At 61.6% G+C, this 99,237-nt stretch carries 78 protein-coding genes and 6 pseudogenes (1 of these 84 cut by a window edge); 39 read left to right on the forward strand and 45 right to left on the reverse strand.

All coding sequences use genetic code 11. The annotated features are described in order from the left end of the window. The 18 genes from AC3ZU9_RS12825 to AC3ZU9_RS12910 form a co-directional block, all read right to left on the reverse strand. A protein-coding gene (locus AC3ZU9_RS12825) for a YjbF family lipoprotein (protein WP_412070933.1) crosses the window boundary here: on the reverse strand, window positions 1-72 show its start. Its footprint begins 582 nt before the window's first position; 72 of the gene's 654 nt are visible here — the first part of the coding sequence; it begins with the start codon at window positions 70-72; the stop codon falls past the left edge of the window. 12 nt (window positions 73-84) lie between these two features. Next, a complete protein-coding gene (locus tag AC3ZU9_RS12830; RefSeq protein WP_080943347.1) occupies window positions 85-1,197 on the reverse strand; it encodes a polysaccharide biosynthesis/export family protein in 1,113 nt (370 codons plus the stop codon). Window positions 1,198-1,285: 88 nt separating this feature from the next. Continuing rightward, window positions 1,286-1,525 (reverse strand): hypothetical protein, encoded by a 240-nt coding sequence (locus AC3ZU9_RS12835; protein WP_046034678.1) that lies wholly within the window; start codon window positions 1,523-1,525, stop codon window positions 1,286-1,288. Window positions 1,526-1,705: 180 nt separating this feature from the next. After that, window positions 1,706-3,115 (reverse strand): mannose-1-phosphate guanylyltransferase/mannose-6-phosphate isomerase, encoded by a 1,410-nt coding sequence (locus tag AC3ZU9_RS12840; RefSeq protein WP_154845793.1) that lies wholly within the window; start codon window positions 3,113-3,115, stop codon window positions 1,706-1,708. A 23-nt stretch (window positions 3,116-3,138) separates the two neighbouring features. After that, the gene (locus tag AC3ZU9_RS12845; protein WP_046034676.1) at window positions 3,139-3,597 is read right to left on the reverse strand and encodes a GDP-mannose mannosyl hydrolase; all 459 of its coding nucleotides are present in this window, start codon (window positions 3,595-3,597) and stop codon (window positions 3,139-3,141) included. 5 nt (window positions 3,598-3,602) lie between these two features. Continuing rightward, window positions 3,603-4,811 (reverse strand): glycosyltransferase WbuB, encoded by a 1,209-nt coding sequence (locus AC3ZU9_RS12850; protein ID WP_012724813.1) that lies wholly within the window; start codon window positions 4,809-4,811, stop codon window positions 3,603-3,605. Then, a complete protein-coding gene (gene fcl, locus AC3ZU9_RS12855; protein ID WP_012724814.1) occupies window positions 4,811-5,788 on the reverse strand; it encodes a GDP-L-fucose synthase in 978 nt (325 codons plus the stop codon). The genes AC3ZU9_RS12850 and fcl overlap by 1 nt, the downstream gene beginning before the upstream one ends. 2 nt (window positions 5,789-5,790) lie before the next feature. Further along, window positions 5,791-6,912 (reverse strand): GDP-mannose 4,6-dehydratase, encoded by a 1,122-nt coding sequence (gmd, locus tag AC3ZU9_RS12860; protein ID WP_012724815.1) that lies wholly within the window; start codon window positions 6,910-6,912, stop codon window positions 5,791-5,793. Between the two features lie 69 nt (window positions 6,913-6,981). After that, window positions 6,982-7,917: a glycosyltransferase family 2 protein gene (locus AC3ZU9_RS12865; protein WP_122811131.1), complete on the reverse strand. Its 936-nt coding sequence runs from the start codon at window positions 7,915-7,917 to the stop codon at window positions 6,982-6,984. Beyond that, the gene (locus AC3ZU9_RS12870) at window positions 7,914-8,483 is read right to left on the reverse strand and encodes an LbetaH domain-containing protein (RefSeq protein ID WP_490090814.1); all 570 of its coding nucleotides are present in this window, start codon (window positions 8,481-8,483) and stop codon (window positions 7,914-7,916) included. The genes AC3ZU9_RS12865 and AC3ZU9_RS12870 overlap by 4 nt, the downstream gene beginning before the upstream one ends. After that, on the reverse strand, window positions 8,480-9,625 hold the full coding sequence (locus AC3ZU9_RS12875; protein WP_012724818.1) for a glycosyltransferase: 1,146 nt from the start codon (window positions 9,623-9,625) through the stop codon (window positions 8,480-8,482). The genes AC3ZU9_RS12870 and AC3ZU9_RS12875 overlap by 4 nt, the downstream gene beginning before the upstream one ends. Window positions 9,626-9,656: 31 nt before the next feature. Further along, window positions 9,657-10,979, reverse strand: a complete 1,323-nt coding sequence (locus AC3ZU9_RS12880; protein ID WP_012724819.1) for an O-antigen ligase family protein — start codon at window positions 10,977-10,979, stop codon at window positions 9,657-9,659. Then, the gene (locus AC3ZU9_RS12885) at window positions 10,957-12,189 is read right to left on the reverse strand and encodes a glycosyltransferase family 4 protein (RefSeq protein WP_012724820.1); all 1,233 of its coding nucleotides are present in this window, start codon (window positions 12,187-12,189) and stop codon (window positions 10,957-10,959) included. Before AC3ZU9_RS12885 ends, AC3ZU9_RS12880 begins: the two co-directional genes overlap by 23 nt. Before the next feature lies 1 nt (window position 12,190). Next, window positions 12,191-12,784, reverse strand: a complete 594-nt coding sequence (locus tag AC3ZU9_RS12890) for an acyltransferase (RefSeq protein ID WP_490090815.1) — start codon at window positions 12,782-12,784, stop codon at window positions 12,191-12,193. Next, the gene (locus AC3ZU9_RS12895) at window positions 12,774-14,075 is read right to left on the reverse strand and encodes a lipopolysaccharide biosynthesis protein (RefSeq protein WP_093541640.1); all 1,302 of its coding nucleotides are present in this window, start codon (window positions 14,073-14,075) and stop codon (window positions 12,774-12,776) included. The genes AC3ZU9_RS12890 and AC3ZU9_RS12895 overlap by 11 nt, the downstream gene beginning before the upstream one ends. An 8-nt stretch (window positions 14,076-14,083) precedes the next feature. Beyond that, complete coding sequence (locus AC3ZU9_RS12900) at window positions 14,084-15,421, reverse strand: UDP-glucose dehydrogenase family protein (RefSeq protein WP_122811129.1); 1,338 nt, start codon at window positions 15,419-15,421, stop codon at window positions 14,084-14,086. 73 nt (window positions 15,422-15,494) lie between these two features. Continuing rightward, a complete protein-coding gene (locus AC3ZU9_RS12905; RefSeq protein WP_490090816.1) occupies window positions 15,495-17,717 on the reverse strand; it encodes a polysaccharide biosynthesis tyrosine autokinase in 2,223 nt (740 codons plus the stop codon). 180 nt (window positions 17,718-17,897) lie between these two features. Then, complete coding sequence (locus tag AC3ZU9_RS12910) at window positions 17,898-18,338, reverse strand: low molecular weight protein-tyrosine-phosphatase (protein WP_102060807.1); 441 nt, start codon at window positions 18,336-18,338, stop codon at window positions 17,898-17,900. A 219-nt stretch (window positions 18,339-18,557) separates the two neighbouring features. Between AC3ZU9_RS12910 and AC3ZU9_RS12915 the strand changes: the two genes are divergently transcribed. Further along, a complete protein-coding gene (locus AC3ZU9_RS12915; RefSeq protein ID WP_224265927.1) occupies window positions 18,558-18,866 on the forward strand; it encodes a phosphomannomutase in 309 nt (102 codons plus the stop codon). Further along, window positions 18,863-19,195 carry a hypothetical protein gene (locus AC3ZU9_RS12920; RefSeq protein ID WP_012724826.1) on the forward strand — a complete coding sequence of 111 codons (333 nt, stop codon included), beginning with the start codon at window positions 18,863-18,865 and terminating at the stop codon, window positions 19,193-19,195. Before AC3ZU9_RS12915 ends, AC3ZU9_RS12920 begins: the two co-directional genes overlap by 4 nt. On the opposite strand, the gene AC3ZU9_RS12925 is transcribed toward AC3ZU9_RS12920, so the two are convergent. Next, the gene (locus AC3ZU9_RS12925; protein ID WP_490090817.1) at window positions 19,147-19,767 is read right to left on the reverse strand and encodes a hypothetical protein; all 621 of its coding nucleotides are present in this window, start codon (window positions 19,765-19,767) and stop codon (window positions 19,147-19,149) included. The two genes, AC3ZU9_RS12920 and AC3ZU9_RS12925, sit on opposite strands and share 49 nt — an antisense overlap. Before the next feature lie 292 nt (window positions 19,768-20,059). Between AC3ZU9_RS12925 and AC3ZU9_RS12930 the strand changes: the two genes are divergently transcribed. The 8 genes and pseudogenes from AC3ZU9_RS12930 to AC3ZU9_RS12965 all read left to right on the forward strand — a co-directional run. Continuing rightward, window positions 20,060-21,142, forward strand: a complete 1,083-nt coding sequence (locus AC3ZU9_RS12930; RefSeq protein WP_012724828.1) for an LLM class flavin-dependent oxidoreductase — start codon at window positions 20,060-20,062, stop codon at window positions 21,140-21,142. Between the two features lie 292 nt (window positions 21,143-21,434). Further along, on the forward strand, window positions 21,435-21,713 hold the full coding sequence (locus tag AC3ZU9_RS12935) for a flavin reductase family protein (protein ID WP_122810581.1): 279 nt from the start codon (window positions 21,435-21,437) through the stop codon (window positions 21,711-21,713). A 159-nt stretch (window positions 21,714-21,872) separates the two neighbouring features. Next, window positions 21,873-23,282 (forward strand): GABA permease, encoded by a 1,410-nt coding sequence (gene gabP, locus AC3ZU9_RS12940; RefSeq protein ID WP_093545189.1) that lies wholly within the window; start codon window positions 21,873-21,875, stop codon window positions 23,280-23,282. After that, window positions 23,279-24,355 carry a choline metabolism transcriptional regulator GbdR gene (gene gbdR / locus AC3ZU9_RS12945; protein ID WP_490090818.1) on the forward strand — a complete coding sequence of 359 codons (1,077 nt, stop codon included), beginning with the start codon at window positions 23,279-23,281 and terminating at the stop codon, window positions 24,353-24,355. The genes gabP and gbdR overlap by 4 nt, the downstream gene beginning before the upstream one ends. Window positions 24,356-24,812: 457 nt before the next feature. Beyond that, window positions 24,813-25,898, forward strand: coding sequence for an ABC transporter substrate-binding protein (locus AC3ZU9_RS12950; protein ID WP_490090819.1), 1,086 nt, complete (start codon window positions 24,813-24,815; stop codon window positions 25,896-25,898). A 1,287-nt stretch (window positions 25,899-27,185) separates the two neighbouring features. After that, a pseudogene (locus AC3ZU9_RS12955) lies at window positions 27,186-28,235 on the forward strand (sensor histidine kinase); the annotation flags it as partial. A 213-nt stretch (window positions 28,236-28,448) separates the two neighbouring features. Continuing rightward, window positions 28,449-28,784 (forward strand): annotated as a pseudogene (locus AC3ZU9_RS12960) (response regulator transcription factor); the annotation flags it as partial. A 519-nt stretch (window positions 28,785-29,303) separates the two neighbouring features. Continuing rightward, window positions 29,304-29,654, forward strand: a pseudogene (locus AC3ZU9_RS12965) (ATP-binding protein); the annotation flags it as partial. Between the two features lie 27 nt (window positions 29,655-29,681). Here AC3ZU9_RS12965 and AC3ZU9_RS12970 read toward each other — a convergent pair. From AC3ZU9_RS12970 to AC3ZU9_RS12990, 5 genes are all read right to left on the reverse strand, one after another. Continuing rightward, window positions 29,682-31,265 carry a rhamnogalacturonan lyase B N-terminal domain-containing protein gene (locus tag AC3ZU9_RS12970; protein WP_490090820.1) on the reverse strand — a complete coding sequence of 528 codons (1,584 nt, stop codon included), beginning with the start codon at window positions 31,263-31,265 and terminating at the stop codon, window positions 29,682-29,684. After that, on the reverse strand, window positions 31,265-32,497 hold the full coding sequence (locus tag AC3ZU9_RS12975) for a pectate lyase family protein (protein ID WP_490090821.1): 1,233 nt from the start codon (window positions 32,495-32,497) through the stop codon (window positions 31,265-31,267). The genes AC3ZU9_RS12970 and AC3ZU9_RS12975 overlap by 1 nt, the downstream gene beginning before the upstream one ends. Before the next feature lie 358 nt (window positions 32,498-32,855). Beyond that, entirely contained in the window at window positions 32,856-34,196 is a 1,341-nt protein-coding gene (locus AC3ZU9_RS12980) for a c-type cytochrome (RefSeq protein ID WP_490090822.1), read from the reverse strand. Window positions 34,197-34,212: 16 nt separating this feature from the next. Further along, a complete protein-coding gene (locus tag AC3ZU9_RS12985; protein ID WP_490090823.1) occupies window positions 34,213-36,444 on the reverse strand; it encodes a xanthine dehydrogenase family protein molybdopterin-binding subunit in 2,232 nt (743 codons plus the stop codon). Beyond that, entirely contained in the window at window positions 36,444-36,899 is a 456-nt protein-coding gene (locus tag AC3ZU9_RS12990) for a (2Fe-2S)-binding protein (protein ID WP_046035403.1), read from the reverse strand. The genes AC3ZU9_RS12985 and AC3ZU9_RS12990 overlap by 1 nt, the downstream gene beginning before the upstream one ends. 392 nt (window positions 36,900-37,291) lie before the next feature. Between AC3ZU9_RS12990 and AC3ZU9_RS12995 the strand changes: the two genes are divergently transcribed. Continuing rightward, window positions 37,292-39,199, forward strand: coding sequence for a methyl-accepting chemotaxis protein (locus tag AC3ZU9_RS12995; protein WP_490090834.1), 1,908 nt, complete (start codon window positions 37,292-37,294; stop codon window positions 39,197-39,199). A gap of 74 nt (window positions 39,200-39,273) precedes the next feature. Then, window positions 39,274-40,059 (forward strand): FadR/GntR family transcriptional regulator, encoded by a 786-nt coding sequence (locus AC3ZU9_RS13000; protein WP_012723502.1) that lies wholly within the window; start codon window positions 39,274-39,276, stop codon window positions 40,057-40,059. Here the strand turns inward: AC3ZU9_RS13000 and AC3ZU9_RS13005 are convergent. Both AC3ZU9_RS13005 and AC3ZU9_RS13010 read right to left on the reverse strand, forming a co-directional pair. Further along, window positions 40,014-40,829 (reverse strand): NAD-dependent epimerase/dehydratase family protein, encoded by an 816-nt coding sequence (locus AC3ZU9_RS13005; RefSeq protein ID WP_490090824.1) that lies wholly within the window; start codon window positions 40,827-40,829, stop codon window positions 40,014-40,016. The two genes, AC3ZU9_RS13000 and AC3ZU9_RS13005, sit on opposite strands and share 46 nt — an antisense overlap. 72 nt (window positions 40,830-40,901) lie before the next feature. Next, on the reverse strand, window positions 40,902-41,627 hold the full coding sequence (locus tag AC3ZU9_RS13010) for an oligogalacturonate-specific porin KdgM family protein (protein WP_046035400.1): 726 nt from the start codon (window positions 41,625-41,627) through the stop codon (window positions 40,902-40,904). Between the two features lie 347 nt (window positions 41,628-41,974). On the opposite strand from AC3ZU9_RS13010, the gene AC3ZU9_RS13015 reads away from it, so the two are divergent. From AC3ZU9_RS13015 to AC3ZU9_RS13060, 10 genes are all read left to right on the forward strand, one after another. Next, window positions 41,975-43,129, forward strand: coding sequence for a mandelate racemase family protein (locus AC3ZU9_RS13015; RefSeq protein ID WP_102061054.1), 1,155 nt, complete (start codon window positions 41,975-41,977; stop codon window positions 43,127-43,129). Window positions 43,130-43,200: 71 nt separating this feature from the next. Then, the gene (locus AC3ZU9_RS13020; RefSeq protein ID WP_093545214.1) at window positions 43,201-44,811 is read left to right on the forward strand and encodes an ABC transporter substrate-binding protein; all 1,611 of its coding nucleotides are present in this window, start codon (window positions 43,201-43,203) and stop codon (window positions 44,809-44,811) included. A gap of 40 nt (window positions 44,812-44,851) precedes the next feature. Further along, a complete protein-coding gene (locus tag AC3ZU9_RS13025) occupies window positions 44,852-45,889 on the forward strand; it encodes an ABC transporter permease (protein WP_012723508.1) in 1,038 nt (345 codons plus the stop codon). A 45-nt stretch (window positions 45,890-45,934) separates the two neighbouring features. Continuing rightward, entirely contained in the window at window positions 45,935-47,545 is a 1,611-nt protein-coding gene (locus AC3ZU9_RS13030; RefSeq protein ID WP_046035397.1) for an ABC transporter substrate-binding protein, read from the forward strand. Between the two features lie 50 nt (window positions 47,546-47,595). After that, window positions 47,596-48,513 carry an ABC transporter permease gene (locus tag AC3ZU9_RS13035; protein WP_012723510.1) on the forward strand — a complete coding sequence of 306 codons (918 nt, stop codon included), beginning with the start codon at window positions 47,596-47,598 and terminating at the stop codon, window positions 48,511-48,513. A 13-nt stretch (window positions 48,514-48,526) separates the two neighbouring features. Then, the gene (locus tag AC3ZU9_RS13040) at window positions 48,527-49,366 is read left to right on the forward strand and encodes an ABC transporter ATP-binding protein (protein ID WP_012723511.1); all 840 of its coding nucleotides are present in this window, start codon (window positions 48,527-48,529) and stop codon (window positions 49,364-49,366) included. 11 nt (window positions 49,367-49,377) lie between these two features. Continuing rightward, on the forward strand, window positions 49,378-50,154 hold the full coding sequence (locus tag AC3ZU9_RS13045; RefSeq protein ID WP_012723512.1) for an ABC transporter ATP-binding protein: 777 nt from the start codon (window positions 49,378-49,380) through the stop codon (window positions 50,152-50,154). Between the two features lie 201 nt (window positions 50,155-50,355). Further along, window positions 50,356-51,267 carry a 5-dehydro-4-deoxyglucarate dehydratase gene (kdgD, locus tag AC3ZU9_RS13050; protein ID WP_046035395.1) on the forward strand — a complete coding sequence of 304 codons (912 nt, stop codon included), beginning with the start codon at window positions 50,356-50,358 and terminating at the stop codon, window positions 51,265-51,267. Window positions 51,268-51,358: 91 nt separating this feature from the next. Continuing rightward, window positions 51,359-51,727, forward strand: coding sequence for a 5-carboxymethyl-2-hydroxymuconate Delta-isomerase (locus AC3ZU9_RS13055; RefSeq protein WP_093545220.1), 369 nt, complete (start codon window positions 51,359-51,361; stop codon window positions 51,725-51,727). 40 nt (window positions 51,728-51,767) lie between these two features. After that, window positions 51,768-53,570, forward strand: coding sequence for a glycosyl hydrolase family 28 protein (locus AC3ZU9_RS13060; protein ID WP_490090825.1), 1,803 nt, complete (start codon window positions 51,768-51,770; stop codon window positions 53,568-53,570). Between the two features lie 79 nt (window positions 53,571-53,649). Here the strand turns inward: AC3ZU9_RS13060 and AC3ZU9_RS13065 are convergent, their stop codons facing one another. Continuing rightward, complete coding sequence (locus AC3ZU9_RS13065; protein ID WP_012723516.1) at window positions 53,650-54,552, reverse strand: LysR family transcriptional regulator; 903 nt, start codon at window positions 54,550-54,552, stop codon at window positions 53,650-53,652. Window positions 54,553-54,658: 106 nt separating this feature from the next. Here AC3ZU9_RS13065 and AC3ZU9_RS13070 point away from each other — a divergent pair, with 106 nt between their 5' ends. Both AC3ZU9_RS13070 and AC3ZU9_RS13075 read left to right on the forward strand, forming a co-directional pair. Then, on the forward strand, window positions 54,659-56,026 hold the full coding sequence (locus AC3ZU9_RS13070; RefSeq protein ID WP_043206203.1) for an MFS transporter: 1,368 nt from the start codon (window positions 54,659-54,661) through the stop codon (window positions 56,024-56,026). Beyond that, window positions 56,023-57,297, forward strand: a complete 1,275-nt coding sequence (locus tag AC3ZU9_RS13075) for a glucarate dehydratase family protein (RefSeq protein ID WP_093545226.1) — start codon at window positions 56,023-56,025, stop codon at window positions 57,295-57,297. Before AC3ZU9_RS13070 ends, AC3ZU9_RS13075 begins: the two co-directional genes overlap by 4 nt. A gap of 54 nt (window positions 57,298-57,351) precedes the next feature. On the opposite strand, the gene AC3ZU9_RS13080 is transcribed toward AC3ZU9_RS13075, so the two are convergent. Both AC3ZU9_RS13080 and AC3ZU9_RS13085 read right to left on the reverse strand, forming a co-directional pair. Then, complete coding sequence (locus tag AC3ZU9_RS13080; protein WP_490090826.1) at window positions 57,352-59,034, reverse strand: AMP-binding protein; 1,683 nt, start codon at window positions 59,032-59,034, stop codon at window positions 57,352-57,354. A 574-nt stretch (window positions 59,035-59,608) separates the two neighbouring features. Further along, complete coding sequence (locus AC3ZU9_RS13085; protein WP_064052573.1) at window positions 59,609-60,550, reverse strand: LysR family transcriptional regulator; 942 nt, start codon at window positions 60,548-60,550, stop codon at window positions 59,609-59,611. A 109-nt stretch (window positions 60,551-60,659) separates the two neighbouring features. Here AC3ZU9_RS13085 and AC3ZU9_RS13090 point away from each other — a divergent pair, with 109 nt between their 5' ends. The 6 genes and pseudogenes from AC3ZU9_RS13090 (at window position 60,660) to AC3ZU9_RS13115 (ending at window position 67,970) form a co-directional block, all read left to right on the forward strand. Next, a complete protein-coding gene (locus tag AC3ZU9_RS13090; RefSeq protein WP_012723521.1) occupies window positions 60,660-62,159 on the forward strand; it encodes a CoA-acylating methylmalonate-semialdehyde dehydrogenase in 1,500 nt (499 codons plus the stop codon). A gap of 238 nt (window positions 62,160-62,397) precedes the next feature. After that, window positions 62,398-63,336, forward strand: a complete 939-nt coding sequence (locus tag AC3ZU9_RS13095) for a pectate lyase family protein (protein ID WP_012723522.1) — start codon at window positions 62,398-62,400, stop codon at window positions 63,334-63,336. A gap of 251 nt (window positions 63,337-63,587) precedes the next feature. Continuing rightward, window positions 63,588-64,838, forward strand: coding sequence for a glycoside hydrolase family 68 protein (locus tag AC3ZU9_RS13100; RefSeq protein WP_012723523.1), 1,251 nt, complete (start codon window positions 63,588-63,590; stop codon window positions 64,836-64,838). A gap of 916 nt (window positions 64,839-65,754) precedes the next feature. Continuing rightward, window positions 65,755-66,174, forward strand: a pseudogene (locus AC3ZU9_RS13105) (HAMP domain-containing protein); the annotation flags it as partial. A 102-nt stretch (window positions 66,175-66,276) separates the two neighbouring features. Next, a complete protein-coding gene (locus tag AC3ZU9_RS13110; RefSeq protein ID WP_370636462.1) occupies window positions 66,277-67,032 on the forward strand; it encodes a methyl-accepting chemotaxis protein in 756 nt (251 codons plus the stop codon). A 17-nt stretch (window positions 67,033-67,049) separates the two neighbouring features. Continuing rightward, on the forward strand, window positions 67,050-67,970 hold the full coding sequence (locus tag AC3ZU9_RS13115; protein ID WP_012723525.1) for a substrate-binding domain-containing protein: 921 nt from the start codon (window positions 67,050-67,052) through the stop codon (window positions 67,968-67,970). A gap of 151 nt (window positions 67,971-68,121) precedes the next feature. Here the strand turns inward: AC3ZU9_RS13115 and AC3ZU9_RS13120 are convergent, their stop codons facing one another. The 5 genes from AC3ZU9_RS13120 to xylA form a co-directional block, all read right to left on the reverse strand. Continuing rightward, window positions 68,122-68,430, reverse strand: coding sequence for a DUF6124 family protein (locus AC3ZU9_RS13120; protein ID WP_012723526.1), 309 nt, complete (start codon window positions 68,428-68,430; stop codon window positions 68,122-68,124). Between the two features lie 484 nt (window positions 68,431-68,914). Then, window positions 68,915-70,051: a sugar ABC transporter permease gene (locus AC3ZU9_RS13125; RefSeq protein ID WP_012723527.1), complete on the reverse strand. Its 1,137-nt coding sequence runs from the start codon at window positions 70,049-70,051 to the stop codon at window positions 68,915-68,917. Then, window positions 70,052-71,608, reverse strand: a complete 1,557-nt coding sequence (gene xylG, locus AC3ZU9_RS13130; protein WP_490090827.1) for a D-xylose ABC transporter ATP-binding protein — start codon at window positions 71,606-71,608, stop codon at window positions 70,052-70,054. It abuts the gene before it with no gap. Next, a complete protein-coding gene (gene xylF / locus AC3ZU9_RS13135) occupies window positions 71,605-72,606 on the reverse strand; it encodes a D-xylose ABC transporter substrate-binding protein (protein ID WP_012723529.1) in 1,002 nt (333 codons plus the stop codon). The genes xylG and xylF overlap by 4 nt, the downstream gene beginning before the upstream one ends. Before the next feature lie 225 nt (window positions 72,607-72,831). Continuing rightward, complete coding sequence (xylA, locus tag AC3ZU9_RS13140; RefSeq protein WP_012723530.1) at window positions 72,832-74,148, reverse strand: xylose isomerase; 1,317 nt, start codon at window positions 74,146-74,148, stop codon at window positions 72,832-72,834. A gap of 139 nt (window positions 74,149-74,287) precedes the next feature. Here xylA and AC3ZU9_RS13145 point away from each other — a divergent pair, with 139 nt between their 5' ends. After that, window positions 74,288-75,463: a XylR family transcriptional regulator gene (locus AC3ZU9_RS13145; RefSeq protein ID WP_012723531.1), complete on the forward strand. Its 1,176-nt coding sequence runs from the start codon at window positions 74,288-74,290 to the stop codon at window positions 75,461-75,463. A 54-nt stretch (window positions 75,464-75,517) separates the two neighbouring features. On the opposite strand, the gene AC3ZU9_RS13150 is transcribed toward AC3ZU9_RS13145, so the two are convergent. From AC3ZU9_RS13150 to AC3ZU9_RS13160, 3 genes are all read right to left on the reverse strand, one after another. Next, on the reverse strand, window positions 75,518-76,783 hold the full coding sequence (locus tag AC3ZU9_RS13150; protein ID WP_490090828.1) for a carbohydrate porin: 1,266 nt from the start codon (window positions 76,781-76,783) through the stop codon (window positions 75,518-75,520). A gap of 55 nt (window positions 76,784-76,838) precedes the next feature. Then, window positions 76,839-79,247 carry a glucose/quinate/shikimate family membrane-bound PQQ-dependent dehydrogenase gene (locus AC3ZU9_RS13155; RefSeq protein WP_490090829.1) on the reverse strand — a complete coding sequence of 803 codons (2,409 nt, stop codon included), beginning with the start codon at window positions 79,245-79,247 and terminating at the stop codon, window positions 76,839-76,841. Between the two features lie 165 nt (window positions 79,248-79,412). After that, a complete protein-coding gene (locus tag AC3ZU9_RS13160) occupies window positions 79,413-80,456 on the reverse strand; it encodes an LLM class flavin-dependent oxidoreductase (protein ID WP_012723539.1) in 1,044 nt (347 codons plus the stop codon). 344 nt (window positions 80,457-80,800) lie between these two features. On the opposite strand from AC3ZU9_RS13160, the pseudogene AC3ZU9_RS13165 reads away from it, so the two are divergent. Next, a pseudogene (locus AC3ZU9_RS13165) lies at window positions 80,801-81,733 on the forward strand (cache domain-containing protein); the annotation flags it as partial. A gap of 261 nt (window positions 81,734-81,994) precedes the next feature. Then, a pseudogene (locus AC3ZU9_RS13170) lies at window positions 81,995-82,591 on the forward strand (methyl-accepting chemotaxis protein); the annotation flags it as partial. 281 nt (window positions 82,592-82,872) lie between these two features. On the opposite strand, the gene AC3ZU9_RS13175 reads toward AC3ZU9_RS13170, so the two are convergent. Then, on the reverse strand, window positions 82,873-83,358 hold the full coding sequence (locus AC3ZU9_RS13175; RefSeq protein ID WP_012723540.1) for a flavin reductase family protein: 486 nt from the start codon (window positions 83,356-83,358) through the stop codon (window positions 82,873-82,875). 321 nt (window positions 83,359-83,679) lie between these two features. Here AC3ZU9_RS13175 and AC3ZU9_RS13180 point away from each other — a divergent pair, with 321 nt between their 5' ends. Beyond that, entirely contained in the window at window positions 83,680-85,086 is a 1,407-nt protein-coding gene (locus AC3ZU9_RS13180; protein WP_046035378.1) for a purine-cytosine permease family protein, read from the forward strand. Here the strand turns inward: AC3ZU9_RS13180 and AC3ZU9_RS13185 are convergent. The 7 genes from AC3ZU9_RS13185 to AC3ZU9_RS13215 form a co-directional block, all read right to left on the reverse strand. Beyond that, a complete protein-coding gene (locus AC3ZU9_RS13185; RefSeq protein WP_490090830.1) occupies window positions 85,074-85,640 on the reverse strand; it encodes a sarcosine oxidase subunit gamma in 567 nt (188 codons plus the stop codon). The genes AC3ZU9_RS13180 and AC3ZU9_RS13185 overlap by 13 nt on opposite strands. A gap of 3 nt (window positions 85,641-85,643) precedes the next feature. Then, complete coding sequence (locus AC3ZU9_RS13190; RefSeq protein WP_490090831.1) at window positions 85,644-88,541, reverse strand: 2Fe-2S iron-sulfur cluster-binding protein; 2,898 nt, start codon at window positions 88,539-88,541, stop codon at window positions 85,644-85,646. Then, window positions 88,538-88,837 carry a sarcosine oxidase subunit delta gene (locus AC3ZU9_RS13195; RefSeq protein ID WP_122810602.1) on the reverse strand — a complete coding sequence of 100 codons (300 nt, stop codon included), beginning with the start codon at window positions 88,835-88,837 and terminating at the stop codon, window positions 88,538-88,540. Before AC3ZU9_RS13195 ends, AC3ZU9_RS13190 begins: the two co-directional genes overlap by 4 nt. A gap of 13 nt (window positions 88,838-88,850) precedes the next feature. Continuing rightward, window positions 88,851-90,092 (reverse strand): FAD-dependent oxidoreductase, encoded by a 1,242-nt coding sequence (locus AC3ZU9_RS13200; RefSeq protein WP_012723545.1) that lies wholly within the window; start codon window positions 90,090-90,092, stop codon window positions 88,851-88,853. Continuing rightward, window positions 90,074-90,979, reverse strand: coding sequence for a bifunctional methylenetetrahydrofolate dehydrogenase/methenyltetrahydrofolate cyclohydrolase FolD (gene folD, locus AC3ZU9_RS13205; RefSeq protein WP_012723546.1), 906 nt, complete (start codon window positions 90,977-90,979; stop codon window positions 90,074-90,076). The genes AC3ZU9_RS13200 and folD overlap by 19 nt, the downstream gene beginning before the upstream one ends. After that, window positions 90,976-91,842 (reverse strand): formyltetrahydrofolate deformylase, encoded by an 867-nt coding sequence (gene purU, locus AC3ZU9_RS13210; protein WP_064052586.1) that lies wholly within the window; start codon window positions 91,840-91,842, stop codon window positions 90,976-90,978. The genes folD and purU overlap by 4 nt, the downstream gene beginning before the upstream one ends. 419 nt (window positions 91,843-92,261) lie before the next feature. Further along, entirely contained in the window at window positions 92,262-92,861 is a 600-nt protein-coding gene (locus tag AC3ZU9_RS13215) for a helix-turn-helix domain-containing protein (RefSeq protein WP_027603577.1), read from the reverse strand. 282 nt (window positions 92,862-93,143) lie between these two features. Here AC3ZU9_RS13215 and glnT point away from each other — a divergent pair, with 282 nt between their 5' ends. From glnT to AC3ZU9_RS13240, 5 genes are all read left to right on the forward strand, one after another. After that, complete coding sequence (gene glnT, locus AC3ZU9_RS13220) at window positions 93,144-94,478, forward strand: type III glutamate--ammonia ligase (protein ID WP_012723549.1); 1,335 nt, start codon at window positions 93,144-93,146, stop codon at window positions 94,476-94,478. Between the two features lie 22 nt (window positions 94,479-94,500). After that, the gene (locus tag AC3ZU9_RS13225; RefSeq protein ID WP_490090832.1) at window positions 94,501-95,409 is read left to right on the forward strand and encodes a class II glutamine amidotransferase; all 909 of its coding nucleotides are present in this window, start codon (window positions 94,501-94,503) and stop codon (window positions 95,407-95,409) included. Between the two features lie 11 nt (window positions 95,410-95,420). After that, window positions 95,421-96,095: a GltB/FmdC/FwdC-like GXGXG domain-containing protein gene (locus tag AC3ZU9_RS13230; RefSeq protein ID WP_012723551.1), complete on the forward strand. Its 675-nt coding sequence runs from the start codon at window positions 95,421-95,423 to the stop codon at window positions 96,093-96,095. A 14-nt stretch (window positions 96,096-96,109) separates the two neighbouring features. Further along, window positions 96,110-97,432: an FMN-binding glutamate synthase family protein gene (locus AC3ZU9_RS13235; protein WP_012723552.1), complete on the forward strand. Its 1,323-nt coding sequence runs from the start codon at window positions 96,110-96,112 to the stop codon at window positions 97,430-97,432. Between the two features lie 181 nt (window positions 97,433-97,613). Further along, window positions 97,614-98,939: an ammonium transporter gene (locus tag AC3ZU9_RS13240; RefSeq protein WP_043205169.1), complete on the forward strand. Its 1,326-nt coding sequence runs from the start codon at window positions 97,614-97,616 to the stop codon at window positions 98,937-98,939. Window positions 98,940-99,237: the final 298 nt, after the last annotated feature.

The following is a 99,237-nucleotide window of genomic DNA, read 5'->3' on the forward strand; positions in this document are numbered from 1 at the left end:
CGTCATCAACGGATTACAACCAGCCAACAGCCACGCCAACCCCGCATACGTAGCGATTTTCAGAGTGTTCACGCAGGTTCCACCCTATCGGTTGCTGGCTTCGCTCAGGTTGTTCTGGGTGGACGCGCCAATGCCGACGATCGTGGCGGAAGGGATCAACTGGCTGATAAAGCGGTTCCACCGGGTGATATTGGCGGGGCCGACGAACACCACATCCTGGGGCTGCACATCAAAGCGCGTGGCCAGTGCCATGGCCGACGGAGACGCGGCTTCCAGCTGGTACACCTTGGCCGGCTCTGTCGCCATGTTCTGCGCGCCACGGATCACGTAGATGGCATCCGCGTTGGAGGTGTTCTGGTTGATCCCGCCCACCGAGCCGAGCACGTCGGAGAGGTTCATGCTGCGGGTCTTGAAGCTCAGGGCGCGAGGCTGCATGACCTCCCCCATCACGTAGATGCGCTTGCGGTCGTTGTAGGCCAGGTACAGCTGGTCGCCGTCCTTGAGGTAGATGTCGTTGACGCGCGACTGTGCAAGGTTGAGCGTGTCGAGGTCCAGGGTGTAGCGCTTGCCGTCACGGGTGAGCGTGAGGTTCGACAGGTCGGCATTGAGCGGGTCGATCCCTGCGGCGCCCATGGCCTCCATCACGTTCATCGGGATGGTCGTGATCGGCACCGGCCCGGCCTTGGCCACCGCGCCGGTAATCACCACACGCTGGCTGGCAAATCGCAGCACGCTGACGTCCACCTGGGGACTGTCGATGTACTGGCGTAGCTTGTCGGTGATCTCGCTGCGCAACGCTTCAATGGAGCGCCCTTTGGCAGTCAGTTCGCCCACGTAGGGGTAGAACAGGTTGCCCTCGGGGCTGACCAGGCGACCGTTGGCATCGATCTGTTGTTGTGGACCGGAAGGCGCCGTCAGTTCGGGGTGATCCCACACCGTGATATACAGCGCATCATTGGCGCCGATCAAATACGGGCCAGGCTTATAACTCAACAGTTCTGCCGGGATGGAATACGGCACTTGGGTGGCCGCGTCCATGGCGAGTAACTTGGGCGTTATTGGAATTAAATCCACGCGGCTACTTTCAGCGCCACCCTGCTCGGTCATCGCCGCCGTGTCCATATATTGGCCCGGGGCAAACATGCAGCCTTGCAACAATGCAGCGGCCACAGCCGCAACAGAAAAAATACGCATCATAGTGCTAGGACACTCGCGATAATCGACAAGAAAAAAAGACCACTTGGGTGGGGATTCCAAGCGGTCTGAAAAGCGGAAGGTTTACAACTTAGTTGCCGGTACCGGTCGTGCCGGTCGTGCCGGTGGTACCCGTGGTGGTGCCGCCATTGGAACTGCCGCCGCTGTTGGAAACCGCCGCAACACCGGCGATGAGGGCGCTGCCGACCAGCAGGGTTTGCCCCACCGTCACCGTGCCCGCCACCGTGGTATCGAGCCCCAACGGCAACTCAACGGCCAACGCAGAAGTACTCAGGATACTGAGTACAATAATAGCCAGTGGTGTTCTCATCTCAGACTCCTTATCGTCAGTGAATGGTCAGTCCGATAGTGCCATTCAACTAAACAGTGCACCAGACGGCGAATAATTAACGCCGCGGTTAAAAAATAACGTTTTATCGGCGAAGCGCCCGGCCTTCAATACATTGGCGCCCGTGAAGTTATTTAAAACGTTATTAATTGTCGGAAAACTTCAGGCCCGACCGTACTTGTCTTCAAAGCGCACAATGTCGTCCTCGCCCAAATAAGACCCCGACTGCACCTCGATCAACTCCAACGGGATCACGCCTGGGTTTTCCAGCGCGTGCACCTGACCGATAGGGATATAGGTCGACTGGTTCTCCGAGACCAGGTACGTCTGCTCGCCATTGGTGACCCGCGCCGTGCCACTCACCACAATCCAGTGCTCGGCGCGGTGGTGATGCATCTGTACCGACAGCTTGGCCCCCGGCTTCACGGTGATGCGCTTGACCTGGTAGCGCTGGCCGCTGTCCACCGAGTCATACATGCCCCACGGCCGATACACTTCACGGTGGTTGAGGTGCTCATGCCGCCCCGCCTGTTTAAGCTGGTCGACGATGCCCTTGACCTGCTGCACCTGGTCCTTGTGCGCCACCAGCACCGCGTCCTTGGTCTCGACAATGATCAGGTCCTGCACCCCGACAGTGGCGACCAATCGGCTGTCGGCGTGGACGTAGGTGTCGCGGGTGTCGAGCGCCAGCCCATCGCCGCGCAGCACATTGCCGTTGGCATCTTTGGCACTGGCCTCCCACAGCGCCGACCACGAGCCGATATCGCTCCAGCCGGCCTGCAACGGCACCATCACCGCCTCGCTGGTTTTTTCCATCACGGCGTAGTCGACGGAGACGTCCGGGCACGCGGCAAAGGTTGCGCTGTGCACGCGGGTGAACGGCAGGTCCTGGCTGCCACCTTCCAACGCCACGCGACACGCTTCGAGGATCGCCGGCTGAAAGCGCTCCAACTCTTCCAGGTATCGGCTGGCACGGAACATGAACATGCCGCTGTTCCAGGCGTAGTCACCGCTGGCCACGTATTTCGCGGCGGTGGTGGCGTCCGGCTTCTCGACAAAGCGCTTGACCCGGTAACCGCCCTCGCCCACCGCCACGCCCTGTTCGATGTAGCCGTAGCCGGTGTGCGCACAGGTGGGGGTGATGCCGAAGGTCACCAGCTTGCCGGCCCGGGCCAGGGGCAACGCCACTTCCAGGCTGGCATGGAACGCCGGGATGTCTTCGATCAGGTGGTCCGCCGCCAGCACCAGCAGGATCGGGTCGTGGGCCTCGGCCACCGCCTTGCACGCCGCCAGCGCGATGGCCGGCGCCGTGTTGCGCCCCACCGGTTCCAGCAGAATGCTCGCCTGTTCCAGGCCCAACTGGCGCAATTGCTCAGCCACCAGAAAGCGGTGCTGCTCGTTGCAGATCAACTGCGGCAAGCCCACGTTGGCGCCGGTCAGGCGTGTGATGGTCTGCTGCAGCATCGACAGATGCGCATCGGTCAGGCGCAGGAACTGCTTGGGGTTCAATTGCCGCGAGAGCGGCCACAGGCGCGACCCCGAACCGCCAGCCATGATTACGGGTATTAACATGAGGGCATCCTTGGGCGAGAGCATCAGAAATAGGCGCGGGTGTTGGCGTGCACCCGCTGGCTGAAACGCAGTTCATCCTCCGGCCACCAACGGTATTGCTGGTGTTGTCCCGCAGGCGGCTGCAGGGTTTCGTCGCCGGCCAGCTCCAGGCAGTAGCTGAGCACCACATAGTGGGTGTCCGGCCCAGCCCCGGCGTTGGCAAACACACTGTCATCGTAGAAATGCTCGAACACCCCCAGCAGCCGGGCAGTCGCGCGCTCGAAGGGGCGCCCCAGTTCATCCTGGGTGATGCGTCGGAAGGCGCCGTCCAGGCTTTCGTTTTTCTGGATGCGCCCACCGGGCACGAACCAGAAGCCGTAGGCCGGTCGATTCACACGCAGACCGAGCAAAACATCGCCACGACGGTTGCGTACCACCAAGTCGATCGCCACCAGGGGCGTCGACGCTACGACCGTTTGGAAGGTCGGTAAATCAAGCCACATACCCGTCAGACCTGTGCCAGAAAACGTTGCAGAATGCGTTCCTTGTCGAGGAACTCCTTGGCGTAGTTCAACGCCACACTATTGCGCGCAGGCAATGCCAGAACCTGCTCGATCCCGGCGTTCAGCGCCGCGAGCGATTCCGGTTCGATCAACACCGCAATGCCCGGGTGCTCCTCGCACAGGCGGCCGAGGGTGGTGCCGGGGTCGGCGGTGATAATTGCATGACCGCCCACCGCCAGAATGTTGGTGAGCTTGGACGGCAAGACGGAATCGGCCACCCCACGTTTCTGGATCACCAGGTGCCCGTCAGCCGAGGCCAGCAGCGCGGGTAAATCCTCGTAAGCCTGCAAGGGCGCGAACAGCACATTGCGCAGGCCTTCGTTGTGTACACGCTCAAGCAAACGCGCCTTGCCAGTGCCCTGGCCGACAATCAGGAACACCACCTCCGTACGATCGACGTGGGCCCGCGCCGCATCCAGAATCAGCTCCAGGCCTTGCTTCTCACCGATATTGCCGGCGTACAACAGCACCTTGGCGCCCGGCGGCACACCCAAGCGTTCCAGCAACGCGCGGTTGTGCGGCACCTGGCGAAAACGCGCAGTCTCCGACCAGTTGGGAAAAAACATCAGCCGCTTGCTGTTCACGCCTTTGCCACGGGCCTTGTCGAGCATGCCGCTGGAAATCGTCGAGACCCGATCAAAGCGCCGCAACAGCCAGCGCTCGATGCCGAACGCCAAGCGTCGCAGCAGCGAGCCGCCGCCAATGCCCAGGCCAAACATCGCATCCACTTCATAATCCTGGATATGCAGCACCGAGCGCGCGCCACTCAGCTTGGCCAGCAGCAGCGCCTGGGGCGCACAAAACAGCGTGGGCACCACCAGGATCACCAGGTCCGGCTTCCACCGCAGTTGCCCCAGGACCGCCAGGCACGAGCTGGCGGAAAAGCTCACCAGGTGCAGCAGGCGCGTCAGCGCCGTGGGCTGGCGCGGCACATACAGCGGGCAGCGAATCACGGTGACGCCGGCGTCCTGCTCGGTGCGAAAACGCCACGGCGAATAGCCCTCGCCCACCTGCCACTGCGGGTAATACGGCGGTGCGGTCACCACGCGCACTGCATGCCCTTGCGCCGCCAGCCAGCGCGCCTGTTCCCCGCTGTATTTGCCGATGCCGGTCAGCTCCGGGCTGTAATTGATGCCATACAGAAGGATCTTCATCACTGGCCCCGAGGCTGTTCGAGTGCGGCGAGGTAAGCGTTGTAGGCATCGCGCAGGCCCTCTTCCAACGGCACGTAGGCTTCCCAACCGAGGGCGTTGATACGGCTTACATCCAGCAACTTGCGCGGCGCGCCGTCGGGCTTGCTCGCGTCGAAGCGCAAGCGCCCCCGGAACCCGGTGACCCGCACCAGCGCCTCTGCCAGCTCGGCGATGGTGCAATCCACGCCAGTGCCGACGTTCAGGTGCGAGCGCATCGGCTGGGTCTGCTCGCGATAGCGCGCGGCGTCGAGTTCCATCACGTGCACGCTGGCCGCCGCCATATCGTCCACATGCAAAAATTCACGGCGCGGGCGGCCGCTGCCCCAGATCACCACCTCGTCATCACCGCGCTGGGTCGCCTCATGAAAACGTCGCAACAAGGCTGCAATCACGTGGCTGTTCTCCGGGTGATAGTTATCACCCGGCCCATACAGGTTGGTCGGCATCACGCTGCGGTAATCGCGCCCGTGCTGGCGGTTGTAGCTCTCGCACAGCTTGATCCCGGCAATCTTGGCCACCGCGTAGGGCTCGTTGGTGGGCTCCAGCGCGCCGTCCAGCAACACCGCCTCGATCATCGGCTGCGGCGCATGCACCGGGTAGATGCACGATGAGCCAAGGAACAACAGGTGCTGCACGCCGTGGCTGTGGGCGGCGTTTATCACGTTGGCCTGGATCATCAGGTTCTGGTAAATGAAATCGGCCGGGTACGTGGCGTTGGCGTGAATCCCGCCGACCTTGGCGGCCGCCAGGTACACCTGGTCCACACGGTGCCCGGCGAAGTACGCCTGCACCGCCGCCGAGTCGAGCAGGTCCAGTTCATCGCGGCCAGCGGTAAGGATCTGCGTATACCCCAGCGCCCACAGCCTGCGAACAATGGCCGAACCGACCATGCCGCGATGGCCGGCGACAAAGATCCGTGCATCAAGATCGCGTGCCATGCTCAGTTCTCCACGGCAATCGGTGCGTCGTGCCCATGCAGGCGCAGCAGGGCGTGACGCTGGGCGACCTTGAGGTCTTCGCGGACCATTTCGGCACACATTTCCTGCGCACTGATCTCAGGCACCCAACCTAAAGAGCGCTTGGCCTTGGACGGGTCGCCGAGCAGCGTCTCCACCTCTGCCGGGCGGAAGTAACGCGGGTCCACCCGCACAATCACATCCCCCACCAGGATGCCAGGGGCCAGGTCGCCGTCGATCTGCTCGACCACCGCCACCTCCTCCACGCCTTCGCCGACAAAACGTAACTGCAGCCCCAACTCCGCCGCCGACCAGCGAATAAAGTCGCGCACCGAATACTGCACGCCGGTGGCAATCACAAAGTCTTCCGGGCGGTCCTGCTGAAGCATCATCCACTGCATGCGCACGTAGTCCTTGGCGTGGCCCCAGTCACGCAGGGCATCCATGTTGCCCATGTACAGGCACTGTTCCAGACCCAAGGCGATGTTAGTCAGCGCACGGGTGATCTTGCGTGTCACGAAGGTTTCACCACGGCGCGGCGACTCGTGGTTGAACAGGATGCCGTTGCAGGCATACAGGCCGTAGGCCTCGCGGAAGTTCACGGTGATCCAGTAGGCGTACAGCTTGGCCACCGCATAGGGCGAGCGCGGGTAGAACGGCGTGGTTTCCTTTTGCGGGGTTTCCTGTACCAGGCCGTATAACTCGGAGGTCGAAGCCTGGTAGAACCGGGTCTTCTTTTCCAGGCCCAGCAGGCGGATCGCTTCGAGGATGCGCAGGGTGCCCAAGGCATCCACATCAGCGGTGTATTCCGGCGAATCAAAGCTCACGGCCACATGGGATTGCGCGCCGAGGTTGTAGATTTCGTCGGGCTGGATCTGCTGGATGATGCGCGTCAGGTTGGACGAATCGGCCAGGTCGCCGTAGTGCAGGATCAGGTTTTTATGCAGGGCCTGGGGGTCCTGGTAAATGTGATCGATGCGCTGGGTATTGAACGACGATGAACGTCGCTTGAGACCGTGCACGGTATAGCCTTTTTCCAGCAGCAGTTCCGCCAGGTACGAGCCATCCTGACCGGTAATCCCGGTAATAAGCGCGACTTTGTTCATGTCTGTCTCCCGATTGATAGGCGAGCGAAGGCCGACACCCAAACTTGGGTGTTTGTTAAAAACGGTCAGTTACTTCGGTGTGGGCAGGTTCAAGTTATGTCCGGTCAACTTTGAAAGTTCGCGGACAATGGCTTCCTTATCGTTTAAATGCGCAATCGCGGTTTCCAGCTCGAGCACTTTCGCGCCCACCAGAAAGCGGTACCAGTAACCCTGGAGCAGGTGATAGACCAGGCCGCTGCGGCCATCGAGAAACCCCAGTTGAATGATGTAGCGCCACAAGAAATACGCCGTCGAGCTCAGGGTGAACGGCACGCGGTTATACAGGCGGTTCTTGATCAGCCGCTTGGCCTTGGCCTGGAACGAACTCTGCCCCGTATGCACTTCATCGCGGATCGCGAACAACCCGAGCCGTGCGTTGAGCACTTCAATGGCTTCACGGGTGGCGTACTGGTTGTGCTTGTGGGTGAAGAAGGTCAGGTCATGCAGGTTATGGTCGGCAAACCCGCCTTCCAGCGTGATGGTGCGGCCCTCGGCCACCGAGATGTGCTCGTCCATCCAACGGTCTTCCATGCGCCCCAGGCCCGTGCGCCACAGCCGCAGCATCTTCAGGGGGTAGCGGCCGCCATGGCGTACCCAGCGGCCCATGAAAATATGCTTGCGCTTGAAGTTGATGCCGGTGATGTCGCTGGCCAATGTCGGCAGGCGGGAGTTGATCGCGGCGGCGAGGTCGGCCTCGATAATTTCGTCGGCGTCCAGGCGCATCGTCCAGTTGCCGGTGATCGGTAAGTTGTCCAACGCCCACTGGAACTGCTTGGCCTGGTTGATGAACGCGTGCTGCACCACCCGCGCGCCGTGGCGTCGGGCGATGTCGCAGGTGTCGTCGCTGGAGAATGAATCCACCACCAGCACTTCATCGCTGAAGGCGCGCACCGAGTCGATGGCCCGGGCGATGTGCAGGCTTTCGTTGTAGGTGAGGATGATGACGCTGATGGTTTCACGGCTCATGGCATCACCGCCTGAAGGTGCTGGGTACGCTCGCCGATTTGCCGGGCCGGATGCCCGGCGTGCACGGTCCATGGCTGCACGATGCTCTTGATCACCAAAGTGCGAGCCCCCACCACCACGCCATCCGCCACACTGACACCCAAGGTGATAAACGCCTCGGCACACACCCACACGTGCTCCCCCAGCACGATGGGTTTTGCATACAGCTGAAAGTTCTTGCTGTTGTAGTCGTGGGAGCCGCCACATAAATGGGCCCCCTGGGAAATCACGCTGTAGCGCCCGATGCGAATCAACGCCATGTTGTACAGGGTGGTGCCGTCGGCAATACCGACATGGTCACCCAGCTCCAGATTCCAGGGTGCCCAGACCTTTGCCCGTGGATACACGTGCACCCCCTTGCCCAGCCGTGCGCCGAACAACCTGAGCAGGAAGGCCCTCCAGGCATGACACGGGCGTGGGCTGGTGCGAAACAGCAACACATACACCATGTTCCAGAGCTGACGGCGCAACCGATGGCCCAGGGAGAATGACGGTGAGTGATGCGGATCATTACCTTGGAGAATCATGGGAAACACTCCCGCACTATCTCCAGCAGGCGCTGTGCACCCCGCCGGATATGGAAGCGCTCGGTAAAACACACCTTGGCTCGCTGGGACATCTGCGCGTAACCGGGCGCATCCAGCTGCAACCAGCGTTGCAGGTTTTGCAGGGCGCCCGCCGCCGTGTCGTCGCTGACAAACCCTACGGCGTCTTTCTCGATTTCACGCCAGATATTCACCTTGTTACTGATCAGCACGGGCTTGCCGCACGCCAGCGCCTCAGCCACGACCACGCCGAAATTCTCCTGGTGCGAAGGCAGGCAAAACACCTCGGCGGCGTAGAACGCGCCCCACTTCGCGGCGCCCTGCAGCATGCCGGGCCACGTTACGCGATCAGCGATACCCAATTGCACAGCCTGCGCCTGCAGCGCCTGCACCCAACCCCCTTGGTCAGGGCCAGCCATCACCAAGTGCAAACGCGCGTCCTGCCCGGCCACCTGAGCAAAGGCCTGCAACAGGTGATCGCAGCCCTTTTTCTCGTGGATACGGCTCAGGAACAACACCACCCGCTTGCCCTTGAGCTGCGGATGCTCAGTGACGAAGTCGTGGGCCAGGCGCGCATCGTCGAGCGGTGGGCTGGAAGTACCGTAGGCCGTAATCGTTTCGTTGGCGCGATAGAGCCAAAACGACTCGCGTGCACGGATCCGCTCTTCTTCACTGGTGAACACCACGCGCCGCGCATCCCGCAGCACCCGGTATTCGCCCCACGGCCAGTACAACCATTTCTTCAAATGCTTGAGTGGGTAAGCGTGCTTGAACCAGGGATCCAGCATGCCGTGGGTGTACACGATGTACGGTCGGCCCAGCTTGTTAAGCACCTGGCGGGCAACAAAGCCGTGGTACTGCCACAGACCGTTGATGATGAAAAAATCATAGTCACGCGCGTGCTGTTCCAGCCATGGGCGAATGTTGCCGTTCAGCCCGTACCCAAACCGGCTTGGCCCCATGAAATGCACGGTGCCGGGATAGTCGACAGCGAACGCGCCGTCCAGCGTCAGCACATCCACGCGATGCCCGTCCTGGGTGAGCAGCGTGTCGATTTCCCGAGCCGCGTTGATGGGCCCGCCTTTTTCCGGTTTAACCGAAGAGATGATTCTAAGTAACTTCAAGTGCTGTCGTCCGCTGATGCGTTGAGTTGATTCAGGTTTTCTTGCAGGCCGCGAGGATCAGGCAGGCGTAGAGCACGCCAAACGCCAGGAACGTGCCCTGCATGGTCATTACCCCGTTGAACAAAATCGGCGCCAGGAAGCCGCACAGCAGCAACGGGACACCCGTGCCTTGCCTGACCAACGCCTTGTAGGACCTGAGCAGCAGCCAGAGCAGGACGAATACCCTGAACAGGATGAACATCAGCCCTGCGGGAAGGCCCATTTCGAGCACGATTCGTGACCATTCATCTTCGGCCAATAGAAACCCCGCGCCCTGCTCTCGCCCTGCGCGCAGGATTGTCGAAGCCGCGTTGGTGCCTGAACCAATGCCATGCCCCCACAGGGGTGCGTCGTCGACCACACGGGTGAAGGCATACAGGCTGGAGAACGCGCGAGTGACCGGCGAGCCTTCGCTGGCAACCGCGCTGCGGTTTCGCTCCACCAGCACCTGGTAGCTGTCGGTGGACATGAAGATCAGCAGGCTGACGAATAACGCAGCTGCCAGGAAAAACAACGACAGCAGGTTACGTTGCGACTTCTTGATCAAGGCGACCATCAGCGCGGCCAGCAGCACAATTGCCGCGTACGCATAGATGGCCCTGGACCCCGTGAGGAAGCACATCACCGCCACCGAAGCCGCCGACACGCCGAAGAGCACATAACGCCGCGCAAACACCGCACGGAACAAGGCCTTGTCAAAAATCGCCGCCACCAGGAACGCAAAGCACGCCGACACATACACGACGTGCCCGGCGGTAAAGGTAAAGGTGCCGTAAGGCCTGACGACGCCGTCGGCAATCATGAAGATGAAGTCATCATCGCCAATGCCCTTGTTCACGTAAGCCTGTGGCCCGGACGAATATTGCAGCACCACCAGCACGCTGATCGGGATCGCCGCGAACAATGTGATCCGGGCAAAACGGTAAACATCCGTCAGCCTGATCGTCTTGCCGGCGACAAATATCAGCGGGAAATACAGCAGGTAATTGCGCACCCCATACCCGTAGATGACGAAGCCTTCGGGACGGGTCAACAAAAACGCCGACACCAGCACGAAGAACACCAGCACCAGCACGACGAAGTAAGCCGACACCAGGTTTTTCGAGAAAAAGCCGAACCGGTAGGCGCACCAATAGATGTAAAGGACGATCGGGTCCTTGATGAAATAGATGGCCGAGCTGAGGCCCGGCATCACCCACTTGCGCAAGATCCCTTCGAACAGGATGAACAGGTAGATGAGCACGAACGCACTGACCACACGGACCCGGTAGCGCTCACGCAGGCTGACCGTGTCAGGACTGGCAAAGGATTGCATCCATCACCCCCTTGGCGTAGCTCTCCCACGTCGTACCACCGGCAGACAACACCGCGTTGCGCTTCAACCCGTTGAGTTTTTCCTTGTCCTGCGCCAGTTCCACCAGACGGTGGGCGATGGCTTCGGCGGACCGGATCGGCACCACATAACCATTGACGCCATCGACGACCAGGTCCGCCGCGCCACAGTTCTGCGACACGATGACCGCCGTCCCCATGGACAGCGCTTCACCGACGACCAGGCCGAACGCTTCGGCGAGTGACGGCAGGACCAGTACATCCGCCTCCTGCAAGTGCCGGATGACCTCATCGTGGGACGCAGAACTGAACCACTGGTACTTCTTCAGTTCACTATTGAGCGCCTGGTTGCGACCGTTGGCGTAGTCTGCGCCGATCACGGTGACATCCAGGGCAACGCTGCTCGCGGCAAGGCTCAGTGCGTCGAAAAAATACGAGATGCCCTTTTGCTGGGTCAGCGCACCGACATAAATCACTTTCAACCGCGCGCCTGGCCGGGCATTCACCTCATGGCGCAGCATCGGCGCCGGGGCACCGTAGGGTGTTATCGCAACTTTGTCGGCGGCAATGCCGTAATCGCCCAAGGTTCGCTTGGCAAACGTGCTCGCCACAATGATGCGGTCCGCCAACGCCAGCTCAGCGGTCTGTTTGCGTACCGTGTCGTCACTGATGTTCGGAATGCTTGCCCGCCAGGCCGGGTTGGCCTCGCGCTCATGGTCAAGCACCCTGCACGCGTAGGCGATAGAGCCGAAGGCGGCCTCATAATTGAGGGCGATGCCTCCAATGTCCCGAGCCGCGCTGAACAGGCCCAGGCACTTGCCGTCATAACCGTACACCTGGCTGGGTTTGCGCGGTGCCCTGTGCAGGAAGTTGGCGCTGGCCTGGTCAATGTGGTTGTACACATTTTCCGGGCAAAATATTCCGATGTTGCGCTGCGTGAAGCGGTACCACTTCAGCTTGTCGCAGAGTACGCGCGGCACATCGTAGCGCGGGTAGCTGTGCAGCAAAGCGCCGTCGACCTGATCAAACGTGCGCCGCAAACACTCCTTGCCCACGACTGGTAGGCGGCAGAGCAACGAGTCCTTATGCAGGGCCAACGAGGTATGAAAGGAATGCAGCAGCTGCCGTTGATTCAAGGCGCGTAGCAATGCACGGACATTCTGATTACCGACGGGATGAGCGACCAGGATCATCTTATTTGCCCATCCAGGCTTCGACGACAGCACTTGACCGGACCGGGCTGTAGGTAAACGTACGCGTCGCACGCAAGCGGATGACCCGCGCCGGATTACCCGCCACGACGGTGTACGGCTCCACATTGCGGCCGACCACACTGCCCGCGCCTACGACGGCACCTTCGCCAATCGTCACCCCCGGCAGGATCATCGCGTCGGTGGCGATCCATGCGTAATCGCCGATCACAACGGGTGCCACCTTCAGCCGCCACGCGGGATCGTCCAGGTCATGGGTGCCCGTCAGGATCCGCACCCCCTCATTAATCGCCACATGCGCCCCGACCCGGACGGGTGCATGCAATTGGATAACCGTGCGCTTGCCAATAAAGCTGCCGGTGCCGACGCTGAAACGCGCCACGGCACCTTCGAACTCCACCGCGTTGATCATCACCAACGATCCCAGGGTGGCGCCCTGTCGGCGCAAGGCACGTTGAAGGTGATGGGCCTTGAGCAATCGGCCCAGCAGCAGTAAGCGCTTGGCCAGGTACCTGAGCCCAGCCGGCTTCAGCAGGCTGACTTTCAATCGATGGTGGACCAGGTGATTAATCAGCACGGGCCATCCTCCTTTCGAGACGATGAAAACCGCGCTTGGCGAAGCAGAACAGCACCCCTTCGGTAGCGACCAGCACATAGCAGACGCCGAGCAACCCATAGTCCGGCGCCAGGCAAAATACCGCCAGGCTGCTGGCGACCGACACCAGCATGAACACCACGGCAAATGACGAATAGGACGCCGTCGCCATCAAGGCGACCCAATAGACCTGCCAGGCCACGTGGGTCAGCGCACCGATAATCAGCACCAGCATGATGCTGGAGGAGTAGTCGTCTTTGCGGCCCGACCACAGATCAAAAATCGTCCCGCCAAATAGCACCACCAACGCACCCATCACACAGGCAATGGGCAATGAGAATTTCAAGGCATACCGGATCATTTTCCTGACCAACTGGTTGTCACCGATGGAGAATGCATAGGAAATTTCCGGCCAGAGGGACTGGTTCACCACCGTCGAGAACTGCACCAGCACCCGCGAAATGGTCCGGTACAAGCCGAATATCGCCGCGTGGGCCGGAGACAGCAGCACCGACAACAGAATGATCAGCCCCTGCACGTTCAGCGCCAGGCCAATGGGAAAGGCCAGCGACGCAAGTGACGGTTTGATCAAGGTCACGAACGCGCGCCTGCCGATCGCTGACGGGTTGAAACCCAAGGTGACGCCCAATCGATTGGCGATCAGGTTCTTGCTCACGATGCCAACCGAACGGACGCCCAGCAGCATCAGGCTGGTGGCGACCAGGCTCTGGGTGAGGTAGGCACACGACAAGGCGGCCGACCACTCCAGCATGCGGATAACGTTCATGATGAATGACGACAATGGCAGGGCTTTACAGGCCCGGTAGCGGATCGAGATCATGTTCGTAAACAGGCAAAGCAGCGAATAGCCCGTCAGGGCCGAGAGGATCAGCACCCCCTCACCGCTCCTGATCGACGTGAGATTGAGCAGGCTGAACAGATCAAAAAAAGCCAGCGACCCCACGGCCAGCAACAACACGCTGAGCCCCGCCAGCAGCAAAAACGCAAAGCTGGTGCTGTAGACCGCACGCGCGACCTTCAACCGCCCTCGTTCATGCCAGATCACCACCTTGCTCGATGCCGCCGTGGTCACTCCCAGGTCGGACAGCGCCAGATAGGTCGGAATCGCGGACAGCACAACCCACTCGCTGTAGGCGCCAAAGCCCCAACTGGCAATCAGCACCGGGACACTCACCAACTGGATCAGCAGGTTCACCACCTGGCCAAACGAATTGGCGCCAATGCCGCTGACGATTCTTTTAAGCACGCTCATGGGAAGACCTATACCGAGTTGAGAGGTCGCCCGATGGATACGTAGTGAATACCTTTCTTCAGCACACTGGCGGGGTCGAACAAGTTGCGCCCGTCGAAGATCAGCGGCTGCTTGAGCTGCTGCTGGATCACGGTGAAATCCGGTGCCTTGAAGACTTGCCACTCGGTGACGATCAGCAAGGCGTCGGCGCCTTTCAGGCAGGCTTCCTTGGTGCCGCACAGGCGCAGGTCATCGCGGTCGCCATAAATGCGCTGGGTTTCCTCCATGGCTTCCGGATCAAAGGCTTGCACCTTGGCCCCCGCACGCCAAAGGGCTTCCATCAATACGCGGCTTGGCGCCTCGCGCATGTCATCGGTGTTGGGCTTGAAACTGAGCCCCCAGAGCGCGAATGTCTTACCCGCCAGCTCGCCGTTGAAGTGCGTGGATATTTTGTTGAACACGCTGTGTTTCTGTTCAACGTTGCGCCGCTCCACCGCCTTGAGCAGCGTGGCATCGAAGTCGATGGTCTCGGCCGTCTGGATCAGCGCCTGGACATCCTTCGGGAAGCACGACCCGCCGTACCCCGCCCCCGCATAGAGAAAGTGATAGCCGATACGCGGATCGGAACCGATCCCCTGACGTACCATCTCGATGTCGGCACCCAATCTCTCGGCCAGGTTGGCCATCTCGTTCATGAAGCTGATCTTGGTGGCGAGCAGGCAATTGGCAGCGTACTTGGTCAACTCAGCGCTGCGCACGTCCATCACAATGATCTTTTCGTGGTTGCGATTGAACGGCGCATAGAGCTCGCGCATCACCGCTTCGGCATGCCGGCTGGCAGTGCCGATGACAATACGGTCCGGCCTGATGCAGTCAGCCACCGCGCAGCCTTCCTTGAGAAATTCCGGGTTGGACACGACGTCAAAGGCCAAGTCGGCGCGCTCACGCACGGCGAGCATGGCGGCAATGCGCGCACTGACTTTGTCGGCCGTACCTACGGGAACCGTGGACTTGTCGATGATGGTCAGCGGGGCCTGCATATGCTGCCCGATGGTCTCGGCCACCGTCAGCACATACTTCAAGTCGGCCGAACCGTCTTCATCCGGTGGTGTGCCCACGGCGATAAACTGCACTTCGCCGTGCTTGACCGCAGCCACGGCGTCGGTGGTGAAATTCAAGCGACCGGCCGCATGGTTTTCCCTGACAAGGGTCTCCAGGCCTGGCTCATAAATCGGGATGTGCCCCTGCTTAAGGCGTTCGACCCGATGCGCATCGATATCGACACACAGCACGTCGTGACCGACTTCAGCGAGTACCGCCCCCTGGACCAGCCCTACATAACCAATGCCAAAAACGGTGACTTTCATAGCGTTTCTCTTTGAACCTGCGGCCAGTGGTAGACGTGCTGCGCGTTGGACTGCAATTGCCTGCCATCCAAGATCAAACGCTGTCTGAGGTGTACTCGTAGTGGTAATAGCTGTAGGCGCCGTACCCGTACTTGGCGGATGAGCGTTTCTCAATGCCGTTGAAAATCGCGCCTTTAAGCTCAATCCCATTCTGCTGATAACGACGCATCGTCAATTCCACCTCCCGCACCGAGTTCAGCTCGAAGCGGGCCACGATCAAATTGGTACCGGATTGGCGTCCGACGATGGTTGCATCGGTGACGGCGAGAAACGGTGGCGTATCGAGGATCACCAGGTCATACAGGGCGCTGACGTGCTCCAGGAATTCGCTGAAGTTGGCATGCATCAGCAGCTCCGATGGGTTCGGGGGTATCCGCCCACGCGCAAGGACGTGAAGGTTCTCTACCTTCGTGGGATGGATCACGGCACCGAGCTCACAGCGCTTGGCCAGGAGGTCGGACAGCCCGTCCTCAGCCGGAATACCAAAGACCTTGTGCAAGTAGCCTTTGCGCATGTCCACATCCACCAACAGCACTCGCTGTCCCGAATGAGCCACCACCGCTGCCAGGTTCGACGAGACGAAGGTCTTGCCAACCTGCGGGCTGGGCCCGGAAATCATCAGGCGGTTGTTACCGGCTTCCAACATGGCGAAATGCAGACTCGTGCGCAGGCTGCGCAGCCCTTCAATGGCAAGGTCCGTTGGGTTGCTGAGCGCAAGCAACTGCGTAGCACCGGGCTTGCTGGTACGAACGAGCTTCTGGTCCATGTCTTTCTGGATCGCACTGAACGGGATCGCTGCGTAGACCGGCAAGCCGAGTTTTTCCAGTTCATTGGGGTTGGATACGCCGCGGTTGAGCGCTTTGCGAAACAGCACCAGTGCAATCGCGACAAAGGCACCGAGCAGCGTGGCGATCACGACAATCAAGGCTTTTTGCGGCCTGATCGGGTTCCTCAAGTCGACATCGGCCGTGTCGATCAGGCGCACATTGCCGACCGTGCCGGCGCGCATCACATCCAATTCCTGATACTTGTTCAGTAACTGCGTGTAGATCTCGGTGCTGACTTTCAGGTCTCGGGTCAGGCTCAGCAACTCTTGCTGAGTGGTGGGCAGGCTCTCGACCTTCTTGGCCAGCTCATTCTGACGTGCAGTGAGCTCTGCCAATTGTGTCAGCAGTGCCCGATACACCGGGTGCTGGGGGGTGAATTTTCGTTCGATCTCGGCCTGCTGCATCTTGAGTTCCGAGATGCTCGCGTCCAGTGCGACGATCTGGTCAAGAATCGCCTTGGCCTCGAGGCTGATATCGATGGTTTTGTTGCGGATCTGAAACTTATTCAGCGCTGTCTCAGCCTGCTCGACATCCTTGCGTACCTGCGGCAACTGATCCTTGAGAAAGGCCAGGCTCTGGGCAGCCTCTGCGGACGTGCGGTCGATATTCTGGCGCACATAGATACGCGCCACCTCATTGAGCACTTGAATGGCCGCCGCAGGCCGGGTGCTTTCCAGCGCCAGGCCGATAATTCCCGATTCCTTGCCGCGCTCCGCCACATCGAGCAACTTCTGGTAGCGCAGAATGCTGGTGAGCCGCGGTGAACGGATTACGCTGAATTGCGCGCCAGGGTTGGCTTGAAGTACCTCGACCTTGAGCTTGATGCCATCGCTTTCGTAATAACGACCCACCTGCCCTGTCAGCAACACCGTGTCGTCCTGGTCTGACAGGGTAAAGCTGTCGCCGCTACCGGCCGTCAGGGTCAGTGCCTGGCCCAACAGGTCGGCAGGCAGGTGCAACTGCGAAAATCTCAGCTCTTCGCCGCCCCAGCCGTAGCTGGACAGTCCGAGCCATGGGCTAGCGACCGCCTGCGCCTGCGCGGGTTTGAAGCGCCGAGCCATGAAGTCGCCGATCAATGGAAAGCGCTTGGGCTTCACTTCAAGATCGAGATTGAGGTTGTCGACAGCGGTGCCAATGGTAATTCGCGAACGGATCAGTTCGACTTCCGTGACCGTGGGCGACTCCTTGCCGAGCAGGCTGCCGACGTCAGAAAAACCCAGCATGTCGCTTTTCTTCGGCTCCACCTGAACCAGCGCAGTCGCCTGGTAAATAGGAGGCGTCAACACGGCGTAGGCCGCCCCCAACGCCATAAACGCAATACTGATGCCACCGATCAGCCACTTATGGTCCAGTAAAGTGCCCAACAACAGCATGAAGTCGAGATCAGTTTCTTCGCCGTTGTGCGACGCGATTGCGGGTGCTGATTGCATAAGTCAGTTCTTTTTTCTAACCAATAGTCAAGGAATGGCACAGGGTGCAAGACGCCCGGCTCCATGCACGTTTAACGGCTTCACTCAATACACAAACTCTCACTCGAGCCTGCCCAACAATATTCCTAACTATTCAACGCCAACGGATCCCTTAGAGTATCCAACCGCCTCCACGCACACTTAACTAACTAAGCGTTGTGCCCATGCCTGAGTGGCTTGTTCTATCAACGCATACGCGTGAACAAAGGCCGGCTTGCCTTGACGATAAGGGTCCATGATCTCTCGGTTGTATTGCCATTTACCCAGCAGGAACACCTTGCCCCGAGCCTCCGGAGCGAGGCTGAGCACCTCGTCGATATGCCGCTGTTCCATCACCAGGACAAGGTCCGCGTCACTCACCGCATCGCTCGTCAGTTGACGCGCCCGGTGTGCGCCAGGCGCATGACCGTGCTCGGCAAGCACCAGTGAAGCCGTAGGCTCCAAAGGACTATCACGCAACGCGGCGAGCCCCGCCGAACTCACTTCTATGGCGGAGGACGCAAGCGCATTGCGCAGTAACTTTTCTGCCGTGGGGCTGCGACAAATATTGCCGACGCACACAATCAAAATCCTATTGAACAAGGCAACCTCCCACGCGCCGTACTGTATTAACCCGGTAGTAAAAGGGATGACCTTACTTCAAGCAGCGAGGCGATTATGATCACAAGCCCACGACTTCGACTACCCATCGAGACAGACGAAAAATAACAAAAGTGTATTAACCGACTAAAAATAACATTCCATTACTTTTCCCTTTTCGCATAATAAAGTGCCGCCTGAGAGCAACAACGAGGGACGGCCATGAACACATCAAAGTTATTGGTAGAGCGTATTGGCCTATTTCCTTCTTCGGGAAATATTCATGTTGAAGTGAATAACTCGACCCGCGTCGTCGAGCGCATGCAGGTGTTGTATGCCGATAACTCCCTGGACAGCGATGAGTCCGGCTCTGGGCTGTCGATGGTGTTTGCCGATTGGCGTTTCAAGTTGCAGGTCAGTGATGCGGCGTCGGTGTGCCTGTGCGTGGAAAGTCGTGGCGACAGCCAGTTCATGCAGGTCAAGACCGCCGAATTGCTGGCGAATATCTCCGGCACTGAGGAGCGGCCATGAGCCTATTGGACGATGTGATACGCAGCTACGCGCTGAGAAAGCTCACGGGGATGTTTGAAGGTTTCGCCGAGCCGGCGGTGGGCACGCAGTACCGGCGCAATACCCTGGCGATCGGCCGTTGGCTGGAACAGCTGCAGGGCAGCTCGCCGCAGCAGATCACCCATACGCTGTTCAAGCAGATGATCGAGGCGCGGCGTCGCGGTGATGTGCAGCGCTTCAACGCGCAGACGGTGTTGCTGGAACTGATGGTGGAAAGCAACCGGGCGCTGGACCTGGTGACTTACTCGGCCCTGCTGTGCGCCGCTTCCAGTCGCCAGGAAGGCTCTTGATGGGCGCGTTCGGCACCTGAGAGGGTGATTGCCACGCGGTTGAGCAGCAACTCGGCGTTGTACTTGGGCGCCATGGCGCACACCAGCAAGGCTGCCAGGCCAGCACCGATGTAGGCCGGGGAAACCTTGACGTCAACGGGCTCGATTCGCCACAGAAACGCCATGGCCGCCACAGCCCCCAGCGTGGCACCGGCCAATGCTTCGTTCAGCGGATGGATGTAAGGCGCAACACAATAGGCACTGAACCAGGCACTGGCCATTAACCCCACCCCCGCCGCCAGCCAGCGTAATCGCGGATTGAACTGGCGCGCAATCAGACTCGCTGCCACGGTGATCATCAGGGTCGTGTTCATGGCATGCCCACTTAATACGGCAATGTCCAAAGGCTCAAACGACAAACCCCAGCCTTTGAATAACAACTTACTGAACGCGACAATCGAATAACTAACGCCGACGGTGATGACCCAGGCGCGAAGTGCCCATGGGTTCGAATACCTCAGCCACACCGCAAGGATGATGGCGGCCGGAATCATGACGGTAATGCCGCCATAGTGTGCAAGTTCTGCGCGCATCATTCCCCAACCATCAACGTGCCCCTTTCGGCGCCCATCAGACCTGAGCATCGGGGAAATTACAACGTTATCTACGGTCAGGATGGTGCTGAAAGCCCGGCGAGGCTTCAGGCTAAAATGCATTTTCCTGATACAGCTACAGGTTAATACTATTTTTTTTAATAATTAGGTTAGAACCAAACGGCATTTTACAGGCGCCGTCCCTGCCCCTACTTTGGACACGAATATCCGACCCCCTGCCCGGTGGAGGTGCCCATCCCGCAAGAGACCACGCCCCAGATAAGGACAGACCATGAGCATTGAATTCATCGGTTACATCGGCGGCCATCACGCTTCCGAAATCCATCCACGCAGCGGCCCTACCCTGCAACCCGACTACGTTGAGACCGTGGCCCGCGCCCACGAAGACGCAGGTTTCGACCGTGCCCTGGTGGCCTTCCATTCCAACAGCCCGGACAGCACGCTGATCGCCTCCCACGCCGCCAGCGTGACCAAGAAGCTGCAATTCCTGATCGCCCACCGCCCGGGTTTCACCCAGCCCACCCTGGCCGCACGCCAGTTCACCACACTCGACGTGTTCAACGGCGGGCGCACCGCCGTGCACATCATCACCGGTGGCGACGACCGCGAACTGCGTGCGGACGGCAGCCATATCGGCAAGGACGAACGCTACGCGCGCACCGACGAATACCTCAGCGTGGTGCGCCAGGAATGGACCAGCGAACAGCCTTTTGATTTTGACGGCACCTACTACCAGGTCGAAGGAGCGCACTCCACCGTTAAATCGCCGCAGCAACCGCACATCCCGTTGTATTTCGGCGGTGCCTCCAAGGCCGCGATCGAAGTGGCGGGCAAGCATGCCGACGTCTACGCGCTGTGGGGCGAAACCTACGAGCAAGTGCGTGAAATCGTGACCCAGGTACGCGCCGAAGCCGCCAAGCATGGGCGCACGATTCGCTTCAGTTTGTCGTTGCGACCGATCCTCGCCGAGACCGAAGCGTTGGCCTGGGCGCGCGCCGACAGCATCCTGCAGCAGGCCACGGCGCTGGCCGAGAAGAATGGTTTTGTACGACGCGAACCGCCGAACGAAGGCTCGCGTCGGTTGCTCGCGGCAGCGGCGCAGGGCTCGCGGCTGGATAAGCGCCTGTGGACCGGGATTGCCGGGTTGCTCGGCGCACAGGGCAACTCCACCTCGTTGGTGGGCACCGCCGAGCAAGTCGCGGAAGCGCTGGTGGATTACTACGACCTGGGGATTACCACATTCCTGATTCGTGGGTTTGATCCGCTCAATGATGCAATCGATTACGGCAAGCGCTTGATCCCCCTCACCCGCCAACTCATCGCAGAACGCGAGCAGGCCAAGCAGGTAGCCTGAAAACAACACAAAACCCAAGGTGGAAGGGGCTTGCCCAAATGCCAGCCAGTTAAGGGCAAACACTGTACCTGTGGCGAGGGAGCTTGCTCCCGTTGGACTGCGCAGCAGTCCCAGCCTTTTTAAACAAAGTGCTGGGTCCGCTTCGCGGCCCAACGGGAGCAAGCTCCCTCGCCACAGGTTATTTTTTACACTTTCTACGTCTTAACTGACTGGCATTACTCAATAGAGTGGCTTTTTTTGGGTTTGTGAAAAAGACGCTTAGGCTTCTTTTGTCGTTTCTGCGTGATTCTCAATGGGGCCTAGTGATGGTCATCACCAGAGCCGGTTCAAGCGCTATGGCGCGGTGTGCGTCAACATTCTGTGTGGCGAACATCAAGAGATGTCCGGGGCGTTCGCGAACCGTGCGCTGACGATGGATGAGCGCGTTGCCGTGACGCAGTGGACGACGCTGGAGAGCGGCGCGCCGGTGATGATCGACGCGCTGGTCAATGTCGACTGCCGTATTACGCAGGTCCACGAAGTCGGATCCCACGCTTATCACCGCTTGGGCGAGGCATCCAAAGCCTGCTGAGCCGCTTTGGCCCATGTCGATATCAGGCGCTTGTGTGCCGCTATGAGGCTATTTTCGCGGCGGGATTGCCGCGTACTGTGACCCGTCATTAAAAAAAGATGATCACCTGACCCTTCAGTCAGTGCGTCCTGGCGTCGATCACAGAGAATAAAAACAACGATGAATAGCCTGAGTTCCAAGGATTCAAACGGCCAGCTAGCGCAGGGCTTCAAGCCGCGTCATGTCACCATGCTCTCCATCGCAGGCATTATCGGTGCGGGATTGTTTGTCGGCTCCGGGCATGCCATTGCGGCGGCGGGGCCGGCCGTGATGCTGGCGTATCTGTTTTCCGGACTGTTGGTGGTGCTGGTCATGCGTATGTTGGGGGAGATGGCGGTGGCCAACCCGGACACCGGCTCTTTCTCAACCTACGCCGACCAAGCCATCGGGCGCTGGGCCGGGTTTACGATCGGCTGGCTGTACTGGTGGTTCTGGGTGCTGGTGATTCCCATCGAAGCGCTGGCCGCCGGGCATATCCTGAACCAGTGGTTCCCGCAGATCGACGCTTGGCTGTTTGCCTTGTTGTCGATCTTTTTGTTGGTGGTCACCAATTTGTTCAGCGTCTCCAAGTACGGCGAATTCGAGTTCTGGTTTGCCATGGCCAAGGTGGTGGCGATCATTGGTTTCATCGGCCTGGGGGGCGCGGTATTGATGGGCTGGATCCCGGAGCGCGAGGCCAGCGGCTTGAGTCGACTGATGGAAGAGCACGGCGGGTTCGCACCGAATGGCTTGTCTGCGGTGGTCGGGGCATTCATTACCATCATGTTCAGCTTTATCGGCACGGAAGCCGTCACCATTGCGGCCGCAGAGTCCAATAACCCGGCGCAGAATATCGCCCGGGCTACGCGTTCGGTGATGTGGCGCATCGGGGTGTTTTACGTGCTGTCGATCTTTGTGGTTATTTCCGTTGTGCCTTGGAATGACCCGCTGTTGGCGTCGGTCGGTTCTTATCAGCGCGCACTGGAGTTGATGAACATTCCCCATGCCAAGCTACTGGTGGACGTGGTGGTGCTGATCGCCGTCGCCAGTTGCATGAACTCGTCCATCTACATTGCTTCGCGCATGTTGTACTCCCTGGGCAAGCGGGGGGATGCGCCCACGCTGATGAAAAAGACATCGGCAGCGAGCGTGCCGAGGGCCGCAGTCATCGCCAGTACGGTATTGGGGGCTGGCGTGACCTTGCTCAGTTACTTCATGCCCGCGGGGCTGTTCCAGTTTCTACTGGCCAGCTCGGGTGCCATCGCCTTGCTGGTGTACTTGGTGATCGCGGTTTCACAACTGCGCATGCGCAAGGTCCTGCAACGCCGCAACGTCACGCTGACGTTCAAAATGTGGCTGTTTCCCTGGTTGACCTGGTTGGTCATCGCCTTCATTTGCACCGCATTGGCGGTGATGCTGTTGACGCCTGAGCATCGCTTTGAGGTGTCTTCGACCATCGGGTTGGCCTTGTTGATTTCCCTGGTCGGCGTCATCACGGCGCGGCACCCCGACAGCGCGCAGAAGCCGATGCCCGTCGCTTCGCGCCCATGAACCCCCGGCCTGTTACCCGTCTGGTTTTCTTGCTGCTGGACCAGTTCACCCTGATCTCCTTGGCGTCTGCGGTCGAGCCGCTACGCATGGCCAACCAGCTGTCGGGTCAGGAGCTTTATCGTTGGCACACCGCAAGTGTCGACGGTAATCCCGTATGGGCCAGCGATGGCATGCCCATCACACCTGACTGTTCGGCAGGCACTGCGCCGGCTGCCGATATCGTGTTGGTGTGCGGCGGTACGAGCATTCAGAACACGGTGACCGGCGAGCTCGTGAAGTGGCTGCGCACCCAGGCGCGTTATTCGAAGCGCCTGGGCGGTATTTGTACCGGCAGTTGGGTGTTGGCTCGCGCGGGGTTGCTCGACGGATTTGAATGCAGTGTGCATTGGGAATGGTTGGCGGCCATGCAGGAAGCCTTCCCACGGGTGACCCTCAGTGCCAGCGTGTTCACCCTCGACAGGGATCGCCTCACCAGCTCGGGGGGCACCGCGCCGATGGATATGATGCTGCATCTGATTGGTCATGATCATGGTCACGAGCTGTCGGCGGCGATTTCGGACATGTTTGTGTACGAGCGCATGCGCAATGAGCAAGACCACCAGCGCGTGCCGCTCAAGCATATGCTGGGCACCCAGCAACCGAAGTTGCAGGAAGTCGTCACGCTGATGGAGGCCAACCTGGAAGAGCCGATCAACCTGGATCAACTGGCGGAGTATGTGGCCTTGTCGCGCCGACAGCTTGAGCGAATGTTTCAGAAGTATCTGCACTGTTCGCCCTCGCGGTACTACCTTCGGTTGCGGCTGATTCGCGCGCGCCAGTTGCTCAAGCAAACTCCCATCTCGATCGTGGAGCTGGCCTTGCTCTGTGGGTTTGTGTCCACGCCGCACTTCTCCAAATGCTATCGGGAATACTTTGGCGTGCCGCCCAGTGATGAGCGCCTGGTGACGTCCAGTGAGCGAGCCAGCGTGCTGAAACCGATCCTTCAGGTGGTGCCGGTGTCCATGCCGATGAACACTTTGGAGCAGGCACGGGGGGAGTTGACGTTTGCCAGCGTTAAAAACCTGAAATCGTAGGCTCAGGTGAGGACACTCGTTTGAGTGGCCTTGCTAACCCCGAGGGCTATTTTTTCGCCCAAAGAAACCTCTTCTTTGGCTTTCACCGCGCCCCCCCACCCAAGTGTCGTCGTCGGTGTTACCTTGTGGGACGCTCAGTGGGCCGAAGTCCGCCATGGCCGCGCGCGAATAGGGCACTTTGATACTATGCTCATGCCATTGCAGGCATTATCGCAGTGGCTTTCGTCGGCACTGCTGTGATCTGGCCGTGCTGCGACCTATTCTGCCTCATCAGTTTCGCCCGCGATGTTCGCATTGGTTTGAGCGTCGATGGCGTGCAAACCCAGGAGCAACCAGAGAGGCAAGCGCCTTCCCGACTATGAGCGACTGCTCCAACCAGACCAAGCAGTCGATCCAGGCTGTCGCCAGGTGCTGGTGGATTACTTTTTGGTAAATCCCATGCACGATGGAGAACAGCATGAACGCTAAATCAATCCACAGAATCTTATGGCGCTTCGCCGGCTGCGTGACCGGGCTGGTGATGGTGGTTGCCAACCCAGCCCACGCCGCCGGCGATTCAACCGCAAGTCATAGCATTGCCTTCAGCAACTCCTATGCGGGCAGCGATTTTCGCAAGGTGATGGTGCGCAACTGGCAGGAGATTGCGCTCCAAGCGCAAAAGGATGGCGTGATCCGAGAGGCCCCGGTGGTCAGCGCCAATAACTCGGCGTCGGAACAAGCAGCCCAGATCCAGGACATGATCGTCGAGGGCGTCAACGCGATTGTCATCCTGGCCGCGTCCGACACAGCCCTCAACGGAGTGATCCGCGATGCCTGCAATGCCGGCATCGTGGTGGTCGTCATGGCCAGCCTGGTCACCGAACCTTGCGTCTATACCGTGGACTACAACTGGTCGGCCATGGGCCGCGTGGAAATGGACTATATCGCCGAGCGCCTCAAGGGCAGCGGAACGCTGTTAGAGATCCGCGGTATTGCCGGCGACGCCACCGATAAGAATATCAGCGACGGCATTCGCAAGGCCGCCAGCGATTACCCTGGCCTGAAGTTCGCCAAGACCGTGTACGGGAACTGGACGGCGTCCGTCGCACGCAAGGAGGTGGCGCTGGCGCTGGCGTCGCTGCCCCGCATTGATGCCGTCGCTACTCAAGGGGGCGACGGTTATGGCGCCGCCATGGCGTTCAAGGCGGCGGGACGCCCGTTGCCGATCATTGTGATGGGGAACCGTCAGGACGAACTCGCCCTGTGGCAACAGGAACGCGATGCCAACGGCTACGAGACCGTCTCGGTCTCCGCCTCCCCGAGCGTCTCCCAAGTGGGTTTCTGGGTGGCCCAGCAGATTCTGGCGGGCAAGCAGGTACCGAAGTTCGTCGAGGTACCGCTGGTGCGCATCGATGCGAAAGACCTGGACGCCTGGCTCGCCACTATGCCCGTGGGTGGCGCTGCCAATCCGCTCTACAGCCAGGCGTCCGTTGTGGGGATGATCGACGCGGCCAACAACAATACGGTGGCGCCCGCGCCTTTGCCAGAGGTGATGAAGCCGTAGCGGCGGGCGGGGATGCGAGGTGCCATGTTGACATTCAAACCCTTTAGGGACAGGCCCATTGCCGTCAAAATTGGCCTGGCGGTCGCAGCACTGGTGTTCCTGATGCTGGCGGTATCGCTGGTGAACCTCTACGGCCTGCGAGGCATGGTACGTGCAGTGGATTCTGCCAGCCATTCTGCGGAAATCCTGGCGTCGGTCAACGCGGCTACTGGTCGAGTGGAAAATTTTATCGCCACCCGCGACCAGGAAAGCCTGATCCAGGCCGAAGGCATGGTGGCCACGGCTATCGTCGGCCTCACTGCCATTCCGGTGGCAGAGGCGCAATCGCTCAAGGGCAGTCTGCAGAGGCTTGCCGCGGCGATCGCTACCTTGCGGGCGGCGACCCTGACCATGGATGGCGAAACGGAGAACATGACCGCCCACTACGGCCGGATGCGAGAGGCGACGATCCTTGTCGAACAGGGCATCGCCGACGGGCTGAAGGAAATTGTTTCGCGTGCCGCCGACCATCAGGTGCGGGTAAGCAACATCGAAAGCGCCCATCGCATCCTGGATATCCTGCGCAACAGCGAACGGATCATCACCGCCAATCTGGCCAAGATGCTGGTGACCGGTGATCGTGCGGCCGGCATCGCGGCGCGGGACACCTGCGCGGCACTGCCGCCCGTGGTCGAGCAATTGCGCGAGGTGATGGCGGCGCCGCAGGAGGTTGAGGCCCTGGATCAGTTGGCGACGGCGGTCGCTGCTGCCTGCCTGGCGGTCGAGCACCTTGGCGAGGCGCCCAAGCTCCGGGGTGGCGAGGCGTTGCAGCATCTCGCCGTCCTTGGGGATGTGGCCGAGCGCCTTGAAGCGATGTTGGGTGAACTGGACGAGCACGTTTCCCATGACGCCAACGACATTCAGGCCGCCACGGGTTTGCTGCAAAATGCAGCCGCGCTGTCCAAGCGTTTCGCCGAGCGTGTTGCCACCCTGGAGGCGCAGACCTTGTCGTTTCGCTTGTCACCGTCGCCCGAGGTCGCCAGCGCGGTCGGCGCCATCCTGGACGAACTCTCCCGTCTCTCGCGCGTTCTCCCCTCGTCCGTAGGGTTGCAAACCAAGGCTACGGCCCTGACGGTCTACGATCAGATCGCCGGTTACCGGGCGGCATTCGCCAGGTTTAATCAGGCGAGCAACTCCTTGAGCGGCGCGCGCGACCAGGTTCGCAATGAGGCACGGAGCGCCGGCCTGTTGGTTGCGCGCTTCGCGGGTGAAGCGCGCTCCGAGGCCTTGGTTCACAATGATCGCGGAATGCTTGCGACGGTGGTCGCGGGTACCGTTGCCATCCTGCTCGCAAGCGCCATCGCCTGGAGCACGTCGCGGTTTGTCGCGCAGCCCATCGTGGCGTTGGCCTCGGCCATGCGCCGGCTTGCGGCCGGCGACCTGAACGCCGCGATTGCCAACGCTGGACGCGGCGACGAGATAGGGATCATGACCCGCGCCGTACGGGTGTTCCAGGAGAATGCCCTGCGCATTCGGGTACTGGAGGCCGAGGCTGAAGCCGAACGACAGCAAGTCCAGGCCTCTTTGGAAAGAATGGTCGCCGAACGCACCGACACGCTGCACCAACAGACCGAGGTGCTGGAGGCGCAGGCCGTCGAGCTGATTCAAGCGCGCAACCAGGCCGAGACGGCTAACCAGGCAAAGAGCGATTTTGTGGCCACGGTCAGCCACGAACTGCGCACCCCCCTGACCCTCATTCTCGCCCCCCTGGAGCAGCTCTCGGCGGCGACCCTCCCGCCGGCGGACTGGCGTGTGCAAATCGACCGCGCCCAACGCAACGCGCTGCGCTTGATGAACCGGGTGAACGACATCCTCGATTTCTCCAAGGCCGAAGCGGGCAAGTTTGAGTTGTGTCCGGCGCCCATTGACCTGAACAAAATGGTGGGTGTGCTGGCGGAAGATGCCGCCATGGTGGCCGAGGGCAAAGGCTGCACCTTGACCTGCAGCATCGATCCCGCCCTCGGTACGGTGTTCCTGGACCCCCGACACTTCGAGAAGATTCTCCTCAACCTGGTAAGCAATGCCATCAAGTTCACGCCCGCTGGCGGCACCGTGCACCTGGCCGTCACTGCGCTTGATGGCGATCGATTTGAACTCGCGGTGCAAGACTCGGGCATTGGCATTGCGCCAGACAAACTGCCGCTGCTGTTCCAGCGTTTTTCCCAGATCGACAATTCCGCCACGCGCCACTACAGCGGCACGGGCATCGGTCTTGCCCTGGTCAAGTATCTGGTCGAACTGATGGGGGGCGAAGTCGGCGTCAACAGTGAGCCCGGACAAGGCTCGTGCTTCTTCGTTCGACTTCCGCTGGGGGATGAGCAAGACACCTTGCCGACCGAAGCCAGCGATATGCACGAGCGATCACTGGCGAGCACAACGAGCACCACCGAGCAGCGCCACCTGCGTTTCGACCACGGTCGCCAAAGCAGCGGCAACGACCGCGTTTCGATGCAAGGCGCAGACGACGAGCAGCACTTGGAACACGCCTCGCAGTCCAGGGTGCTCGTGGTCGACGACAGCCCGGAAATGCTGAGCTACCTCAGCGAGCTTTTGCACGACGATTACATCGTCGCCACCGCAGCTGATGGCGAGCAGGCCTGGGCACTCCTGCAGCGTCGGCCCATCGATGTCGTCCTTTCGGATGTAATGATGCCGGAGCTCGACGGCTTTGGCCTGACAGCCAGAATCAAAGCCAGCGCTGGCTTCGCCCATTTACCCGTGATCTTGTTAACCGCCCGCGGCGGCAGCGAGGCCTGCGTCTCCGGGCTGGAGAGTGGCGCCGACGACTATATCGCCAAACCGTTCTCGCCGCTGGAGCTCAAGGCGCGTGTACGTGCGGCGCTACGCATGAGCCAAGTGCAAACCGAACTGCAGGCAAAATCCCGTCAGGCGGGCATGGCCGAAATTGCCACGACGGTGCTGCACAACGTCGGCAACGTCCTCAACAGCGTGAACGTATCGGCGGAACTGGTCAGCAGCCAGATGCGCACCTCCAAAGCCCAAGGGCTGGGCAAGGTGGCTCAGATGATGAACGAACATGTCGATGACCTGAGCGATTTTCTCTCCAGCGATCCCAAAGGAAAGATGCTGCCCGGCTACCTGCTCAAGCTGGCGGAAGTGGTGACGGCGGAGCAACAGGGCATCATCGAAGAACTCGAGCAACTCACCAAGGGCATTGACCACATCAAAGCCATTGTCGCTGCCCAGCAGTCCTATGCCGTTGCCGTCAGTGTCGTCGAAACCGTCTCGGTGCCAGCGTTAATCGAGGATGCCTTGCGCCTGAGCGCTGGATCACTGGCGCGCCAGGAGGTGGCGGTGGTCAAGGAGATTGCCGACTTGCCCCTGCTGTCTCTGGACCGGCACCGGGTGCTGCTGATTCTGGTGAACCTGATCGGCAACGCCAGGCAGGCGATGGACGGCGTGGTCGATCGCAACCCGTGCATCACCCTCGATGCGTCCCTCGTTGACGGGTCAGTGTTGCGAATGTCGGTGGCCGACAACGGCAACGGGATTGCGCCTGAGCACCTGGCGCGTATCTTTTCGCATGGCTTCACTACGCGCAAAGACGGTCACGGTTTTGGCCTGCACAGCTGCGCGCTCGCCGCGCAGGAAATGGGTGGCCGCTTGACCATGCACAGCGACGGGGCTGGACAGGGCGCAACTTTCACCCTCGATATCCCGCTTGATACGCCGCAGAACACGCCTTTGCTGATGTGAAATGGACTGACCGAGTGCCAGTGATCATTACTGTACCCACTGCACGCTATCGAACACAAAACCCGGGCTCAGAAAGCCTTTACCGGTGTTGCCCGATGCAACACCGATCTCCAGTGTGTTCGCGCCAACCTGCAACGCGCTGGCGGGGATGCTGACCTCAAACACCACGTTATTACCCCGATAAGTCCCACGGGTGATGCCCCGGCTGTCCGGCTGGTTCGACGCCGGTGGCACGGGCGCCTGCCAGCGCTGATTGACGCTCACCTGCGGGCGCCCACCGGCTTGAGCCAGGGAAATGAACAGGCGCAGGCGAGCGTCGCGCACTTGGTGGGCGGCCAGCATGAAGGTGATGCGCGTGGGGGTGTTGATGTCACGCCATTGTGCGGCGGGAAACTCGTTGGGGCGGCTGGTGCCGAGGGTGTAGGTGACCGGCTTCCACGGTGCCATGCGTGAGTCGCTGGGATGAGCGGAGGCGAGCAGGTGCGCGTTAAGAAACCCTGCCGGAGTGCCATCAGGTGTGCCGATTTGCCATTTCACTTGGCCTGTCGACGGTTGCGCCTGCAGGCGCGTCTGCGTGGTGGCACCCGCGTTGATATCAACGCTGCGCTGCGCCACCTCCAACTCATTCTGATAGAGCGTCACCCGGTACTGCCCTGGACGTATCCCCGTCAACTGGAACCGGCCGCTGTCGTCGGCACGGGCCCAATATTCGGCGCCGGCATTGCTCAAGCCGATTACCGCCGGCAATGCACTGGCCACGCCCGAAACCTGACCGGCCAGCGCACCTCGTCCTGTGCTGCCCAGGAAGCCGGCAAGGCCGAGGTTATCGTTGACGAAGCTCAGGTCTTTCACGGTGTCGGAGGGCGCGCCACCGTCGGTAAACAACAGCCCGTACACCCCGTGCAAGCCGCCGCGATAGGCTTCGGTCTGGGTGTGATTGGAGAACATGTAGTTGTACAGCTCGTGGGTGATCGGCGTTTTCTGGGTGGCGATATCTTTGAAAAACGGCCCTCCAGCACTGAGCTCACGGTTGCCCATCAACATGTAGACCGCCACGCCCGGGCCTTTGACCGCGTGCAGGGGGTCGTCGATCATCGCGTGTGCCGAATAGAACTTGGAGCTGGTGCGCCCGTCGGGCAGCAGAAACACATCCTTGCCTTCGATGGCCGTGCCGACGTTGGAGTCGGTGCCGCGATCGGCCTTGGGCAGCTTGCTGACGTTGAGCCGCGCAACAAAGCGCAGCTCGCCCACCGGTAGCAGGGTTGGCGCGTAGGTCGCCATGTAAATGGCTGCGCGTCCTTTTTTCGCCAGGTAGTAGTGGATCACATTGCCCGCGCGAGCACTGATGACAATCACGTCCGCTACCGTGCGCGCGTCTACTTGCGCGCTGCCCAGGCCGGATGCAAGCTGCGAGGCTTTGGGCTCGGTGGTCTGCAATTCACTGTCGCGGTACCGCATGGAGACCAGGTCGCCATTGCGCGTGTCCACGCTGAACAGCAGGTCTGTACCGGTGTCGACGTCGATTCGGGCGTCGGTGCGCGTGAAGCCGAAGCTGGCGGCGTGTGCCTGGGCCGCAAGCGTACAAAACACCATCAGCAGGAATCGTCGCATCAGTGGCTGCCTGGATTGAGGTGGCCCGCACCCGCGTCGTGTGGGACTTCAATCCGCACACTATCGGCGGGCTGCGGGTTAACCAGGTATTGACGGTATGCCCTGAACGCCTCCAGTGCCGCGGTATCCTGGGGACGATAGTCGTCGCCACTCAGGTGCTGCAGGTTAGCCACACAGGGCCTGCCTAGCGCGGCCTGGCAGGTGTCGGTGGCCGACTGCGCGACGGGATCGAAGAGCGCGTACGCCGTGCCCGGTTGCCGGGTATCGTTGAACAGTGGGTGTGTCACGTCTTCGAACGCATTGCCTTCCACCAGCAAATGGGAGCTGGCGGTACGGGACATGATCGCGCCTTGGTATGTCAGGTGGGCAAACAGGTTATTGACCAGTTGCGCGCGCACCTCGGCATCGCCCATGCCGCCCGAATGGGGCGCCCGGCCCGACGTGTCGTGCACATAGTTTCTGAGCAGCGTCAGCGTGTCGTGATGGCCCAGAAACAGCCACACCCAGTAATGATGACCATCACAGGTCGCGGAGTAGGGCGTGCGGCCGTCGAATTCGTTGTTGGAAATCGTCACATGGGTCGCGCTGCCCCAACCGGTCACGATCATCTGCCGCCCAATACGCGCAAAGGTGTCGTGGTCGATCCACACGCCATCGGCATCGTCCAGGGTGAGTGCATCGCCGCCCCAGACCACGCGTGGGTTGATGTCCGATAGGGTCAGGTTGCGCACAATGACATTGTGCGCGCCGCTCCCGATGAACAACCCCATGCCCTGGATACCGGCATGGGCCCCCACGCCCAATAAGGTCTTGTTCGAGCCGACTTTCAGGCGCTGCAAGCCTGCTTTGTCATAGGTCACCGTGGCGGGTGGTTTCGACTGGCAGAAATGGTTGGCACCGTCGATTGCCCATTGTCCACCGCCATGGGGACAGGCGTTGGCCATGCACCCGGCCTCTGTGACGTGGGCACTGCCATCGGTCACCACCGAATTGCGAAAATCGAAGACATGGTCCAAGGCAATAACGCGCGGAGTGTCATCGGTGCAATTGCCGCGCGTGTCGAAGCGTGCACACAGTGCTTTTTTCAGTTCGGCCGCCGTGGCGGGATGCACGGCCGCAACTTCGCCACCACCGGTTACGGCCTTGGCAAAACCGTCGGGATGACTTGCCGCCAGGGCCAACTGTGGTGTTAGCAAAGAGGCCGACAGCACGGAGGCTGACAGGTACCGCACAAAGGGATTCCGGAGGGGCAACGGCGTTGTCCTGAGTGGTTCATTCCAGGCGGCCAGGCCTTGTTAAACAGGCCGGCCATGATCCGAACACCCATGGGTATTAATCAAACGGTTTAATCGCGATAGCGATTGTCTTCAGCTGAGGTTCAGTTGGACGTTGGCAAATAGCCGTATTTGACCGGTTTTCGTGCGTCTACCCGCTCATCTCGGAAGGCAGAACACTGTACCTGTGGCGAGGGAGCTTGCTCCCGTTGGACTGCGCAGCAGTCCCAGCCTTTTTAAACAAAGTGCTGGGGCCGCTTCGCGACCCAACGGGAGCAAGCTCCCTCGCCACAAGTGGCTTTAGGACTATCGCCCTTCAGCGCATATGCAAAATGATCGGGCTGCTGCTCGCCGGGTCCGTATGCCCGCGCAACTCGCGCACCGCTTTCGCGTCGACCGCGCCACCGTTGTTGCCCCATGTACTGCGCATGTAGGTCAGCACCTGGGCGATTTCCGGGTCGGACAATTGCTCACGAAACGCCGGCATGCGGTAGGCATCCGGCACGCCGGCGGCGACTACGCGTTGTGAGCCGTTGAGCGTGATGTTGATCGCGGATGCACTTTCCTTGGCCAGTGCCGAGGTGGCGCCGGCCAGGGGGGGCATCCATTCCGGCTGGCCCTTGCCGTCGAGGCCGTGGCAGGAGGCGCAGCGCGTCGCATAGGTGTGGGCACCGGGCGTGTCCTGGCCTGCGGTTACCGCCTGATACTGCCACGGCGCGCCGTCACGCTGCGGGTCGCCGGGCAGCGACTTGAGGTAGCGGGCGATGGCTGCCAGGTCGTCGTCCTGCATGAACTGCGTGGAGTTGTTGAAGGCCTCGGTCATCGAGCCGTAGACCACGGCATGGGCGTTGCGCCCGGTCTTGAGGAATTGCACAATCTGCGGCTCGCTCCAGCGGCCCAATCCGGTGTTGGGGTCTTGGCGCAGGCTGGGGGCGTACCAGCCGTCGAGCAGGGCGCCGGCGAGGAACGGCGCTCCGGACTCGTCCAGCGCCTTTTCATTGAACGCCAGGCCGCGTGGCGTGTGGCAACTGCCGCAGTGACCGGGGCCTTGGACAATGTAGGCACCGCGGTTCCACAGTGCGTCCTGGTTGGGCTTGGCGGCGTAAGGGGCGGTCGGCGCGAACACCCCGTTCCACAGCGCGATCGGCCAGCGCAGGTTGAGCGGCCAGGGAATAGCGCTGGGGATATTCGGCTGCTTGGCCGGTTGCACGCCCTGCATGAAAAACGCGTACAGCGCGCGCATGTCGTCGTCGCTGAGCTTCACATAAGACGGGTAGGGCATGGCCGGGTACAGCCGCCGGCCACCCGGCGCGACGCCGTGGCGCACCGCCCGGTCGAAGTCGGCCAGCGTGTAGGCGCCGATGCCGGTGTCCCGGTCCGGGGTGATGTTGGTGGCGTGAATCGCTCCCAGCGGCGTGGCCATCTCCAGGCCGCCGGCGAACGGCGCCTTGCCGGGCAAACTGTGGCAGGCCACGCAATCGCTCAAGCGGGCGACGTATTCGCCGCGACTGACCACTGCGAGCTCGAAGGCGGCGGCCTGTTCCTTTTCAAACGGTGTAGCAGGCTCACGGGTGACATACCAGGCCAGCAGGCCTGCCGCGACCAGGCAGGGCAGCGCCAGCCAGCCTGCGGTTCTTGCGAATCGACGGGTGTTCATGGGCATTTCCTGAAGGTCAGCTGAAGGTGTGTCGGCTCATGGGCAGGCTGCGAATACGCTGGCCGGTCAGTTGCGCCACCGCATTGGCCACCGCAGGCGCGACGGCGGGCAGCGGCGGTTCACCGATGCCGCCCATCTTTTCGCCACTTTCGACAACCCGTACGTGCACCCGCGCCATGCGCGATGGGGGCAGGATCGGGTAGAGGTCGTAGTTGCGCGCCCGTGGCAGGCCGTTCACGTACACCGCTTCTTCGAGCAAGGTCTGGGATAAGCCCAAGGCCACCGCGCCATTCACCTGCGCTTCGACGATTGCCGGGTTGACGATGCTGCCGGGGTCGATGGCCTGCCAGATATCGTGCACCTTGACCTGGCCGTTTTCGATCGACACTTCCGCGATCACTGCCGCGTGGGAGCCGAACGGCGAAGCCATGGCCACGCCACGCGCACGTCGGCTGCCGTCCTCGGCGGTGAAGGGGCCTCGTTTCCAGCCACCGGACAATTCGCCCGCCGCTTGCAGCAGGGTGGTCAGCCGTGGGTTGTCGCGCAGCAGGTGCAGGCGCAACTCATAGGGGTCGTGCCCGCCTTTATCTGCCAGTTCATCGAGGAACGCTTCATAGAAGAAGTCATTCAGCGAATTGCCCACCGAACGCCAGTAGCCGAGCATCGCCGGGCCTTTGACGTAGATCTGTGCGATGCGTTTGTTGGGGATGGCGTACGCCTTGCCCGACAAGCCTTCAAGGGCGGTGGGGTCGAGCTTTTCGCCCTGTTTGCCGGCGATGGCTTCGGTCGGGCCTTCGGTGGCGCTCACGGCTTCAATGGCCACCGGCAGGCCTTTGTCATCCAGCGCGGCGCGGAACTTGACCACCGCGACCGGGCGCAGCACATCACGCAGGAACTCTTCCTCGCGGCTCCAGATCACCTTGACCGGACGGCCCACCGCCTTGGCCAGCGCGATGGCCTGCGGATACGGGTTGGCCGAGTCATACAGGAAATGCCGGCCGAAAAAGCCACCCAGCAGGGGCGAATGCAGGTTGATTTTCGCCACGTCGAGACCGGCGCGCTTGGCGATGTCGGCACGGAACATGTCCGGCGCCTGGTTGGGCAGCCAGATATCCAGCGTGCCGTCGGCGTTGTAGCGTGCGAGGGCCGATGGCGGCTCCAGCTGGGCGTGGTTGAGGTATTGGTTGTGGTAGGTGGCGTCGACTGTGGTCTTGGCGCCTGCCAAGGCGGCGGCTACGTCGCCTTCGTTTTCGTCGTCGCGGGCCGGGCCTTGTTGGGCGGCGAGAAAATCGCGGAAGCCATCGCTGGAAAAGTCCGCCGGCATCACGCGCACGGTCGAGTCGGACGCCGCTTCCTGCCAGTCGGCCTGGATCGCTTCCACGGCACGCTTGGCGTGCCACCAGCGTTCAGCGACCACGGCCACTGCGCCGGGCAGTACATGCACCGAGTGCACGCCTTTCATGGCTTCGACCTGCGCCTGGTTACGCACGCCGCCCACGGTCATGCCCAGGCGTGGCGCGTGTTGCACGGCAGCGTGGAGCATGCCGTCGACCTTCAGGTCGATGCTGTACAGCGCCTTGCCGGTGGATTTGTCATAGGCGTCCAGACGCTTGACCGGCTTGCCGATCCAGCGGAACTGGCTCGGGTCGCGCAGGGTGATGCTGGCCGGGTCGGGTACCGGCATGTCGAGGGCGCGACCGGCCAACTCACCGTAGCCCAGCGAGCGGCCGGACGCGGCGTGTACCACCCGGCCCGGCTGGGTGGTCAGTTCGGCCAGCGGTACACCGAGCTGCTCGGCACCGGCCTGCAGCAACATCGCGCGGGCGAGAGCGCCCAGGCGGCGCATGGTCGGGTAGCTCATGCGCACCGACATGCTGCCGCCGGTAATGCGCATGCCGTTTTCCATCACCACATAAGCTTCGCCGGGCGGAGCGGCCTCGACCACGAAGGTGGCGGGATCGGCGTCCAGTTCTTCGCCGACAATCTGCGCCATGGCGGTGTGCGTGCCTTGCCCGCCTTCCATAAAGGGGCTGAGCAGGCGCACGCTGCCGTCCGGGCGGATTTCCAGGAACGCCGGCACTTGGGTGCCACGTTCTACGGTGGCGGCGGCCTGCACCCTGGCCGAGCCGAGTGGCAAGCCAAAACCGATGACCAGCGCACCCACGGCAGTACTCGCCAGAAAGCGGCGGCGCGACAGGTTGACGGGTTCACCGGATAACAGGTCGAGCAGTTCAGGGCGCGTGTTCATCAGACGCCCTCCTGCTTGGCCAACTCGTCGACGGCCGTGTGAATGGCGTTGTACGTGCCGCAGCGGCACAGGTTGATCATTGCGGCGTCGATCTGCGCCTTACTGGGCGCAGGGGTGTGCTTGAGCAGCGCGGTGGCGGCCATCACCTGCCCGGACTGGCAGTAACCACATTGCGCGACTTGGTGCTCGACCCAGGCCGCGACCACACGCTTGCCCACGTCATCGGTTTCAATGGCTTCGATGGTGGTGACTTCGCGTCCGACCACCCCGGCTACCGGCGTGACGCAACTGCGCACGACATTGCCATCCACCAGCACCGAACAGGCGCCGCATTGGGCCAGGCCGCAGCCGTATTTGGTGCCGGTCAGCCCCAGGTCATCACGGATCACCCACAGCAGGGGCGTGTCGGCGTCGGCGTCGACCTGATAGGTTTTTTGGTTGATGCGTAATTCCATGGCTCACCTGCTCATCATCGGTGGAGGCGGCCATTTTTAGTATTGAGAGTGCGGCGGCCGCTCATTGTCGAACTCTAGACCAGCGCACAAGGGCTATCTATCCGAAATCCGATAAGTCGGAGGATTAGGCAAGTATTCAAGAGGATTGAGCGATGGCTTAAGCGTACGGATCGGCTGCGCTGTTTCTGACCGACTGTTGATCTGGGTCAGTACAACGCTGATTGGTGCCCATGAGCCGCTGCGGGACAAGGTCGACTCGTTTTTATGAGTGATATCATGGCGCCACTATTTTGGCGTGCAGGCGTCAATGTGAACCATGGAAATGAGGCTTCAGGGAAATGCTTAAGAATGCTCCGCTGCGTCTGAAACTGTTGTTGATTCTGCTGCTGCCCATGCTCGGGTTCTTGACCTTGGCCGGCGTGTTTGTGGGAGACAACTACAAGACGCTGCGTGAAATGAACACCACGGTCACGGCCAGCAGCACTGCCCAGACGTTAAGCCGACTCATCACCACGCTGCAGCGTGAACGCGGTGCCAGTGGGGTATTCCTCGGCAGTGGCGGTAAGTCCATGGGCGAGCGGATGGCGCAGATGCGCACAGACTCCAGTGCGGCCGTCGCGGTGGTGCGGGGTTTATCGGTGTCAGGCAGCGCGACGTTGGACAGCGTACTGCGGGCCCTGGATCAGCTACCGGCCGTGCGTGCGCAGGTCGATAAACTCGGCATCACCAGCACTGAGTCAGGCGCGCGTTATACCGCAATCATTGACGTGCTGATTGGATACACCCATTCCCTGGAAGCGAGCGTCAACAACGCAACCATTGTCTACGCGCTCGGCGCACTGAACCAATTTATCGAAATGAAAGAACGCGCCGGCCGCGAGCGGGTGCTGCTGGGCCTGGTCTTCAACCAAGGGCATTTCGATGAGGCGCTGCTGTCGCGCTTCAGCCGCAACCTGGGCGAGTTCGGCGCTTACTACGATGCGTTCCGGCGCAAGGCACCCACGGCCTCGCTGCAACAGTTCGACACGCAGATGCAAAACCCCGCCGCCGTCGACGTCGGCAAGTTGCAGCGCCTGGCGTTCGAGGTGCCGATGGGCCAGGCACTGGGGATCAAACCCGAAGCCTGGTTTGAAACTTCCACCCAGCGCATTGACCTGATGGGCCAAGTGGAAGACGCCCTGAGCCAAAGTGTCAGCAACCTGGCGATGCATGAGCGAGATGACGCCAGCCGCGCCCTGTGGTTGACCCTCGGCGCGGTGGTCGTGGCCCTGCTGGCGGTGGCGGTGTTGTCCTACCTGATTATCCGCATGATCGACTTGGCGGTACGGGACGTAAACCGCGTGCTCAACGACTTGGCGCAACGCGATCTGACGGCGCGGGCGACCTATGAGAGCAAGGACGAGTTTGGCCAGATCTCACGCAACCTCAATCGCATGGCAGAGGAGATCAGTGGGGTGGTGCAGGAAATCGGCAACGCCACCGCACAGGTCGCGACGGCGGCGGAGGAGTCGTCCACGGTGACGATTCAGACCAGCCAGAGCGTCGAGCAACAGCGCCAAAGCACCGAGTTGGTCGCCACGGCGATCAACGAGATGAGCGCCACCGTGCGCGAGGTGGCGCACAGCACAAACGATGCGGCGCAGATGTCGCAACAGGTCAACACCAGCACCACCCAAGGGCGCATCGAGATCGAAAGCACCATCGCGCTGATCCGCCAGCTCTCGGGACAGGCCGAGCAAACAGCAGTGATCATTGGCGAGCTCAAACACGAAAGCGATGGGATTTCTTCCGTGCTGGACGTTATCCGCGGCATTGCCGAGCAGACCAACCTGCTGGCGTTGAATGCGGCGATTGAAGCCGCGCGGGCCGGGGATCATGGGCGTGGCTTCGCGGTGGTGGCGTCCGAGGTGCGGGTGCTGGCCCAGAAGACACAGGAATCCACCGGAAGCATCCAGCGGATGATCAGCAACCTGCAAACCGGTTCGGACCGCGCGACCACCTCCATGCAGGAAACCTTGGGCAAGGCCCAGGACGGTGCGATCAAGGTCGAGCGTGCGGGGGAGTTGCTGTTGGAGATTGCTGAGGGCGTGGCGCGTATCAGCGATCGCAACATTCAGATTGCCTCGGCGGCGGAGGAGCAAAGTGCGGTGTCGGAGGACATCAATCGCAATGTGAACGAGATTAATGACTTGGTTATTCAGGTGAGTGCCGGGGCAGAGCAGACGGCGGTCACCAGCCAGGAATTGGCACGTTTGGCCGAGCATCAGCAGCGTCTGGTCAATCGTTTCAAGGTGGCGTAAGGGGCTGCTATGTTGTCGTACAACTGCTTGAGCTATGATGAGGGCTCATTCGCAAACCGAGAATAACGCGCCCGATGGACTACCCGAACGTCCAACCCAGTGCACGTCGAAAGCACCGCAGCATGGCCGAGGACCTGGTGGCCGAGTTATCTCGGCGCATCCACGCCGGCGAGTTGGCGTGTGCGACCAAACTGCCGACCGAGTCGCAGGTCATGCAGGAGCATGGCGTCAGCCGCACGGTGGTCCGCGAGGCGATTTCGCGCCTGCAGGCGGCGGGGCTGGTGGAAACCCGGCATGGCGTCGGGACGTTTGTGTGTGACATCCCGAGCGCGAGTGGTTTTCGTATCGACCCGGCCAGCATTGTCACGTTGGAGGATGTACTGGCGGTGCTGGAGCTGCGCATCAGCCTGGAAGTGGAGGCCGCCGGCTTGGCCAGCCACCGGCGCACCCCTGAGCAGTTGCAGTTGATGCGTGACTCGCTGGATATTCTCCAATCCAGTGCCATCAGTGCCGAGTATGCGGTGGCCGCGGACTTTCAGTTTCACCAGCAGATCGCCCTCGCCACCGGCAACCGCTACTTCACCGATATCATGCTGCACCTTGAGGTGAGCATTATTCCCCGTGCGCGCATGCACTCCACGCGCCAGGCCAACAACGACAAAGAACCCTATGTAGAACGTTTGAGCCGCGAGCACGAGGCGATCTACCAGGCCATTGCGCGCGGCGACTCCGACGCAGCGCGCGCGGCCATGCGCTTGCACTTGTCCAACAGCCGTGAGCGGATGCGCCGGTCTTACGCGGCGGCCAGCGCCGCTCAATCGGTGTCGAACGGCCCGGCTGCGGTGAACGCGCCGCCCTGAAACAGCCGGTCGGGATCGTTCTCGCCAGGCTCCGGCTGGCGCTCGACGGTGTCGCGAAACGCCTCCGAACTGTCCTGCGGGTTAAAGCCCAGGTGCGCTGCGTGGCGGTTGTCCCACCAGGTCGTGCGGTTGGCGGAAACGCCGTAGACCACGGTGTGCCCCACATCACGCGCGAGCAGGGCGCGCTCAATCAAGTGGTTCAGGTCGCGGTAGCTCAGCCAGGTCGACAGCATCCGTCGGTTGCGCGGCTGCGCGAATGAAGAGCCGATGCGCAAACTGACCGTTTCAATGCCATAACGCTGGAAGTAAAAGCTCGCCAAGTCTTCACCGTAGGCCTTGGACAAGGCGTAATAGCCATCCGGGCGTCGCTCGCTGCGGGCATCCAGGGGTTGGTCCTGTGTGTGAAAACCGGTGACGTGATTGGAGCTGGCGAATACCACGCGCTTGATCCCGTGTTTGCGCGCCGCTTCATAAAGATGAAAGGTGCCGCGGATATTGGCGTCGAGAATCGCTTCGAACGCCCGCTCAACGGAAATCCCACCCATGTGCACGATGGCATCCACGTCCTCGACCAGGGCGTGCACGGCCTTTTTGTCGGTCAGGTCGCAGTGCACGACTTCGTCATGGGCGCCGGCGCTGGGTGTCAGGGGACTGATGTCGGAGGCGCGCACGATATGCGCGTGGGCTTGCAGGGTTTCCCGCAGGATTTGCCCCAGGCCGCCGGCGGCGCCGGTCAACAGAATGCGGTTGAAGGGTTTGGTTGTGGTCACGTTGAATCTTCCTTGTCGATGTGTACGCGCGAGCCCGCCACAGCGAACTCGCGACTGCAGTGCCAATAGGCGTTACATGAAGTTGTACTGCACCCCCAGGCGCCAGCGGGCCTGGCGGTCTTCGCTGGTGGCGTTGACCTTCACGTCCCCGATTTCCATGAACGGGGCCCACTCTTTGGTCAGTTTGTATTTGACGATCATGTTCTGTTCGTAATCGCTCTTCTTATTGTCGTAGCGGATGTAGTCGGTCTTGAAATAGATGTACTGGTATTCAAAGGCCCACTTGCTGGCCGGGGTATAGCCCAGCCAGCCTTCGAAGCGATTGGTGTGCTGGTTGTCCTTGGCGCGATCCGGCATGTCCTCGTTGATCTGGTCGCGGTCGAGCTTCTTTGCGTCCAGTCGATAGCGCGTGGCGACGTAGAACGCGTCGTTGATCTTGTAGTTGTACTTGAGGCCGAACTTGTAGGTTGTCGAGTCCTTCGAACTGTCCATTTGGAACGCCGGGGTCAGGGTCGATTGCGGGCTGAGCTTGTAGTTGTAGCTCACCGTGAACTCGTGGCCGTTGTTGATCATGTTGTCGTAGGCGACGTCTTCACGATCGCCGGCCGTGCGGTATTTCAACTCCCCCTCGAATCCCAGGCCGCTGTCCATGCGGTAGCCGAGTTTGATCCGGTCAGCGTGAGCGCTGTCGTCTTCGGTGAACTGATGGCGGTAGTTGATGTTGGCGGAGTCGGCGTTGACGCAGAAGGGCAGGCCGAGCGCAGTGACAGTCAAAAGCGTGCGTAGGGTGGTGTTCATACGGTCTTCTTTTATTGTTTTTGTTGGAATGTTCTACCGGCCTGACGCCGGCAGTTGTTACGAACCTGTTACGTTTTGCGCGCCGACATACGTTATCGTATGACTATGCAGTGGTCTACGTGTTATCGGTCGTTTTGAAACACTTGGTTACAAATATGTGCAATGAATACTGGGTTATTCTCGTGTCTTGTTATTTTGAGTTGTCTTTAAAAGCGAGGGATTTCGGGGGTTTTAGTGAGATTTGCGGCGCGGAGTGGTTGGCTTTTCAAATGTTGTACGATGACCTATGATCATTCTCAGCAGGCGACGCTCCTGTCACAAATTCAATAAGAAGGCTAAAGACGTCCATGAGAATTACCGCAGTCAACGTCCAGGTGTTTTCCTACCCGACTCGCCGCGCAGTAGACAGTGCCGGCCACGCCCATCCCGGCGAAGTCGCCCAGGCCAAGATGGCCCTGTTGCGTATCCAGACCGAGGAGGGCACCGAGGGTTACGCGTTCGGGCCGCCGGAATTGATCCGCCCTTATGTGCTCGATGGGTTTGTGCGCAAGGTGCTGGTCGGGCAGAACGCTTTTGATCGAGAAAAAATCTGGCACGACCTCGCACACTGGCAGCGCGGCAGTGCCAGCCAGTTGACCGACCGCGCGCTGGCCTTGGTGGAGCAGGCCTTGTGGGATTGGGCCGGGCGCAAGCTGGGCGTGCCGGTGCACAAACTGATCGGCGGTTTTCGTGACAAGGTTCCGGCCTACGGCTCGACCATGTGCGGGGATGAATTGCCCGGCGGCCTGGCCACGCCCGACGACTATGGGCGGTTTGCCGAGACCCTGGTCAAGCGCGGCTATAAGGCGATCAAGTTGCACACCTGGATGCCGCCTGTGTCCTTCGCCCCGAGCCCGCGCATTGACGTCAAAGCCTGCGCGGCGGTGCGCGAGGCGGTGGGTCCGGACATCGCGCTGATGCTCGACGGCTATCACTGGTACAACCGAACCGACGCCCTGTATATCGGCCGCGAGCTGCAGAAGCTCGATTTCGCCTGGTTCGAAGAACCGATGATGGAAGACTCCGCCGAATCCTATGCCTGGTTGGCGGGCCAGTTGGACATCCCGGTACTGGGCCCGGAAACCCTGGCCGGCAAACACTTGAGTCGCGCCAGTTGGGTGAAGAATGATGTGTGCGACATCCTGCGTGCCGGGGTCGCCGGCGTCGGCGGTATCGGCCCGTGCCTGAAGGTGGCGCACATGGCCGAATCGTTCGGGATGGATTGTGAAATTCACGGCAATGGCGCGGCCAACCTGGCCGTGGTCGGTGCGATCAAAAACTGCACCTGGTACGAGCGTGGGTTGCTGCACCCGTATTTGGATTACGACGAAGTACCGGCCTACCTCAAGCGCCTGGTCGACCCGATGGACAGCGATGGGTTTGTGCACCTGTCCGATTTGCCGGGTCTGGGCGAAGACATTGATTTCGAATTTATCGAGGCCAACACGCTTAACCGCTTTTGATGTGAACTGAGGTCTCCCGACCACGGCCGGGACACCCACGAGCCCTATAAATATAAGAAAGGCGTTTTACTATGAGCATTCTTCCTTCGCTGTGGGCGCGGGTGCTGGCGGCGACCCTGGTGGTTGGCGCAGTCCCTGTGGTGCAGGCCAAGACCCCGGCTGATCAGTTGATCGTCGGCATGAGCATGATCAATCTGCTGTCGCTGGATCCGGCCGCGGCCACCGGGCTGGATGTGTCGGAGATCAATGCCAATCTCTATGACATGTTGCTGGTGCAGGACGTGGCCAGGCCCGACCAATTGGTGCCGGCACTGGCCGAGCGTTGGCAGGTCAGCGATGACCGCAAGACCCTCACCTTTAACCTGCGCACCGATGTGAAATTCCAATCCGGCAACCCGCTGAGTGCCGATGATGTCGCCTGGTCATTGCAGCGGGTGCTCAAGCTGAACCTGGCGCTGGCTTCCACCTGGAAGGCCTATGGCTTCAGCGCCGACAATGTCGAGCGCTACATGCGCGCCACCGACCCCAACACCTTCGTGATCGAACTGCCACGCCCGACCGACCCGCAGCTGGTGCTCAACACCCTGGCGACGTCGCCCAGTGCGTTTATCCTCGACCGTAAAACCGTGCTCGAACACCAGAAAAACAACGACATGGGCGCCGCCTGGCTGGTCACCCACGCGGCCGGCAGCGGCGCGTTCGTGCTCAACGACTGGCGCGCCAACGACGTGATCCTGATGACCCGTTTCGACGGCTACTGGGGTGGCCCGGCCAAACTCAAGCGGATCGTCATGCGCAACATGACCGAGTCCCAGTCGTTGCGCCTGATGATCGAGCGCGGCGACCTGGACATCGCCAAAGGCATGTCCGCACCCGATATCCAGGCCTTGCAGGGTAACCCCAAGGTACGCACCCAGACCCTGCAGCGCGGCACCTTGTATTACGTGGCGTTGAGCGTGAAGCAGCCGATGTTCGCCGACGCCCGCGTGCGCAAAGCCGTGCGTTCGCTGATCGATTACCAGGGCATCAACCAGACGGTGATGCCCCACTACGGCCTGATCAACCAGCGCCCACTGCCGCTGGGCCTGGCCGCGCGCCTGCCGGACCCGGGCTATCGCCTGAACGTCGAGGAAGCCAAGGCGCTCCTGGCGCAGGCCGGCTACCCCAACGGTTTCAAGACCACCATTCGCGTGCTGGCCGAGCCGCCGTTCATCAATATCGCTTCCAACCTGCAATCGACCTTGGCCCAGGCCGGGATCGAAGCCAGCATCATCACCGGCACCGGCAACCAGATCTACGGCGCGATGCGTGAGCGCAGCTTCGACATCATCGTCGGCCGCGGCGGCGGCGGGGCCGAGCGCCACCCGCATTCCAGCTTGCGTACCCTGGTGTACAACCCGGACAACCGTGACGAAGCCAAACTGAGCAACTTCCAAGGCTGGCGCACCTCGTTCTACAGCCCCGAGTTGAACCAGTTGATCGAACGTGCCGAGGTCGAGCCCGATGGCGCCAAGCAACTGGCCCAGTATCGGCGGGTCCAGCAACTGCTCGACGAGCAAGTGGGCGCGATCCTGCCGGTATCCCAGATGACCGACACCGTGCTGGTCTACAGCGACGTGACGGATTTCCAGGGGCACACGGCCGCCACTACCCGCTACAAGGACGTCTACAAGACGCGCTAAGGCCGCGCATCCTCGGATGCCGACTGCACAGGAGCTTCCCATGTTTGTTATGACTGCCTCGGTAATGGGCGCTCGCGCGTCCAACACAGCCCGGCGTGCCGGTACGGTCCTGGTGACCTTGCTCGGCCTGCTGGCGCTGACGTTCATCATCGGCCGGGTCATGCCGCTCGACCCCGTGCTGGCCGTGGTCGGGCCGGACGCCGACAGCTCCACCTACGACCAGGTGTACCGGGCCATGGGGCTGGATAAGCCGATCTGGACTCAGTTCGGCCTGTACCTCAACGACCTGTTGCACGGTAACTTCGGCAACGCACTGTTGACCGGCCACCCGGTACTGGATGACATCCGCCGGGTGTTCCCCGCGACCATCGAACTGGCGACCCTGGCGATCCTGTTCGGCATCGTCATCGGCCTGCCGCTGGGCGTGTGTGCCGCCAGTAACCAGGGGCGCATGGGCGATCACGTGGCGCGGGTCATCACCTTGTTCGGCTATTCCACGCCGATTTTCTGGCTGGGCATGATGGGCTTGCTGGTGTTCTACGCCTGGCTCGGTTGGGCCGGCGGGGCAGGGCGCATCGATCTGGCGTACGACGGCATGGTACCCGACGTGACCGGCCTGTTGCTGATCGACACGGCGCTCGCCCGCGACTGGGAGGCCTTTACCAGCGCCTTGCGCCATATCGTGCTGCCGGCGCTGATCCTGGGGCTGAATTCGGTCGCTTACATCAGCCGCATGACCCGCAGCTTCATGCTGGAGCAGCTGTCCCAGGAGTACATCATCACCGCTCGCGTCAAAGGCTTGTCCCGGCGCCAGGTGGTGTGGGGCCACGCTTTTCGCAACATCCTCGTGCAATTGCTGACGGTGGTGGCCCTGGCCTACGGCTCGCTGCTCGAAGGCGCCGTGCTGATCGAGACCGTGTTTGCCTGGCCCGGTTTTGGCCAGTACCTCACCAGCAGCCTGATGCTGGGGGACATGAACGCGGTGATGGGGTGCGTGCTGGTGATCGGCTTGATCTTTGTCGCGCTCAACCTGATCAGCGATGCCCTCTACAAAGTGTTCGACCCGCGCACCCGTTAAGCGCTTCGCAGTACCGATAAAACTATAAAAAGAAGGATTCTTTCAATGACGACTGCATTTTCAACACTGCGCCTGAGCCTGCTGGCGGCCGCACTGGCGCTGGGCCCGATGACCCTGGCCCAGGCCAAGACCCCGGCCGATCAACTGATCGTGGGCATGAGCATGGTCAACCTGTTCTCCATCGACCCGGCCAACGCGCCCGGCCTCGACGCCTCAGGGGTCAACGCCAACCTCTACGACACACTGATCAAGCGCGACCAGGGCAACCCGGAAAAGCACCTGCCGCAACTGGCCGAACGCTGGGACATCAGCGAAGACGGCAAGCAAGTGACCTTTCATCTGCGCCAGGACGTGAAGTTCCACTCCGGCAACCCGCTGACCGCCGAGGATGTGGCCTGGTCGCTGTACCGGGTGATGAAACTCAATTTCGGCCTGGCCACCACCTGGAAAGCCTACGGCTACAGCGTCGAGAATATTCAGTCGCTGATCCGCGCCACGGATGCCCACACGCTGGTCATCGACCTGCCGCAGACCATGGACCCGCTGCTGCTGGTGGACTCGCTGGCCATCTCGCCGAGCGCCGTGGTGGTGGACCGCAAGACCGCCCTGGCCCACGAGAAAAACGGTGACCTGGGGGCCGGTTGGCTGGTGACCAACGAAGCGGGCAGCGGCCCCTTCGTGCTGACCAAATGGAGCGCCAACGACTCGCTGTTGCTGACCCGGTTCGACGGCTACTGGGGCGGGGCGGCCAAACTCAAGCGTGTGGTGGTGCGGCATATGACCGAGTCCCAGTCGCTGCGCCTGATGCTTGAGCGCGGCGACCTCGACCTGGCGTATGGCATGGCCGCGCCGGACATTCGCGCCATCGACGGCTCGGATAAGATCCAGGTGCAGTCATTGCCGCGCGGCACGATGTACTACGTCGCCATGAGCATGAAGCAACCCGAGTTCGCCAAGCCCCAGGTACGTGAAGCGGTGCGCAACTTGATCGACTACAAGGGCCTGGATGAGCAGGTGATGCCGTATTACGGCACGCTCAATCAGCAGCCGATGCAGTTGGGGTTGGCGGCGCGTTTGCCGGATCCGGGCTATCACATGGATGTGCCGAAGGCGAAAAAGCTGCTTGCCGAGGCGGGGTATCCCGAGGGGTTCACGACCACTATCCGCACGCTGTCGGAGCCGCCGTTCATTGATATCGCCGCGCGCCTGCAAGCGACATTGGCCGAAGGCGGGATCAAGGCGAGCATCGTCACCGGCACCGGCAACCAGGTCTACGGCGCGATGCGTGCGCGCAATTTCGAGATCATTGTGGCGCGTGGGGCTGAGCGTTATCCCCATCCGTATTTCAGCCTGCGCACGTTCGCCTATAACCCCAACAACAGTGACGACGCCGGTTTGCCCAACTTCCAGGGCTGGCGCGCCTCGTTCTTCAGCCCGCCGCTCAACAGCCTGATCGACAAGGCCGGCGTGACGCGTGACGCGGCGCAGCGCATCAGCCTGTATCACCAGGCGCAGACCCTCTATGACCAACAGGTCGGGCCGATCCTGATGATCTCGCAAATGACCGACACCGTGGTCAGCGCCGCCGACGTCAAGGGCTTCAGCGGTGACGACGCCGAGGCCACCCGCTACCTGGGTGTCTACAAGGCGCGCTGAGTCGGGCCGGGTACGCCCGGCATTCCTGAATTCACACAGAGAACATGCTGATGAATGCCAACCTGTCTTCGATTGATTCCACCCTGAAGCGGCGGGCCGAGCGTACGCCCGGCTCCAGCTTCGATGCCTTGTGCAAGAGCGGCGTGCGGATTTTGCGCCACCTGTTGCGTAACCCCATGACCCTGGCCGGCCTGCTGGTGGCGTTGCTGCTGATCGTGGTGGCGGCGTTCGCGCCGTGGATCGCTACGCATGATCCGGTCGCGCAGAACCTCGCCAACGCCTTGCAGGCGCCGGGCGCAGCACATTGGTTCGGCACCGATGAATATGGCCGGGACATTTTCAGCCGGCTGGTCTACGGCTCGCGCATCACCTTGTACATCATTGCGTTGGTAACGGTGATCGTCGGCCCCATCGGCCTGTTTATCGGCACCGTGTCGGGGTACTTCGGCGGCGCCGTGGATACGGTGTTCATGCGCCTGACCGACATCTTCATTTCCTTCCCCAGCCTGGTGTTGGCCCTGGCGTTTATCGCCGCTCTAGGCCCTGGCCTGGAACACGCCGTGGTGGCGATTGCGTTGACCTCCTGGCCGCCCATCGCACGCCTGGCGCGGGCGGAAACCCTGTCACTGCGCAATGCCGATTTCGTTGTGGCCGTGGAGCTGCAAGGGGCGTCGCCGGCGCGGATTATCCTGCGCCATATCGTGCCGATGTGCCTGTCGTCGGTGATCATCCGCCTGACCATGAACATGGCCGGGATCATCCTCACGGCGGCAGCCCTGGGCTTCCTCGGCCTGGGCGCGCAGGCGCCGCTGCCGGAGTGGGGCGCGATGATTTCCACCGGGCGCCGCTACATGCTCGAGTGCTGGTGGCTGGTCGCCGTGCCGGGGGCGGCGATCATGTTGGTCAGCCTGGCATTCAACCTGTTGGGCGACGGCCTGCGGGACATTCTTGATCCGCGTAGCGAATAACGGAGCCACACCTATGTCCGCCATCAAATTGAACGTCGAAGGGCTCAACGTGCGCTTCTTCAACGGCCAGAAAGAAACCCATGCCGTGCGCGATGTATCGTTTGCCCTGGGCCGCGAAAAGCTGGCGATCGTCGGCGAGTCCGGTTCGGGCAAATCCACGGTCGGCCGCAGCCTGCTCAAGCTGCACCCGCCGAGCGCGAGGATCAGCGCCAAGGCCATGGCGTTTGGTGAGGTCGACCTGCTCTCGGCCAGCGAAAAAGCCATGCAGAAGATCCGCGGCCAGCGCATTTCGATGATCATGCAAGACCCCAAGTATTCGTTGAACCCGGTGGTCAAGGTGGGCGACCAGATCGCCGAAGCCTACCTGGCCCACCACAAGGCCAGCCGCAGCGAGGCCCGTGAGCGGGTCATGCAGATGCTGGAACAGGTGCATATCCGCGATCCGAAGCGGGTCTACAACCTGTACCCCCACGAAGTCTCGGGCGGCATGGGGCAGCGCATCATGATCGCGATGATGGTCATCACCCGCCCGGAGGTGATCATTGCCGATGAACCCACCTCGGCCCTCGACGTCTCGGTGCGCCAGCAAGTGCTCAGCGTGCTGGAGGAGTTGGTGGAGCAGCAGCAGATGGGCCTGATCTTCGTCAGCCACGACCTCAACCTGGTCCGCAACTACTGCGACCGCGTGCTGGTGATGTACGCCGGACGCGTGGTGGAATCCCTGGCGGCGTGCGACCTGCAATACGCCGAACATCCCTACACCCGTGGCCTGCTGGCCGCATTGCCAAGCATGGACAACCGCCGCGTGCACCTGCCGGTGCTCCAGCGCGACCCGCTTTGGCTGACCCACTGAGGAACCTGACCATGCCCATGATCCAAGCCCACGCGCTCAACCTGAGTTTCGGCACCGGCGCGAGTCTCAATCACGTGCTGCACGATGTCAGCCTCAGTGTTGCCGACGGCGAATCCTTTGGCCTGGTGGGGGAGTCCGGTTCGGGCAAGACCACCGTGCTGCGCTGCCTGGCCGGGCAATACCGGCAGTGGAGCGGTGAGCTGAGCATTGCCGGCGCACCGCTGCAACACAAGATTCCCAAGGCGCATTTTCGCAAAGTGCAGATGGTCTTCCAGGACCCCTACGGCTCCTTGCACCCGCGGCACACTATCGATACCGCCTTGCGTGAGCCGTTGATTATCCATGGGGTAGGGGACAAGGACGACCGGATCGACGAGATCCTGCGCAAGGTCGGCCTGAATGACAGCTTCCGCTTCCGTTACCCGCATCAATTGTCCGGCGGCCAGCGTCAGCGCGTGGCCATCGCCAGGGCGCTGATCCTTGAGCCTCGCGTGTTGTTGCTGGATGAGCCGACCTCGGCCTTGGACGTTTCCGTGCAAGCCGAAATCCTCAACCTGCTCACCGACCTGCGCGCGCAGGAGAAGCTGACCTACCTGATGGTGACGCACGACCTGGGGGTGGTGACGCACCTCTGCGACCGCGTAGCGGTGATGCAGCAGGGGCGGATTGTCGAACTCCTCGACAGTCAGGGCCTGAGCCAGGACCTGGCGGCACACGACTATACGCGGATGCTGGTGCAGGCCAGTCGAGACTTCAGCCAGGCGTCCGAGCGGCGTCAAGCCAGCTAATAAAGGCAAAGTCATCGTACAACATGATCATTAAGTTGCGGGGCGTACTTCTGTGCGTCCAGCATTAACTGGTATGTTTTATTGAGGATTGCCGCAAATTCCCGTTAGGTGAAATATCTCGTTGGCTTAAGTATTTATATGGTTGTACGATGACGTACCTCTTAAGGTATCCCTTCATTTTCGATCTGAGGTTTGCGAACCATGACGCCACAAGAACTAAAAACAGTCCTGTCTTCCGGCTTGCTGTCGTTCCCTGTTACTGACTTTGACGCGGCCGGTGACTTCCGCGCCGACACCTATGCCCGCCGCCTGGAATGGCTGGCGCCGTACGGCGCCAGCGCGCTGTTCGCCGCCGGCGGCACCGGGGAATTTTTCTCCCTGGAAGCCAAGGAATACACACAGATCATTAAGACGGCCGTCGACACCTGCAAAGGCCAGGTGCCGATCCTTGCCGGGGCAGGGGGCCCGACCCGCCAGGCCATCGCCTATGCCCAGGAAGCTGAGCGCCTGGGCGCCGCCGGGATTCTGCTGATGCCCCACTACCTGACCGAAGCCAGCCAGAAAGGCTTGGTGGCCCACGTTGAGCAGGTGTGCAACTCGGTGGATTTCGGCGTAGTGGTGTACAACCGCAACCTGTGCCGCCTCAACGCCGACAGCCTGGAGCAATTGGCCGAGCGCTGCCCTAACCTGATCGGCTTCAAGGATGGCATTGGCGAGGTCGAGTCGATGGTGTCGATCCGTCGCCGCCTGGGTGATCGCCTGACCTACCTCGGTGGGCTGCCGACCGCCGAAGTCTACGCGGCGGCCTACAAGGCCCTCGGCGTGCCGGTGTACTCCTCGGCGGTGTTCAACTTCATCCCGAAAACCGCCATGGATTTCTACCGCGCCGTCGCTGCCGACGATCACGCCACGGTGGGGCGCTTGATCGATGATTTCTTCCTGCCGTACCTGGCCATCCGTAACCGCTGTGAAGGCTACGGCGTGAGCATCGTCAAGGCCGGCGCACGCCTGGTCGGCCACGACGCCGGCCCGGTGCGCGCGCCGCTGACCGACCTGTTGCCTGAAGAAGTGGAGCAACTCGACGTGCTGATCAAGGCCCTCGGCGCCCAGTAAAGCCACTGCGAGGCTCAACTGTGGGCGCTGTCGAGCCCCGCTTGCATCGCTGAAGCTCGACGGCGTCCACAGTCCACCATGAGGATCCACCATGCCCCATTGCATCATCGATTGCCCTGCCACCTTGGCCCAGCGCATCGGCGAACACACCCTATTGGCCACCGTGCACGATGCCCTCGACAGCTTCGGCCTATTCAAACCGGGCGACATCAAAGTGCGACTCAACGGCTTCACCCATTACCGCTGCGGCGCGACGCAAGACGACTTCGTGCATGTGGCGCTGTACCTGTTCGCCGGGCGCAGCGCCGAGCAGCAACGCAGCCTCGCTTCGGCGACACTGGGCGCCCTGATCGAAGTGCTGCCGCAGGTTGAAGCGCTGTCCATGGATGTGCGGGAAATGCCCCACGAGACCTTCGTCAATCGCAGTCAATACCTCGAAGAAGCCGGGCGGCAGGCTTAGCGCCCTCGGTGTGATAACCGGCAAAAACAAGGAGAACAACATGCCGCATCAACCCTCGCAAAAAACCTCGACCCGTTGGCTGCTGGCCATCGCGGCCCTCGGTTGCAGTCCGCTGTCATGGGCGCTGCAGGCACCGTCCAAGCTGCAAGTGCCGACCCTGGCCTATGACGACCAGCAGATCATCCTGGTCTGGGAAAAACCCCTCGCGCACGACGGCATCAAGGACTACCGGGTCTACGCCAACGGCGCCTTACTGGGCAGCGCCAACGCCAACAACGACCAGGTGTCGCCGGCCAAACCCTACATTGACCATTTCTACCAACAGGACCGGGCGAACTTTCACCATCGCATCGGCATTCACAGTTACACCGCCCAAGGCCTGAAGCCGGACACCCCGTACCGGTTTACCGTGCGCTCGGTCGACAGCAGCGGCAAGGAATCGGCCGACAGTGCCGCCGTGCTGCAACGCACCACGCCGGTCCCGGAGGTGTTCGACGTGAAGCACTATGGCGCCAAGGGCGACGGTATTCATCTCGACACCCTGGCGATCCAGCGCGCTATTGATGCCTGCACGGTGGGCGGCAAAGTGTTGCTGCCCAAAGGCACCTACAAAAGCGGGGCGCTCTACCTCAAGAGCAACATGACCCTGGAGATCGCCGACGGCGCGACCCTGCTGGGTTCCGAGCGCGCCGAGGATTACCCGCTCGCGGGGTACATCCAATACCCGTATTCCAGCACCGTGCGCCCGGCCTCGCTGATCAACGCACTGCCGCGCGATCCGCGTCAGCACCAAACGTTCGAGAACATCCGCATCGTCGGCAAGGGCACCCTCGACGGCAACGGCTGGAAGCGCAACGCTGATGTACGCGACGAGCGCGGGCAAACCCTGCCGTTCTATGTACCCAGCGACAACACGCGCTACCTGCAGGATGGCCTGCTGGCCAAGGCTCAAGTGGAGCAAGCGGTGGCGCGGGGCATGAACGTCAAGGACGCCTACGGGCAGATGCGCTCTTCGCTGATCACCCTGCGCAACGTGAAAAATGTGTTTTACGGTGGCTTTACCGTATTGAACCCAGCGTTCCACGGCATCATGAACCTGGAGACCGAAAACGTGGTGCTGGCCAACACCACTCACACCACGTATGACGCCAACAACGGTGACGGCATCGAGTTCGCCAACAGCAAGGGCGCGATGGTGTTCAATAACTTTTTCGACACCGGCGATGACTGCGTCAATTTTGCCGCCGGCACCGGGGCCGACGCGGTGCACCAGCGGCCGCAGGAGGATGCGTGGATCTTCAATAACTACTTCCGTAAGGGCCATGGCATGGTGGTTGCCGGCAGCCACACCGGCGCCTGGATCCAGAACATCCTGGCCGAAGACAACGTGTCCGACGGCACCGATGCCGGGTTGCGCATGAAGAGCACTAACTTCATGGGCGGCGGCGCGCGCAACGTGATATTCCGCGACTCGGCGATCCGCAACACCGTCAAGCAGGCGTTCATTTTTACCCTGGATTACAACGACCCGAACGCCAAGCTCGACTACCAACGCTCGACGGTGGCAGGGCAGTTCAAGGACATCCGCGTCAGTGACGTCAGCGTCGAGAATGCCCAGGGCGCTGCGATCGAAGTCAAGGGCGACGCCCAGCACAATGCCTATCATCAGGGCCTGGTGTTCGAGCGCGTGCGGTTCAGTGGCGCGGCCAAGGCGCGCATTGACGGGTTGAAAGACTCGCGCTTCGACCACGTGGTATTCAGCCAGACCGGGGCAGCCAACCCTTGGCAGGTGAGTGACAGCCATGGGTTGGTGTTTGAGGCCGTGCAGCCGCCGCCGCGTTGATCTGTCTGCCGCGCGTGACGTTGACCCGGTGACTGCCCTTGCCCGACGCGTGCAGCACCGGGGCGTCGGGCGTGCGCAGTCAGTCTGCCCAGCCGTCGCGCACGGCGTTGCGAATCCCGTCCAGCAACATCGCGAACGCCGGGTTGTCATTGTTCTCGCGCCAGATCAAGTGCAGCTCGCTCTGTGCCCCTTCGCCCAGGTCTATATCGCGGAACACCACGTTCTTGAACACCACGCTGCTGGCGCAACGCGGCACCAGCGCCAGGCCCATGCCGGCGTTGACCAACGCCAGGATGGTCAGGGATGAGCCCAGCCACTGCACGTACTCCGGCGCAACGCGGGCCGAGCGCAACAGGCCGGTCAGCAGTTCGTTGAACGGCGGGTAGGCGGAGTGGGCGTACATCAGGAAGGGCTGGGCGTCCAGGTCGTGCACGCTGACCGTCTCGGTATTGGCCAGCCGGTGGCTGCTCGGCACCGCCAGCACGAAGGGTTCGCGCACCAGGCATTCGGTGGCATACCCCGGCTCCAGCAACGGCGCGCGCACGATACCCAGGTCGATGCGGCGGGCGCGCAGGGCTTCGTATTGCTGGTAGGTGTTCATTTCCGCCAGGTCGATCTTGACGTGGGGCTGCTTGAGCCGCGCCTCGGCGATGACCCTGGGCAAAAACTCATACACCGCACTGCCGACGAAGCTGATGTTCACCGTACCGATATCGCCCTCGGCGAAGCGGCGCGCGGTGACGGCCGCTTGCTGGGCGCGCTCCAGCAGGTTCTGCGCCTCGATGAAAAACGCCCGGCCGGCGGCGGTGAGTGCCACGCTGCGAGTGGTGCGGGTAAACAACTCGACCCCCAAGTGATGCTCAAGCAATTGGATCTGCCGGCTGAGGGGCGGCTGGGTCATGTTCAGGCGTTCGGCCGCGCGCCGAAAATTCAGCTCGGTGGCCACGGTGGTGAAGCAGCGCAGTTGAGTCAGCTCGAACATTGATCTAATCCTGGTATCAATCGAATGCCAAGTTAGATTAGACGGGAACAATCTCTGGCGTCCATGCTTCAAGCGTCCCTAAAACAATAATGAGTGGGAGTTGCCCTTGGATACCCTCCAGAATCCGCCAGACCCTAGCGTGCTCGCCCGCGCGGCCGCCAAGGTCAAGCGTCATGTCCTGCCGTTGTTTGTGGTGATGTTCATCGTCAACTACATCGACCGGGTCAATATCGGCTTTGTGCGCAGCCATTTGGAGACCGACCTGGGCATTGGTGCGGCAGCCTATGGCCTGGGTGCCGGGTTGTTCTTCATTGGCTACGCGATCTTCGAAGTGCCCTCCAACCTGCTGTTGCAGCGCTACGGCGCACGGGCCTGGCTGACGCGCATCATGTTCACCTGGGGCGCGGCCGCGATGGCCATGGCCTTCGTCAAAGGTGAAACCAGTTTCTATATCCTGCGCTTTGTCCTTGGCGCTGCCGAAGCCGGGTTTTTCCCCGGCATCATCTACTACTTCACCCAATGGCTGCCGGCGGCCGAGCGTGGCAAGGCGATGGCGATTTTCCTCAGTGGTTCGGCGATTGCCTCGGTGATTTCCGGGCCGGTGTCGGGGGCGCTGTTGCACGTCAACGGCTTGAGCCTGCATGGCTGGCAGTGGATGTTCCTGATTGAGGGCTTTGCTTCCATCCTGCTCTGCGGGTTTGTGTGGTTCTGGCTGCAATCCCATCCGCATCAGGCGAAGTGGCTCAGCGACGAAGAAAAACAGGCGCTGGTCAGCGCCATCGACCTTGAACAGCAGGCCCGTGAGGCGTCCCAGGTCACCCGGCCGTCGATGTTCAAGTTGCTGGCGGACAAACAGATCGCGCTGTTCTGCTTTATCTACTTTTCCATTGCCCTGACCATTTACGGCGCCACCTTCTGGCTGCCCAGCATGATCAAGAAAATGGGCGATTTGGGCGACTTCCAGGTGGGCCTGTTCAACTCGATTCCGTGGCTGATTTCCATCGTCGCCATGTACGCGTTCGCCGCCCTGGCCAGCAAGTGGAAACATCAGCAGGCGTGGGTTGCGCTGATGCTGGTGATCGCCGCCTTCGGCATGTTCATGTCCACCACCGGCGGACCGGTGTTTGCCTTTATCGCCATCTGTTTTGCCGCGATTGGCTTCAAGGCCGCCTCTGCCTTGTTCTGGCCGATCCCCCAGGGTTACCTGGATGCGCGGATCGCGGCGGCGGTGATTGCCTTGATCAATTCGGTCGGCAACCTGGGCGGCTTCGTCGCACCCACCACTTTCGGTTTGCTGGAGCAGACCACCGGCTCCATCGAAGGCGGGCTGTATGGCCTGGCCGCCACATCGCTGGTGGCGGCGGTGGTGGTGTTTTTTGCCCGTACCGCACCGCGCGGCGCAGTGCCGCCTACGTCCACACCGACTACTCACCCACACGCCTTGCGTCCAGGCCCACAGGGAGCCGCCTCTTGAAAATCGTCCGCGTTACCGTCACACCTATCGCCTTTCGCGACCCACCGTTGCTCAACGCCAGCGGTATCCACGAAGCCTACGCACTGCGCTCGATCATCGAAGTCGAGAGCGACACCGGCTACATCGGCCTCGGCGAAAGCTACGGCGATGCCCCGGCGCTGGCGATCCAGCAGCTGGTGCAGCCGCAACTGATCGGCCTGGACCCCTTCAACCTCAACGGGCTGCGCGCCATCGTCCAGGCCACGGTGGCCGCGCACAAACCCGCGAGCCTCAGCGGCGCGGAACTGGCGCCGGGCTCCCATGCCAGCAAGGCGGTGAGCAATGCCTATTCGGCGTTCGAAGTGGCCTTGCTCGACCTCCAGGCCCACGCCTTGAACGTGCCGCTGGTGGACTTGCTCGGTGGGGCGATCCGTGACCGGATCCCGTTCAGTGCCTACTTGTTTTTCAAGTACGCCGAACACATCGACTCTCCCTACAAGCCCGATAGCTGGGGCGAAGCGCTCAACGAAGAGCAGATCGTCGCCCAGGCCCGGCGGATGATCGAAGCCTATGGTTTCAAAAGCATCAAGCTTAAAGCCGGTGCCCTGGAACCTGAACATGAAGTGCGCTGCATCAAGGCGCTTAAAAAGGCTTTCCCCGGTGTGCCGCTGCGCATTGACCCGAATGGCAACTGGTCGCTGCAGACCTCGATTCGCATGGCTGAACTGCTCGGCGATGACCTGCAGTATTACGAAGACCCGACCCCAGGCCTGGAGGGCATGGCCGAACTGCACACACGTACGGGCTTGCCCCTGGCGACCAATATGGTGGTCACCGACTTTGACGAGTTTCGCCGCAGCGTGGCCCAGGACAGCGTGCAGATCGTACTCGCCGACCATCACTACTGGGGTGGCCTGCGCGACACTCAAGCGTTGGCGAAAATGTGCCAGACCTTCGGCCTGGGCGTGTCGATGCACTCCAACTCACACTTGGGCATCAGCCTGATGGCGATGGCGCATGTGGCCGCGTCGGTCCCCAACCTCGATTACGCCTGCGACACCCATTACCCCTGGCAGGAACCGGACGAGGAGGTGATCAAGGGCGGCAAAGTGCCGATTGTCGATGGCTGCGTGACGCTCACCCGCGCGCCCGGGCTGGGCCTTGAACTTGATCATGATCAACTGGGCAAGCTGCATGACCAGTACCTGAGTTGCGGCATCCGCCAGCGCGATGACGTGAAACAGATGCAGCGTTACCAACCGGATTGGAAGACCGTCAAACCGCGTTTCTGAAGCTGGTCGCTTCACGTTGCCCGGCGATGCCTTGTGAGGTCGCCGGGCTTTTTTTCAGCCAAAATCTTCCTCGAAATGTTCCTGCTCGCCGCGTGTATCGCTCTGGCGGCGCAGCACCTCCATCTGGCGCAGTTCCACCCGGCGGATCTTGCCGGAGATGGTCTTGGGCAGTTCACTGACGAACTCGATACGCCGCACCCGCTTGTAAGGCGCCAAATGCTCACGGGCGAAGGCCAGGATGTGCTGGGCCAGTTCGGCGCTGCCGGGGGCGTCGTGGGCCAATATCAGGAACGCCTTGGGCACCGCCAGGCGCAAGGGATCGGGGCTGGGCACTACGGCAACTTCCATCACCGCCGGGTGTTCGATCAGCGCGCTCTCCAGTTCGAAAGGGCTGATGCGATAGTCGGAAGCCTTGAACACATCATCCGCGCGGCCCACGAAGGTGATGTAGCCGTCGGCGTCGATTTGCGCGGTGTCGCCGGTGCGGTAGTAGCCGTCACGCATGACCTCGGCGGTTTTTTCCGGGCTGTCTTCGTAGCACAGCATCAGGCCGAGCGGGCGTACGTCCAGGGGCAGGGCGACTTCGCCCTCATTGCTGGGGTTGCCATCGGGATCGAGCAAGGCCACTTGGTAGCCCGGCAACGGGCGGCCCATGGAACCGGGCTTGAGCAACTGGCCAGGGGTGTTGCCCACCAGCGCGGTGGTTTCCGACTGGCCAAAACCATCGCGCAGCGGCAAGCCCCAGGCCTGCTGGATCTGTTCGATGATTTCCGGGTTCAGCGGCTCGCCGGCGCCGACCAGTTCGCGCAGGCTCAGGCGCGGCTTGTAGCTGGCCAGGTCTTCCTGGATCAACATGCGCCACACCGTGGGCGGCGCGCACAGGCTGGTCACGCCGTAGCGTTCCAATGTGCTGAGCAGGGTGGGTGCGCTGAAACGCGCGACGTTATGGATAAAGATGCACGCGCCGGCATTCCACGGCGCGAACAGGCAGCTCCACGCATGCTTGGCCCAGCCTGGCGACGAGATATTCAGGTGCAGGTCGCCCGGTTGCAGGCCGATCCAGTACATGGTCGACAGGTGCCCCACCGGGTAGCTCTGGTGGCTGTGCAGCACCATCTTCGGCTTCGACGTGGTGCCGGAGGTGAAATACAGCAGCATCGGGTCGGTGGCCAGGGTGCGGCCTTCGGCCTCGAAGTGTTCGGGGTATGCAAAGGCGGCGCTGTGCGCGACCCAGCCGGCAGGCGCCGAACCCACGCAGATGCGGCTGCAACCGTCTGCCAGGCCGGCGAACTTGCTGACATGCGCCTCGCCGACCACCAAGTGACGCACCTGCCCGCGCTCGATCCGGTCGCGCAGGTCATCAGCGTTCAGCAGGGCCGTGGCGGGGATGACCACCGCCCCGAGCTTGAACGCGGCGAGCATGGTTTCCCACAGTGCCACATCATTGCCGAGCATCAACAGCACGCGATCACCACGCCGCACGCCGAGGGCGCGCAGGTGGTTGGCCACCTGGTTAGCGCGCGCGGCCAGCTGCTGGAAGCTGTAACGCTGCTCGCTGCCGTCTTCTTCGACGATCCAGAGCGCACTGGCCGGATTGCCCTCGGCCATGGCGTCGAAATAGTCCAGGGCCCAGTTGAATTCGCCCAGTTGCGGCCAACGGAAATCCCGTACGGCAGTGGCGTAGTCGGTGCGGTGAGCGAGCAGGAAATCCCGAGCGGCCAGGAAGGGCTGGGTCATGGTGGCTGTCCTTAATTATTGTTGTGGGACTGCCCCTCGGCTGGGCCGAGAGGCTGGACCGAGTATAGGCACGCATAAATCAGAGCAGAACGCCCAAAAATACCCGAGCGTTGTGCAAAAAAGTGATGGGTGTAGTGAGCGAGCTTGCCCCGCGCTGGGCAGCGAAGCAGCCCCAACACTAGCAGTGATGTTTACCTGAAAAAATGCGCTGACTGGATCAGGGCTGCTTCGCACCCCAGCGCGGGGCAAGCCCGCTCACCACAAGCGCTTCCGAAACCTCAATAGGAGGTCAGTCCTTGAGTGCTTTCAGGTGCTTGTAGATCGTCTGCCGCTCCACAACCTAGCCGTGATGTTTGTCTGAAAAAATGCGCTGACTGGATCAGGGCCGCTTCGCGCCCCAGCGCGGGGCAAGCCCGCTCACCACAAAAGCTTCCGAAACCACAATGGCAGGTCAGCCCTTGAGTTGCTCCAGGTGCTTATAGGCTGTCGCCCGTCCCATGCCCAGCTAGAGCTGTTGTAGTGAGCGGGCTTGCCCCGCGCTGGGCTGCGAAGCAGCCCCAACACCTAGCAGTGATTAACCGCCGGTGTATCGAAACCCGCCTGACAATTTCTCCTTCAAATAGCTGACCAATGCACTCACTGACTTCGGCACATGGGGCGAGTAAGGGCGGATCAGGTAGATCTCATCGGCAAACGCGCCTTTTAGCGTCCAGTCGGTGAGCACCTGCACCAGCGTGCCGCTGGCCAGGGCGGCATGGGCGCTGAAGTCCGGGAGCAGGGCGATGCCCAGGTGGTTGAGCGCCGAGTCGCGCAAGGCCTCGCTGTTATTGGTGGCGAAGCTGCCGGCGATGGGCACGGTGAGGCGCTCGACGTTTTTGCTGCCGCGCTCGAAGGTCCACGCGGGCTGGTCGGTGCCGCGTGGGTAGAACAGGCAGTTGTGGGCCGATAAGTCGCCGGGCTCGCGTGGCTCGCCGTGGCGTTGCAGGTAGTCCCGAGTGGCGACCAGCACCGAGCCGGTGTCGCACAGTTTCCACGCCACATGGGTTTCCGGGACCTGGAAGCCGTGGCGCACGGCGAGGTCGTAGCCCTCGGCGGCCAATGAACTCAGGGCGTCCGACACGTCGAGTTGAATACGCACCTGCGGGTACTGTTGCAAGAACTCCGACAGGTGCGGCACCAGTTGCTGACGGGCGAACGCCACGGGTGCGGTGAGGCGCACCAGCCCGCGAATCTCCCCGGCCGAGTCGCGCACCGACGAGAAGCTGCGGGCGATCTGTTCATAGGCGCTGCGCACCTCTCGCGTCAACGACAGCCCCGCATCGGTCAGCCGCACACTGCGCGTTGTTCGCGTCACCAGCCGTGTGCCGGTGGCTTTTTCCAGGTCGGAAATACGCTGGCTGACGGCCGACTTGCTCACGCCAAGGCGCGCGGCAGCGGCGGTGTAGGTGCCTTGTTCCTCCAGCACGGAGAGCCAGTGGATATGGGTCCACAGGCCTTCGATCTCGGATTTTTCCATGAGTCTATTGTTCGCATCTATGGACAATAAGTTCTGGATTCTGCTCTGGTTTGGAACAAACCGAAAGTCTATCGTGTGTCCCAACGCTACCCACCTGGGATCTACTGCCATGACAACGACAATCGAGCACTACATCAACGACCAGCGCGTGAGCCGCGATGATCGCTATCAGGACGTCTACAACCCGGCCACCGGCGAAAAAACCGGCCGTGTCGCCCTGGCCAGCCGCCAGACCGTTGCCGAAGCCGTCGCCGCTGCCCAGGCCGCGTTCGCCGGTTGGGCCGACACGCCGCCGATCCGCCGCGCCCGTGTGTTGTTCGAATACCTGCACCTGCTGCGCGAGCGCAAGGACGACCTGGCGCGCATCATCGTCGCCGAACACGGCAAGGTCTTCACCGATGCCCAGGGTGAAGTCGACCGTGGCATCGACATCCTCGAATTTGCCTGCGGCATTCCTAACCTGCTCAAGGGCGAGCATTCCGATCAGGTCTCCCGTGGCATGGACAACTGGACGATGCGCCAGCCGCTGGGCGTGGTGGCCGGTGTGACGCCGTTCAACTTCCCGGTGATGGTACCGATGTGGATGTACCCGATCGCCATCGCGGCGGGCAACACCTTCATCCTCAAGCCAAGCCCGACTGACCCGAGCGCGTCGTTGTTCATGGCCGAACTGCTGCGTGAAGCCGGCTTGCCCAAAGGCGTGTTCAACGTGGTGCAGGGCGACAAGGAATCGGTGGACGCACTGATCGAACACCCGGACGTCAAGGCCGTGAGCTTTGTCGGCTCCACGCCGATTGCCCAGTACATCTACGAGACCGGCGCGCGCAACGGTAAGCGCGTGCAAGGCCTGGGCGGCGCGAAAAACCACATGGTGGTGATGCCCGACGCCGATATCGAAAAAACCGTCGACGCCCTGATGGGCGCCGCCTACGGCAGTGCGGGCGAACGCTGCATGGCCATCTCGGTGGCGGTATTGGTGGGCGATGTGGGTGACACAGTCATCGCCGCCCTGACTGAGCGCGCCAAGCAATTGCGCATCACCGACGGTCGCGATTTGAAAGCCGAGATGGGCCCGATTGTTTCCCGTGCGGCGCTGGAGCGCATCAGCGGCTACATCGAACAAGGCGTGCAGGCCGGCGCGCAATTGCTGCTCGACGGGCGTGACTACGTGCCCACCGAAGCGGGCCTGGAAAACGGTTTCTGGCTCGGCGCGACGTTGTTCGACCATGTGACCAAAGAGATGAGCATCTACCGCGAAGAAATCTTCGGCCCGGTGCTGGCCTGCGTGCGCGTGAATGACTTCGGCGAAGCGATCAAGCTGGTCAACGACCACGAATTCGGCAACGGCGTCAGCTGCTTCACCCGCGACGGCAACATCGCCCGCGAGTTTGCACGCCGGATCGAAGTGGGCATGGTCGGCATCAACGTACCGATTCCGGTGCCGATGGCGTGGCACGGGTTTGGTGGCTGGAAGAAGAGCCTGTTTGGCGACATGCATGCCTACGGCACTGAGGGCGTGCGCTTCTACACCAAGCAGAAATCGATCATGCAGCGCTGGTCGGAGAGCATCGAGCAGGGCGCGGAGTTTGCGATGCCTGTGTCCAAGTAACGGCCAAAAGAACACAGCAGGGCAAATGTGGGAGGGGGCAAGCCCCTCCCACATTTTTGTCTGCGTAAGGGTTGACGATCCAGTCAATCAAGAATACTGTACATAAACACAGTGTTTAAGCGCTGATCGACCAACACCCGGCAACCTCAGTCCTGCCAAACACTGTGTGCAAGTTAACGGATTAACTTGATGCACAGGCTCGTCTTACCGAGCCATTTTATTGATAGAGAGGGAACTCATGTCCTATCCAGAAAGCAAACTCACCGGTTTGATCGGTTTCGCCCAAGCGGCAAAAGTGACAGGTGGCTGGTCCGGCCCTGTGGTCAGTATCACCACACTCGATCAACTCAAGGCCAATATCGGCGACACCACCCCACGGGTACTGGTGATCAACAGTAATATCTCGGCGTCGAGCCTGACCAAAGTCAACATGGGCGCCAACAAGACCCTGATTGGCTCGTTCCAGAACCGCACCCTGGAGAATATTCACCTGCGTGCAACGGCGCAGTCGCAGAATATTATTCTGCAGAATCTTATCTTCAAGCATTCGGCAAGTATCAAGGCCAATGACGATATCCAGGTCTACTTGAACTACGGCAGCAAGTATTGGATTGACCATTGCTCTTTCGTCGGGCACAGCTGGTCCACCACTGACGGCAGTGAAGATAAACTGCTGTATATCGGTGAAAAGGCCGATTATGCCACCATCAGCAACTGCTTCTTTGGCAGCCACAAGTATGGCCTGATCTTCGGCCACCCGGCGGATGATAATAAAGCGGAGTTCAATGGTTACCCGCGCCTGACGCTGTGCCATAACCGCTTCGACAACATGGAAGTGCGTGCGCCTGGTTTGATGCGTTACGGTTATTTTCATGTGTACAACAACTACATCAATAACTTCCACCTCGGTTTTACCCTGGCACAAAACGCCAATATCCTTTCTGAAAGTAACTATTTTGGCGAAGGCAGCCAAAATAAAGGCATGTTGGACGACAAAGGCACTGGCACGTTCACCGATACCAACAGTGTCCCGCCGATCACCAACCAGAAGTCGCCTAAAGCGCAATGGACGGCCCTTTCCAACTATGGCTATACCTTGAAGACCGCCGCACAAGCCAAGGACTTTACCCAGAAGAATGCCGGCGCCCAGTCGGTAGCCCTGATCTTTGGTAGTTGATTAGCTAGCTTTCTACTTAACGATCATTTAATACGGGTGCCACTGTATTTATATCAAGGATATAAATACAGTGATGGCCTTTGTAATCTAAATAATTCTTCATGTTGCGACAGGCGGGCTTCCATGTTAAACCTTGTTTCGCACTTGCAGAGCCAACTATCTCTTGCTCTTTCAGCCACTCTTAAGTTGTTGGCTGTCATGTGCTATTTAATCTTCGCTTGTCACTTAAGCGTCAGCAAAAGGACATCATCATGAAACACGCGAATCACACACCCACTCGCTGGACACGGGCCGATGCGCTGAAAGTTAATGAGAATGACCCGACGACGACACAGCCGTTAGTGAGTCCTGACTTTCCTGTCATGAGTGACACGGTCTTTATCTGGGACACCATGCCCTTGCGTGAACTGGATGGCACGGTGGTATCGGTCAATGGCTGGTCAGTGATCTTCACCCTGACTGCCGACCGTCGTCCCCATGATCCACAATTCATCAACGCCGATGGCCGTTACGACATCAAGCGCGATTGGGAAGACCGCCATGGCCATGCGCGTATCTGCTACTGGTACTCGCGCACCGGCAAGGACTGGATCTTCGGCGGCCGTGTCATGGCCGAAGGCGTATCGCCGACCACGCGTGAATGGGCAGGCACACCGATCCTGCTGAATAACAACGGTGATATCGACCTGTACTACACCTGCGTCACACCGGGCGCCACCATTGCCAAAGTCAGGGGCCAAGTGGTTACGTCGGATACCGGCGTTACCCTGCAGGGCTTTGATCAGGTCAAATCGCTGTTTGATGCCGACGGCATCTATTACCAAACCGAAGCGCAAAATTCGACCTGGAACTTTCGCGATCCCAGCCCCTTTATCGATCCAAAAGATGGCAAGTTGTACATGGTGTTCGAAGGCAACGTTGCCGGCGAGCGCGGGACGCACGAAGTGGGCCCGAATGAAATTGGCCTGGTGCCGCCTGGGCATGAAGATGTCGGCGGTGCGCGTTATCAGGTCGGCTGTATCGGCATCGCGGTGGCCAAAGACCTCAACGGTGACGAGTGGGAGATTTTGCCGCCGCTGGTGACGGCCGTTGGCGTGAACGACCAGACCGAACGGCCGCACTATGTGTTCCAGGACAACAAGTACTACCTGTTCACCATCAGTCACAAGTTCACCTATGCAGATGGCGTGACGGGCCCGGATGGCGTTTATGGGTTCGTCAGTGATCAGCTGTTCGGCCCTTACACACTGATGAATGCCTCCGGTCTGGTGCTCGGCAATCCGCCTTCACAGCCCTTCCAGACGTACTCCCACTGCGTGATGCCCAATGGCCTGGTGACGTCGTTTATCGACAGCGTGCCCACCACCGGCGACGACTACCGTATCGGCGGCACCGAAGCGCCGACGGTCAGGATTGTGTTGAAGGGCGATCGTTCGTTTGTGCAGGAGGCTTATGACTACGGCTACATCCCTGCGATGCGCGATGTGGTGTTGAGCCAGTAATCGCAGTGCAAAACCCAGCCTGATTTCATCAGGTAGGTGGGAGGGGGCTTGCCCCCTCCCACTTTTTTTTGACCTGCAGCCTGTGTTCGATGCTCAAGTCCCAGCCCCCCAAGCCGATACAGGCACTAGCATCATGAGTGATCCCGGACTCGTAGGTGCACGCCTGGTCGTCGCTCAGGTCAACGAATAAAAATCAAAAGGGGTGGCCATGACCATATTGCAGCGTGTGATCGGCGGATTTGCGGTGTTGGTGCTGTTATTGCTGATCATGGCGGGGATCAGCTATCAGAACACGCAGTCCATCAGCAGTCGCTTGACCATTATCACCGGGCAGTCGGCACCTCTGAGCCGGGCCGCCAGTGAACTCTACGTGCATATCCTGCGCGCCAACCAGGCCTTGCTGGCCATTCAGATCAGCACCGACCCCAAGCAGATCGAGGACGGTAAGCGACCGTTTACCGAGAGCATCGCCCAGTTCAATCAGTTGCTCGACAGCACCGCTGCCTACACCGACGAGCATGAGGCACTGCGGGCGAACCTGGCGCAGCAGCGCCAACAGGTAGCGGCCTACGCCGAACAGGCACAGGCATTGATGACGTCCCACATGCAACATGTGCAGCAGTTGGCGCTGACGCGCAAACTGCAAGGCTACAGCAGTGCGCAGGCGATGCAGCTGACCAGCTACTTGCGGGATTACATCGCGCATGCGCGCAGTGTCGGCGAACCGCAACAGGTGGCCGCAGCTGAAAAACTGCTGTTGGAAGTCAACAAATCCTACGATGGCTTCGCGGCCCACACCGTGACGCCCGCCATTGATAAATTACAGCGTGTGCTCAACCTGCAAGACGAAGTGATCAGCACCCGCGCGCAGGCGCTGACGGCGATTGACCCCAGGGTAGGGCGTATTGCCGGCGTCATGGTCAATCGCCTGCTGACTGACCTGACCGCCCCTGACGGCCTGTTCCAGGCTTATCAGGTGGAGGCCAAACTGGCCGCGCAGGTGCAGCAGCAACGCAATGCGGTTGAGGCGGCACTGAAAGCCACCCTGGACCGGATTGGCGAGTTTGGCAGCCAGTCCCTGGAGGTCGCTAACCAGGCCAGTCAGTCGGCCAATGCCACCATCGGCACCAGCCGCAGCTTGCTATTGATCGCGTGTGTGCTGGCGGTGCTGGCGGCGGTGTTGATTGGCACGTGGGTCGCCTTCAGCTTGCGGCGTCCGCTGGCGGCGTTTCGCGAAGTGCTCAAGACGCTCACTGCGGGGGACATGCGGGTCAGTTTCGATGTCAGCCGTAAAGACGAGTTCGGTGAGTTGGGCGGTTACCTGAACGAACTGACCACGGCCCTGCGCAAAACCTTCCGTGAATTGATCGGCTCTGCCGATGCGCTGGCCGTGACCGCCGGGAGCAACGCCTTGAACAGCGAGCAGACCACCCGTGTGGTGGATGAGCAGAAGGACCGCTTGCAATCGGCCGCCTCGGCCATGACGCAGATGGAAAGCACGGTGGAAGAGGTGGCCCGGCGCGCGCAGGACACCCGCCAGGCCGTGGACGACACCAGTGAGCTGACGCACAAGGTGCAGGCGCGCGTGGCCGAGACCATCGTCAATATCCGCCAGCAGGCCGACCAGGTGAACAAGGCCACGCAGGTGACCGATGAGTTGCAGAAGTACGGGCAGAATATCGAGGGCATTGTTGTTGCCATTCGCACCATTGCCGAACAGACCAACTTGCTCGCCCTGAATGCGGCGATCGAAGCGGCCCGTGCCGGCGAGCAGGGACGCGGTTTTGCGGTCGTGGCCGATGAAGTGCGCTCCCTGGCCAGCCGTACCCAGACCTCGACCAGCGAAATCCAGGACATGATCGGGCTCATGCAGGAAAAGATTCACTCGGTGGTGCACGTGATGAACGAGAGCCAGGCGCAGTCCACCCAATGCGTGTCCCTGGCCTCGGGCGCTGGTGACTTGCTGCTGTCGATGAGCGACTCGGTCGACAGTATTCGCGACATGAATATTCAGATCGCCGCCGCCACCGAGGAGCAGAGCGCCACGGTGCAGGAAACCAGTCGGATGGTCATCCAGATCAACGATTCGGCCCAGCAGACGGCACAGGGCGCCGAGCAGTCGGCCATCAGCAGCCACGAGCTGTCGGACATGGCCAAAGTGCAGCGCGAGCTGCTCCATCATTTCAGCGTTTGAGCCGCGGGAGTCAGAACATGAAAACATGGTTAATGCTCGCCTTGGGGGCGACGCTGCTCATTCCGGGCCCCGCCCAGGCCGCCACGCCCTTGCTGGGTGTGGGCATGGCAAAGTACGACGATAACTTCCAGACCCTGCTGCGCAACGGGGTGCAGCAACAGGCCGGCGTCATGAACGTCGACATCTTTATGGAAAACGGGCAGGACAGCGTCGATTTGCAGATGCGCCAGTTCCGCAACCTGGTCAACGCCAAGGTGGATGCGATCATCGTCGCGATGGTTGACGGCAAAAGTGCGGCGCAGATGATGCAGCTGGCCTCGGACGCCAAGATTCCGCTGGTATTCGTCAACCGCAATCCGAACCCGGAAAAGTGGCCGGCGCAGACCGCGTTTGTCGGCTCCAACGAGCTGGAGTCGGGGACGTTGCAGATGGAAGAGCTGGCGCGCCGTGCCGGTTACAAGGGCAACGTGGTGATCCTGGTCGGCGACCCGGCCAACGCATCCTCCTTGATGCGTACCGAGGACGTGGAGAAAGTCGTCGCCAAATACCCCGATATGAAAGTTGTACAGAAAAAAGTCGGCAACTGGGAACGTAGCCAAGCTGCCACGATTGTCATTGACTGGGTCAAGCAGGGCGTCGATTTTTCGATCATTGCGGCCAATAACGATGAAATGGCGATCGGCGCGATCATGGGGCTGGAAAAGGCCGGCAAGCAGGCCAAGGACTATTGGGTCGGCGGCATCGACGGCACCCCGGACGGTTTGAAATTGATGGCTGAGGGCAAGATGGCGGTCAGCGTGTTTCAGGATGCCGCCGGCCAGGCCGGTGGCGCAGTGGACACCGCGCTACGCCTGGTACGCGGCGAGGTGCTGGAGTCGACCGTGGTCTGGGTGCCGTTCAAGTTGATCACGCCTGAGAATCGACAGGCGTTTGAATAGGACTGACCCCCTCGATCCAACGTTGGAATGCAGTCAACTGTGGAAGGGGGGGCGATTCGACCTGCTCCCCGATAGCGGTGGGTCAGGTGAATGGATATTGACTGATCTGCCGCCATCGGGGGCAAGCCCCCTCCCACATTCCTAACCGCGTTCAGGCAGGAGTTTTGGTGCCGTTCAGGCACTCGATGGAGCGATCCACCGTGGTCTTGGCAATTTCCAGCAAATGCCACACCGCCAGGATTTTCGCCCGCTCGGGGCTTTGCAGCAGCTCGCCGCAGTCCAGGGCGGTGGCGGAGGCGCTGTCGAGCAAACTGGCGGTGTAGAGAAGGGCATCTTCGAAACTCAGGTCGTCGCTGACGCAGTGGAAGCCGTGGGTGGGCAGGTAGTGGTCGATGGCGCGGTTGAAGGCGGCGCGGCCTTTTGCGGGATCATGGGGTGGATCGGGTAGGACTTTGTTCATGGTGTCTTTCCTGTCTGAATACCAAGGAGCCGACACGCTTTGCGACTAAACGAAGGTGGCGGCTGTACGCAGGTTAGTCGACCGGTCAGAACAGGAACCCGGCGCGCCCGAGGGCGCCCTGCGCACAGCCACCATATAGCTTCATGGGAGACGTGCGCCTGTTCTGAATCCGGGCGACTAAACCCGATCACTGATGAGCAGTGACGGACCGCAGACTAGCCAGCGATTCCAACAGGCACAAGGCGGCGAGGATTGTCTAGGAAACGTCCTGCGATTAAAAGGGACCTGCCTTGCTGGCCCTTTACAAACCATGACCAAACGCCACTAACCCAACAATGGGACGCGATCAATGTGGGAGGGGCGGTGCGATGATTCCACTTGCTCCCCGATAGCGGTGGGTCAGGTAAATGGATATTGACTGATCTGCCGCCATCGGGGGCAAGCCCCCTCCCACAGGGGATTTGTGGTGTTTGTGGGCGTGGGTTCAGCGCCGGCCCGTGCGCGTACTCACATCCACCCACACCGCCAGCACCAGGATGCTGCCCTTCACGATCATCTGCCAGTAGCTGTCCACATCCAGCATCGACATGCCGTTATCCAGGCTGGTGATCACCAACGCCCCGAGCAACGCGCCATACACTGTGCCCGAGCCGCCGCGCATCGAGGTGCCACCGATAAAGCACGCCGCAATGGCATCCAGCTCACCCATGTTCCCCGCCGACGGTGATCCAGCCGCCAGCCGCGCGGTGTTGACCAGGCCGGCGAGGGCGCACATCACGCCCATGATGCCGAAGATCCACAGTTTCACCGCCTGCACGTTGATGCCCGACAGGCGTGTGGCTTCCATGTTGCTGCCCACCGCGTACACGCGGCGGCCGAACACGGTCTGGCTGGTGACGTAGCTGAATACGCCGAGCAGCACCAGCAACAGCAGCACCGGTACCGGGATGCCGTCATAGCTGTTGAGGGTGGTGACGAACCCGGCCAGCACCGCGCCGATCACTGCCACACGCACGCCATCGCGCACCCGCGAGTGAGCGGCCAGGCCATGCAGTGCGCGGTTGCGCCGTTGTTTCCAGGTCAGGAACAGGGTCAGGGCAAACAGCAAGACCCCGAGGCCGATACCGACCGAATGCGGCAGATAACCCTGGCCCACATACACCAGTGACGGCGACACCGGCGCGATGGTGGTGCCGCCGGTAATCCCCAGCAGAATCCCGCGAAACGCCAACATGCCGCCCAGGCCGACAATAAACGACGGGATCCGCAGGTAAGCGGTCATGTAGCCGTTCGCCAGGCCGATCATCAAGCCGCACAGCGCCACCAGGCTCAGGTTGGCCAGCAGCGGGATGTGGTACACCACATCCAGGATCGCCGCCAGGCCGCCCAATAATCCGAGCAATGACCCCACCGACAAATCGATTTCGCCGCTGATGATCACCAGCACCATGCCGCACGCCAGGATGCCGGTGATCGACATCTGCCGCAGCAGGTTGGACAGGTTGCGCGGCGTGAGGAATCCGCCCTCGGTCTGCCAACTGAAAAACAGCCAGATCACCGCCACGGCGATCACCAGGGCGAGCATTTTGTAGCGGGTAAACAGCTGTTTGAGCTGATTCATCTACGCGGTCTTCCGGTCATTATTATTGTGTTGGCTGAGCGCCGCGGCGAGTACCTGTTCCTGGGTGAGCCCTTCGTTGATGAAGTCGCCACGCAGCTGGCCTTCGCCGATCACCAGCACGCGGTTGGAAACGCCGAGCACTTCGGCCAGCTCCGAGGAGACCATGATGATCGACACGCCTTCGGCCGCCAGGGCGCCCATCAGTTTGTAGATCTCATACTTGGCACCCACGTCCACCCCACGCGTGGGTTCATCGAGGATCAGCACCTTGGGCTTGGCCATCAGCATTTTCGCCAGCACGGCCTTTTGCTGGTTGCCGCCGGACAGGCTGGTGATCGGCAGGAATGGACTGGCGGTCTTGAGGTGCATGCGCGCGATCTGCTGGTCGATGCTGCCCAGTTCGGCTTCGGCGTCGATGCGGGTCATATGTGCGTAAGTGTCGAGCACCGTCAGGGTGATGTTCTGGCCCACGCCCAGGTCGGGAATGATGCCCTGGCGCTTGCGGTCTTCGGGCACCATGCACAGCCCGGCGCGGATCGATTTGAGCGGTGTGCGCGTGTCGATCACCTGGCCGTCCAGCCAGACTTCGGCGCTGTAGCGGCCGGGGTAGGCACCGAACAGCGCCGACACCAGCTCCGTACGCCCGGCGCCCACCAGCCCGGCGATGCCGAGGATTTCCCCGCGCTTGAGCATAAAGGACACATCGTCCACGCGTTTGCGCTTGGGGTTGTCGACGTCATAGCAGGTGACGTGGCGCGCTTCGAAAATCACCTCGCCCACCGCATGGGGCGTGGTGGGGTAGAGGTTGCTCATTTCGCGGCCGACCATTTGGGTGATGATCTGCGCAATGTCCATGTCGGCCATGGCCGTGGTCGCAATGTGCTTGCCGTCGCGGATCACCGCAATGGTGTCGCACACGGCCGCCACTTCATCGAGCTTGTGGGAGATGTACACGCAGGCCACGCCCTTGGCTTTGAGGCCGCGGATGATGTCCAGCAGCACGTCGATTTCCGAGCGGGTCAGCGCCGAGGAGGGCTCGTCGAGGATCAACAGGCGCGCCTGTTTATTCAGGGCCTTGGCGATTTCTACCAATTGCTGGTAACCGCCGCCGTACTGCGACACCGGCAACGCTACGTTCATGTCCGGCACCTTGAGCTCGCGCATCAGGGCTTCGGCGCGGTGGAGCATCGCCGGGTAGTTCATGCGCCCACCCGGCAAGGTCAGTTCGTGGCCCATGAAGATGTTTTCGGCCACCGACAGGTCCGGTACCAGGGTCAGTTCCTGGTGGATGATGACGATGCCGGCCGCCTCGGTTTCGCTGATGGACTGGGCCTTCAGCGGTTGGCCGTCCCAAAGGATTTCGCCCTCCCAGGTGCCATACGGGTAGACCGCCGACAGCACCTTCATCAAGGTGGATTTGCCGGCACCGTTCTCGCCGCACAGGCCGACGCATTCGCCCGGTCGTACCTTGATGTCGATGCCGTTGAGCGCGTTGACACCGCCAAAGCTTTTGACGATGCCGTTCATTTGCAGCAAGTAGTCGGCCATGGCGGTCATTGCCCGGCAAGCTGCTCTTTGGTGTAGAACCCGTCCTTCTCCAACAGGTCGATATTGGCCTTGGTCAACGGCGTCGGCGTGAGCAGGATGGTATCGACCTTCTTGCTGCCGTTGTCGTATTGCGAGCTGTATGTCGGCTTCTCGTTACGCGCCAGTTGCACCGAGAGCTTGGCCGCCTCCGAGGCGATCAGCTTGAGCGGCTTGTACACGGTCATGGTCTGGGTGCCATCGATCACGCGTTTGATCGCGGCGAGGTCGGCGTCCTGGCCGGAGATCGGCACCTTGCCCGCCAGCTTCTGCGCGGCCAGGGCCTGGATCGCGCCGCCGGCGGTGGCGTCATTGGAGGCGACGATGGCGTCGATCTTGTTGTTGTTCCGGGTCAGGGCGTTTTCGACGATGCTCAAGGCTTCGGTGGCGTTCCACTCCTTGACCCACTGCTGGCCGACAATCTTGATATCACCCTTGTCGATGGCCGGTTGCAGCACCTTCATCTGGCCTTCGCGCAGCACCTTGGCGTTGTTATCGGTGGGCGCGCCGCCCAGCAGGAAGTAGTTGCCCTTGGGCGCCGCTTGCAGCACGCCGTTGGCCTGCATCTCGCCGACTTTTTCGTTATCGAAGGAGATGTAGGCGTCGATATCGGCGTTGAGGATCAGGCGGTCATAGGACACCACTTTGATCCCGGCCTTTTTGGCTTCGGCGACGGCGTTGGTGAGCACGGTGGCGTTGAACGGCACGATCACAATGACGTCGACCCCACGGGAAATCAGGTTTTCGATCTGGGAAATCTGCTTTTGCTCGTTGGCATCGGCGGATTGGACGAAGACCTTGGCGTCGAGTTTTTCCGCTGCGGCGACGAAGTAATCGCGGTCACGGGACCAACGCTCCAGGCGCAGGTCGTCGATGGAGAAACCGATCTTCGGGTGGGCGGGGTCAGCCATGACCGGCAGGGCGAGCAAGGCCAGGGCAGTGGCGAGCAGGGTACGTTTGAATGACTTCATGGTGGTGCGTCCTTTTATTGTTGTTGGAAGACTCTAGACGAACACTGTAACTGTGGTGAGTAGGCTTACTGTGGTGAGCGGGCTTGCCCCGCGCTGGGCTGCGAAGCAGCCCCAAAACCAGGCACCTCAGCGTGTCAGGTAAAAACACATCGCCTGTTAGTGGGGGCGCTAAGCGCCCCAGCGCGGGGCACGCCCGCTCACCACACGTGCCAGTGTTCACCCCTATCAGGTGTAGATAAAGCGATTCACGACGCCTTCAAGCATCTCCTGACGACCACTCACCGCCTGCGGGTTCAGTTCATGGGCAAACGCATGCTCGGCCAGCGATGCCAGGCTGAACTCTCCGGCCAGCACTGCCTGGCCCAACGGTTGCTGCCACCCGGCATAACGCTGGTCCTTGAACTGCTGCAAGCGGTCGTTCTGCACCATCGCCGCCGCACGTTCCAGCGCCAGGGCCAGCACATCCATGGCCGCGACATGCCCGTGGAACAGGTCCACATCGTCCAGGCTCTGGCGGCGCACCTTGGAGTCGAAATTGTAGCCACCGTTCTTGAACCCGCCGGCCTTGAGGATTTCATAGGTGGCCAGGGTCATTTCCTCGACGCTGTTGGGGAACTGGTCGGTGTCCCAGCCGTTCTGCGGGTCGCCGCGGTTGGCGTCGATGCTGCCGAAGATACCCAGGGACACGGCCGTGGCGATCTCGTGATGGAAGCTGTGCCCGGCCAGGGTGGCGTGGTTGGCCTCGATGTTCACCTTGATCTCATGCTCCAGCCCGTACTCATGCAGGAAGCCGAACACCGTGGCGCTGTCGTAATCGTATTGGTGCTTGGTCGGTTCCTGGGGCTTGGGCTCAATCAGCAGGTCGCCCTTGAAGCCGATCTTATGCTTGTGCTCCACCACCATGCGCATGAAGCGCCCGAGTTGCTCGCGTTCGCGCTTGAGGTCGGTATTGAGCAGGGTTTCATAGCCTTCACGGCCACCCCACAGCACATAGTTGGCGCCCTTGAGCCGCAGGGTGGCATTCATGGCGCTGAACACCTGGGCGGCGGCGTAGGCGAACACCTCCGGGTCCGGGTTACTCGCGGCGCCGGCGGCAAAGCGCGGGTTGCTGAAGCAATTGGCGGTGCCCCAGAGCAGCTTGATCCCGGTCTGTTCCTGATGGCGCTCGAGGTGGTCGACCATCTGCGCGAAGTGGTGGCGGTACTCCTTGAGCGAGCTGCCTTCAGGGGCGACGTCCGTGTCGTGAAAGCTGTAGTAGTCGATGCCCAGTTTGGAGAAAAATTCGAACGCCGCGTCGGCCTTGCCGATGGCCAGTTCCATCGGGTCGCCGCTGCGCTGCCAGGGCCGCTTGAAGGTGCCTACACCGAACATATCCGCCCCCGGCCATACGAAGGTGTGCCAATAGCAGGCTGCCATGCGCAGGTGTTCGCGCATGGGTTTGCCGAGGATGATCTTGTTGGCGTCGTAATGGCGAAAGGCGAGGGGGGCGTCGCTGCTGGGGCCTTCGAAGCGAACCTTCTCGACACCGGGGAAGTACGGCATGGCGTTTTCCTTATTGTTCTTGGCGGTGTCTCGATACTAGCAACGGCATCGGCCTTGCCGATTATGAAAATCACCAAAGGACAGTGCGATTTTGAGTGGCAGGGTCTAGTCTGTGGCGACTGGCCCCAGGACAACAACAATGAAAACCCTACCGCCCGTGCACCGCATTGCGTTGCTCTTCAACGGCAGCAAAATCTACGACCGCGGCATCATCGCCGGCATCGGAAACTACCTGAGCAGCACCCGCGCGTCCTGGGACTTGTTCCTGGAAGAGGACTTTCTCTGTCGTCTCAAAGGCATCGAGCGCTGGCAGGGCGACGGCATCATCGCCGACTTCGACGACCCACTGATCGGCGAGGCGTTGTCCGGGAGCACGCTGCCGGTGGTGGCGGTGGGGGGCTCTTATGAGGATGCGCGCGCCTACCCCAAGGGCATTCCTTATGTGGCCACCGATAACCACGCCTTGATGAAGTTGGCCTACGAACATTTGATCGAAGCGGGCCTGACGCGGTTTGCTTGTTTCAGCCTGCCCGAGGCCCAGGCCAATCGCTGGGCCCAGGAGCGCGAAAAAGCCTTTCGCCGTCTGCTGCAACGCGATGGCCTGCACGTCGAGGTGTATCGCGGCCTGGGCACCAGCGCGCCGTTGTGGGACAGCGCGGTGGAACAACAGATCGCCTGGCTGCACAGCCTGCCCAAGCCCATCGGTATCATCGCCGTCACCGACGCCCGCGCCCGGCAGTTGCTGCAAGCCTGCCTCACCGCCGGCATCGCCGTGCCGGAGGAGGTGGCGTTGATCGGCATCGACAACGACCCGCTGACCCGCACCCTTACGCGGGTGCCGCTGAGTTCGGTGATCCAGGGCACCGAAACCATGGGCCGCACCGCGGCGGCGTTGCTGCACCAGATGCTGCACGGCAAACCCTGCGCCGGGACGCAGATCCTGGTGCCGCCGGATGCGATCAATGTGCAGGCTTCCAGCTTGCATCAACCCTTGGGCAATCCCTATGTGATGCAAGCGTTGCTGTTTATCCGGCAGTACGCCTGCCAAGGCATCAAGACCGCGCAGGTGGCGGCGTATGTGGGGGTGTCGCGTTCCTCCCTGGAAGCGCACTTTCGCAAGGTGCGCGGCTGCAGCGTGCATGACGAGATCCTGCGCTTCAAACTCGCCGCCGCCGCCAAGGGCCTGGCCGACCCCGACCTGGCCATTGCCGACATTGCGTCGAGCTGCGGCTTCACCTCCGCGCAGTACTTGCATACGGTGTTTCGCCGTGAGTTCGGTTGTACGCCACGGGAGTACCAGCAGGGTGCGGCCTAGGGCCGCGTATTCAGACTGAATGCGAGAGATAAAATGTGGGAGTGGGCTGAGCGCTTAGAACACTGCCTTGACCTGCAGGCCGACCACCAGCGCGTTGTCGATATCCGCGCCGGAGAACGCTCCTGGCTCGATGATGTATTGCACATCCGGGCGCAGGTTCAGCCACGGCGTGGCCTGGTAGCCATAGCTGAGTTCGATCAATTGTTCGGCATTGTTCAGGTTGGGGTAATCGTTCCCGGCGTTGAAGGCGGCCAGTTCCTGCACGTCGCGACTGCGGGGGTTGGGTACGGCACGCCCATACCCCAAGGCCAGGGTGTCGCGTGGCCGTCCCTCAAACGGCTTGTAAAGCACCACGCCGGCGCCGTACCACTTGCTGAACGGCGAGGCCGCTTCGCTGGCTGCCGAGTATTGGCCGAAGGCATGCAGCACGCGGCCGGCGGATGAGTCGGACGCCCACACCGCCTGGTCGACCAGCAGGTAGTGACCACCGCGACCGCTGACCGACTTGTTGCTGCCAATGCGTTTCACGTCGGAGCTGTCGTAGTAATAGCCCAGTTTGTATTCACCCGGCAGGCTGCCCGCGTGTTTGTACACCAGCTCGATGGGCACTACGGTGCCAGTCGTGTGCTTGGGGCTCAGGTGCCAGGCGCGGCTGGAGTCGCCGTTACTGTCCGGGTCGACATTGAACGCGGCGATGCGCAGTTGCCAGGCAGGCGAGAAGTCGTATTTCACCCGTGCGCCCAGGCGTGCGTTGGGGTAGTTGGTCCAGCCGCTCCCGCCGGACATGTTCAGCGGGTGGCCGCAGAAGCCGGCATTCATGAAGTTGCACAGGATGCCGCTGTCCAGGCCGCCGAGGTCGTTGCCCATGGCCATGTAGCCGACCTTGAGGTTCAGCGCCGGGGTGAACAGCGTGCGCTCGTAGCTCAGCTCGGTGAGGCGCGTGTAGAGGCCGCCGTAGTTTTCCTGGATAGGCAGGCGGTTGCCCACCAGGTCTTCGGAGGCGCTGTTGCCGCGACGGTCGTTGAGGGTGAGCTGGATGCGGTCACCCTTGTTGAAGCCATAGAGCTTGCCCAGGTCGAACTGCACGCCGAGCTTGACGTTCTGCGAGTAGCGCGCCGAACGATGCTGGCCGCCGTGGGCGTTGTAGGCGGTTTCGCCGCTGTAGTCACCGGTGAAGCGCACGCCTTGCTCGTCGAGCTCACGGCGCAGGCCGCCCCAGTCGCCGGTCAGGGTGGTGTCATCCGCTTGCACAGGCAGGGCGGCACCCAGGGCCAGGCCGAGCAACAGGCGCCCAAGGGAAAGATGAGAAGAGGGGGTCATGCGGGGTCTTCCAAAGCAGAAGGCGCGGTGCTGGGGGCACCGCGCCTGGAGAGGGTTATGGCAGGGCGTAGGCGATCACGTAGTCGCCACGGTCGGTGGACTGGCGTGCGCCACCGGCGGTGACCACGATGTACTGCTTGCCGGTTTTCGGCGACACGTAGGTCATCGGACCGCCTTGACTGCCGACCGGCAGGCGGGCTTTCCAGATTTCATCACCGTTGCCGCTGTTGAAGGCGCGCAGGTAGAAGTCCTGGGTGCCGGCGATGAAGATCAGGCCGCCCTGGGTGGAGAGGGTACCGCCGAGGGTCGGCAGGCCGATCTTGATCGGCAGGTGCATGCGGATCCCCAGCGGGCCGGTGTCTTCAACGGTGCCGACCGGCACTTGCCAGGCGACCTTTTGCGTCTTCATGTCGATCGCGGTGAGGGTGCCGAACGGCGGCGCCTGGCACGGGATACCGGCCACCGACAGGAAGCGGTTTTTGTTCACCGCATACGGCGTGCCCTTGAGCGGTACGGCGCCCATGCCGGTGTTCAGTGCTTCGCCACCGGACGAGGCCTGGGCCTTGTTCTGCGACGGTATCATCTGGATCCACAGACCCAGGCGCATGTCGTTGACGAAAATGAAACCGTGCACCGGGTCGGTGGAGATGCTGCCCCAGTTCATGCCGCCCAGCGAGCCCGGGAAGCTCAGGGATTTATCGGTGCCTGGCGCGGTGTACAGGCCGTCGTAGCGCATGCCCTTGAAGTCGATGCGACACAGCAACTGGTCAAACGGCGTGGCGCCCCACATGTCCGACTCGGTCAGGGTCTGCGCGCCGATCTGTGGCATGCCGACCGACTTTGGCTGGGTGGGCGAGTAGGGCTCGTTAGGGATATTGGCGGCCTTGACCGGGACTTCCTGCACGTCGGTCAGCGGCTTGCCGGTCGCGCGGTCGAGCACGTAGATCTGTCCGGCCTTGGTACCGATCACCACTGCCGGCACGGCTTTGTCGCTGCCTGGCGGCGTGAAATCGATCAGGCTTGGCTGCATCGGCAGGTCGAAGTCCCACAGGTCATTGTGGACGGTCTGGTACACCCACTTTTCCGTGCCGGTGGAGGCGTCCAGCGCCAGTACCGAGGCGCCGTATTTGTGGTTGAGCTGGGTGCGTTCCACGCCGTAGATGTCGGTGGACGAGCTGCCCATCGGCAGGAAAACCGTGTTCATCAGCGGGTCATAGGACATTGGCGCCCAGCTGTTCGGCGTGCTGCGTACATAAGTGCTGCCGTCGGCCGGGGCTTTTTTGTCTTCCGGGTTGCCCGGGTCGAAAGCCCAGCGCATCTGGCCGGTGATCACGTCGAAGCCACGGATCACGCCGCCGGGCATGTCGGTCTGGACGTTGTCGGCCACGCGGCCACCCACCACCACGGTGGTGCCGGCCATCAACGGCGCCGAGGACAGTTGGTAGTAGCTGTCCGGCACGTTACCCAGGCCGGCCTTCAAATCCACTTGACCGTGGGTGCCGAAGTCTTCGCAGAACTTGCCGGTGTCAGCATCCACGGCGATCAGGCGTGCATCGATGGTGTTGGTCAGCAAGCGACGCTGGCACTGCGCACCGGCAGGAACGCTGGCGGCAATGATCGGCGAGCTGTTGGGCTGGGTCGGCTGGGCAATCGGCGCGCTGGCGTCGAAGTAAGCCATGCCCCGGCAACGCTGCCACACCGCCGATTTGGCGTTGACCTCGTTCTTCCACAGTTCTTTGCCGGTGTCGGCGTCGAGGGCGATCAGGTTGTTGTGCGGTGTGCAGATAAACACCTTGTTGCCGATCTGCAGGGGCGTGAGTTGGTCTTCGGCACCGTTGCCGTCGCTGATCGCCACGTCACCGGTGTGGTAGGTCCAGGCCACTTTGAGCTTATTGACCGTGTCACGGTTGATCTGGTCCAGCGCGGCGAAGCGGCTGCCGCCTTCGGTGTTGCCGTAGTGGGCCCAGTCTTTCTGGGCATCGGCCGGGGCTACGGGGGTGATGCCAGGGCCGGCACCGGTCGGGGCGACGCTTGGGTGAGCAACGAACATATTGCCTGCCGCCACCGCCACGCCCACTGCCAGCACGGCGGCAACGCCATAGGCGCCCCGGGCAGGCTTGTTGACGAGCAGCGGATAAACCAGCGCCACCACCATACCGATGGCCGCAAACATGAACACCCGCGAGAACAGCGGCCAGAACACCAGACCCACGTCGGCCACGGCCCAGATCGCGGTGCCCACCAGGAACGCCGCGAATAACCACGCGCCGGCCGGTTTGCGCAGGGCAATCAACAGGCCGGAAACGGCCATCACCGCACCGCCGACCAGGAAGTACCAAGAACCGCCCAGGCTGACCAGTTTAACGCCGCCGACGGCAAGCGCGAGGCCGAGCAAGGCGATGATCACGCCCAGGCCCAGCAGGAGGAATCTAGAGGCGCCAAGGGCGCTCGATGCTCGTTTCATATCGACAGGACTCGAAGGTGAGAGGGCAAAGACGCGATTTTAGCAAGATAAGTAACCAGTTAGTACATTGTGCGGCGCAATAGACTTTTACCGATAGGGTGATGATAGCTGACAACAAAAAGCCGCTTGCTCCGTGAAGAGGCAAGCGGCTGGGTTATGCAGCGATCAACGAAACGCCGGCACCACCTGCTCGATAAACAGCGCCAGCGACTTCTTCTTCTCGGCATGGGGCAGGCTGTTGTCGCACCAGAAGCTGAACTCATCCACCCCCAGTTCCTGGTAGTAGCGGATGCGCGGGATGATTTCTTCGGCGGTGCCGATCATCGCGGTCTTGTGCAGGCTTTCCAGTTCGAACTCCGGGCGGGCGGCGAATTTTTCTTCCGGGCTCGGCGCCAGGAAGCCATTCACCGGCACCTCTTTATTGCCGAACCAGGCATCGAAGGTGCGATAGAACTTCGAGATCGCCTTGGCGCCGACTTTCCAGCCGTCCGGATCATCGGCGGCATGCACGTGCGTGTGGCGCAGCACCATCAGTTGCGGGCGTGGTACGCCGGGGTTGTTGTCGAGGGCGGCCTGGAATTTGTTTTTCAGGTCGAGGACTTCTTCGTCACCCTTCATCAGCGGCGTGACCATCACGTTGCAGCCGTTGGCCACCGCGAAGTTATGCGAGTCCGGGTCGCGGGCGGCGATCCACATCGGCGGGTTGGGCTGCTGGATCGGCTTGGGCACGCTGGTGGAAGTGGGGAATTTCCAGATGTCGCCGTCGTGGGCGTAGTCGCCTTTCCACAACGCACGCACCACCGGCACCATCTCGCGCAGCGCTTGGCCGCCGCTGGAGGCGGGCATGCCGCCGGCCATGCGGTCGAATTCGACTTGGTAAGCACCACGGGCCAGGCCGACTTCCATGCGCCCGTTGCTGATCACGTCGAGCAAGGCGCATTCACCCGCCACCCGCAACGGGTGCCAGAACGGCGCGATGATGGTGCCGGCGCCCAGGTGAATGGTAGTGGTCTTGGCCGCGAGGTAAGCCAGCAGCGGCATCGGGCTCGGCGAGATGGTGTATTCCATGGCGTGGTGTTCGCCAATCCATACGGTACTGAAACCGCCGGCCTCGGCCATCAGGGTCAGTTCGGTCAAGTCTTCGAACAACTGCCGGTGGCTGACACTTTCGTCCCAACGTTCCATGTGTACGAACAGGGAAAACTTCATGACGCTTACCTCGGATCTATTGTGATCGGCCTGTCGGCTGCGGGCCCTTAAGTACTCTCGCCACGTTGAAGCATGCCAGTGATGACGGCTGTTCGGCGGATTAATTATTGGTATACCATAATACGGAATATCCGCAAAACTTTTCTCTCCAACGGTCGCACCGTCACCTCACAAGGAAAGCGAGCTAGATGAACATAAAACAAAAACTGATCCTGGCCTTTGCGGTGATCGCCAGCCTGCCGGTAGTGCTGGTGGCTGTGCTGATCATCCTCAATGTGCGTCATGAGGCACGGGATGGCTTTATCGACAGCAGCGGGCGCGAGATCCGCCAGGTCGACAACGCGATGCAGTTGTTTTTCGAAGGCATCAGCCAGAACGTCAGCTACCTGGCCGCGCACCCGCAACTGCAGAGTATCAAGGGTGATGTGAAACGCTACCTGGCCAGCGATGCCGCGCAAGTCGCACCCGGCGAGCGCGACGAGCAGGTGTTCAAGCTGTTCGAAGGCTTGGCCCAGAGTCATTCGGCCTACACCTACCTGTCCCTGGGCACCGAGGACGGCGGTTATGTGTTCTGGCCCGGCGACCCCAAGCTGGCCAGCTACGATCCGCGCACACGCCCCTGGTACAAGGCCGCGATGGCCCAGCCGGGCAAGACCCTGCGCACCGAGGCCTATTACTGGGCCGCCGACGATGTGGTGCTGGTTAGCACCGTGCAAAGCTTCAACGACCGCCAGGGCAAGGCGAGCGGGGTGGTCAACATCGACGTGTCCCTCAAGCAACTGACCGACCTGGTCAAGCAGATCAAGCTGGGCGAAAGCGGCTATTTGATGCTGATGGAAGCCAACAACACGGTGCTGGTGGACCCGAATGACCCGTCCCATAATTTCAAGCCCCTCGGCCAACTGGGCGATGGCTATCGTCAGTTGAGCGAAGCCGACCAAGGCCTGGTGCAGGTCGAGCTGGCGGGTGAGCGCTATATGGCGCTGGTGTGGCCGTCCAAGGCCTTGGGCTGGCGGTTTGTCGGGCTGGTGCGCGAGAGTGAAGTGATGGCCGGCGCGGCGCGCCTGACCTGGCTGATTGCAGCCATCGCGCTGGTGTGTGGTGTGCTGTTTGCGGTGGCGGGGGCCTGGTTTGCCGGGTTGATCGTCAAGCCGATTCGCGGCGTGGCCAGCGGCCTGGAAGGCATCGCCCAAGGTGAAGGTGACTTGACCGCGCGCCTGGCAGTGAAGGGGCGTGACGAGACGGCGCAACTGGCCGGCTGGTTCAACCAGTTCCTCGAAGCGATCCGCACGCTGATCCAGCGCATCGGGCAGGCGGCCGGGCAGATCCACAGCAGCTCCGGGAGTGCCACCGAAGTCTCGGTGGAAATGGCCGAAGTCGCCGAGCGACAGCGCGAAGCGGTGGATATGGTTTCGACGGCGTTTCATGAAATGGTTGCCACCTCCAACGAAGTCGCGCGCTCCTGCAGCCAGGCTGCCGACTCGGCCGACAACGGCCAGCGCCAGGCCCACACCGGGCAGCAGCAGATCGACGCAGCGGTGAGCAGTGTCGGGCGCTTGAGTGTAGAGATCGGCCAATCCGCCCAGGCCATGGAGCAATTGGAAAAAGACAGCAATGACATCCAGTCGATCCTCGGCACCATCCGCTCCATTGCCGAGCAGACCAACCTGCTGGCCCTGAACGCCGCCATCGAAGCCGCGCGGGCGGGTGAGCAGGGCCGTGGGTTTGCGGTAGTGGCGGACGAGGTGCGCGCGCTGGCCAAGCGCACCTCGGACTCCACCGGTGAAATCGACGGGCTGCTCGGCAACCTGGCGCGCCGCACTCACCAGATGGGCAAGCAGATGCATGCGAGCCTGGAGGTGTCCCAGGAAACGGTGGTGTCGATCAACGACGCGCGGGCCAGCTTTGGCCTGATCCGCGAGTCGGTCGACGTGATTCGCGACATGAACACGCAAATCGCCACCGCGGCCGAAGAGCAGCACCAGGTGGCCGAAGACATCAATCGGCACATCAGTCAGATTCATGGGGATGCGCAATTAGTGGCAAGCCTGGCCGACTCTACACGCCAGGATGCACAACAATTGACGGCGTTGTCGCAGACGTTGAATCAATTGGTCAGCCGCTTTCGAACCTGACTGACACCGCACCCCTTTGGGGGACGTTCGAATGAGGGAGCGGGCAAGCCCTACTACCAGTCAGTTAAGAAGCAGCAAGAGCGAAAAGTAACCTGTGGCGAGGGAGCTTGCTCCCGTTGGACTGCGTAGCAGTCCCAGTTGTTTTAAACAAAGAGCTGGGGCCGCTTCGCGGCCCAACGGGAGCAAGCTCCCTCGCCACAGGTACAGTGTTTGCCTTAACTGACTGGCACTAGGGCAAGCCCCACATTTGATCTTCGGTGTTTTCAGAACGGTGTCGGGGATCAGGCCGGCAGTGGCAGGGCGCCCATCTTGCCGTGGCAATACACCAGTGGCCCGGCGTTCTGCCGGGGCACGATCAGGTTCTTCACCGCGCCGACCATGATCGCGTGGTCGCCGCCTTCATATTCGCGCCACAACTCGCACTCGATCACCGCCGTGGCATTGGCCAGGATCGGGTTGCCCAACTCACTGAGCGTCCATTCGATGCCCTGGGCCTTGTCCTTGCCTTTGCGCGCAAAGGCATAGGCTTCGGTTTGCTGCCCACCGGAAAGCACATGAATGGCAAAGCGCTTGTTCTTGATCAACACCGGGTACGAGTCGGAGCTGTAGTTGGGGCAGAACAGCACCAGGGCCGGGTCCATGGACAGTGAACTGAAGGCACTGGCGGTCAACCCGACGATTTGCCCCTCGTCATCGAGCGTGGTGATCACGGTGACACCGGACGGAAACGAGCCCATCACTTGTTTGTAGATAGCGGCATCAATCATGGGACGGTCCTCTGCGGTAAAGCGGTTTTTATGAGTTTGTAGGTCTGATGGTATACCGTAATACAGTCGGTGCAACCGCTTTTTCAATCTCCCGATGAACGTCAATTCTCGGGTTTATCACCCATAAATACGGGGGCTATGGCGGGAAATAACAGGGTGCGCTGTGGCACACTTGCGGATCAGATGCGCGCTAAGACTACGGATCAGTCTTGTGAAAATGTTGGAATACCATAATATGGTGTTCATCTGAGGGGCGGCCAGAGAGCTCCCCCGGTTTGGCGTCAAACAACTATAAGATCAGACAAACGCGAGTTCATTTCCATGCCCCAGATGTCCCGGCAAGACCCCCTGATCGAGCATCACACGGTCGATTACGTCCCCCTCGCAGAGCGCCATGGAAAGGCCCGCGACCTGTTCACCTTATGGTTCAGCACCAACATCGCGCCGCTGCCGATCGTCACGGGTGCCATGGTGGCCCAGGTGTTCCATCTCAATCTGGCGTGGGGGCTGCTGGCGATTGCCCTCGGGCACCTGCTCGGCGGCATCGTGATTGCCCTCGCATCGGCCCAAGGCCCGCGCATGGGCATCCCGCAGATGGTGCAGAGCCGTGGCCAGTTCGGCCGTTACGGCGCGCTGCTGATCGTGTTCTTCGCCGCGCTGATCTACATCGGTTTTTTCATCTCCAATATCGTCCTGGCCGGCAAGTCCATCGTCGGCATCGTGCCGTCGGTGCCGGTGCCGGCGAGCATCCTGATCGGCGCCCTCAGCGCCACCGCCATCGGCGTGATCGGCTATCGCTTTATCCATACCCTCAACCGCATCGGCACCTGGGTGATGGGCAGTGCTTTGCTGGCCGGTTTTATCTACATTTTTGCCCATGACCTGCCGGCAGATTTCCTTACCCGTGGCGGCTTCAACGCAGCTGGCTGGTTGGCTACCGTGTCGCTGGGGGTGATCTGGCAGATCAGCTTTTCGCCCTACACCAGTGACTACTCGCGCTACCTGCCGGCGGACATTGGCATCACCCGGCCGTTTCTCGCCACCTACCTGGGCGCGACCCTCGGCACCATCCTGTCCTTCGCCTTTGGCCTGGTCGCTGCACTGGCCACGCCCGAAGGCACCGAAGCCATGGTCGCGGTCAAGCACGCCACCGGCTGGCTGGGGCCGATCCTGATGGTGCTGTTCCTGCTCAATATCATCAGCCACAACGCCCTGAATCTGTACGGCGCGGTGCTGTCGATCATCACCTCGGTCCAGACCTTCGCCAGCCACTGGACCCCGAGCATCAAGGTGCGCGTGGCGCTGTCGGGCGTGATCCTGGCCGGTTGCTGCGTGGTGGCGTTGGGCGCGTCGGCGGACTTCATCTCGCAATTTATCGGCCTGATCCTCGCGCTGTTGCTGGTGTTGGTGCCGTGGGCGTCAATCAACCTGATCGACTTCTACATCATCAAGCGCGGGGTCTATGACATTGCCTCGATCTTCCAGGCCGATGGCGGGGTGTATGGGCGTTTCAACCTGCATGCGATCGTGGCGTACTTCATCGGCATCATCGTGCAACTGCCGTTTGCCAATACGTCGCTGTATGTGGGGCCGTGGGCCAACCTGGTGGAAGGCGCGGACTTGTCGTGGCTGGTGGGGTTGGTGGTGACGTGCCCGTTGTATTACTGCCTGGCGACACGTCAACACACCCAAAAGGTCAGGGCGGCGCGGTTGGGCTACACCGACTGACCCACCCCGCCGAACTCCTCCAGCGCATCCCGCAACGCGCCATCGAAGTATGCCTTCGAGGCGCGATCCCAGAGGATATGAAACGCCGGCAGCTCCACACTGCCTGTGTGGATGACAATCGCATTGACCCGCGCCACCGAGGTCTGCGCCACCATCCCCGGCTTGAAGGCCGGAAAACTGAGATCCACCCCGCACAGCTTCGCCATCACCTGCGCAATCACCTCCCCGCTGAGCCGCACACAGGCATGGCTGTCCTGGCGTGGCAGCAGGTAGTTGGCGCGGTGGTCCAGTTCCCAACGCGCTTCTTCATCGGCAATCCGTTGCCCCTGATCCTGCGGGCTGCCCAGCACCAGGTATTCGTTCTGCGACAGGCGCGCCACCCAACTGCCGTCCGCTTGCGCGCAGGCTTGGTTGGGCCCGCCCGGCAACGTGAAGCCGCGCGCCGTGAGGTACTCGGCGCTCTGTGCGCCGCGAAAGCCGACCCGGGGCAGGTCGGTCTGGTCCTGCAGTTGGCAGGGCGGCGTGAACAATTCGTGGGCCTTCAGACTGGTCATGGCTTAACCCTCCTGGCGTTGGTTAGTGGGGTCGAAGAACGGCAGTTGCACCACCTCGGCCTGGACGACGATGCCGCCTTCGACGCGAATCGGAATGCGCTGCCCCGGTGTGCTTTGGTCGATCCCGGCGTAGGCCAGCCCGATGATGCGGCCCAGGCTGGTGGAGTATTCGCAGGAGGTGACGTTGCCGCTGATGTCCGCGCCGTTGAGCACCAGGTGGCCTTCCAGCGGTTGCACACTGCCCTTGGGCAGGCTGAAGCCCACCAGTTTGCGTTTCAGCGGCTGGGCTTCGAGGATGTCCACCGAGCGGCGGCCGACGAAGAACGGCTTGGTGCGGCTGACCGCCCAGCCCATGTCGATTTCTGCCGGGTGGGTCATGCCGTCGGTGTCCTGGCTGATGATCACGTGGCCTTTTTCCAGGCGCAGCAGGCGTTGGGTTTCCACGCCGAAGGGGCGAATGTCAAAGGCCTTGCCGGCCGTCATCAACGCGTCCCACAACGCCAGGCCGTGGCGTGCCGGTACGTGGATTTCATAGCCCAGTTCGCCGACGAAACCCACCCGCAGCAGGCGTGCCTTGATCCCGGCCACTGTGCCCTGGCGCACGCCCAGGTAGGGGAAGCCTTCGGCACTGAGGTCGAGATCGCTGCATACCTGTTCCAGCACCTTGCGCGAATCCGGCCCGGCCACGTTCATCGCACAGATCGCGGCGGTAACGTTGGTCACGTCCACGTCCAGGCGCCACTGCGCGTTCCACTTGAGCATCTGCTGGTAAATACGATCGACGCCGCTGGTGGTGGCGGTGACGTAGAAGTGGTTGTCGGCCAGCCGCGCGCACACGCCGTCGTCGATCACCACGCCGTGTTCGTTGGTCATCAGCGCATAACGCGAACGGCCCACCGGCTGCTTGAGGAACGCGAAGGTGTAGAGGCGGTTGAGCAGTTCGGCGGCGTCCGGGCCGCGCACGTCGAGGCCGCCGAGTGTGGACACATCGATCAGCCCGACCTTGTTGCGCACGTGCAGCGCTTCGGCCTGCATGCACGCTTCGCGGTCCTGGGCCTTGCCGTAATAGGCCGGGCGCTGCCAGATACCGGCGGGCATCATCTTCGCCCCGGCTTGCACATGGCGCGCGTGCATCGGCGTTTGGCGGTAGGGGTCGAAGGCGCGTCCGGCGACATGCGCGAGTTTCTCCGCCACGAACGGCGGCCGTGCGGTGGTGACCCCGGTTTCGCTGATAGTGCGCTGGGTCGCCCAGGCCACCAGCCGTGCGGTCGGCAGCGCTGAGTGGCGCCCCTGGGACGGGCCCATGCCGACCGTGGAATAACGCTTCACCAACTGCACATCGCGGTAGCCAATGCGGGTGGCGTTGACGATGTCCGCCACCTGCAGGTCTTCGTCGAAGTCGACGAAATCCTTGCCCTTGGGGTGCGGGAAGATCGGCCAGGGGAAGTTGACCTGGGCTTCAGGGCGCAGCGCTGCAGGCGGGCTGGTGCTGTTCAATCCGAGGGCGAGCAGGCTGTCGGCGGCGGCGTTGGTCGCATCCGCCAGCACATTGTCCAGTTGATGCCGACCGTGTACGGAACCGGCCACGCCCAGATTGCGCGGCAGGCCACTGAGGCTGAACTCCGCCCGCGAGTCTTCATAGGCCAGCTTGCCACCGGCCTGGCACAGCAACTGATAGACCGGCATATAACCGGCCGACATGCACAGCAGGTCGCAGTCGATCACTTGCCCGCTGGTGCTGACCTGGCCCTGGCCTGTGATCTGGCGCACGTCGACGCCCTTCACATGGCGCAGGCCTTTTTCATGCAGGGCCTCGAACACCGTGCTGTTGCTCAGGCACGCGATCTTGCGCTGGGCCAGGGCACTGGGCAAGGCTTTGTCCGCCGGGGCGTGACGCAGGTCGATCACGGCGGCCACGTCCACGCCCTGGTCATGCAGGTCGAGGGCGGCCAGGTAGCCGTCATCGTTGCCGGTAAGCACCACCGCGCGCTTGCCGGGCTTGACCGCATACAGCTTCATCAGGCGTTGCGCCGCGCTGGTGAGCATCACCCCCGGCAGGTCATTGTTGCGGAAGACCACCGGTTGGTCGAACGAACCGCTGCACACCAGGCACTGCTGCGCGCGCACTTTGTACAGGCGCTTGCCCTGGATCACCGGCAGGTAGTTGTCGGTGAACCAGGCATTGCAGGTGGCGTCGGTGAGTACCTGGATATTCGCGTGTTGCTGCACCGCGCCCAGCAACTCGCGGCGCAAGGTGTCGGCGCGGGTGCCGGCAATATCGAAGCGCGCGTAGGTCAGCGACCCGCCGAGGATCGGTTGCTGCTCGATCAGCAGCACCTTGGCGCCGGCATTCGCGGCGGTCAGCGCGGCCTGCAAGCCAGCGGGGCCGGCGCCGATCACGGCGAGGTCGGTAAACAGGTAGGCCTTGTCGTAGTACTCGGGTTGGAACGTCAGGTCGAGCACGCCCAGGCCGGCCTTTTTGCGAATGATCGGCTCCCAGACTTTCCACATGCCCTTGGGCTTGTAGAACGAACGGTAGTAGAAGCCCACCGGCATGAACTTGGAGAACTTGCCCAGGTAGGCGTCCTTGTCGTTGTCCAGCGAGCCGTTGACGTTCTGCGCCGTCACCGCCAAGCCGGCGGACAGCGCGTGGGCGTCGGCTAATACGTTGGGTTCGCGAGGCAGTTGCACCAGGCTGTTGGCGTCATGGCCGGCCATGGTCAACGGGCCGCGTGGGCGGTGGTATTTGAACGAGCGCGACATCAGGAAGCGCCCGTTGGCGAGCAGGGCGCTGGCGATGCTGTCGCCCTGCAAACCTTGGTAGGGCAGGCCGTCGAAGCTGAAGTCGAGTGGCTGGTCACGCTGGATCAGCAGGCCCATGGGGGCGGGGAGGCGGTTCATCCGGCGATCTCCTTGGCGGTGGTGAAGTCGACGCGGGTGGTGAACACTTCGCGCGGATCGAAGGTGCGCACGATCTCGTCGGTGACCGTGTGGCGCTCGGCGAGGAACCAGTAGCTGGACGGCGTGTGCATCCACCATTCGCACACCACGCCGGCAAGGTTATCGGTGTTGAACACGTAGTCGGCCCATTCGGCATCGCTGCAGGTCAGCGGGTCGGGCATCGGTTTGAATTCACCGCCGTAGGTGAACTCGCTGATATTGCGCGGCCCGTTGAGCGGGCAAATCATGATTTTCATCGTCTGCTCTCCGTCAGTGGCTGGCCGCTGTGGCGCCCATTTCGTTGACTTGCTGGAAGGTCGAAAAGCGCTCGAGACCGAAGGGTTTGATCAAGTCCGGCACCTTGCCGCCGCTGGCGACCAGCTCGGCCATGGTCTTGCCGCAGATCGGCGTGGCCTTGAAGCCCCAGGTGCCCCAGCCGGCGTCGAGGTAGTAATTCTTCACCGGCGACAGGCCCATGATCGGGCTGTAGTCGGGGGTCATGTCGGTGATCCCGGCCCACTGGCGCATCAACTTGGCGTTAGCCAGGAACGGGAACATCTCGATGGCATGGGCCAACAGGCTTTCCTTGAGGTCCAGGGTCGAGCGCGTGTTGAACAGCGGGTACGGGTCGGAACCGCCACCGAACACCACTTCGCCACGGCTGGTTTGTTGCACGTAGCAGTGCAGCGCCGAGGAACTTACCAGCGGATCGAGGAACGGCTTGAACGGCTGCGTGACCATGGCCTGCAGCGGGAACGTCTGGATCGGCGAGCGGATGCCGGCCTTGGCCATCAGCAGCGAGCTGTGCCCGGCAATCGCCTGCACCGCGCAACCACACTTGATGGTGCCGCGATTGGTTTTCACCGCGGTGATGGCGCCGTTTTCGATGATCAGGTCCTGCACTTCGGTAAGCTGGTGGATTTCCACGCCGCGCTTGGCCGCCTGCTTGGCGTAGCCCCAGGCCACGGCATCGTGGCGCGCGGTGGCGCCGTCGATATGCCAGAGCCCGGCGATCACTGGCAGGTGGCCGGGGTCGAGGTTAAGGCTGGGCACCAGCTCGCGGATCTGCTGGCGATCGATCATCTCGGTACGCCCGCCGAAGTGCTTGTTGACCTCGGCGCGCTGGCGGAACGAACGCACGGTGGCGTCGGTGTGGGCCAGGGTCAGTTGGCCGCGCTCGGAGTACATGATGTTGAAATCGAATTCGTTGGACAGCGACTGGAACATCTTCACCGACTCGGCGTAGAAACGAACGCCTTCGCTGGTGAGGTAGTTGGAGCGGATCACCGCCGTATTGCGCGCGGTATTGCCGCCGCCCAAGTAGGCCTTTTCCAGCACCGCGATATTAGTGATGCCGTGGTACTTGGCCAGGTAGTAGGCCGTCGCCAGGCCATGGCCACCGGCGCCGATGATCACCACGTCGTAACTCGACTTGAGTGCCTTGGGCGATGGCAGGTCCACCTCCACCGGGTACTCGGAACTCAGCCCGTATTTCAATAGATTGAATGGCATACGGCCTCCGATTGGCTGCGTAGGGCGTGGTGTTGCGCCTGGGCGGCGGCCACGGTGTTTTTCATCAGGAAGGCAATGGTCATCGGCCCGACACCGCCGGGCACCGGGGTGATGGCGGCAACATGGGGCAGGGCGCTGTCGAAGTCGACATCACCCACCAGGCGGCTGCGGCCGTCGTCGTCGATGCGGTTGATGCCGACATCGATCACCACCGCGCCGGGTTTCAACCAGCTCGCGTCAATCAAGCGGGCGCGGCCCACGGCAGCGATCACGATATCGGCCTGGCGGCACAGGGCCTGGGCGTCGTGGCTGCGTGAGTGCAGCACGGTCACCGAGCAATCCGCCTTGAGCAGCAGCGCGGCCATGGGCTTGCCAACGATGTTCGAACGGCCGATCACTACCGCGTGCTTCCCGCGCAGGTCGCCGCAGGTGTGTTCCAGCAGGTACAGGCAACCGCTCGGCGTGCACGGCGTGAGCACCGCGCGCCCCTGGCTGAGGCCGCCGACGTTCTGGCTGTGAAAACCGTCGACGTCCTTGTCCGGCGCGATGGCCTCCAGGGCGCGCAGTTCGTCCATCTGCGCCGGCAACGGCAATTGCAGGAGGATGCCGTGGATCGCCGGGTCGGCATTCAATTGGCCGATCAGGATCAACAATTGTTCGGTGCTGGTGTCGCTGGGCAGGCGATGCTCCACGGAGCGGATGCCCACCTCTTCGGCGCGCAGGATCTTGTTGCGCACATACACCTGGCTGGCCGGGTCGTTGCCCACCAGGATCACCGCCAGCGCCGGTTGAATAGCCTGCCCATGCAGGCGCGCCACGTCTTCGCGCACTTGCAGCAGCACCCGTGCGGCGGCGGCTTTGCCGTCGATCAGTTTATGCGCGTTCACCGGAACACCACCGTTCTGTCCTGATTGAGGAAGACCCGGTGCTCCAGGTGGTACTTGACCGCCTTGGAGAGGGCCACGGTTTCGGTGTCGCGACCGATGGCGACCAGGTCGTCAGGCTTGTACACGTGGTCGACGCGCTGCACTTCCTGCTCGATGATCGGGCCCTCATCCAGGTCGCTGGTCACGTAGTGCGCGGTGGCACCGATCAACTTCACGCCGCGTTGATAAGCCTGGTGATAGGGCTTGGCACCCTTGAAACCGGGCAGGAACGAATGGTGGATATTGATCGCCCGCCCCGACAGTTGCCGGCACAGGTCGTCGGAGAGGATCTGCATGTAGCGCGCCAACACCACCAGTTCGGTGCGGGTGTCGTCGACGATCTTCATCAACTCGGCTTCCTGCGCGGCCTTGTTGTCCTTGGACACCGGCAGGTAGATAAAGCGAATGCCCTCGCGCTCGGCCATCGGCCGCAGGTCAAGGTGGTTGGAGACGATGGCGGTGAGGGTCATGTCCATCTCGCCCTTGTGGTATCGGTAGAGCAGGTCGGTGAGGCAGTGGTCGAACTTGCTCACCATCAGCATCACGCGCATCGGCTCGCGGGTGTCGTGCAGCTCCCACTGCATGTCGAAGGCCTGGGCGACATCGGCGAAACCGTCTCTGATCTCTTGCAGGTTGCCCGCATGGCCATCGTTGAAGCGGAACACCGCACGCATGAAGAAGCGGCCGCTGAAGTCATCGTCGAACTGCGCCATCTCCCCGATGTAGCACGCCTTGTCCGCCAGGTAAGTGGTGACGGCAGCGACAATGCCGGACACCGCGGGACAAGTGACCTTGATGATGAAATGGTTTTTTTCGTGTTGCATGACACGTCCTCGGGATGATGGCGGCAGCTCATCGCATAGCGAAAAAATGTCTGAGGACAGCAGGCTCATTCCTTGAGCGCGTTTTCTTGTGGGGAATAAAATATTCCTGAAGTGGCTTTATAGGGGAATGAGGTCGGGGCGTCTAGGGGTTTTGGGAAAGATTTTTAACTGGGGGGAATTTTTTTCGGGGGCGACGGGAAGGTCGAATGCGATCAAAGGTGGGCGCTGGCTTGCCTGCGCTGGTCACAGGTCTCTGCAAACTGTAGTGAGCGGGCTTGCCCCGCGCTGGGTGGCGAAGCCGCCCCCATAAAGACATCGCCGAGTTCCAGATAAGACCAAGTCGCCTGGTTTGGGGCGGCTTCGCCGCCCAGCGCGGGGCAAGCCCGCTCACTACAAGGTGCTCATGCGCCGTTCGTGCATTACTCTTTGTCGTTGCCGTAGTTCATGATCGACAACAACCGAATCGGCACCCGCACCAACTCCTCCGGCCCATGGGGAATCTCGCCCTCAAACGTCAGGCTATCCCCGGCCTCCATGCGATACAGCTGGTTGCCGTGGCGATAAATCAGCTCCCCTTCAAGCAGGTGCAGAAACTCCGTCCCTGGGTGCGCAAACGTCGGAAACTCCTCACTGGCGTCATCCATGCTGACCATGTACGCCTCGAAGCTCTTCTTCGGCCCGCGCGTATGGTTGAGCAGGTGATAGGTATGCCCCTTCTCCGTCCCCCGGCGCACCACTTCCATGCCTTGGTCGGCCTTGACCAGCAAGGCGCTGCCATCCTGCTGGTCGTATTCGCTGAATAATTTCGAGAGCGGCAGCCCGAGCACATCGCACAGGCGGCTCAAGGTATCGAGGCTGGTGGAGACCTGGGCGTTCTCGATCTTGCTCAACATGCCCTGGCTGATATCGGCAATTTTTGCCACGTCAGACAGCTTCAGGTCCTGGGCCTGGCGCTGGCGTTTGATCTGCAGCCCCAGGTATTGCTCGAGCTTGAGGCGCGGGGCGGTTTCGGTGGACATGATCATCGGCTCCTGCACGGTTTCCGTTCAGTAATATTATTTTCGCACTGGGAAAGTGCAAAGTCTGGCGCTTAAAGGCCACCCCGCTGTACGTATTCCTGCAGGGAAAAGAATTTTCCCATATATACAGCACAAAAGCGCTTTCACCGGCACATCAAACAGCCGTCCGCGAATCTGGCAAGGGTATTGCATTCCTGTAGGGAAACTAACTTTCTTTTTAGGAATAAAAAGACAGCCTAGGCCCACCCACACGGTTTTGCCTTTCGCGAGGAGTGACACGCAATGTTGCCAGCAGAAACCCAGCGCATCATCGACAAGCACGGGATCAAGTACGTGCTTGCGCAGTTTGTGGATATACACGGTGCGGCCAAGACCAAGTCGGTGCCCATCTGCGGGCTCAAGACGGTGGCCGAAGAGGGCGCGGGGTTTGCAGGGTTTGCCATCAGCGGCATGGGCATGGAGCCCCACGGTCCGGACTTCATGGCGCGCGGCGATCTGTCGACATTGACCCCGGTACCCTGGCAGCCAGGTTATGGGCGTGTGGTGTGTGTCGGCCATGTCGACGGCAAACCCCACCCCTACGACAGCCGCTACGTGTTGCAGCAACAAGTGCAGCGCCTGCAGGACAAGGGCTGGACGCTGAACACCGGCCTCGAACCCGAGTTCAACCTGATGCGCCGTGACGAGCAGGGCACGTTGCAATTGGTCGACCCCAGCGACAACCTCGACAAGCCTTGCTACGACTACAAGGGCCTGTCGCGTTCGCGGGTGTTCCTCGAGCGCCTGACCGAAGCCTTGCAGGCGGTGGATTTCGAGGTCTATCAAATCGACCACGAAGACGCCAACGGCCAGTTCGAGATCAACTACACCTACAGCGACGCCTTGACGTCCGCCGACCGCTTCACCTTCTTCCGCATGGCCGCCGGCGAGATCGCCAATGACCTGGGCATGATCTGCTCCTTCATGCCCAAGCCCGACCCGAAACGCGCCGGCAATGGCATGCACTTTCACCTGTCGATCAGCAGCGCCGAGAACAAAAACCTGTTCCATGACGCCAGCGACCCGAGCGGCATGGGCTTGTCGACACTTGCCTATCACTTCGCCGCCGGCTTGCTCGCCCATGGCCCGGCGCTGTGTGCGTTCGCCGCGCCCACGGTCAACTCGTACAAGCGCCTGGTAGTCGGCAACTCGTTGTCCGGTGCCACCTGGGCCCCGGCCTTTATCGCGTTTGGCGCCAACAACCGCTCGGCCATGGTGCGCGTGCCCTACGGTCGCCTGGAATTTCGCCTGCCGGATGCCGGCTGCAACCCCTATCTGGTCAGCGCCGCGATCATCGCCGCGGGCCTGGACGGTATCGATCGCCAGCTGGAAATCGACCACGTCTGCAACGAAAACCTCTACAGCCTGAGCCTCGAGCAGATCGCCGAGCGCGGCATCAAGACCCTGCCGCAATCCCTCAAGGAAGCCTGCGACGCACTGGAAGCCGACGCGCTGTTCGCCGAAGTGCTTGGCCCGCAGATCGTGGGCGAGTTCATCAAGCTCAAGCGCATGGAGTGGGTGGAGTACAGCCGCCATGTGAGCGACTGGGAAATCCAGCGCTATACCGAATTTTTCTGACACCGTGTGACGGAGACTTGTTATGTGTGGAATCGTAGGCCTGTACCTGAAGAATCCGCAGCTGGAACCCCAGCTCGGCAAGCTGTTTGAACCCATGCTGCAAGCCATGACCGATCGTGGCCCGGACAGCGCCGGTTTCGCCATCTACGGCGATGAAGTCGCCGATGGCTGGGTCAAGCTGACCCTGCAAGCCACCACCGAAGCCTTCGACTGGAAAGGCTTGATGGGCGAGCTGGAAGGGCGCCTTGGCTGTTCCCTGGATTGGTTCCAGAACGCCAGCGCCGCTGTACTTAAGATCCACGCCGACGAAGCCCCGGTACGCCTGGCCCTGGCCGAACTGGCGCCGAGCGTGCGCATCATGAGCGCCGGGCAGAGTATCGAGATCCTCAAGGGCATGGGCCTGCCGCAGGAGATTTCCCAGCGCTTCGGCCTGGCAAACATGCAGGGCAGCCACATCATCGGCCACACGCGCATGGCCACGGAAAGCGCGGTGACCATGGAAGGCAGCCACCCTTTTTCCACCGGCGCCGACCTGTGCCTGGTGCACAACGGCTCGCTGTCCAACCACTTCCGCCTGCGCCAGGAACTCAAGCGCGAAGGCATCCACTTCGAAACCGACAACGACACCGAAGTCGCCGCCGGCTACCTGACCTGGCGCCTGCAACAGGGTGATTCGCTCAAAGAGGCGCTGGACCATTCCCTGGAAGACCTCGACGGCTTCTTCACCTTCGCCATCGGCACGCGCCACGGCTTTGCGGTGATCCGCGACCCGATTGCGTGCAAGCCGGCGATCCTCGCCGAGACCGACGACTACGTCGCCATGGCCTCCGAGTACCAGGCGCTGTCGAGCCTGCCGGGCATCGAGAATGCGCGGATCTGGGAGCCGGCACCGGCCACGTTGTACATCTGGGAACGCGAGTCAGCAGCTTAAGGAGCGCACACATGAAAACCATCGATCTTTCCACCGCCACCGTGCGTGACCTCAACCAGGCGTTGCACGCCCAGGCCATCGACAACGAGTGGCGCGTGACCCATTCCAACGGCAAGCACAACCTCGCCGTGGGCGTGAACCAGGCCGTGTCCATCGATATCGAGGGCCACGCCGGTTATTACTGCGCAGGCATGAACCAACAGGCCTCGATCACCGTGCACGGCAATGTCGGCGTGGGCTGCGCCGAGAACATGATGTCCGGCTCGGTGCGCGTCAAAGGCAGCGCGTCCCAGGCGGCCGGGGCCACCGCCCATGGCGGTCTGCTGGTGATCGAGGGCGACGCGGGCGCGCGTTGCGGGATTTCTATGAAGGGCATCGACATCGTCGTCGGCGGCAGCATCGGCCATATGAGCTGCTTCATGGGCCAGGCCGGACGTCTGGTGGTGTGCGGCGACGCCGGCGATGCGCTGGGCGATTCGCTCTACGAAACCCACATCTACGTGAAAGGCACGGTGGAGTCCCTGGGCTCGGACTGCGTCGAAAAAGAGATGCGCAGCGAACACCTGCACGAGCTGCAGGAACTGCTCGACCGCGCCGGTTTCGCCCACCAGGCGGCAGATTTCAAGCGCTACGGCTCGGCCCGTCAACTCTACAACTTCAAAGTCGATAACGCCTCCGCGTACTGATCAGGAGCTCCACCATGACTGAACAAACCCCTCCGGTCCTGCGCGAGTCGGCCACCTTCGACCGCCTGACCATCCAGGAAATCCAGCGTGCCGCCGAAACGGGCATCTACGATATTCGCGGCGGCGGCACCAAGCGCAAGCTGCCGCACTTCGATGACTTGCTGCTGCTCGGCGCCAGCGTGTCGCGCTACCCGCTGGAAGGCTATCGGGAGAAGTGCGGCACCGATGTGATCCTCGGCAATCGCTTCGCCAAGAAGCCTATCCACCTGAAGATCCCGGTGACCATCGCTGGCATGAGTTTCGGTGCGCTGTCGGCCAACGCTAAGGAAGCCCTGGGCCGTGGCGCGACCATCGCCGGCACCAGCACCACCACCGGTGACGGCGGCATGACCCCGGAGGAGCGCGGCCAGTCCCAGCACCTGGTGTATCAGTACCTGCCGTCGCGCTACGGCATGAACCCGGATGATCTGCGCAAGGCCGACGCCATCGAGATCGTCCTCGGCCAGGGCGCCAAGCCCGGCGGTGGCGGCATGCTGCTCGGCATGAAAGTCACCGAGCGTGTGGCCGGCATGCGCACTTTGCCCATCGGCGTGGACCAGCGCAGCGCCTGTCGCCACCCGGACTGGACCGGCCCCGATGACCTGGCGATCAAGATTGCCGAGCTGCGTGAAATCACCGATTGGGAAAAACCGATCTACGTGAAAATCGGCGCGAGCCGGCCGTATTACGACGTGAAGCTGGCGGTCAAGGCCGGTGCCGATGTGATCGTGCTCGACGGCATGCAAGGCGGCACCGCCGCGACCCAGGAAGTGTTTATCGAGCATGTGGGCATTCCGATTTTGTCGGCCATCCCGCAAGCGGTACAGGCTTTGCAAGAGATGGGCATGCACCGCAAGGTCCAGTTGATCGTGTCGGGCGGGATTCGTAATGGTGCCGATGTGGCCAAGGCCATGGCGATGGGCGCGGACGCGGTGGCCATCGGCACGGCGGCGCTGATTGCCCTGGGCGACAACCACCCACGACTGGACGCGGAACTGAAAAAGATCGGCTCGGCCGCCGGCTTCTACGACGACTGGCAGAACGGTCGCGATCCGGCGGGCATCACCACCCAGGACCCGGAGCTGTCCAAGCGCCTTGACCCGGTGGAAGGCGGGCGGCGGTTGGCCAACTACCTGCGGGTGATGGTGCTGGAGGCACAGACCATGGCGCGTGCGTGCGGCAAATCGCACCTGCACAACCTCGACCCCGAGGACTTGGTGGCGCTGACCGTGGAGTCGGCCGCCATGGCCCGGGTGCCGCTGGCGGGGACCCGTTGGGTGCCGGGTTCCGGTTACTAGCGGGCCCCTGTAGTGAGCGGGCTTGCCCCGCGCCGGGTGGCGAAGCCACCCCAATAAAGCCGCCGCATTCCTTGAGGTAGAAATGCGGCGGTTGGTTTAAGGGCGGCTTCGCCACCCAGCGCGGGGCAAGCCCGCTCACTACACCCAGGTACTTCCCATTTCTTTTGCAGGAGCTTTGAACATGGTCAATCGTCTTCTTGGCAAATCCCTCTTCGGTTTATTAGTGGCCGGTGCCTTTGCACCCTTGGCATACGCCGCTGATGCACCCACCTTGAACACCGGCAGCACCGCCTGGATGGTCACCGCCGCCGTGCTGGTGCTGTTCATGTGCTTGCCGGGGCTTGCGCTGTTCTACGGCGGCCTCGTCCGTGCGAAAAACATGCTTTCGCTGTTCACCCAGTGCTTCGGCATCGCCGGGTTGGTGGGCGTGCTGTGGGTGATCTACGGCTACAGCATGGTGGTCGACACCACCGGCATGGTCGAAGGGCAGGTAACCTTCAACAGTTTTGTAGGCGGCCTCAGCCGCGCCTTCCTGGCGGGCATGACCCCGGAGAGCCTGGTGGGGGATATCCCGGAAGGGGTGTTCGTGACCTTCCAGATGACGTTCGCCATCATCACCCCAGCCCTGATCGCTGGCGCCTTTGCCGAACGCATGAAGTTCTCGGCGGCGCTGCTGTTCATGGCCATCTGGTTCACCTTGGTCTATGCCCCGGTGGCGCATATGGTCTGGGGCGGTTCGGGGGCCTTGATGCATAACTGGGGCGTGCTTGATTTTGCCGGCGGTACCGCCGTGCACATCAATGCCGGTGTAGCCGCGCTGGCCGCGTGCCTGATCCTCGGCAAGCGCAAGGGCTACCAGAACACGCCAATGCCTGCGCATAACCTCAGCCTGACCATGGCCGGCGCGGCGATGCTCTGGGTCGGCTGGTTCGGCTTCAATATCGGCTCCGGTGGCGGCCTCAGCGGCACCTCGGGCATCGTCATGCTCAACACTCAATTGGGCGCCTGCGCCGGGATTCTTGGCTGGATGTTCACCGAGTGGTTCAAGGTCGGCAAGCCGAGTGCCTTGGGGCTGGCCAGTGGTGCATTGGCCGGGTTGGTGGGAATTACACCGGCGTGCGCCTATGTGGGCGTCGGCGGTGCGTTGGCCATCGGCTTGCTGTGCGGGGTGTTCTGTTATTTGAGCGTGACGGTGTTGAAGCGGCGCTTCGGCTACGACGACAGCCTCGACGTGTTCGGCTTGCACGGCATCGGCGGCATGATCGGCGCGGTGTTGACCGGTGTGTTCTGCGTACCGTCCATGGGGGGGCTGGTGGAAGGTGTGACCATGGGGGGGCAGGTGGTTGCCCAGCTTAAGGGGGTGCTGCTGACCACGGTGTACTGCTTTGTGATCAGTTGGATCATCCTCAAGGTGGTCAATGCCCTGGTCGGGTTGCGTGCCCATGAGTCGGTGGAGGAGATGGGGCTGGACCTGGCCGAGCATAATGAGCGGGCCTACAACCACTGATCATTTTCCCGCCGGCGGCCTGACAGCCGAGCGCCATCTAACGGTTAGACCGCGATCCAAATGTGGGAGGGGGCTTGCCCCCGATAGCGGTGTGTCAGTCGATTAATCAGGTGACTGATTCAGCGCCATCGCGGCCTCGGTATCTACACCACTCTGGGTATGGCGCTGGACCTGTGGCGAGGGAGCTTGCTCCCGCCGGCGGCCTGACAGCCGAGCGGCATCTAACGGTTAGACCGCGATCCAAATGTGGGAGGGGGCTTGCCCCCGATAGCGGTGTGTCAGTCGATTCATCAGGTGA

The organism is Pseudomonas sp. A39 (genome assembly GCF_058145955.1).

Coding starts and splice junctions, on each gene's coding strand:
- AC3ZU9_RS12830 (WP_080943347.1), bottom strand. CDS start 1,197: ATGATGCGTATTTTTTCTGTTGCGGCTGTGGCCGCTGCATTGTTGCAA.
- AC3ZU9_RS12835 (WP_046034678.1), bottom strand. CDS start 1,525: ATGAGAACACCACTGGCTATTATTGTACTCAGTATCCTGAGTACTTCT.
- AC3ZU9_RS12840 (WP_154845793.1), bottom strand. CDS start 3,115: ATGTTAATACCCGTAATCATGGCTGGCGGTTCGGGGTCGCGCCTGTGG.
- AC3ZU9_RS12845 (WP_046034676.1), bottom strand. CDS start 3,597: ATGTGGCTTGATTTACCGACCTTCCAAACGGTCGTAGCGTCGACGCCC.
- AC3ZU9_RS12850 (WP_012724813.1), bottom strand. CDS start 4,811: ATGAAGATCCTTCTGTATGGCATCAATTACAGCCCGGAGCTGACCGGC.
- fcl (WP_012724814.1), bottom strand. CDS start 5,788: ATGGCACGCGATCTTGATGCACGGATCTTTGTCGCCGGCCATCGCGGC.
- gmd (WP_012724815.1), bottom strand. CDS start 6,912: ATGAACAAAGTCGCGCTTATTACCGGGATTACCGGTCAGGATGGCTCG.
- AC3ZU9_RS12865 (WP_122811131.1), bottom strand. CDS start 7,917: ATGAGCCGTGAAACCATCAGCGTCATCATCCTCACCTACAACGAAAGC.
- AC3ZU9_RS12870 (WP_490090814.1), bottom strand. CDS start 8,483: ATGATTCTCCAAGGTAATGATCCGCATCACTCACCGTCATTCTCCCTG.
- AC3ZU9_RS12880 (WP_012724819.1), bottom strand. CDS start 10,979: ATGCAATCCTTTGCCAGTCCTGACACGGTCAGCCTGCGTGAGCGCTAC.
- AC3ZU9_RS12885 (WP_012724820.1), bottom strand. CDS start 12,189: ATGATCCTGGTCGCTCATCCCGTCGGTAATCAGAATGTCCGTGCATTG.
- AC3ZU9_RS12895 (WP_093541640.1), bottom strand. CDS start 14,075: ATGAGCGTGCTTAAAAGAATCGTCAGCGGCATTGGCGCCAATTCGTTT.
- AC3ZU9_RS12900 (WP_122811129.1), bottom strand. CDS start 15,421: ATGAAAGTCACCGTTTTTGGCATTGGTTATGTAGGGCTGGTCCAGGGG.
- AC3ZU9_RS12905 (WP_490090816.1), bottom strand. CDS start 17,717: ATGCAATCAGCACCCGCAATCGCGTCGCACAACGGCGAAGAAACTGAT.
- AC3ZU9_RS12915 (WP_224265927.1), top strand. CDS start 18,558: ATGAACACATCAAAGTTATTGGTAGAGCGTATTGGCCTATTTCCTTCT.
- AC3ZU9_RS12920 (WP_012724826.1), top strand. CDS start 18,863: ATGAGCCTATTGGACGATGTGATACGCAGCTACGCGCTGAGAAAGCTC.
- AC3ZU9_RS12925 (WP_490090817.1), bottom strand. CDS start 19,767: ATGCGCGCAGAACTTGCACACTATGGCGGCATTACCGTCATGATTCCG.
- AC3ZU9_RS12930 (WP_012724828.1), top strand. CDS start 20,060: ATGAGCATTGAATTCATCGGTTACATCGGCGGCCATCACGCTTCCGAA.
- AC3ZU9_RS12935 (WP_122810581.1), top strand. CDS start 21,435: ATGGGGCCTAGTGATGGTCATCACCAGAGCCGGTTCAAGCGCTATGGC.
- gabP (WP_093545189.1), top strand. CDS start 21,873: ATGAATAGCCTGAGTTCCAAGGATTCAAACGGCCAGCTAGCGCAGGGC.
- gbdR (WP_490090818.1), top strand. CDS start 23,279: ATGAACCCCCGGCCTGTTACCCGTCTGGTTTTCTTGCTGCTGGACCAG.
- AC3ZU9_RS12950 (WP_490090819.1), top strand. CDS start 24,813: ATGAACGCTAAATCAATCCACAGAATCTTATGGCGCTTCGCCGGCTGC.
- AC3ZU9_RS12970 (WP_490090820.1), bottom strand. CDS start 31,265: ATGCGACGATTCCTGCTGATGGTGTTTTGTACGCTTGCGGCCCAGGCA.
- AC3ZU9_RS12980 (WP_490090822.1), bottom strand. CDS start 34,196: ATGAACACCCGTCGATTCGCAAGAACCGCAGGCTGGCTGGCGCTGCCC.
- AC3ZU9_RS12985 (WP_490090823.1), bottom strand. CDS start 36,444: ATGAACACGCGCCCTGAACTGCTCGACCTGTTATCCGGTGAACCCGTC.
- AC3ZU9_RS12990 (WP_046035403.1), bottom strand. CDS start 36,899: ATGGAATTACGCATCAACCAAAAAACCTATCAGGTCGACGCCGACGCC.
- AC3ZU9_RS12995 (WP_490090834.1), top strand. CDS start 37,292: ATGCTCGGGTTCTTGACCTTGGCCGGCGTGTTTGTGGGAGACAACTAC.
- AC3ZU9_RS13000 (WP_012723502.1), top strand. CDS start 39,274: ATGGACTACCCGAACGTCCAACCCAGTGCACGTCGAAAGCACCGCAGC.
- AC3ZU9_RS13010 (WP_046035400.1), bottom strand. CDS start 41,627: ATGAACACCACCCTACGCACGCTTTTGACTGTCACTGCGCTCGGCCTG.
- AC3ZU9_RS13015 (WP_102061054.1), top strand. CDS start 41,975: ATGAGAATTACCGCAGTCAACGTCCAGGTGTTTTCCTACCCGACTCGC.
- AC3ZU9_RS13020 (WP_093545214.1), top strand. CDS start 43,201: ATGAGCATTCTTCCTTCGCTGTGGGCGCGGGTGCTGGCGGCGACCCTG.
- AC3ZU9_RS13025 (WP_012723508.1), top strand. CDS start 44,852: ATGTTTGTTATGACTGCCTCGGTAATGGGCGCTCGCGCGTCCAACACA.
- AC3ZU9_RS13030 (WP_046035397.1), top strand. CDS start 45,935: ATGACGACTGCATTTTCAACACTGCGCCTGAGCCTGCTGGCGGCCGCA.
- AC3ZU9_RS13035 (WP_012723510.1), top strand. CDS start 47,596: ATGAATGCCAACCTGTCTTCGATTGATTCCACCCTGAAGCGGCGGGCC.
- AC3ZU9_RS13040 (WP_012723511.1), top strand. CDS start 48,527: ATGTCCGCCATCAAATTGAACGTCGAAGGGCTCAACGTGCGCTTCTTC.
- AC3ZU9_RS13045 (WP_012723512.1), top strand. CDS start 49,378: ATGCCCATGATCCAAGCCCACGCGCTCAACCTGAGTTTCGGCACCGGC.
- kdgD (WP_046035395.1), top strand. CDS start 50,356: ATGACGCCACAAGAACTAAAAACAGTCCTGTCTTCCGGCTTGCTGTCG.
- AC3ZU9_RS13055 (WP_093545220.1), top strand. CDS start 51,359: ATGCCCCATTGCATCATCGATTGCCCTGCCACCTTGGCCCAGCGCATC.
- AC3ZU9_RS13060 (WP_490090825.1), top strand. CDS start 51,768: ATGCCGCATCAACCCTCGCAAAAAACCTCGACCCGTTGGCTGCTGGCC.
- AC3ZU9_RS13065 (WP_012723516.1), bottom strand. CDS start 54,552: ATGTTCGAGCTGACTCAACTGCGCTGCTTCACCACCGTGGCCACCGAG.
- AC3ZU9_RS13080 (WP_490090826.1), bottom strand. CDS start 59,034: ATGACCCAGCCCTTCCTGGCCGCTCGGGATTTCCTGCTCGCTCACCGC.
- AC3ZU9_RS13085 (WP_064052573.1), bottom strand. CDS start 60,550: ATGGAAAAATCCGAGATCGAAGGCCTGTGGACCCATATCCACTGGCTC.
- AC3ZU9_RS13090 (WP_012723521.1), top strand. CDS start 60,660: ATGACAACGACAATCGAGCACTACATCAACGACCAGCGCGTGAGCCGC.
- AC3ZU9_RS13095 (WP_012723522.1), top strand. CDS start 62,398: ATGTCCTATCCAGAAAGCAAACTCACCGGTTTGATCGGTTTCGCCCAA.
- AC3ZU9_RS13100 (WP_012723523.1), top strand. CDS start 63,588: ATGAAACACGCGAATCACACACCCACTCGCTGGACACGGGCCGATGCG.
- AC3ZU9_RS13115 (WP_012723525.1), top strand. CDS start 67,050: ATGAAAACATGGTTAATGCTCGCCTTGGGGGCGACGCTGCTCATTCCG.
- AC3ZU9_RS13120 (WP_012723526.1), bottom strand. CDS start 68,430: ATGAACAAAGTCCTACCCGATCCACCCCATGATCCCGCAAAAGGCCGC.
- AC3ZU9_RS13125 (WP_012723527.1), bottom strand. CDS start 70,051: ATGAATCAGCTCAAACAGCTGTTTACCCGCTACAAAATGCTCGCCCTG.
- xylG (WP_490090827.1), bottom strand. CDS start 71,608: ATGACCGCCATGGCCGACTACTTGCTGCAAATGAACGGCATCGTCAAA.
- xylF (WP_012723529.1), bottom strand. CDS start 72,606: ATGAAGTCATTCAAACGTACCCTGCTCGCCACTGCCCTGGCCTTGCTC.
- xylA (WP_012723530.1), bottom strand. CDS start 74,148: ATGCCGTACTTCCCCGGTGTCGAGAAGGTTCGCTTCGAAGGCCCCAGC.
- AC3ZU9_RS13145 (WP_012723531.1), top strand. CDS start 74,288: ATGAAAACCCTACCGCCCGTGCACCGCATTGCGTTGCTCTTCAACGGC.
- AC3ZU9_RS13150 (WP_490090828.1), bottom strand. CDS start 76,783: ATGACCCCCTCTTCTCATCTTTCCCTTGGGCGCCTGTTGCTCGGCCTG.
- AC3ZU9_RS13155 (WP_490090829.1), bottom strand. CDS start 79,247: ATGAAACGAGCATCGAGCGCCCTTGGCGCCTCTAGATTCCTCCTGCTG.
- AC3ZU9_RS13160 (WP_012723539.1), bottom strand. CDS start 80,456: ATGAAGTTTTCCCTGTTCGTACACATGGAACGTTGGGACGAAAGTGTC.
- AC3ZU9_RS13175 (WP_012723540.1), bottom strand. CDS start 83,358: ATGATTGATGCCGCTATCTACAAACAAGTGATGGGCTCGTTTCCGTCC.
- AC3ZU9_RS13180 (WP_046035378.1), top strand. CDS start 83,680: ATGCCCCAGATGTCCCGGCAAGACCCCCTGATCGAGCATCACACGGTC.
- AC3ZU9_RS13185 (WP_490090830.1), bottom strand. CDS start 85,640: ATGACCAGTCTGAAGGCCCACGAATTGTTCACGCCGCCCTGCCAACTG.
- AC3ZU9_RS13190 (WP_490090831.1), bottom strand. CDS start 88,541: ATGAACCGCCTCCCCGCCCCCATGGGCCTGCTGATCCAGCGTGACCAG.
- AC3ZU9_RS13195 (WP_122810602.1), bottom strand. CDS start 88,837: ATGAAAATCATGATTTGCCCGCTCAACGGGCCGCGCAATATCAGCGAG.
- AC3ZU9_RS13200 (WP_012723545.1), bottom strand. CDS start 90,092: ATGCCATTCAATCTATTGAAATACGGGCTGAGTTCCGAGTACCCGGTG.
- purU (WP_064052586.1), bottom strand. CDS start 91,842: ATGCAACACGAAAAAAACCATTTCATCATCAAGGTCACTTGTCCCGCG.
- AC3ZU9_RS13215 (WP_027603577.1), bottom strand. CDS start 92,861: ATGTCCACCGAAACCGCCCCGCGCCTCAAGCTCGAGCAATACCTGGGG.
- glnT (WP_012723549.1), top strand. CDS start 93,144: ATGTTGCCAGCAGAAACCCAGCGCATCATCGACAAGCACGGGATCAAG.
- AC3ZU9_RS13225 (WP_490090832.1), top strand. CDS start 94,501: ATGTGTGGAATCGTAGGCCTGTACCTGAAGAATCCGCAGCTGGAACCC.
- AC3ZU9_RS13230 (WP_012723551.1), top strand. CDS start 95,421: ATGAAAACCATCGATCTTTCCACCGCCACCGTGCGTGACCTCAACCAG.
- AC3ZU9_RS13235 (WP_012723552.1), top strand. CDS start 96,110: ATGACTGAACAAACCCCTCCGGTCCTGCGCGAGTCGGCCACCTTCGAC.
- AC3ZU9_RS13240 (WP_043205169.1), top strand. CDS start 97,614: ATGGTCAATCGTCTTCTTGGCAAATCCCTCTTCGGTTTATTAGTGGCC.